The following is a 113,312-nucleotide window of genomic DNA, read 5'->3' as shown; positions in this document are numbered from 1 at the left end:
CGCTGAGCGCGGTGACGCCGAGCATGGTCAGCCGGTCGGGCAGCCACAGGGCGTGGCCGAACACACGGAACTGGCGTCCGCTGCGGCCGACCAGCAGCACCGTGGCCAGATAGGCGAGCAGGGCGGCAATGCCGACCGCGCGCACGGCGCCGGAATCCAACGGCAGCGCCAGCGCCGCCGCTGAGGGTTCCAGGCATAACGCCAGGCCGATCAACAGCCATGCACCGAACATGAAACCGAGCGTGCTCATCAGCACGACCTGGCCGATCTGGGCCAGATCCAGCCCGGCACCGCGATAGCCCCGCAGGCGCACCGCGCCGCCGGTCAAGGCCGCAAAGCCGACGGTCTGGCCCAGGGTGTGGGCGAGAAACGCGGTGATGCCGATGCGCGCGGGATGCACGCGGATGCCGCTGCGTCGCAGGCCGATGGCATCGAAGCCGATCAGGCAGGCATAACTGGCCAGGCCCAGCGTCACGGTCAGTGCGATCTGCGTTGCGCTGAGTGCATGGAACGCCTGGCGGATGGCGCGGTAGCCATGTTCGTCGAACTCGCCGGCCAGGCCATGCAGGGCCAGGGCCAGGATCAGCAGGGGAACGAAGATGGTAAGCAGCCGCTTCCAGACCGGGATGGACGGAGCGGTTTCGGGATCGGAAGGGACGGTCATCGGCGCAAGGGTGCGGCAGGGAGGGCGAGGGCGGTGTCAACGCGGGCGTGGCGCATCGTGCGCCTCTCGAAGGCATTTGAACAGCGGTGGCGCAGGAGCCCCACCCGCCGCCGGTTTGGAGGACAATGCAGGCCTGATCACCCGCAGGAGCCACGCCCATGATGGAGCGTTACGACGTCGGACCGCGCATGTCCGAAATGACTGTGTACAACAAGGTTGCCTACCTCTCCGGCCAGATTCCGGAGGACACCAGCCAGGACATCACCGGACAGACCCGGCAGGTGCTGGCCGAGATCGACAAGCTGCTGGCACTGGTGGCCAGTGATCGCCAGCATGTGCTGCGCGCGGAGGTGTTCCTGGCCGACATGGCCGACTTCGACGGCATGAACAAGGCGTGGGACGAATGGGTGGTCGAGGGTGCGACCCCGGCCCGTGCCACGGTCGAAGCCAAGCTGGCACACGCCGAGTGGAAGGTCGAGATCGTGGTGACGGCGGCCGTGCCGTAACGGCGGGCGGGTGTCAGCTCCCTTTCCTGCCGGAAGGGAGCTGGCACCGCTACCGTTCCCGCAGCACAATGCAGTCCACCGGACACGGTGGAATGCACAACTCGCAGCCCGTGCACAGGTCGGCGATCACGGTATGCATGTACTTCGCGCCGCCGACAATCGCGTCCACCGGGCAGGCCTGGATGCACTTGGTGCAGCCGATGCAGTCGGCCTCGACGATCACCGCAACCTGCGGCGCCTTGTGTTCGCCGCGCGTACGATCAAACGGCAGTGCCGGCACACCCAGTACCTGGGCCAGTGCACGCGCGCCCGCATCGCCGCCCGGCGGGCAGCGGTCCACGCCCGCCTCGCCGCGCGCCATCGCCTGCGCATAGGGGCGGCAACCGTCATAGCCGCATTGTCCGCATTGCGTCTGCGGCAACAGTCGGTCCAGGCGTTCGGTCAGCGGCGGAATCAGGCTCATGCGTGGCGAAGGCTGCGCGTATGGATCATTTCAGGGGTTTGCCACGGAACCAGCGTTCGTGGGCGAGGGCCAGCATCGGCCGGTCCTCTGCGCTGTCGCCATAAGCGTGGATGCGCGTGTAACGCGACAGATCGAAACGGCGACGGATCTGCTCGACCTTGCGAGGACCGCAATCGCCGCCGTGGTACCGGCCGGTCAGGCGTCCGTCCCGGCTTTCAAGGCGGTTGCAGATCAGTTCAAGACCCAGCGTTTCGCACCAGGGACGCAGGTACAGATCCAGCGAACCGGACACGACCACCACGGTGTGCTGCTGTTCCTTGTGCCAGCGGATCTGTTCCAGCATTTCCGGGCGCACCACCTCGGGCAGGAATTCGCGCGAGAAGCCGGTGGCCAGCGCTGCGATGTCGTCGGCGTGGCGCTCGCTGAAGGTGAGGCGGGTGACGCGGGCGCGGATGCGTTCGGCCGAGATCAGTTTCAGCCGGTACGCCGCCAGCCACGGACCCACCTTCCACCACGCCTGCGCAAGCTGCTCGGCGGTGGCCACGCGGCGCAGGAAGCGGCCATAGGTATCGCAGGTGGTGACGGTATGGTCGAAGTCGAACAGCGCCAGTTCCATTCCGATGCCTCCCGTGGTGCGTCCCGTCGTTGCCGTGACCGCTGGGCGCCGCCGTGGCCGCGCCCGCGCAGTGCATCAGCGGACCGGCATGCCCGGCTGCGCGCCGCTGTCGGCGTCCAGCAGCGCCAGCGCGCCACCATCGAAACCTGCCGACAGGATCATGCCTTCACTCAGGCCGAAGCGCATCTTGCGCGGGGCCAGGTTGGCGATGAACACGACGCTGCGGCCGACCAGCGCTTCCGGCTCGCCGTAGCTGGCACGGATGCCGGAGAAGATCTGCCGTTTGCCCAGTTCGCCGGCATCCAGCTCGAAGCGCAGCAGCTTGTCCGAACCCTCCACGAACTCGCACACCAGCACCTTGCCGATGCGCAGGTCGAGCTTGGCGAAGTCGTCGATGCCGATGTAGGGCGGTGCCTCGGCGCTGGCCGTTGCGGCACTGGCCGGCACGGCAGCCGCCGGCTTGGCAGCGTCGGCCTTGGCGGCGGGGGCAGCGGCGGTCGGCTGCAGGGTGTCCTTGGAGGCGTCGATCATGGCGTCAATCTTCTTCGGGTCGATACGGGTGAACAGTGGGGTGTAGTCAGCGATTCGATGGGCCAGCAGCGGCTGCGCCAGGTCGGTCCAGTCGGCCACTGGCGCGGCCAGGAACGCCTCGGCCTGGGCGGCGGTGGAAGGCAGTACCGGCTTCAGTGCGGTGACCAGTACACGGAACAGGTTCAGGCCCTGGCTGCACACGGCCTGCAGCTGCGCGTCGGCTCCTTCCTGCTTGGCGATCACCCACGGCTTGACGTCGTCGATGTAGCGGTTGGCTTCGTCGGCCAGGGTCATGGTCAGGCGGATCGCCGCCGCCGGATCGTTGCGCTCGTAGGCTTCGCGGATCGGCGCCAGGCTGTCGATGAAGCGCTGGTACTGGGCGGCATCGGGCAGCTGCGCGGCGAGCAGGCCATCGAAACGCTTGCTGATGAAGCCGGCGCAGCGGCTGGCCAGGTTGACGAACTTGCCGACCAGATCAGCGTTGACGCGGGCAACGAAGTCACCCAGGTTCAGGTCGAGGTCGTCGACGCCACCGCCGGACTTGGCCGCGTAGTAGTAGCGCAGCGCTTCCGGTTCCAGTCCTGCATCGAGGAAGGTGCGCGCCATCACGAAGGTGCCGCGCGACTTGCTCATCTTGGCGCCGTCAACGGTCAGATAGCCGTTGACGTGCAGGCGGGTCGGCGCGCGGTGGCCGGTGCCGTGCAGCACCGCCGGCCAGAACAGGCCATGGAAATTGACGATGTCCTTGCCGATGAAGTGGTGCAGCTCGGTGGCGGTGCCGGCGCGCAGGTGGGCTTGGAAATCCTCGCCGAGCGTGCCGCACAGGGTCTGGAAGCTGGACAGGTAGCCGATCGGCGCGTCCAGCCAGACGTAGAAGTACTTGCCCGGATGGCCCGGGATCTGGAAGCCGAAGTACGGCGCATCACGCGAGATGTCCCACGCGCGCAGGCCGCCCTCCGCGTCCAGCCACTCCATCAGCTTGGCTTTCACCCCGGGCAGCGCGACGTCGCCGGCCAGCCATTCGCGCAGGAAGCCCTCGAAGCGGCCGACCTCGAAGAAGAAGTGCTCCGAATCCCGGATCTCGGGCGTAGCGCCGGAGATCACCGATTTCGGCTCCTTCAGATCGGTGGGGCTGTAGGTCGCGCCACAGACTTCGCAGTTGTCGCCGTACTGGTCGGCGCTGCCGCAGTTCGGGCAGATGCCCTTGATGTAGCGGTCCGGCAGGAACATGCCCTTGGCCGGGTCGTAGAACTGGGCCACCGAACGGCGGCTGATGTGGCCGGCCGCTTCCAGCTTCAGGTAGAACGCCTCGGTCAGCGCCTGGTTGGCTGCCGAATTGGTCGAATCGTAGTGATCGAAGGCCACGCCGAATTCGGCGAAATCACGTTCATGGCTGGCCTGGATGCTGGCGATGAAGGCCTCCGGGGTTACCCCGGCCTTCTCGGCTGCGAGCATGATCGGCGTGCCATGGGTGTCATCGGCGCAGACGAACCAGGTCCTGCCGCCGCTCATTCGCCGTGCACGCACCCAGATGTCGGCCTGGATGTAGCCGACCAGATGGCCCAGATGCAGCGGGCCGTTGGCGTAGGGCAGGGCGGTGGTGACGAGCGCGGTACGGGTCATGGTCGCGGGGTGAAGCCGAGGGGAACCGCAGATTATCGCATGCCCGCAACGAGGTGACCCGGCCGGGGCCGGGTCACGGGTATGCACGGGCGGGCCGGTGGCTTACTCGCGTACCCAGGTCTGCGCCCGGCAGATGAAGGCGATGCAGCCGGAGACGTCCAGCTTGTTGCCACCCGGCTGCAGTTCCATCTTCGACTTGTAGGTCTTGCCGTTGGCGGGGTCGAGGATGGTGCCGCCGGACCACTTGCTGGCGCCGTCGGCCTTCAGGTTCCAGAGGATGGTCATGCCCTTCACCGGCTTGTTCCTGTTGGCACCCTCACAGCCATCGCAGACCGGGTTCGGACCCTTGTCCGAGTGCAGGATGTCCACCACCTTGCCGGACAGCGTGCCGTTGGCGGCCTGGCTGATCTCGACGATGGACTTCACCTGGCCGGTCTTGTCGTCGATGGTCTTCCAGCGGCCGGCCGCGCCATCGGCGGCCTGCGCCGAGAGCGCCGCCAGGCACAGCGGCAGCGCCAGCAGCAGGGTCTTGAAGGTCTTGCGCATGGTCCCCTCCCAGGGTTCATTCCGGCACGGTGCCGGTACACGCCGACTGTATACCCATTCGGCGGGGTATGGGGAAGGGGGTGCCGGGTCGAGCAGGTGAGTGGGGCCAGATCCTTTCCCGATGGAAAAGGGATCTGACCCCGAGCCATCAGCCGACTTCGTAGAGTTCCAGCGGCAGGCCGTCCGGGTCGGCGAAGAAGGTGAAGCGGCGGCCGGTGTATTCGTCCACGCGGACCGGTTCGCAGTCCACGCCGCAGCTGGCCAGGCGCTGGATGAATGGCTCCAGCGCGGCCACGCGGAAGGCCAGGTGACGCAGGCCCTGTGCCTCCGGGCGGCTGGGCCGGGGCGGTGGTGACGGGAACGAGAACAGTTCCAGCTGGCCGCCATCGGGCAGTGCCAGGTCCAGCTTCCACGAATCGCGCGCGGCACGGTGGTTCTCGGCCAGTACGCGCAGGCCGAGGATGCGCACGTAGAAATCCTTCGAGCGCGCATAGTCGCTGCAGATCAGCGCGGCATGATGGATGCCCAGCAGGGCGGTCGGATCGTCGGTCATTGCAGGATGTCCAGCCAGCGCTGGGCGATCTTCAGCGCCAGCGGATAGGGTTCGGGGTCGTTGCGGTTGCTCAGCACGATCACTGTCAGATGCCGGTCCGGATAGCGCAGGATGACGTTGCGGAAGCCGATGCTTTCGCCGCTGTGCCACTGCATGCGGCCGTTGAGGCGCCAGCCGAAGCCGTAATGCGGTACGTCCGGTTCGGTGGTTGCGGTGGCCGGGCTGAACATGGCCCGCCGCGATGCGGCTGACAGCAGGCGGTCGTCGTACAGTGCGGCATCCCAGCGGGCGAGGTCGTCCAGCGAGGAATAGATGCCACCATCACCCAGCACGGCACTGGTGGTGCTCTGGTCGGTGCGCTGCCAGCGACCGTCGAGCCAGCTGTAGCCGTAGGCCCGCGCAGTGACCATATCGACGCCGTCCTGGTGGGCGACGGTGTGGGTCATGTGCAGCGGGCCGAAGATCCGCTGCTGCAGGAAGGTGGCGAAATCCTGGCCCGACGCGCGCCCGACGATCAGCGCCAGCAGCGCATATCCGCTGTTGCTGTAGCGGTACGCAGTGCCCGGTGTGAAATCCAGCCGGTCCTCGCGTGCGAGCAGCGCCAGCACGTCCGCATCGTGCACCTGGCGGCTGTCGGCGGGGTCCATCAGGCCCTCATAGTCGGGCAGACCGCTGGTATGCGACAGCAGGTGACGGAGGGTGACGGAGGACGCCGCAGTGGGAAGTTCCGGCAGCCAGCGTCGCACTGGCTGGTCCAGGCCCAGGCGGCCCTCTTCCACCAGCAGCAGCACGGCGGCGGCGGTGAACTGCTTGCTCACCGAGGCCAGCCGGAAATTGCTGGCCGCGGTCACCGCGGTGCCATCTTCCACCACCGCCAGGCCGTACCCGCGGCGGAACACCGCCTGCCCGTCGTGCAGCACCAGTACCGCTGCTCCCGGCACCTGGCCATCGTAGGCCTGCATCAGGCCATCGATGCCCGCATCCGGCGGCATCACCGCCGGTGCGGCAGGCGCGGCCTGCGGCAGCAGGGCCAGTACGGCAGCGAACACGACGGTGGCGGGACGCATGAGGGCTCCGTGGCGATCAGGGGGTGGGCGCGGACCCCGGCGGTTGTGACAGCCATCGTTCCATCTTCCGCTCCAGCACGTCCAGCGGCATCGAGCCGTCCTTCAGCAGTTCGGCATGGAAACGGCGCAGGTCGAATGCCGCACCCTGGCGTGCCTTGGCCTTGTCGCGCAGTGCCAGCAGGGTCGTCAGGCCGGCCACATTGGACAGCGCCTGCGCGGGCTGGGCCATGATCCGCTCCACTTCGGCATTGGCATCATCGCTGCTCATGTCCACGGTCTTCTGCAGGTAGGCGACGGCCTGCTGCTTGCTCCAGCCCTGGGCATGCACGCCGGTGTCGGCGACCACGCGCGCTGCGCGCAGCAGGCGCGAGGAGAGATAGCCGATGCGATCGTAGGGATCGGTGTAGACGCCCAGCGTTTCCCCCAGCGTTTCCGAGTACAGGCCCCAGCCTTCGATGAAGGCCAGGTCGCCGCCGGCACGCCGGAAGCGCGGCTGCTTGGCCAGCTCCTGCTGCAGACCCAGTTGCACGTGGTGGCCGGGAATGCCTTCATGCAGGTACTGCACCGGCACGTTCCAGCGCTTGCGGCTGGGCAGGTCGCGGGTGTTCACATACAGCACCCCGGCCTCGCCGGGCTGTGTCGGCTGGTAGGAGGCCGCGGCCGCGGTGAGCGCACGCTCGGGCTCCACTGCACGGATGTCCAGGGCAGCCTTCGGCAGCGTGTCGAGCACCTGCGGCAGGCGCGTGGCGACCTGCTGCTGCACCTGGCGGTAGCGGCCGAGCAGCGCGTTGGCGTCGCCATACTGGAACTGGCGATCACTGCGCATGCTGCGCAGAAGCTTGGTCGGCGTGCCGCGCAGCTTCGCATCCTTCATCACTGCGGCGATCTGCGCCTGCAGCTCCTGCACGCGCTGTTCGCCGAGCGCATGCCATTGCGCGGGTGTCTGTTCGCTGGCCGTGGTCTGCACGATCAGGTTGGCGTACCACGCCTGGCCATTGGGCAGGGCGCCCAGACCGCTGCTGGTCCGCGTGGCCGGCAGGTACTCGGTGGCGATGAAGCCGCGCAGGGCGCGGTAGGACGGCATGATGCGCAGTTCGATCATGCGCTTGTACTCGGCACTGATGCGCGCCTTGTCCTCGGCGGAAATCGACTCCGGCATGGTCCGGATCGGCGACCAGAAGATGCTTTCCTCGGCGGTCGGCTTGATCACCGCATCCAGCTGCGGCAGCACTTTTTCCATCAGGTCGCGCGGCTGCACCACACCGGCCTTCATGCCCTGGCGCATGTTGTCGATGGCCTGGTCGAACAGCGCCGGAATGCCCAGCGAGCGGCGCGACCAGGTGTCGTAGTCCTGCACGGTATTGAACGGCTGCGCACCCGCGCCGGCACCGAGAATGGCCATGATGCTGCCGACGTTGTAGTACTGGCTGATCGGCATCATCCAGCTGGGATACGGCTCGGCGGCCAAGGTCGCGCGCGCGTCGCGCACGAAGATCTCGTAGCTCAGCAGGTCCTGGCCCTGCAGGCCGTCGCTGCCGATCTTCTCGACCTTGCCCAGCCACTCCACGGTGAAGTCATGCGACTGCTGGCGCCACGCCGCGGACAGGATGTTCGGCAGCTGGTCGTTGTAGCGGTTTTCGCCCTGGAAGGTCGCCTGCAGCGGGTTCAACCGCATCGACGCATCCCAGTATTCGTCATAGAGGCGCTCCAGCTGGACCGTTTTGGGCACAGTGCGGGCGGCGGCGACCGGGCGCGCGGGGGAGCGGGTGGCGCTGCGTGCCGGTGCGGTGGCGCGCGCGCTGGGCCGCGCCTTGGGCTTGGCCGCCGGACGGCTCTGCGTCGCAGCGGGCCGGCTGGCCTTCTTCTTTGCAGCTTCGGCCGACGGAACGGCGCTGAACAGGAACAACGCGGCAATGGCGGCGGCCAGGGCGCGGGTGGAATACGGCATCAGGAGCTTCCGTGGAACACAGACCGTGGAGCTTGCACGATCCGGCCGCGTACGGCCAGCGCGGGGGCGCAGTCAGCTGGCGCCCGCTGGGCCTTCAGTCAGCCGCGGCCGCAGTGCGAAGCGCGGCCGCGCGCTCGACACCCAGGTATCGGGTGATCGCATGCCGCATCAGGTACAGCAGGGGAATCAGGGCGATCGCAAAGCCCATCTTGTAGACGTAGTTGACGCTGCTCACCGCAAGGAACAGCGATGTCGGCCACTGCTGCGGGCCGAGCACGAAAGCGATCCAGATCACCACGAAGCTGTCCACCAGCTGCGAGACCGCGGTGGAACCGGTAGCGCGCAACCAGACGTGGCGCTCGCCGGTGGCCTGCCGGATCCTGTGGAACACGGCCACGTCGATCAGCTGGCCGAGCAGGAAGGCCACCAGCGAACCAGCAATGGTCCACATGCCCTGGCCGAACACCGCGGCGAACGCGGCCTGGTAGTCGGGCACGCCATGGGCGTTCATCGAGGTGACCCACCAGCTGGCCGGCGCCAGCGAGATCGCCGCGAAAGCGAACAGGAAGCCGTAGGCGATCAGCACCACCGCCAACCACGAGATGAAACGCACCCCGCGCTTGCCGAAGAACTCGTTGATGGTGTCGGTCATGATGAACACCACCGGCCACAGCAGTGTGCCGGCGGTGAAGCTCAACGATCCGGTCTGGCCGAACAGATTCCAGTTCAGCGGGTCGATGCCGAGCGTGTCTTCCAGCGCGAAGATCTTCACTCCGATCAGCTCGGCCAGCACGGCATTGCCGCAGAAGAACGCGGCCAGCACGATGAACAGCAGGACCGCGCGGTCCTGCAGCGGGCGCTCGACCGGCGTCGTGCTCATTCGGTGCGGTCGCCCGCGCGGGTGAACGGCACGCTGGCTGGCGCCACAGCACCACCGGAAATGATGAAGCTCATCGCCTGGTCCACGGTCCAGTCGGTGGGTGTGAGCAGTTCCACCGGCACGATTTCAAGATAGCCGGAGGTCGGGTTCGGCGTGGTCGGCACGTACACCGCTGCCAGTTCGCGGTCGGTACCGTGTTCCTTGATCACCCGCGTGACCAGGCCGACCGACTTCATGTCGCGGTGCGGGAAGTCGATCAGCACGACGCGCTGCGTGCTGCCGGGTTCGGTCTGCAGCATGTCCAGCAGCTTCTTGGCGCTGTCGTAGATGATGCTGGCCAGCGGGATCCGCTTGATCACCGCGCCGATCCAGCGCAGCAGGCGCTGGCCGAGCACGCGGCGGCTGGCCACGCCCACGGCCAGGATCACCAGCAGCGTCGCCAGCAGCGCGATGGTGTTCTGGATCCACTCCGCGCGCACCCAGCCCAGGTAATGCGGGAAGCTGGTCGCGATCTGCTCCGACAGGGGCACCACCAGCGGGCTGGAGATGCCCGACAGCAGCACGAACACGAATTTGACCACGACCCAGGTGAGCCAGATCGGCAGCAGGGTCAGCAGGCCGGTCAGGAACAGGCGCTGCAGGGAGGGGCGGGGGACCAGGGAGGGGGCTTCGAGCGACATGGGCGCATTGTAGCGGCCAGCGCTTGCCGATGATGCGGGGGAATGCGGCCGGGATCAGCGTGCGTGCGGCTTCAGCCGCAGGTAGACCTGCTTGCGCACCTGGGCGACCACCTCGCCGCTTTCATCGACCAGATCGTTGCTGAACCAGCGCAGCACTTTGCCGCCGCCGGCAGCGTCGGCGCGCAGTTCGTCCAGCAGCGCATCGTCGATGCGGAACGACGTGCGCACGGTACCGCGCCCCGGCTTGAGGAAGTCGATCGCGCCGGCGCGGTCCCACACGTAGTAGTCGCGGCCGAGAATATGCAGCAGGCCCAGCATCCAGAACGGGTCGGTCATCGCAAACAGGCTGCCACCGAAGTGGGTGCCCACGTAGTTGCGGTTCCAGGGGCGCTGGCGCAGCTCGACGTCGATCTGCCGGTAGTCCGGGCTGACCCGGGTGACGTGGATGCCGGTGAACAGGAAGGGCGGCCACAGGTTGATGCCGAAACGGAACAGGCGGGCGTTCATGTGCATCGCGAGGACGGAGGGCGGGCCCCAAGTCTAACCATTCGCATGCGTATGTTGTAGCTGTGCGCGGCGCGGCGCGTGTCACCCTGCGGCGTCGATCACGTAGCCGTCGCGACCATTGGCCTTGGCCTGGTACAGCGCCGCGTCGGCACCTTCCACGAAATGGTGGGGTTGCAGCTCGCCGTTGGGGATGCGGGTATAGACGCCGATGGTCAGGGTGATGCCGCCGCCATGGCCTTCACCCGGTGCGGGCAGGGCGCGGATGCTCTGGATGAGGTCTTCGATCACCTGCCGCGCGCCCTCGGCCGGCGTATCCGGCAGCACCAGCGCGAACTCATCGCCGCCGTAGCGTGCCGCCTTGTCGCGCGGGCGACGCGCGTGCGCGGCGATCTGCTGCGCCACTTCGCGCAGTACGCGATCGCCGACCTGGTGACCGTGACGGTCGTTGTGGTGCTTGAAGTGATCGACGTCGATCAGCGCGAGCGTGAGCGGCTTGCCGCTGCGCCGTGCGGCATCGCATTCCTGCTGCAGCGACTGTTCGAAACGCAGCCGGTTGCCCAGGCCGGTCAGCGCGTCACGGTTGGCCAGCCGGTGCCAGGCCGCGATCCGCCATATCGCCCAGGCCAGCAGCACCAGCACGATGCCCAGCATCGCGCTGGCCGGTGCCCACCACAGGTTGCCGGCGCGCAGCAGCGCCCAGCTCAGCAGCGGGGCCAGCGGCAGCGAACAGAGCGCCGTCAGCCAGGGCAGGCGCAGGCCGAGGAGGATCACGCACAGCGCCACCAGCAGGCCACCGATGGCGTCCTGGCAGAACCTTGGCAGGACGTGGATCTGCCTGCCCTGCAGCAGCATCGAGGCGATGTTGGCCTGGTACTCGCTGCCGCTCATCCAGTACTCGCGCGTGGTCGGCGTGAGCAGGCGCGGGGCGATGCCGCTGGCGGTCATTCCGACCACGATGCGTCGCCCATGCAGCATCGCCATGTCCACGTGGCCCTCGAGCACGTCGGCATAGGACACCTGCGGCAATCGTTCCGGCGGGCCGGCGTAGCGCACCCGCACGTAATCGTCGCGGCGCCACTGATAGGGGGAATCGACCTCCGGCTCGGGATCCGGCAGGCCGTCGATCGCGCTGGCGGGCAGTCCGGCCAGGGCCAGGCCCAGCGCAGGCCAATGCGGCTGGCCGATGCCGGCGCGCAGGTACACCCCACGGGCGACGCCATCGCCATCCACTTCGACATCGCTGTGGCCGATCGCCGCAGCGCTGGCCGCGATCAGTGGAATGGGCAGCAGTTCCTCGGCCATGCGGTCGCCGGCTGCCGGCGCCGCCAGCACGGGCAGTACGACGTGGCCATTGCGCCGGATCGCGGCGGCCAGGATTTCGTCCTGGCGGCTGTCGCGGCGGTCGGGTTCTGACAGCATCAGGTCCAGTGCGATGCGTTCGGCGCCGGCGTCGGTAAGGCGATCAAGCAGGCGCGCATGTACCGAGCGCGGCCATGGCCATTGGCCGATGCGCTGCAGGCTGCCTTCGTCGATGGCGATGATCAGCACGCTGGGGTCGGGTCGATAGTCCCAGCCGCCGACCATCGCGTCGTAGGCCGCTTCATCCTGGCGCCACAGCCACTGGCCATGGCTGGCCACGGCGGTCAGCACACCGGCCAGCACGGCCAGTGCGATCCGTCGGGACCATGGAAGCGGCGAACGCCTCATAACAACAGCCAGAGCAGCAGCGCACCGCCGCCGCCGGCGCCGTAGCACAGGCGGCAGGGCAGCTTGACCTGCTGCGCGGGCGAGAAATCGCCTGCGTGCCCGTCGTCGTCGATGTACTGCACGCGCACGTGCAGGGTGCCGCTCCATGGCCGCTTGAAGCTGACCTGGGGCTGCTCGACGGTTTCATCGAGCATCGGGCTGGCGAAGTCGCCACGACGATCCACCTGCACGCGGTAGCGCTGGCCTTCGCTGCCGGCCTGCCAGCGCAGGGTCAGTTGGCCATGCGCCGCCTCGGGCGGCTGCAGGGCAGGGTCCATCGGTTCGTTGGTCAGCTGCAGTGGCAGCGCTTGTCCATAGCGCCCCTGGTGGCCGTTGTCATCGCGCGAGGCAACGCGCCAGTAGTACTGGCCCGGCGGCAGGGGCTGCGCCAGGCGCAGGTCGGTACCGGTGCTGGCCTGCTCCTGCAGCGGCTGCGTGAACGTCGGTTCTGCAGCGACCTGCAGCACGCTGCTGCTCGCGCCCGGGGCCCGGGTCCAGCGGAACCGGGGGCGATCGCTGTTGACGGTCTGGCCGTGCAGCGGAGAGACGGTCAACGGCGGCGGCGGTTGGTCGCTGAGTTCGAAGTCGGCACTGGCGTCCAGGCCCTCCACGCCCTGTGCGTCGACCGCACGCAGCAGCACACGCAGCTCGCCGGGCGGCAGATCGCCGATCGCCAGGCGCGTGTCGGCGGTGGTGGCGGCGAACAGCAGGATTTCCGGGGTGGCCGCCTGCACCACCTCCACCCGGTAGTGGTCGGCCCCGGCGACCGGGTCCCAGGCCAGCAGGCTCGGCAGGGGGGCCAGTCTCAGCTCATCCTGGCGCAGCGTCGGCGCCGGCAGCAGCGCGGCCACGGCGGCGGGCGCCTTGTCGGCGCTGGCGTTGCGGCTGGCCTGGCCCGGACGGACAAGGCGCTGGCCGTGGGTGTTGGCGACCTGCACCCGTCCTTCCAGCACTTCGGTGGCACCGATCCGGCCGGCATCGCCATCGCCGGCGCTGACGCGGAAGACCGTGCCGCGCACGCTGCTGGTCGCCGTCGGTGCATCGATGATGTAGCGCGATGCCGGGCCACGTGCCGGGGTGACCCGGTTGCTGGCCCGGCCCTGCTGCAGGCGCAGGCGGGTATCGACCATGCCGGTGCGGCCGTAGCGGCTGAGCTGGTCCAGGCGCAGGCGCGAATACTCGCGCAGCTGCAACCGCGAGGCATCGGCGAATTCGAGGGTGATGCTGGAGTCGCCTTCGGTTTCCACGGTGTCGCCGATGCGCAGCTGCTCTCCGGCCCGCACCGCGCGGGTGGCGCTGCCATCGCCGCCCACCAGCCCGACCTTGCCGCGCACGGACAGGACCCGTGCCGGCGCAGGCTCGGTGCGCAGCCAGCTGATCGGGAAGCGCAGCAGCTGGCCCGGCGGCAGCTGATAGGGATTGGCGATGCGGTTGTGCTGCTGCAGCTGTTGCCAGGGCACGGAAGGCTTCAGGTACAGGCCACCCAGGTCCCAGAGGGTGTCACCGGGACGGACCCGGTAGTTCCAGTCCTGTGCGGCGGCGATGGCCGGCAGCAGCAGGAGGGCACACAGCAGGATACGTTGGAGGCGCGTAATGAAAGGCGAAGTGCGGACGAAGGTCACAGTTTGCAGTCCCGGCAATGCGGAGGCGCAGCAGCAAGACCCAATGGCCCCGACCCTCATCCCCCCGAATGGATCGCGGCGGCCGAACGGCCGCCATCGATCACATTATCGCCCGCGTTCAGTGCAGGGATTCTGAACGGGACAGGCTTCCGTTCAGAACAGCAGCGAGGCCATCTTCCTGCGGTACTGCCCGACCAGGTCCTCGTCGGAGATCACATTGAAGGCGTCGATCAGGGTCCTGCGCGGCAATCCGTCCTCGAAACCGCGGTCGATCCGCAGCATTTCCAGGAACTGGGCCAGGGCCGCCTCGTCCTGACCCTCCAGCAGCAGCTGCACGCCCCGCAGATGGCGCGCCTTGAGGTCGCGGCCATCGGCGGAGATGCGTGATTCGAGCACCTCGGCGGCCGGGGCGTCCTTGAGTGCGGACGCGAAGGCCAGGCGTGCACGGGCGCGCACGGCGCGGTCGTCGGTGGCCAGGTTGGCCGGCAGGCGGTCGATCAGCGTACCGGCTTCATCCACGCCACCGATCTGCAGCAGGGCCAGGGCCAGGTCGAGCTTCAGCTCGTCCTTGTCCGGTTCGGCGGCGATCTGCGCGCGCAGCACGTCCACCTGTGCCTGTGGGTCCAGCGGTGCTTCCTCCTCGCTGACCGTATCGCCGACATCAGCGGGGACGATGCCGTGCTGGGCCAGGAACTCGCGCAGCTGGCCCTCCGGGATGGCGCCGGGGAAGCCGTCCACCAGCTGCCCGTCCTTGACCAGGAACACGGTCGGCACCGAGCGGATCTGGAAGGCGGCAGCGATCTGCTGTTCCTTGTCGACATCGACCTTGGCCAGCTCAAAGGCGCCGTTGTACTCGCCGGCCAGCTTTTCCAGCATCGGTCCCAGCGTCTTGCACGGACCGCACCAGGTGGCCCAGAAATCGACCAGCACCGGCGTCTGCAGCGACTTCTGCAGGACTTCGGCCTCGAAGGTCGCAGTGGTGGCGTCGAATACGTAGGTCGTCTCGGTCATGGAGGAGGCATCGCTTGGCATCTGGAGAGGGATTCTATGGTGGCGGAACCTGCCCGTCTCAACCCGGGCCGCTGCAAATGGCCGACAATGCGGCCTTCCTGTTGCCGCTGTCGTGGAGCCTGCATGTCGTCGCCGTCCCCCTTGCTGCGCCTGTCGGGCGTGATCGCCGCACTCGTCTTCGTGGCTGCGGTCCTCGGCTTCGGTGCCGGCCTCGACGGCTATGCGCAGGCTCGCCATCCGGTGGCGTTGCTGGGCGCGCAGGGGATGCCGCATGCCCTGGGCTTCAATCTGCTGGGCTTCATGCTGCCGGGCCTGCTGGCGGTGGTGGTGGCCGAATGCCTGCGCCGGCAGCTGCCGGCCACCGCGGGCTGGGCCCCGCGTGTGGGCAGCCAGATGCTGCTGCTGGCCGGCCTGGCGTTCGCCGCCATGGGCGTGCTGCCGCTGGATGTGGATGACCTGCACGGGCTGGCCAGCCAGCTGCATGCCAGCGCCTGGATGGTATGGGTGCTGGGCTTCGTTGCCGGCGCCCTGCTGCTGGGCACGGCGCGCCTGCGCGACACACAGGGCCGGGCATTGGGCGGGGTGGCGCTGGCCTGTGGTGTGGTTGCCGCGTTGGCAGCCTTCGCCCTGCAGGGCGTGCTGCCGGCGCCTCTGTCGCAGCGGCTGGCCTTCGCCTGCTGGGCGGTCTGGCTGGCGTTGGCGCTGCCGCTGTCGCGGGCCCGTTGAGACGGTCGCGGGGCCGCCACCGGGCCCACAGCCGTCGGACAGGATTGGAGACGTTTGCCGCACTGCGGTACGCTGTACCGCTTTGCCGCCGCATCCGCGTGTTCCATGACCAGCGCTGAACCCAACGCCTACGACCCGCAGCAGGTTGAATCCGCCGCCCAGCAGTACTGGGACGCCACCCGCGCGTTCGAGGTCGACGAGACTTCCGACAAGCCGAAGTACTACTGCCTGTCGATGCTTCCGTACCCGTCCGGTGCGCTGCACATGGGGCACGTGCGCAATTACACGATCGGTGACGTGATCAGCCGCTACAAGCGCATGACCGGCCACAACGTGCTGCAGCCGATGGGCTGGGACGCGTTCGGCCTGCCGGCGGAAAACGCGGCGATCAAGAACAAAACCGCGCCGGCGGCGTGGACCTACAAGAACATCGACCACATGCGCAGCCAGCTGAAGTCGCTGGGCTATGCCATCGACTGGTCGCGCGAGTTCGCCACCTGCCGCCCGGACTATTACGTCCACGAGCAGCGCATGTTCACCCGTCTGATGCGCAAGGGCCTGGCCTACCGTCGCAACGCGGTGGTGAACTGGGACCCGGTCGACCAGACCGTGCTGGCCAACGAGCAGGTCATCGACGGCCGTGGCTGGCGTTCCGGTGCGCTGGTCGAGAAGCGTGAGATTCCGCAGTGGTTCCTGCGCATCACCGATTACGCCCAGGAGCTGCTGGACGGCCTGGACGAGCTGGACGGCTGGCCGGAATCGGTCAAGACCATGCAGCGCAACTGGATCGGTCGTTCCGAGGGCCTGGAGATCCAGTTCGACGTGCGCGACGTCGATGGCAGCGCGCTGGATCCGCTGCGGGTGTTCACCACCCGCCCGGACACCGTGATGGGCGTGACCTTCGTCTCGATCGCCGCCGAGCACCCGCTGGCGCTGCACGCAGCGAAGAACAATCCGGAACTGGCCGCGCTGCTGTCGGAAATGAAGCAGGGCGGCGTGTCCGAGGCCGAGCTGGAAACCCAGGAAAAGCGCGGCATGGATACCGGCCTGCGCGCCATCCATCCGGTCACCGGCGAGAAGGTGCCGGTGTGGGTCGCCAACTTCGTGCTGATGGGCTATGGCACCGGTGCGGTGATGGCCGTGCCCGGCCATGACCAGCGCGACAACGAAGTGGCCAACAAGTACGGCCTGCCGATCGTGCAGGTCATCGCGCTGAAGGATCCGCGCAATGACGACGAGCGCAATTGGGATGGCGCGCGCTGGCAGGACTGGTACAGCGACAAGAACCGTGCCTTCGAACTGATCAATTCGGCCGAGTTCGACGGGCTGGATTTCCAGGGCGCCTTTGAAGCCCTGGCCGAGCGTTTCGAGCGCAAGGCGCAGGGGCAGCGCCGCGTCAACTACCGCCTGCGCGACTGGGGCGTGAGCCGCCAGCGCTACTGGGGCTGCCCGATTCCGGTGATCTACTGCGCCAAGTGCGGCGCGGTACCGGTGCCGGAAGAGCAGCTGCCGGTGGTGCTGCCGGAGGACGTCGCGTTCTCCGGCACCGGTTCGCCGATCAAGACCGACCCGGAGTGGCGCAAGACCACCTGCCCGGAGTGCGGCGGTGCAGCCGAGCGCGAGACCGATACCTTCGACACCTTCATGGAGTCGAGCTGGTACTACGCGCGCTACACCTCGCCGGGCGCGCGTGATGCCGTGGACAAGCGCGGCAACTACTGGCTGCCGGTGGACCAGTACATCGGTGGCATCGAGCACGCGATCCTGCATCTGATGTACTTCCGCTTCTACCACAAGCTGCTGCGTGACGCGCGGATGGTGGACAGCAACGAACCGGCCCGCAATCTGCTGTGCCAGGGCATGGTGATCGCCGAGACCTATTACCGTCCGAACCCGGACGGTTCCAAGGACTGGATCAATCCCGCCGACGTGGAAGTGCAGCGTGACGAGCGCGGCCGCATCACCGGCGCGACCCTGATCGCCGACGGTCAGCCGGTGGTGGTCGGTGGCACCGAGAAGATGTCCAAGTCGAAGAACAACGGCGTGGACCCGCAGGCGATGGTCGGCAAGTATGGCGCCGACACCGTGCGCCTGTTCTCGATGTTCGCCGCACCGCCGGAACAGTCGCTGGAGTGGAACGAGGCCGGCGTGGACGGCATGGCCCGCTTCCTGCGCCGCCTGTGGGCCCAGGTGCAGAAGCATGCCGCCGAGGGTGCCGCCCCCGCGCTGGACGTGGCCGCGCTGGACGGTGGCCAGAAGGCGCTGCGCCGCAAGACCCACGAGACCATCGGCAAGGTCGGCGACGACTATGGCCGCCGCCACAGCTTCAACACCGCGATCGCTGCGGTGATGGAACTGATGAACGCGCTGGCCAAGTTCGAGGACGGCAGCGAACAGGGCCGCGCGGTGCGTCAGGAAGCACTGCAGGCCATCGTGCTGCTGCTGAATCCGATCACCCCGCATGCCAGCCACGCCCTGTGGCAGGTGCTTGGCCATGGCGAGACGCTGCTGGAGGACCAGCCGTTCCCGCAGGCCGACGCCAGCGCGCTGGTGCGCGACGCGCTGACCCTGGCCGTGCAGGTCAACGGCAAGCTGCGCGGCACCATCGAAGTGGCCGCCGATGCCGCTCGCGAGCAGGTCGAGGCGCTGGCCCTGGCCGAGCCGAACGCAGCGAAGTTCATGGAAGGCCTGACGGTGCGCAAGATCATCATCGTCCCGGGCAAGATCGTGAACATCGTCGCCGCCTGATGTACCCGCACCGGCCGCCCTCCCGGCGGCCGGTGTTCCAGCAACGCGGGGGGCATGCGGTTGATGGCCCTGCGTTCACGCGGTCTCGGGCACGCTGTCTGTTGCCGTGATCGCCCGGCTCCGCCAGACTGTTCTCCATGACCCGACTCCTGCTTGCCCTCGTTCTTGTCCTCGGCCTTGCCGGCTGTGGCTTCCATCTGCGCAACAAGCTGATGTTGCCGACCGACACCGCGCCGGTGAAGGTGGTCTCCACGGCCCCGTACAGTGAACTGGTCAAGCTGCTCAACCGCAGTCTGCAGGCGTCCGGCGCCAAGCTGGCGAGCGAGGATGGCAACGAACCCAGCACCCAGCTGCAGGTGTTGTCCGAACGCTGGGGCGACCTGCCGATCGCGATCGACTCGCAGGGTCGTGCGCAGGAATACAGCCTGCGCTACGCGGTGATCTTCATCTTCCGTCGCGAGGATGGCAGCGAACTGGTGCCGCAGCAGGTGATCGAACTGTCGCGCGACTACGTGTCGCCGCCCACCGACGCGACCGGTACCACCACCGAGCGCGAGATCCTGGCCGATGAACTGCGCCGGGAAATGTCGGCCTCGATCATCCGCCGCATCGACAGCGTGGTCCGTGCCGAAGTCGCGAAGGGGGGCAGCCTGTCCGCGCCGAAGCCGGTCGATCCTGCGGTTCCGGCCGAGCCGACACCGGCACCGGCCATCAAGCCCTGACCGGGACCGGCATGGAACTGCGTCCGGAGCAGCTGGCCAGCCAGGGCGCTGATACCCCGCTGTCGCCGGTGTACCTGATCGCCGGTCCTGAGACGCTGCGCGTGCTGGAAGCCGCCGACGCGGTCCGTGCGCGGGCGCGCGCCGCCGGCATCGGTGAGCGCGAGGTGTTCGACGCCGATGGTCGCGACTTCGACTGGGGCCAGCTCGACGCCAGCTTCAACGCGCCGAGCCTGTTCAGTGCCCGTCGCCTGGTGGAAGTGCGGTTGCCCAGTGGCAAGCCGGGCAAGGACGGCGCCGAGGTGATCAGCCGGTTCTGCGCCGATCCGGCACCGGACGTCGTGCTGATGATCACCGCCAACGAATGGAGCAAGGCGCACCAGGGCAAGTGGGCTGAAGCGGTGGGCCGGGTCGGCGTGCTGTCGGTGGCCTGGGCGATCAAGCCGCATGAACTGCCCGACTGGATCGAGCGTCGCCTGCGCAGCAAAGGCCTGCGCGCGGATCCGGCCGCAGTGCAGCGCCTGGCCGAGCGCGTGGAAGGCAATCTGCTTGCCGCGGCGCAGGAGATCGACAAGCTGGCGCTGCTGGCCGATGGGCACGCGCTGGACGTGGAACGGATGGAATCGCTGGTGGCCGATGCCGCCCGCTACGACGTATTCCGGCTGGTGGAAGCCACGTTCTCCGGGCAACCGGCGGCGGTGCTGCGCATGCTTGCCGGCCTGCGCGGCGAAGGCGAGGCGGTGGCCGCGCTGATGCCGATCGTGATCCGGGAACTGCTGGCAGGTGCCGGGCTGGCACGGGTGCAGGCGCGCGGTGGCAACCTTGCCGCCGAGATGAAATCGCGCGGCATCTGGGAGTCGCGGCAGGCACCGTACAAGCGTGCGCTGCAGCGGCATCCGGAAGGCAAGCGCTGGGAACGTTTCGTGGCCGAGGCCGGGCTGGTCGACCGCATCGCCAAGGGGCGCGCCGACGGCGACGCCTGGCTGGCGCTGGAGCGCCTGCTGGTGGCCGTGGCCGAGCCGCGCGCCGTGCGGCTGCTGGCCCGGGCCTGATCGATGAGCCTGCGGGTCTATTACGGGGGCACCTTCGATCCGGTGCACCTGGGGCACCTGGCGATCGCGCGCGCCGCGCGCGATGAGCTGCAGGTCGCGGTGCGGATGCTGCCGGCGGCCGATCCACCGCACCGCCCGGTTCCCGGCGCGACCGCCGAACAGCGCTGCACGATGCTGTCGCTGGCCATCGGCGACGAGCCGGGGCTGCTGCTGGACCGACACGAACTGGATCGGGCCGCGCGCTTTCCCGGTCGCCCGTCCTACACCGTCGATACCCTGCGCGAACTGCGCGGCGAGCTCGGTCCCAGCCGGCCCCTGGCCTGGCTGGTCGGCGCCGACAGCCTGCTGGGCCTGCCCGGCTGGCATGAGTGGGAGGCGCTGTTCGGCCTGGCCCACTTCGTGGTGGCGGAGCGGCCGGGCAGTCCACTGCAGGCCTCGGTCGACGGCGAGCTCGGCCGTGTCCTGGAAGGGCGGTGGGCCGACAGCGAACAGGACCTGTTTGCCAGTCCGGCCGGCCGCATCCTGCGCCTGCACCATCCGCTGCGCGGGGAATCGGCCAGCGCCGTGCGCGCGCAGATCGCCGCGGCAGGGCCCTGGCGTGCCCTGCTGCCGCCGGCGGTGGCCGACTACGTGGCCGCGCAGCGGCTGTACCATCCGGCAACACCGTGAATGCCGCGACCGCGCCATCCCCGTATAATCGCCCCCACGTTTATCGAGTCGATCCACTTTGAGCAACCAGACCCAGCCCCAGACCATCAAGGTCGATCTGCCCAGCCCGCCGCCGTCCGTGCCGGAACTGCTGGCCAGTGTCCGTCAAGCCACCGAAGACCTGAAGGCCAAGGACCTGGTCGAGATCGACGTGCGCGGCCGGTCCAGCGTTGCCGATTACCTGGTGATCGTCTCGGGTACTTCGACCCGCCACGTCAAGTCGATCGCCGACGAGGTCGTGCGCTTCGCCAAGAAGATCGACGTGATGCCGCTCGGGGTTGAGGGCGAGCGCGAAGCCGAGTGGGTACTGGTCGATCTGGGCGACGTGATCGTCCACGTGATGCTGCCGCGCGTGCGTGAGTTCTACGCCCTCGAGCGCCTGTGGACGGTCGGTGATCAGCCGCCGTCCAGCGACGACGAAGTGGCCTGAGCCGCACGTTGATGCATCCCTTCGACGGCGCCGATGGCGCCGTCGACGTTTTCGAGGAGCGCTGATGAAAGCCCGCCTGATCGCCACCGGTGAACGCGCACCCAGTTGGGTCGCGCAGGGGTTCGCCGAGTACCAGAAGCGGCTCTCGCACTGGCTGCCGTTCGAGCTGGTCGAGATCGAGCCCGGCCTGCGCGGCAAAGGCCGCGATCCACGCCGTGCCACCGAGGACGAGGGCCGGCGGGTGATCGCCGCGCTGCCGAAGAATGCCTACGTCGTGGCGCTGGATGTGCCCGGCCGCCAGCTCAGTTCCGAACAGCTGGCGCAGCGCCTGGAGCATTGGCGGGGACAGGGCAGGGACCTGGCGTTCCTGATCGGCGGTCCCGAGGGGCATTCGCCCGAAGTTTCGGCATTGGCCGACGAGAAGTGGTCGATTGGTCCGCTCACGCTGCCGCACATGCTGGTGCGGTTGGTCGTGGCGGAACAGCTGTACCGGGCCGCCGCAATGATTGCAAATCACCCCTACCATCGCGCGTGAAGAGCCGTTATACTGTTCGTCTGCCCGAATAGCTCAGCCGGTTAGAGCACTTGACTGTTAATCAGGGGGTCGTTGGTTCGAGTCCAACTTCGGGCGCCACTTTCAGAAACCTGCATCGCGAGATGCAGGTTTTTTTTGCTCTACAGAGTCAGCGCTCCTCGCCAGAACGCCACCAGTGTGGCGATCGCAACGGCCAGGATGGCGCCGAACAGCACCCACTCCCAAGGCGTGAACACCTGTTCGCCACGCTGGCGACGGGTCAGCGCGAACAGCGCTACGCCCGGTACATACAACAGCACCGACAGCAGCAGGTTGTGCAGGCCACCGGCATAAACAAGCCACAGCGCGTATGCGCTCGCCAGCAGCGCGACGCTGAAGTCGCGCCAGCGGATTCCTGCTTCGCCGCCCGCATAGGCCTGACCACGCCAGCCCAGCTGCACGCCGAATGCCGTGGACAGGAAATAGGGCACCAGGCTCATCGATGCAGCCAGCAGTACCAGGCCGGTATAGCTGCCGGAATTCACCAGCACCAGCAGCAGGAACAACTGGATCAGGCCGTTGCTCAGCCAGAGCGCATTGGCCGGCACGCCGCGCGCATTCTCGCGGCCAAGGAACGCGGGCATGGTGCCGTCGCCGGCAGCCGCATACAGCACCTCGGCGCACAGCAGTACCCAGGCCAGCAGGGCGCCAAGCACCGAGATGATCGAACCGATGATGATCACGGTCGCGCTCCATTCGCCGACGATGGCGCGCAGCACGTAGGCCATCGATGGATTGGGCAGGGCAGCCAGCTCGGCCTGCGACAGCACGCCCATCGACAACAGGCTCACCAGGACCAGCAGCAGCCATACGCCGAGAAAGCCGATCACGGTCGCGCGCCCTACATCGGCACGACGCGCAGCGCGCCGGGAATAGATGCTGGCGCCTTCGATGCCGATGAACACCCATACGGTCACCAGCATCATGCCGCGCAGCTGCTGGCCGAGATCGCCGAGTGCGGGCGTACCCAGGAAATCGGCGCCGAACACGTCCATGCGGAACGCGCCGGCGGCCAGGATGAGGAACAACGCAATGGGCAGCAGCTTGGCCACCGTGACCAGGCCGTTGACGATGGCGGCAGTGCGCAGGCCGCGCAGCACCAGCAGGTGCACGGTCCATAGCAACAGCGACGAGGCGGCCACCGCTGCCGGCGTATTGCCTTCACCGAACACCGGCATGAAGTGGCCGAGGCCACTGAAGATCAGCACGAAGAAGCTGGCGTTGCCGAGTACCGAGGCAACCCAGTAGCCCCATGCCGCGGAGAAGCCGATGTAGTTGCCGAAGCCTTCCCGCGCATACGCGTAGATGCCGGTATCGAGGTCCGGCCGGCGGTTGGCCAGGGCCTGGAACACGAAGGCGAGCATCAGCATGCCGGCGCCACTCACCGCCCAGCCGATGATCGCGGCGGCCGGACCGGCGCTGCGCGCCACGTTCTGTGGCAGGGAAAAGATGCCGGCGCCGACCATCGAGCCGACCACCAGAGCGGTCAGTGCAGCCAGGCCCAGCCGTTGTGAGGTCGCAGCCATGAATCTCCCCTGCGGCAGCGCGGCCGCAGGGGCACAGTAGCGGCAGTGCCGTGAAGCCGCATGCAACATCTGCAACGACGGAGGCCCGGGCATGTGCCCGGGCCTCCGAAGGTGATGCTGCAGCGACGATCAGTTGAAGGTGTACTTGGCACCGACCGTGAAGTAGCGGCCGATGGCTCCGCTGAAGTGCAGCGGGTTGTAGTTCACGCCGCCATAGGTGGTCGGATCGAGCGGTGCGATGCGATCAAACACGTTCTGCACCGATGCGTTCAGTTCAAAGGCTTCGGTGATGTTCCAACGGCCGGACAGGTCGAAGGTGGTGAACGAGGAGATCTTCTCGACCGGCGAGCCATCCTCGTAGAACGCCAGGTAGTCGCCGCCACGGCGGTCCTTGTTCTCCAGCTTGCTGATGTAGTTGGCGACGCCGCTGACACTCCACGGGCCCTGCCTCCAGGTGGTGCCGAAGTTGATGCGGTCCTTCGGCGTGCCGATGCAGTTGGTGACGTCGCAGTTGCCGTGGGTGCCGGCGTAGTCGACCGTCACATCGGCATCGGTGCGCTCGAACTTCAGCACATGGCTCCACTGCAGATCCATTTCCAGCTGGCCCGGACCGATATCGAAGGTCTGGCGGATATCGGTGTCGATACCGCGCACGCGGGTGGAAGCGGCGTTGATGTACTGCGTGTTGACCGCCAGGATGCTGCCGGTGCCGGCAATGCCGTTGAGCAGGTTGGTGTCGCGCAGGACGTTGCCGGCGGCAATGGCGTCGGCGGTGCTGCCCTGGGCGATTTCGTTGGTGCGCTTGATCTGCCACGCATCCACCGTCATCGAGGTGGAGGAGGTCGGCTGCAGCACGATACCCACCGAATAGCTCTTGGATTCCTCCGGCTTCAGGTCGCTGTTGGGGCGGGTGATGATCGCCACCGAGCGTGCGGTGCATTCGGCTTCACTGATGGCGCAGCGCACCGGGTCGCGGGCGTTGGAGAAGGCGGCCAGGCCACCGTCGCCGTTCTCGGCCGGGTTCGGCGCGCGGAAACCTTCGGCGTAGCTGGCGCGCAGCGCGATCCAGTCGGCCGGGGTCCACTTCACGCCCAGCTTCGGCGTCGCCTTGCCTTCACCGCTCTCGTACTTGTCGTAGCGCAGTGCACCGGACAGCTCCAGCTGTTCCAGCACCGGCGCGGACAGTTCGACGTATCCGGCATACACGTTCTGGGTACCGTCATAGGCCGAGTAGCCCAGGCCGATGATGTCGCCGGTGTCGGTGAACGTCTGCGGGGTCAGGCTGTTGCTGGTCTTGCGCCACTCGGTGCCCATCGCCAGGCCGAGCGGGCCACCCTTGAGGTCCATCAGGCTGCGCGACACGGTGAAGTCGAACATGTCCAGGCTGGACTTGGCGCGTGCACTGATCTCCGGCGAGATGAAATCGTACAGCGCCTGCGAGTTGAGGTTGGCGTTGTCGCCGATGCGCCATACGCCACCGGCACAGTTCGGGTTGGCCAGTGCACAGCGGACGTTGTCGTAGTGCAGGAAGCCGGTACGACGGTTGATCAGGTCGGTGCCGGAGTGCAGGTAGGCGGTGTCATAGTTCCAGTCGCCCCAGTTGCCCTTGACGCCCACCAGGAAGCGGTTGAACTCGTTGGTGTTGTTGGTCACGCGCGGACCAACGTCCCAGGCCGAATAGCGCAGGCGCGAGGCCTGGCCGGGAATCGGGTTGTCCGGATGATCCGGGCCGAGCACGGTGGCACCGGAACCGCTGTTGGCGTTGACCGGTCCTTCCGGGTAGCCCCAGCCGCCGGACACGCCCGAGGGCGTGTTGCTGAAGGTGGTTTCCTTCTTCGAGTAGCCGATCTCGGTGTAGATCTCGCCGCCTTCGCCGAAGGCGAAGCTGGCACGTCCGAACACGTTGATGTACTTCTCTTCCGGGCTCAGGTCACGGAACTTCTGCGCCGGATCCCACAGGCAGCCCTGCTGCTGTGCGGTCGCATCGGTCTGGCCGGGAATGCTGGTCAGATTGGCACAGCCCGGCAGAGCCACCAGGAACGCGGGATTGTCGTCGTCGACATTGCGGTCGTCGAACACCGAGCCGTTCGGGCCCACGCCACCGGCAGTACCACCGGACAGGTAGGCACCGCCCAGGAACTGCGCGTCGGCGGCGGAATAGCCCCAGCGACGGATGTCACCGGTGCCGATCCACTTGCGGTTCTTGCGATCGCCGATCTTGATCGCGTCGGTCTTGCCGACGTCCAGGCTGAAGAATGCGTTCCAGCCATCGGTGGCCAGGTCGCCGGTGCCTGCGGTCAGCGTCGCCTTCTTGGCATCGCCGTCGCCGTCGCCGGAGACGCCGTAGGAACCGCGCAGGATCGCGCCCTGGAAGTCGCTGCGCAGGATGATGTTGACCACGCCGGCGATGGCGTCGGAGCCATAGATCGCCGATGCGCCGTCCTTCAGAACTTCCACGCGCTCCACCGCATCCAGCGGAATGGTGCTCAGATCGGTGAAGACCTTCTGGCCATCGTCAGCCAGGCCGTAGGTGGCCATGCGGCGGCCATTCAACAGCACCAGCGTCGAGCCGGCGCCGAGGCCACGCAGGGAGATGCCGGCGCCGCCGCCGGCAAAGCCGTTGCCGAAGGTCTTGGGAATCGAGCCGGAACCGTCGGCGGTCAGGGTCTGCAGGTATTCGGCGACCGTGGTCTTGCCGGTGCGGTCGATCTCCTGGCGGGTCACCACCTGCACCGGGGACGGTGTCTCGGTATTGGTGCGCGGGATGTTCGAGCCGGTGACCGTGATGCGGTCGAGATTGGTGGCCTGCTCCTGGGCGAAGGCGGAGGAGGAAACCACGGCGCCGGCCAGCAGCAGGGTGCTGCCGGTAAGGATGTGAGTGATGGACGATGCCAGGGTGTCACGGCGGCTGGCGGGCCGATGGATCGGGTGTTTCACAGCTTCTCTCCTAACTGGAAAACCTTGCGTTGAGGGCTGTCGCCGGATCAGGTCCGGGACGGGCCAATCTAGGTTTCCGGCAGGTGACGGAGTCGTGAAATTTTGCTTAATCGGCAGCGCGCGGACGGGCGGTGTGCGGATTCGCAAACCCGGTCGCGGATTCCGGCCCGGCCTGAGGCCGGGCCGGTGCAGCGGTCAGTCGGGCAGCGAGAACTGCACCGGCACCATGCCGATGGCAGGCACCGCCACGCCGTCATGCTGGGCGGGCTCAAACCGCCAGTGGCGCAGCACCTGTTGGCGTGCGGCCTGGTCCAGGCTGCGCGAACCGCTGCTGCGTTCGATGCTGACCGCAACAGGCTGGCCGTTGCTGTCCACTTCCACGCGCAGCAGGACCGTGCCCTGTTCGCGGTTGCGCAGCGCGGGGATGGGATAGGCCGGGGGCGGCGCACTGCGGTACTGCAGCTGGGCTCCCGCCAGCGGCGTAGCTGCCGCCAGCGTCGGCGGCGCCATCACGGCGGTCGGTTCGGCGGCCGGCAGGACGATGCCTGGCGCGTCTTCGACCGTTGCGGTGGGGGCTGGCAGCGCCGGTGCGGTCGGCACTGCCTGGGAGCGGGGGGCGACCTTCACCTGTTCGGGTTCGGTGGGCAGGATCGGCGGAGGTTCCGGTGTCTCGACCTTTTCGATCCAGCGGACCGTGGTCGTGTCACGCGGGGCCTGTACCGCCTGGTAGGTGGCGGGGATGAGCAGCAGCAGCAACGCCAGCAGATGCAGTGCGATGGCCGCGCTCCAGGCGGCGATGCGGGCGGGGTCGAAGTGCGCGGATGCAACGGGATACGTACGAACCATGGTCCACCTCCGTGCCAGTGTCGAAAGACGTCAACGCACCAGGGCCGCCATCGGGGTTTGCCGCACGCGGCTGGCAGCCAAGCATTAGCGCGTCGTGGCCGCCATTGCCTAGAGGCATGTCAGGCGATGTTGAACTGGCCTTCATCTACGCAACGGGGCCGGAGACCTTTCCGCTGGAAAGGCATCCGGCCCCGTGGGCAGCAGATCAGGGCAGGGCGCTGTCCGGCGGACAGTGCCCCCGCCGTGCCGGGTCGTCAGCGACCCAGCTCGAACACCACGTCCAGGTTGACCGAAACGGTGGATTCGCCCGGCGCGACCGGCGTGGCCTTGTCCATGGCGGCCGAGGCCATCTGTGCCCGCATCATCGGCACCGGGCGGAAGCCGCCGTTGCTGTTTTCAGAGATGCTGACGATGCGGCGCACCTGCAGGCCCAGCGACTTGGCATAGGTCTGGGCGCGCGCCTGTGCCTTCTTCAGCGCGGCCAGGCGGGCTTCGTCATAGACCGGCTCCGGCTGGTCGATCTCGAAGCTGGGGCCGTTGATCTGGTTGGCGCCCTGGGCGGCCAGCGCATCGAGCACCCGGCCCAGCTTGGCGATGTCGCGGACCTTCAGGCTGACGGTGTTGCTGGCCTGGTAGCCGGTGATCTTCGGTGCTTCGTTGTCGGCATAGCGGTACTGCGGGTTGAGGCTGACGCCGCTGGTCTGCACATCGCGCTCGGCGATGCCGGCCGCCTTGATCGCGGCCAGCACCTTGTCCATCTGCTGCGCATTCTGGCGCATGGCGCTGTTGCCGTCGGCGGCCTGGGTGACCACGCCGGCCGACAGGGTGGCCACATCCGGCACACGGGTCGCTTCGGCGTTGGCCGAAATGTTCAGCAGGGTGCCCTCGGCCGGGGCGGCGATCGGCGGCGGCGGGGCGGCATGGGCGGACATCGAGGCTCCAAGGGCGAGGGACAGGGCAAGCAGCAGCGGGGAGGCGGTCAGGCGCATGGGATCTCCTTGTTGTGGCGTGAGGGTGGTGTCGTAGCGATGAACGCGCTGTGAGTCCGTTCGGGGTTGAAGGCACGCGGGAGCAGGTTGCCGACGATTCAGGCGGCGGCCTCAGGTTATGCTGTGCCGATGCTCTATCTTGCTTCCCGCTCCCCCCGACGCAACCAGCTGCTGGCCCGACTCGGACGCCCCTTCCAGGCGCTTGACCTGGAGGTTGTCGAGCAGCGCGCGCCCAGTGAAAGCGCCGAACAGTACGTCTGCCGGGTTGCGGCCGACAAGGCGCGCGCCGGGTTGGCCCGGGTGCTGGCCGATGACCCGGACGCACGGGTGCTGGGCTCGGATACCGAGGTCGTGCTTGATGGCGAGGTGTTCGGCAAGCCGGTCGATGCCGCCGATGCCCGGGCAATGCTGACGCGCCTGGCCGGACGCACGCACCAGGTGATGACGGCCGTGGTGGTGGTCGGCGCGGCCGGGCTGGACAGCGAACTGGTGGTGTCCGAGGTCACGTTCGCTGCGATCGGCGCCGCCGACATCGCCGCCTATGTGGCCACCGGTGAGCCGCTGGACAAGGCCGGGGCCTACGCCATCCAGGGTGGGGCCGAGCGCTGGATCGAACACCTGTCCGGCAGCTACTCCGGTGTGATGGGGCTGCCGCTGCTGCACACCGATCGTCTGCTGGCGCGCTGCGGCGTGCCGGCTCCCATTGCCAACGCCGCCAGGGAGGCTGCAGATGTCTGAGGAAATCCTGGTCAATGTGACCCCACGCGAGACCCGGGTCGCGGTGATCGAGAATGGCATGCTGCAGGAACTGCACATCGAGCGCGGCTGGCGCCGGGGTGTGGTCGGCAACATCTACAAGGGCAAGGTGCAGCGGGTGATGCCGGGCATGCAGGCCGCCTTCGTCGAGGTCGGCCTTGAGCGCGCTGCGTTCCTGCATGCCAACGACGTGGTGCGGCCGGCGCCGGTGGCCAGTGCCGACACCGAGAACACCACGCTGCCACCACCGGCCAGCGTCCCGATCGTCGAGCTGCTGCGCGACGGCCAGGACATCGTGGTGCAGGTGGTGAAGGATCCCATCGGTACCAAGGGCGCGCGGCTGACCACGCAGATCAGCATCCCGTCGCGCTACATGGTGCTGCTGCCGCAATCGAAAGTGGTGGGCGTGTCCGCGCGCATCGAGGACGAGGCCGAGCGCGCGCGCCTGAAGGCGCTGGTGACCGAGTTGTCGGCACAGCACGGCGGCTACGGCTACATCGTGCGCACCAACGCCGAAGGGCAGCCGGCCGAAGCCATCGCCGAGGACATCGCCTATCTGTCGCGGGTCTGGAACGTGGTGGAGCGCCGCGGCCGCGACGCCACCCCCTGCAGCGTGATCTATGAAGACCTGAGCCTGCCGCTGCGTTCGGTGCGCGACCTGATCCGCAAGGACGTGGACAAGGTGAAGGTCGATTCCAAGGAAACGTTCGCGCAGCTGCAGGCTTTCGTGGCCAAGTACATGCCGGTGCTGGCCGAGAAGCTGGAGCTGTACTCCGGCGATCGCCCGATCTTCGACATGTTCGGCGTGGAGGACGAGATCGGCCGCGCGCTGGACAAGCAGGTGCCGCTGAAGTCCGGTGGCTACCTGGTGATCGACCAGACCGAAGCGATGACCACCATCGACGTCAACACCGGGTCGTTCCTCGGCCAGCGCAACCTGGAGGAGACGGTGTTCCGCACCAACCTGGAGGCGGCGCAGGCCGTGGCCAGGCAGCTGCGCCTGCGCAATCTCGGCGGCATCATCATCATCGACTTCATCGACATGGACGATGCCGAGCACCGCCGCCAGGTGCTGCGGACCCTGGAAAAGGCGCTGGCGCGGGACCATGCCAAGACCACGGTCTACGACTTCTCGCCGCTGGGCCTGGTGGAGATGACCCGCAAGCGCACGGTCGAAAGCCTGGAGCGCCAGCTGTCGGAGACCTGCCCGCAGTGCAGCGGTCGCGGCACCATCAAGACCACCGAAACGGTCACCTACGAGATCTTCCGCGAGATCACCCGCGCGGTGCGCCAGTTCGATGCCGCGCGCCTGCTGGTGATCGCGTCGACCAAGGTGGTGGCGCGCATCACCGATGAGGAATCCGCGGCGGTGGCCGAGCTGGAAGAGTTCCTCGGCAAGAGCATCCGCTTCCAGGCGGATGAGCAGTACCTGCAGGAGCAGTTCGATGTTGTGCTGCTCTGATCCACGCCGGCCGAAGGTCGGCGGCGGCCGATGAGCGCGCCGCCGCGCCTGCGACTGCGAAGGATCCGCCGTCATCTCATTGCTGCCTGTGCGGTGGCCCTGGTCGGGCTGGCGCTGCTGGTGGGCACCTTCAGCCAGCTGCTGCCGCTGGCCGAGCGACACCCCGACAGGATCGCCGCCTGGTTGAGCGAGCGCGCAGGCCAGCCGGTCCGTTTCGACCAACTGGACACGGCGTGGACCCGTCGTGGCCCGCTGCTGCAGCTGAAGGGCCTGCGCATCGGCGCCGGGCAGGGCCTGGCGGTCGGCGAGGCTGAAATCCTGGTGTCGATGTACAGCGGCCTGCTGCCGGGCCGTTCGTTGACCGAGCTGCGTCTGCGCGGCCTGGCCCTGGATCTGCAGCAGAGCGAGGACGGTCGCTGGTCGGTGCGTGGCCTGCCGCAGCCCAGCAGCGGTGGTGACCCGCTGGAGGCGCTGCGCCGGCTGGGCGAGCTGCAGGTGATCGGCGGCCGGCTGGGCGTGCAGGCCCCGGCACTCGGCATCGACACCGTATTGCCGCGCGTCGATCTGCGCCTGCGCGTCAATGGCGACCGCCTGCGGGTAGGCGTGCGGGCCTGGGCCCAGACCGACGCACTGCCGCTGACCGCCGTGCTGGATGTGGACCGTGTGCGTGGCGACGGCGAGGCATGGCTGGGCGCCGATCCCATCGATTTCCGCGCCTGGTCGCCGTTGCTGGCGGCCGGCGGCGTGCGCCTGCGTGAAGGACGCGGCGAACTCAATGTGTGGCTGACCCTGCGCGATTTCGTCCCCGTGGCGCTGACCACCGATTCGGATCTGCGGGATCTGCGCATCGACGGCGCACCGATGCCGGGGCTGGCAGTGCCGCGGCTGCAGTTGCAGCGCATGCAGGCGCTGCTGCGCTGGCAGCGGCAGGCGGACGGATGGGCGATGCAGGTACCGCGCCTGCGGCTGGTGGACGACACCGGCGCGCAGCAGCTTGATGGACTGCAACTGCAGGTCGGCACGCAACTGGGCATCCGCAGCGGGGCGGTGCAGGCCGGCACCGCGCTGCGTGCGCTGGCGCTGAGTGACCGCCTGGACCCTGGCCTGCGGCGCTGGCTGTTCCTGTCAAAGCCGCAGCTGGATCTGCGGGAACTGCAGCTGGCCGGCAAGCGCAACGGTCCGCTGTGGGCCCAGGGCGAGCTGCAGTCGCTGGGTTTTGCCAGCGTCGGTGACGCACCTGGCTTGCGTGGGCTGGGCGGCCATTTCGAAGGCGACGCCGATGGCTTCCGCCTGCAGCTGCAGCCGCAGCGCGAGCTCCAGTTCGATTGGCCGACCGGCTTCGGCGTGCGCCATGACCTGCACCTGGCAGGCCAGGTGGTGGGGTGGCGCGACGAAGGCGGCGGCTGGCGCATCGGCACGGCCGCCCTGCGTGTGGAAGGCACGGATTACGCAGCCGATCTGCGCGGTGGTGTCTGGTTCCAGGGCAATGGCACGCGTCCGTGGCTGCAGCTGGCGGCCAAGCTGGACGATGTACCGATGACGGCCGCCAAGCGGTTCTGGATCCATTCCAGGATGAGCAAGGGAGCCACCGACTGGCTGGACATGGCGCTGGCCGGCGGCCAGGTGCGTGATGGTATCGGCCTGGTCACCGGTGACCTCGACGACTGGCCCTTCGACAACAACGACGGGCGGTTCGAGGCCACCGGCCATATCACCCGCGGCGACATCCGCTTCCAGCGCGACTGGCCGCTGATGAGCCAGGTTGACGCCGACATCGCCTTCATCGGTCCTGGCTTCCACATGCAGGGGCGCGGTGACCTGGCAGGCGTGCCGGTGCAGCACTTCGAGGCCGGCATCAAGGATTTCGGCCAGCAGCCGCTGTACGTGCGTGCCGATACCCGCAGCGAAGCCGGAAAGCTGCTGGCGCTGCTGCGGCAGAGCCCGTTGCACCAGGAATACGGCGAGACGCTGGACAACCTGACCGCCACCGGGCCGGCGCAGGTGACCTTCGACCTGCTGCAGCCGCTGCATGCCGACGAAGGGGGGGGGCACCTGCAGGGCACGGTCGATCTGGCCGGCGTGAAGCTGGTGGAGAAGCGCTTCGCGCTGGAATTCGACAACATGCGTGGGTTGGCCCGCTACGGCAACGGTGGTTTTGCCGCCGAGCAACTGGCGGTGCGCCATCTGGGCCAGGACGGCCAACTGAGCCTGCGCGCGGGTGGGTTCGTGCGTGACCCGAAGCTGGCCTTCGAGTCGGAGCTTTCGGCGCGCCTTGATGCAGGCGTGCTGATTGACCGCGCGCCGGAAATGGCCTGGCTCAAGCCCTACATCACCGGTACCTCGCCCTGGACCATCGCCGTCAACCTGCCGAAGGTCGCGCCAGGCGCGCCCGCTCCTCCCAGCGAACTGCGCCTGCGCTCGGATCTGGCAGGCACGCGCTTGGATCTTCCCGCCCCGCTGGACAAGCCCGCCGACGAGCCACTGGCCACCACCGTGACTGCGCAGCTGCCGATGGGGGATGGCCGCATCGACGTGGCGTTTGGCCAGCGCCTGGCCCTGGCCGCGCGCAGCCATAACAATCAGACCGGCGTGCAGGTGACCCTGGGCAGCGGCCAGGTCGACCGCGAGCCGCCTTCCAGCGGGCTGGCGGTCAACGGTCACAGCCCGACCCTGGACGCGTTGGAGTGGATCGGCCTGGCCCGCGGCGGAGACGGCGACGGCGATCCGATGCCGTTGCGGGCGATCAACGTGCAGGTCGGCCGCTTGATGCTGATCGGAGGGGTGTTCGAGCAGACCCGCCTGCAACTGCGCCCGGGCGCGCAGGCGCTGGATGTGCGCCTGGACGGCCCTTCGCTGGCTGGCCGCCTGAGCGTGCCCAATGCCGAGGGCGGCACCATCAGCGGCCAGCTCGACCGGGTGTACTGGCAGTCACCGCCGGCCGCGTCCGGTGCGCCAGCGGCACCGGCCCGGGTGCAGGCCGGCGCCAACGACATGGATCCGGCCAGACTGCCGCCGTTCGCGCTGGACATCGCCGACCTGAAGTTCGGCAAGGTGGCGCTCGGCCAGGCCGTGCTGCGCACCCGCCCGCGGGGCAACGGCCTGGAGGTGCAGACCCTGCGCTTCCGCGCGCCCGACCAGGAGATCGATATCACCGGCCGCTGGCTGGGCAGCAGCAGCGGCGCCCGCACCGAGCTGAACGCGCAGGTGCGCAGCGAGGATCTCGGCGCGCTGATGCAGAATCTCGACTACGGTGGCCAGCTGCGTGGCGGCGCCGGCCAGGCGCAGCTGCAGGCGTCGTGGAATGGCGGGCCGTCGGACTTCCAGCTGGGCAATCTGCAGGGCCAGCTGGATATCCATGCGCGCAACGGTCAGCTGCTGGAACTGGACCCCGGTGCCGGTCGCGTGCTGGGTCTGCTCAGCGTGGCCCAGCTGCCGCGGCGGCTGATGTTCGACTTCCGTGATTTCTTCTCCAAGGGCTTCGCGTTCAATCAGATCGAGGGCAGCCTGCAGTTCGGCCAGGGCGTGGCCCGCACCGACAAGGTGCTGATCGAAGGGCCTGCGGCGAACATCACCATCCGCGGTCAGGCCGACCTGCGCCAGCAGCAGTTCGACCAGACCATCGACGTCAATCCGCGTGCCGGCAATCTGCTGACCGTGGTCGGCGCAGTGGCCGGTGGCCCGGTCGGGGCGGCGCTGGGGGCGGCGACCAATGCGGTGCTGTCCAAGCCGCTGGGTGAGATCGGCGCCCGTACCTACAAGGTGACCGGTCCCTGGAAGGAGCCGAAGGTGGAGGTGATCGAACGCAGCCGCGAACGGACCCCGCCGGCTCCCGCACCTGCGCCGACCCTTCCACCGGCCGTGACCGACCTGCCGCGGTCGCGCTGAGCGCGGCCTCCCATTCCCCGGGGCTTGCCTGAGTGCCCCTGCATCCCCAGATCGAGAGCCATGACTGATATCGCCCTGACGCTTGCCCAAGACCGCCTGCTGCGCCCCGGCGGCCTGGATACCGCTGGACTGGAGCGCACCTTCGGCCAGCTGCTCGGCCCCGGTGTCGATTTCGGCGACCTCTATTTCCAGCACGCCCGGCGTGAGAGCTGGAGCGTGGAAGACGGCATCGTCAAGGACGGTGCCCATTCCATCGAGCAGGGGGTCGGCGTGCGTGCCATTGCCGGCGAGAAAACCGGCTTCGCCTATTCCGATGACATCCATGCCGATGCGCTGCTGGCGGCGGCGCAGTCGGCACGCGCGATTTCGCGCGAGGGCGGTGCCCAGGCGGGCCGCTCGCTGCTGCGCGGCAATGCACGCGCGCTGTATCCGGCGCTGGATCCGATCGATGGGCTCGGCAACGAGGCCAAGGTTGAAGTGCTCAAGCGCCTGGATGGCTATCTGCGTGCCGCCGATCCGCGGGTGAAGCAGGTGATGGTCAGCCTGTCCGGTGGCGTTGACACCGTGCTCATCGCGCGCAGCGACGGCGTTCTGGGTGCCGACGTCCGCCCCCTGGTGCGCTTGAACGTGCAGGTGATCGTCGAGCAGAACGGTCGCCGCGAGTCCGGCTATGCCGGCGGTGGTGGCCGTTATGGCTACGAAGAACTGTTCGCCGATGGCCGGCCGGAAGCGTTCGCCCGCGAGGCGCTGCGCCAGGCGCTGGTGAACCTGGACGCGGTGCCGGCGCCGGCCGGTGTGATGCCGGTGGTGCTCGGCCCGGGCTGGCCTGGCGTGCTGCTGCATGAAGCGGTCGGCCATGGGCTGGAGGGCGACTTCAACCGCAAGGGCACCAGCGTCTACGCCGGTCGCATCGGCGAGCGCGTGGCGGCCCCGGGGGTGACCATCGTCGATGACGGCACCCTGGACGGTCGTCGCGGCTCGCTGAACGTCGATGATGAAGGCCATCCGACCCAGTGCACGACCTTGATCGAGGACGGCATCCTGGTCGGCTACATGCAGGACAGCCTCAATGCACGGTTGATGGGCATGGCACCGACCGGCAACGCGCGCCGCGAGTCGTTCGCGCACCTGACCATGCCGCGGATGACCAATACCTACATGCGCGCCGGCCAGCACGATCCGCAGGAGATGATCCGCTCGGTGAAGAAGGGGCTGTACGCGGTCAACTTCGGCGGTGGCCAGGTCGACATCACCAGTGGCAAGTATGTGTTCTCGGCCACCGAGGCCTATCTGATCGAGGATGGCCGCATCACCACGCCGGTGAAGGGCGCGACCCTGATCGGCAACGGCCCGGAAACCATGCAGAAGGTGCGCATGGTCGGCAACGACCTGGCCCTGGACGAGGGCGTGGGCATCTGCGGCAAGGACGGGCAGAGCGTGCCGGTGGGTGTCGGCCAGCCCTCGCTGCTGATCGAGGGCCTGACCGTCGGCGGCACCCAGGCCTGAACATGGCAACGGCCCCGGCCAGCGCCCCGGCCGGCGGGGACTCAGTCCTCGTCGGTCGCGTCGTCCAGATCGGCGCCGGTGTCGTCGCCGGTGGCGACCTTCAGGCCAAGCGCGGCCGGCAGCATCAGCCCGCGCAGCACCTGGTAGATCTCGCGGTAGGCGCGCGGCGGCTTGTTCTTCGCCTTCTCGGCCTGGGCGTTGCGCACCAGCGTGCGCAGCTGCTGGCGATCCGCCTGCGGATACTCGTCCAGCAGCGCGGCCAGCGCCTTGTCGCCGTCGTCCAGCAGGCGCTCGCGCCAGTCTTCCACGCGGTGCATCATCGCCACCTCGCGGCGCGAGGTTTCGCTGTTGGCGTCCAGCGCATCGCGGATCGCCTCCAGGGTTTCGTCTTCCTCGCGGCGCATGTGCTTGGCCAGGAACGCCAGCTGCCGCTTGTGGGCGATGTGGGCCGTGATGCGCTTGCACTCGGCGATATGCGGCAGCAGATCCTCCGGAATCGGCAGGCGCGCCAGCTGGGCCGGGGTCAGCGACACCAGCTTCTCACCCAGGGCCAGGACTTCCAGGGCTTCGCCGCGCTTCTGCTTGCGGCTCTTGTCAAGGAATTCACCGGTTTCTTCGTCGCGTCCGCGCATCGTCCACACCTGCTTTCAAAAAAGTCGCCCGGCGTGATGCCGGGCCCAACCTGTACAGGATAAAGCATTGAACGTGATCGCCCCTGAAGTGGTTGTCGGCGACGACAGCCCGGCCCGCCTGGAACGGCTGGCCGACCTTTCCCAGCAGCTGCTCGAGCGTGCCCGTGCGCTGGGGGCCAGCCAAGCCGAGGTCAGCTGCAGCGAGGACCGCGGCCTGGAGGTCAATGTGCGCCTGGGCGAAGTGGAAACCGTACAGTCCACCCGCGACCGCGGCATTGCCGTGACCGTGTACTTCGGCCAGCGCAAGGGCAGCGCCAGCACCGGCGACCTGAACGAGGCCAGCCTGTCGGCCACCGTGGAGCAGGCCTGCGCGATCGCCCGCCACACCGAGGATGATCCGGCCGCCGGACTGGCCGATGCCGCCCTGATGGCCAAGGATTTTCCCGAGCTGGACGGCTGGCATCCGTGGGTCCTGCAGGCCGACGAAGCGGTGGACCTGGCGCTGGCCTGCGAGGCCGCCGGGCGCGAGGCCGACGCGCAGATCCGCAACTCCGATGGCGCGGCGGTGTCCACCTCGCAGAGCCTGTCGGTGTACGCCAATTCGCACGGTTTCATTGGCCGTGAGCGCGGCACCCACCATTCGATCGGTTGTGCGCTGATTGCCGGCCAGGGCGATGGCATGCAGCGCGACGGCTGGTACACCAGTGCGCTGGCCAGGCAGGACCTGGAAGATCCGGCCCAGGTCGGCCGCCAGGCCGCCGCGCGTACCGTCGCCCGCCTGCAACCGCGCTCGCTGGCTACGGGCAGCATGCCGGTGCTGTTCGCCCCGGAAGTGGCGCGCAGTCTGGTGGGCCATCTGCTGTCGGCCGTGTCCGGTGGCGCGCTTTACCGCCAGGCCAGCTTCCTGCTGGACAGCGCCGGGCAGCGACTGTTCCCGGACTGGATGCAGATCGACGAGCTGCCGCACCTGCGCCGCGGCCTGCGCTCGGCCGCCTTCGACGGCGATGGCGTGGCGACCCGCGCGTCGGCACTGGTCCGCGATGGCGTGCTGCAGCGCTACGTACTGGGCAGTTACTCGGCCCGCAAGCTGGGCCTGCAGACCACGGCCAATGCCGGCGGCGTGCACAACCTGCAGCTGGCGGCCAACGCCGGGCCGCTGGAAGACATCGCCCGGCAGATGGGCAGCGGCCTGCTGGTGACCGAGCTGATGGGGCAGGGTGTCAATGGTGTGACCGGTGACTACTCGCGGGGGGCCGGTGGCTTCCGTGTCGAGAACGGGGAGATCCAGTACCCGGTGGACGGCATCACCATTGCCGGCAACCTGCGCGAGATGTTCATGGCGATCGAAGCGGTGGGCAGCGATGTCGATCCGCGCTCGCACATCCGGACCGGTTCGATCCTGGTGGGGCGGATGACCATCGCCGGTAATGATTGATGGCGTCGATGGCGTAAGCTATGGCCGCCTGACGCAACCGGCCTGATGCCGGTGGGTCAAGACCACCCAATGAAAAGGAGTTTTGTCGTGAGTGAATTCGATAACGTCCCGCCGCCGCCGGTCACCGCCGATGTCCCGGCAGACCAGCGCACCATGGCCCTGGCCGCGCACCTGCTGGGCATCTTCACCGGCTTCATCGGCGCGCTGATCATCTGGCTGATCAACAAGGACGACGCCGGCAAGTCCTTCGTCACCGACCAGGCCAAGGAAGCGCTGAACTTCCAGATCACCGTGGCCATCGCGATGGTGGTCTGCATCATCCTGACCATCGTGGTCATCGGCGCGATCCTGATGCCGATCGTCGGACTGGTCAGCCTGGTGTTCTGCATCATTGCCGCGGTCAAGGCCAACAACGGCGAAGCCTATCGCTACCCGTTCGCATTGCGCCTGATCAAGTAAGACCGGCTGCATGCGGACATGAAAACGCCCGGCATTGCCGGGCGTTTTCGTTGCGCACCACGTCAGTGATCGCGCTCCACCGCAAGCCTGGCCAGCGCCCGCAGCGCATCGGCCTCTTCGTGGTAGCCCGCCAGAGCAGCCTGCATGCGGGCCGCCAGCTCGCGCAGCTGCGCCTTCGCTCCCTCCATGCCGAGCAGGGCGGGGAAGGTACTCTTGTCCTGCGCCTGGTCCTTGCCTGCCGTCTTGCCCAGCTGCTCGGAGCTGGCTTCGACATCGAGGATGTCATCGCGGACCTGGAACGCCAGGCCGAGTGCATCGGCGAATGCGTCCAGCTGCACCCGCTGCGGCTCCGGCGCATCGCCGCACAATGCGCCCATCCGCACCGCGGCACGGATCAGCGCGCCGGTCTTGAGCGCATGCATCCGGGTCAGCGCGGCCAGCGACTGCCGCTGTCCGGTGGCATCGATATCCAGCGCCTGGCCGCCGCACATGCCGGCGGCACCGGAGGCGTGTGCCAGCGCCTGCAGGCAGTCCACGCGCAGTGTTGCCGGCAGTGGTGCCTCGGCCAGCAGGCTGAAGGCGCGGGTCTGCAGGGCGTCGCCGGCCAGGATCGCGGTGGCTTCGTCGAAGGCGATGTGGGTGGTGGGTTTGCCACGGCGCAGGGCATCGTCGTCCATCGCCGGCAGGTCGTCGTGCACCAGCGAATAGGCATGGATCAGTTCCACCGCCATCGCGGCCGCGTCGAGCCTTTCCGGTTGAGCGCCGAACAACTGGCCAGTGGCATAGACCAGCAGCGGACGCATGCGCTTGCCACCGCCGAGGACGGAATGGCGCATGGCCTGGTGCAGCCGCTGCGGTGCATCGGCCGGCGAGGGCAGGGCGGCATCGAGCAGGCTTTCGATCCGGTCGCGCCAGCGCGCGAACGCCGCCTCAGCCGTCATGGCTGGGCGGATCGAAGGGTTCTGCCGTATCGGGCTGTGCCGGATCGCTGAGCAGCCGGACGCGCAGTTCGGCCTGCTCCAGCGCCTGCTGGCACTGGCGGTACAGGCCCACGCCACGTTCGTAAGCACTGAGCGAGGCTTCCAGGCTCAGCTCGCCGGTTTCCATCTGCTCCACCAGCTGCTCCAGCGATTCGAGCGACTGCTCGAACTGGGCAACAGGGGAGGCGTTTTCGGGGGACTTCTTGGCCATGCGGCAAGTGTGGACGGCACGCGCGCAGGGGTCAATTCACCAGCCACCCGGCTGCCACCGCAGCTGGGCGTCGTGAGCGTGCAGCCAGGCCTGCAGCGGTGCGGCGATCACCACATCGGCGGCGGCCAGCAGGTTGCCGTCAGCAAACAGCAGCGGCAGCTGCGCGCGCCGCCAGGGGGCCAGATGTTCACGCTGCAGGCAGTCCTTCAAGGCATGTGCGTGGCTGCGTCCCGGCAGCACGATGCGCTCGCCGCCACGCCGTGCACGCACCTGCATCGGCTGCTGGAACATCGCGGCGCCCAGCAGGCGCAGCTGGCCGCCATCTGGCAAGGCCAGAGGCACCCGGCCGTCCCACTCCTCCTGCCAGTCCAGGGGCAGGGCAGGCAGCTCGGCCGGCAGCAGATAGGCATGCTCGCGCCATTGCTGGATGACGTGATCCTGCCAGCGCACCTGCGCCTGCCGGTCGCAAGCGGAGGGCAGCATTTCCTCGAGCATCTGCTGCAGCACCCGCCCCGGCAGCGGTGCCGCGCCATGGCTGGCCACCCAGGTGCGCAGGACGCGTGCGGCGCGTTCCGGCGATACCTGCCGCAGCAGCTGCAAGGACAGCACGCGCGGGGCTGCTTCCAGGTGCGCGAGCAGCTCGGTGTCCTCTTCCTGCAGAAGGCCACGGGTGCGCGCGCAATGATCGGCACTGCCGGCCAGGGCCGCTGCGGCGTGCGGCCAGCGCTGGCGCAGCAGCGGCAGCACCTGCAGGCGCAGGAAGTTGCGGTCGGCGTACGCGTCGTCGTTGCTGGGGTCTTCGATCCAGTGCAGATCGTGGGCCCGCGCATAGTCATGCAGAGCGTCGCGCGGGACCTGCAGCAGCGGCCGCCACAGCCGGTGGCCGGCGAGCATGCTGTCCCCGCTCATTGCCGCCAGGCCATCAACACCGGAACCGCGCAACGCGCGCAGCAGGAAAGTTTCAGCCTGATCGTCCTGATGCTGGGCCAGGGCCAGCGTCTCTCCGTCGCGCAGAGAGGCGACGAAAGCAGCGCGACGCGCCTGCCGGGCTGCACCCTCCAGGCCCAGACCGGTGCCGGTCTCGACCTGCACGCGGTGTACGACCAGTTCGATTCCCAGGGCCGCGCACTGCTGCTGGCAATGCTGGACCCAGGCATCGGCGTCGGGCTGCAGCCCGTGATGCACGTGTACAGCGCGCAGTCCCACGCCGGCCGCCTGCGTGCAGCGCCGTAGCCAGTGCAGCAGGACGGTCGAATCCAGGCCGCCGCTGTAGCCGACCAGCAGCGGTGCATCGAGGGAAACCAGGGCGGGGAAGGCAGTCACGGGTGAAGTGTAGGGTGATCGGCGGGGTCGCGCCGCGCCTTCGACTCACGGGCGGGATGCAGCCGGGCATGGCCCGGCTGCACACTGCGTCCGCCGTGCCGCTACTTTCCGTCGACGCTGCGTTCGAAGGCCTTGGGCGCCGGCAGCTGCACCGGTACGCCCTTGTCATCGCAGGTGCCCGCCTGGCACAGGCGATCGCGCAGCGCCGGCGTTGCCTGCACGATCATGTGATAGATCGTGTTCTGCTCCAGCGTGCCGCGGATCGCCTTGCTGCCGGGACCGCGCGCCCAGATGCCGACGTCCTCGCCACCATGCGATTCGGACTTCATCGGCACCAGCGCTTCCTGCATGTAGTCCGGATGCTCGGTGTCGACATCATGCAGGTCCGGACGCCCCTTGGCCGGCTCGAAGCTGCTCGGGTTGTGCGGGTAGCGCTTGCTGCCCGCCGGCTGCTGGTTGGTGCTGCCGGTGTGGCCCGGTCCATTGGCGTAGCTCAAGGTGGTGTAAGGCTGGCCGTTGCCGTCCAGCGCGTAGTCCAGCTTGCCGGCGCCGTCCTCACCGCCCTTGTCCTTCACCTTGCCCAGGATCGGGTTGCCGCGTGCGGGGTAGCCGACGAAGTTCAGGGTGTGCGAGTGGTCGGCGGTGACGATGATCAGCGTGTCGTCGGCCGACGTCATTTCCGACGCCACCCGCACCGCATCGGACATCGCCACGGTTTCGGTCAGTGCGCGATAGGCATTGCCGCTGTGGTTGGCATGGTCGATGCGAGCGCCTTCGATCATCAGCACGTAACCTTCCTGATGGCGCGACAGATTGGTGATCGCAGCAGCGGTCAGCTCGGCCAGGCTCGGCTCACCGGCCGGATCCTGTGGGCGCTCGTACTCGTAGCGCATGTGGTCCGGCTCGAACAGGCCGAGGATGGCCGGCGCATTTGCGGCGGCGGCCAGCTGCCTGCTGTTCCACACGTAGGCACCCTGCGGATGCGCCTGCTGCCATTCCTGTACCAGGCTGCGGCCATCCAGGCGCTGGCCGACCTTGTCGTCGTATTCCGGATCGCGCTCTTCCACGGTGGTGAATTCACCGCGACCACCGCCGAGCGCGACCAGCGGGCCGCGGCCATAGCGCGACGTGGACAGCAGCTGCTGGGCGATGTCCTTGCAGCCGGCGGCCTTGGCCGCTTCGGTCAGATCGGTGTCATTCTCCCAGTTGCGCTCCGGCGAGTGCGCGTAGGTGGCCGCCGGGGTGGCGTGGGTCAGGCGCGCGGTGGACACGATGCCGGTCGCCAGGCCGGCGCTGTCGGCCAGCTGCAGCCAGGTGAGCAGGCCCTTGGACAGGCTGTCGGCACAATCGGTGCGGGCGCCTGCGCTGACACCGATCGCGCCCATGTGGGTCTTCACGCCGGTGGTGATGGCGGTCATGGTGCCCGCCGAATCAGGGGTCTGCGAGTCGGTGTTGTAGGTCTTGCTGAACGCGGTGGCGGGGAAGCGTTCCCAGGACAGCAGGTTCTCTTCACCCGATCCGCCCTTCTTCTGGCCTTCGTAGATGCGCGCAGCGGCCACGGTGGTCAGGCTCATGCCGTCGCCGAGGAACAGGATGACATTCCGGGCCTTGCCGGCCATCGCGCCATTGGCGGCGGCCTGGGCGGCGCCGCTGCGGTACCACCATTGCGGCGTCTCGCCGGCCGGGTGTGCAACCGGCTCGACGGCGACCTTCAGGCCTGCCGGCGCGGAAGCGGGGGTGGTGCTGGCGCAGGCGCCGAGCAGCAGGGTGGTGGCACACGTGGCCAACAGGGAGACGGAACGGCGCATGGACGCTGGGATCTCACAAACTGTAACGGGACGTTCATTATGCCCGCCCTCGCAAGGCACGCCGATGACACACTGATTTGCCGGGCGGACGGTCGTTCTGCGGGCCGCCTTGGGCTATCGTGCCAGCATCCCTTCCTTCCCCCTCTGGATTGCCTATGACGCTGGTCTCTGCCTGGCTGCGGATTCCATTCTGGCAGCGCGTGGTCGGCGGCTTCGTGCTTGGTGCGCTGGCCGGCTGGGCGCTCGGCCCCGCTGCGGAAACGTGGTTCGGTCCGCTCGGTGAGCTGTATGTCACCCTGATCAAGATGATCGCGGTGCCGCTGGTGTTCTTCGCGGTCATCAACGCGATCTCGTCACTGCATGGCCAGAAGTCGGTTGCAGCGCTCAGTGGCCGCACCTTCCTGTGGTTCGTGATCACCGCAGCGTTGGCGGTGTGCGTGGGCCTGGGCGTGGGCACCGTGCTGCAGCCCGGTGCTGGTGGCCTGCAGCTGTCCATGGCCAGCAACTATGTACCGCGCGAGGTTCCCAGCGTGGTACAGGTGCTGCTGGATGTGGTGCCGGCCAACGTTTTCTATGCACTGTCCGGCATCGGCACCCGCGTCAATGCCGCCGGCGAGACCGTGCTGGCCGCTGGCAAGGGCTCGATCCTGCCGGTGATCTTCTTCGCCGGCCTGGTGGGCTTTGCCATCGTCAAGCTGGGCGAGAAGGTGACCGAGGCGCGGAAGCTGGTCGGCCAGATGAGCGACATCATGATCCAGGTGACCCGCTTCGTGCTGGAAGTCACCCCGATCGGTACCTTCGGCCTGATTGCCGGCCTGGTGGGCAGTTACGGTTTCGAAAAGCTGCTGCCGCTGGGGCATTTCGTGCTGGCCCTGTACGTGGCCTGTGCGTTGCACATCGTGGTCGTCTACAGCGCGCTGCTGCTGGCGCACGGCCTGAACCCGCTGAAGTTCTTCCGCGGCGCGGCGCCAGGCATGCAGGTCGCCTTCGTCAGCTCCTCCAGCTTCGCCGCGATGCCGGTGGCGCTGCGTTCGATCACCCACAACCTGGGCGTCAACAAGGACTACGGTGCATTCGCGGTGCCACTGGGTGCGAGCATCAAGATGGACGGCTGCGGCGCGATCTACCCCGCGTTGTGCGCGGTCTTCATCGCCCAGTACAGCGGCGTGCCTTTGACGCCGGAGCAGTACGTGGTGGTGCTGATCGCCTCGGTGCTGGGCAGCTTCGGTACTGCCGGTGTGCCGGGTACGGCCGTGATCATGGCCACCGTGGTGCTCAGTGCCGCCAATCTGCCGCTGGAGACCATCGGTTACCTGTATGCCATCGACCGTATCCTGGACATGATGCGCACCATGACCAACGTGACCGGTCAGATGCTGGTGCCGGTGCTGGTGGCCAAGGAGACCGGCCTGCTCGACCAGTCGGTGTACGACAATCCCTCCAGCAACGTGGGCGTGGATGACCCGGACCCTACGCCGCCACGCAGCTGAGACGCCGCGCAGCGGCCTGTCATGCGAGAGATGAAGGCCCGCCGGACTGGCGGGCCTTTTCGTTGGGGGCGTGCCCGCCGGGCCAGGGAAGGGAAGACGCATCCCAGGCATTCCGCGGGCAACGAAAAAGCCGCTGCAGGGCAGCGGCTTTCAGCTATCAGGCGGTGCCTGGAAAGGCGGCGTCAGAGCTCGACGCGGCGCGCCTGCATGAACTTGTTGCCCCAGTAGCCGCTGAGCAGGGTGTCCACCCGGACATCCTTGCCTGCGCTCGGGGCATGCAGGAAGCGGCCGTCACCCACATAGATGCCGACGTGGTCGACCCGGCCCTTGCGACCGAAGAACACCAGGTCACCCGCGGCCAGGGCGGCACGGTCGTTGATCAGCTCGGCGTTGTTGTCGTGTGCCATCTCGCGGGAGACGCGCGGCAGTTCGATGCCCAGCGCCGAACGGAAGACGTAGCCGACCAGGCCGCTGCAGTCGAAGCCGCTGTCCGGATTGCTGCCACCCCAGCGATAGGGGGTGCCGAGCAGGGTCATCGCCCGCCGCAGCAGCGACTGCACCTTGCCGTTGTCGGCGGCGCTGCCGACAACGCTGCCATTGGCAGCGCTGCTGGTGTCGTAGTTGGCGAGCAGGCGGCTCAGATCGCCGGCGACCATGGCCGAGCGGTCCATCAGCGGAATGGTGTCGTTGGCGGCCAGGTGCGGCAGCAGGGCGGCCAGCGTGGCACTGGCGGCTGCATCGGTGCGGCTGCGCTGGGGGGCCGCGGCGTCGGTCTTGCCCGTCACACGTACGCCATTGTCGGTCGCCGGGACCGGAGCAGCGTCGGCGCGTGAGGGAACGGTCTGCGACCAGGCGGGGAGGCTGGTCAGGCACAGTGCCAAGCCGAGAAGAACAGGGCGGACACTACGCGGGGAAGCGGCGGTCTGGCCTTTGCACGTCAGGTCGTCAGTCGTCACGCGTCGGTCACAGAAAAAAACGATGGGGCATCATGCCCTGTAAAAGCACTGATAAGTTAAAAATTCCGTTATAAAACCGTTATTTCCACTGTGACGTATTTCTCAATTTTGAACATGTCGCCTGTTCATTTTAGCGAAGGACGCGTTTGGCCCCTGTGTAGTGGTCCTTCCAGTAGGGCCCGCTGAGCGAGTCCAGGCGCACCGTGCCGCCGGTGCTGGGGGCGTGCACGAAGCGCCCCTCGCCGACATAGATGCCGACATGGGTGACGTTGCCGCGGCTGCCGAAGAACACCAGGTCACCCGTGGCCAGACGCTTCGGATCGATCCTCGGGCCCTGTACGGCGGCCAGGTCGCGCGAGGTGCGCGGCAGCTTCAGATCCAGCATCTCGCGGTAGACATAGGCGACCAGGCCGCTGCAGTCGAAGCCCGATTCGGGGGTGTTGCCGCCGTAACGGTAGGGCGTGCCGACCAGGCTGATGGCACGCATCAGTACTGAATTGGCGGCCTCGGGATTGTCCGGGGTGGTCGCCGGCCAGTGCGCCGACGGCGGGGGCGCCGCCGTCCGGGTGGCCTTGCCGCCGCCGCAGGCGGTCAGCAGCAGGGGCAGGACCAGCAGCAGGGCGGGCACGGACAGCCGGCGCGGGCCGGACGAAACTGGCGTGATGTGCATGTTCTCCGGATAATGCGCCACCTTGGATTGGCCGTCATGATGGCGGCGTCCCCGCCGGGCGACAACCCGCCCCAACCCGTCTGCCTCCGGCAGAACCAGACAGAGTCGCGCATGAAGATCGAAAAAGACCGCGTTGTCCGCTTCCACTACACCGTTTCCGAAGTCGGCCAGGAGCCGATCGAATCGTCCAAGGACCGCGGCGAGCCGCTGGCGATCCTGATCGGTCACGGCAACATCATCCCGGGCCTGGAAAACGCCATGATGGACAAGGAAGCCGGCGCCACCTTCAGTGTCGACGTCACGGCGGCCGACGCCTATGGCGAGCGCCGCGAAGGCCTGTCCCAGCGCGTGCCGAAGAAGCACTTCGGCAATACCAAGCTGGCGCCGGGCCAGCAGGTCGTGCTGCAGACCAACTTCGGCCCGCGTGCGGTGACCGTGCAGAAGGTCGGCATGAGCGTGGTCGACGTCGATCTCAACCATCCGATGGCCGGCAAGGACCTGCACTTCGACGTGGAAATCGTCGACGTCCGCGAAGCCGGCAAGGAAGAGATCGAGCACGGCCACGTTCACGGCGACGGCGGTCACGCGCACTGATCGCCCTGCGATCGTGACGGCAGCAACGGCCCGCTTCGGCGGGCCGTTGCATGTCTGGAACACCGCGCGCTCGTCCACGGCGCGCAGGCGGGCTGCATAATGAAGAACCTGCCCGCCGGATGTCCTGTGAACAGCGCTTCGTCTTTCCTGCAGCCGGTCGCCTCCGGCGACCGCATCGCCGTGCTGGACATACTGCGCGGGGCCGCGTTGCTGGGCATCCTGCTGATGAACATGGAGGCCTTCAGCGGACCGCTGGACCTGGCATTCACTGGTATCGACGTGCGTTGGCAGGGGATCGATTACTGGGCCGACGCCTTCGTCTATGTGTTCGTGCAGGGCAAGTTCTTCACCCTGTTCTCGCTGCTGTTCGGCGCCGGATTCGCAGTGATGGTACAGCGCGCCGAGACCGCCGGCCGCGAGTTCACTCCGTTCTATCTGCGCCGCAGCGCCGGGCTCATGCTGATCGGCCTGTGCCACGCGCTGCTGGTCTGGTCCGGCGACATCCTGGTGCTCTACGCGCTGGCGTCGCTGCCCCTGCTGGCGTGCCGCGAGGCACCGCGCAGCTGGCTGCCGTGGATGGGCGTCATCGTCTACCTCGGTGGCGCGGCGATGATGCTGCTGCTCGGCGCCATGGTTTCACTGGCAACGCCGCAGGACGCGCAGCAGATGCTGGTCGACGCGCAGCAGAGCATCGCCCGGGAGCGCATGGTCTACGGACACGGCAACTGGATCCAGGCCTGCATCCAGCGCCTGCATGAGTTTGGTTCGTCGATGGGGGCGCTGCTGATCACCGGCCCGGCGGTGCTGGGCATGTTCCTGATCGGCAGTGGACTGGCCGGCAGTGGTGCCCTGGCCGCGCCGGAACGCCATCCGCGCCTGTTCGCGGCGCTGCGCTGGGTCGCCTTGCCGCTGGGCCTGCTGGTCACCGTGCTGGGTGTGGCCTGGAAACCTTACCTGGCACCCGGTGCCTACGACCTTGGTGTGACCTCGGCGATGGCGCTGGTGATGATCGGCGCGCTGCCGATGTGCCTGGGCTACCTCGCCTGGATCGTGCAGTGGCGCGCGCGGCTGGGCTGGCTGGCGCCGGTCGGCCGGATGGCGCTGACCCACTACCTGGGGCAGTCGCTGTTGTGCACCTGGGTGTTCTACCACCATGGCCTGGGCTATTTCGACGTGATGCCGCGCAGCGTGCAGCTGCTCTTCGCTGTGCTGCTGTTCGCCGCGCAGGTCGCGCTTTCCCATGCCTGGCTGCGCCGCTTCCGCTTCGGACCGATGGAGTGGCTGTGGCGGGCGATGACCTATCGCCAGTGGCCGCCGATGCGCCGCGAGGCTGGAAGGGGCTGACCGATGCAGGGGGCGCGCGATGACGTGATCGTGATCGGTGCCGGTGCCATCGGCCTGGCGACTGCGCTGGCGTTGTGCGGACAGGGACGGCAGGTACGGGTGATCGATCGTGGCCGCGTGGGCGCAGCGACGTCGTACGGCAACTGCGGCACCGTCACGCCCAGTCATGCACCGCCCCTGGCCGCGCCGGGTGTGCCGCTGCGTGCGTTGCGCTGGATGCTCGACCCACGTGCGCCGCTGTATGTGCGCAGCCGCCTCGATCCCGCGCTGTGGCGCTGGCTGCTGCAGTTCAGCGCGCGCTGCAATGCGCGGCATTGGCTGCAGGCCACGCGCGCGCGCGCTGCGCTGTTGAATGATTCCCGCGTGCGCCTGGCCGAATGGGTGGGAACCCATGGACTGGACTGTGAATTCGAGACGCGCGGCCTGGATTACGTGTTCGGTGATGCACGCAGCTTCGATCAGCATATCGCCCAGTGCGAGGCGCTGGATGCGCACGGCATTGCGACCCGCTGCATCGATGGCGGCCACTACGCACGCGACAATCCGGCGTTCCATGATCGGCTTGCCGGAGCGATCCATTTCCCGGGCGACGCGCAGCTGCGCCCGGACCGTTTCACTGCGGAGCTGGCGCGGGTACTGCGTGCGCAGGGCGTCGAGATCGACGAGCAGGTCGAGATGCAGGGCTTCAGCGGCGACGTACACGGGGTCCGGGTACAGGCCGGCGGACGCACGCTGCGCGCGCGCGAACTGGTGCTGGCCACCGGCCCGTGGTCGCCGCGATGGGCACGGCTGCTCGACCTGCGGGTGCCGATCCAGCCCGGCAAGGGGTACTCGCTGACCTGGTCACGCCCGCCGCTGGTGCCGGCCCGTCCGGTGGTGCTGAAAGATCACTCCGTGTTCGTGATCGCCTGGCGCGACGCGCTGCGACTGGGGGGCACGATGGAATTCGCCGGTGCCGACCCGCAGCTGCGTGCGCAGCGCCTGCAGGCGTTGCAGCTGGCCGCTGATCGCCACCTGCGCATGCCTCGTGGCGCGCAGCTGCAGGAGCAGTGGTGCGGCTGGCGTCCGATGAGCGTGGACGATGTACCGTTGATCGGCCGCGCGCCTGCCCATCCTCACGTCTGGCTTGCGGCAGGGCATGGCATGCTCGGCATCAGCATGAGCGCCGGCACCGGCCAGCTGATCGCCGATCTCGTCTGTGGCCGCACGCCAGCGATCGATCCTGCCCCTTACCGACCCGAGCGATTCCGATGAACACGGCTTCCCATGATTACGACCTGATCGTCCTTGGCGGCGGCTCTGCCGGCCTGGCCGGCGCCATCCGCGCCGCGCAGTACGGCAAGCGCGTGGCGCTGCTGGAACCCGGTGAACTGGGCGGGACCTGCGTCAATGTTGGCTGCGTACCGAAGAAGGCGATGTGGCTGGCCGCCGATCTGCACGAGCGTATCGGCCTGGCAAGCGCGATGGGCTTCGATGTGCCGCCACGACCGGCACTGTCGTGGAAGGAACTGGTGATCCATCGCCAGGCCTATATCAGCAACATCCATACCAGCTACCACAAGCGTCTGGATGAAACCGGCGTCGTCCGCATCCCGGCGCGCGGCCACCTGCTCGACGCGCACACGGTGGCCTGCAGCGACGGGGTGCGCTACACCGCCGACCACATCCTGATCGCCACCGGAGCGCACCCGCAGCGTCCGGACATCCCCGGCGCGGAGCTGGGCCTGGTATCCGACGACTTCTTCGAGCTGCGTGCGGCCCCGGCCGAGGTCGCGATCATCGGCGGCGGCTACATCGCGGTGGAGCTGGCCGGGCTGCTGCAGGCGCTGGGCAGCCGGGTGAGCCTGCTGGTACGCGGCAAGCGCCTGCTGGAACGCTTCGACTACGAGCTGACCGATCAGCTGGCGGAAAACCTCCGCCAGCAGGGCGTGCGCATCTACTTTGATTACCGCCTGCGCGAACTGCAGCGCGACGGTGAGCGCGTCCGCGCCTTCGGCCATGATGGCCCCATGGACAGCGTGTTCGACGCGGTGTTCTTCGCCACCGGCCGCCGTGGCAACAGCCGGGGCCTGGGCCTGGAGGCGCTGGGCATCGACATCGGCGAGCACGAGCAGGTGCAGGTGGACGAATGGCAAACCACGGCGGTACCCAGCATCCATGCCGTGGGGGATATCGCGGGCAAGGTGGGCCTGACCCCGGTGGCGGTGGCTGCATCGCGTCGGTTGATGGACCGTCTGTTCGGTGGCCGCCCACAGTCGAAGATGGACTATGAGAATGTGGCCAGCGTGGTGTTTTCGCATCCGCCGCTGGGGGCGGTGGGCATGGGTGAGGAGGAGGCGCGTGCCTGCTTCAAGCAGGTGACGGTCTATCACAGCCGTTTCCGGCCGATGCTGCAGGCACTGGCCAACGGTACCCAGCGCAGCCTGTTCAAGATGGTCTGCGCCGGGCCGGAAGAGCGCGTGGTGGGAGTGCACCTGCTGGGCGAGGCCGCGGACGAGATCCTGCAGGGCTTCGCGGTGGCGGTGAAGATGGGAGCGACCAAGGCCCAGTTCGATGACACGGTGGCGATCCACCCGACCTCCGCAGAGGAAGTGGTGCTGATGCGCTGACGCTGCGGTTGCCGCGTCGGGCCATGCGACAATGGGCGTCCACACGCACCCCCGGGCCGCCCTGCGCGGCCCGCCGCTGTTCCCATGTCAAGCTCCTCCCCGCGCATCGCCACCGCATCCCCACGCATCGCCCTGGGGGGAATCGGCCTGGCGGCGATCGGCGCCGTTGCCGCATCCGGCAAGGCGGTGATCGTCAAGCTCGGCCTGCGCCACGGTGTCGATGCGACCACGCTGCTGGCGCTGCGCATGCTGATGGCACTGCCCCTGTTCGCACTGATGGCGGTGTGGGCTTCGCGCCGTGTCGAGCCGCTGTCGTGGGCAGACCGCGCGCGCGTGCTGTGGCTGGGGTTCACCGGCTACTACCTGTCCAGCCTGCTGGATTTCCAGGGTCTGCAGTACATCAGCGTCACGCTGGAACGATTGATCCTCTACCTCAACCCGACGCTGGTGCTGCTGATCAACGTGCTGCTGGCGCGGCAGCGGCCAGGGCGCTGGCAGGTCGCCGCGCTGGTGCTGAGCTACCTGGGGGTGCTGCTGGCGTTCGGCCACGATCTGCAGCGGGAGGGCGGGCAGATCATCGTCGGCAGCCTGCTGGTGCTGGGCAGCGCGCTCAGCTATGCGCTGTACCTGTTCGGCAGCGGCCAGGTGGTGGCACGGATCGGCGCGGTGCGTCTGACCGCCTATGCCAGCTGCGTGGCCAGCGGTCTGGTGCTGCTGCATTTCGCCATCACCCATCCGCTGCCACTGCTGTGGCAGGCACCTGCACCGGTGCAGTGGCTGTCGCTGGTCAACGCCACGGTCTGCACCGTGCTGCCGGTGCTGGCGATCATGCTGGCGGTGCAGCGCGTGGGTTCCTCGCTGGCAGCGCAGGTCGGTATGCTGGGGCCTGTTTCCACCATCGTGATGAGCCTATGGCTGCTCGACGAACCGATGGGGCCGGCGCAGATCGCCGGCACCGTGCTGGTCCTGCTCGGCGTGCTGCTGGTGACGCGTCTGCGCCGCTAACGCCGGACCAGGCGCGCGCGCGCATCCTGGCGGTGATCCACGCGATCCCGCCGGGACACGTGATGGGCTATGGACAGGTGGCGATGCGCGCGGGCCTGCCGGGGCGGGCACGCTTGACGGCACGCATTCTCGGCCAGAACGATGACCCGACACTGCCCTGGCACCGCGTGCTGCGTTCTGACGGACGCATCGCCATGGCGGAGGGGTCGGCGGGCTGGCGGGAACAGTCGCAGCGGCTGCGCGCGGAAGGCGTGGTGGTGGAGAACGGCCGGGTGCGGATGCCGGCGTCCGACCCGGCGGCGGCGCTGGATGCCGCCGTGTGGGGACCGGGCTGAGCGCGACCGGGGTCTGAACGGGCCGCACGCGGCAGTCGCCGACACGACACGACGGTGCGGCTATGATGGAGACCGTTCCATGCCGGTGTCCCCATGTTCCCGCGACTGCCAACCGTCACCAAGGCCCTGCTGATCGCCAACGCGATCCTGTTCCTGTTGCAGCAGCCGTTCCTGCTCGGCAACCAGACCTTCGAGCCGTTCATGCTGCAGCCGCTGCAGCAGGGCTTCGATGCGTTCTCCCCGGGTGGCAACTTCCAGCCGTGGCAGCTGCTGACCTACGGCTTCCTGCACGGCAGCTTCGGCCACCTGTTCTTCAACATGCTGGCCGTTTTCATGTTCGGTGCGCCGCTGGAACAGACCTGGGGCGAGAAGCGCTTCCTGCTCTACTACCTGGTGTGCGTGGCCGGCGCCGGCGTCTGCCAGCTGCTGGTGGGGACGCTGCTGGAGAATCCGGCCACGGTGCTGGGCGCGTCCGGTGGTGTGTTCGGCCTGCTGCTGGCGTACGGCATGTTGTTCCCGAACCAGCGGGTGATGCTGCTGTTCCCACCGATTCCGATGAAGGCGCGCACGTTCGTGATCCTGTTCGGTGTCGGTGAACTGGTGCTGGGCATGACCGGCTGGCAGCCGGGCGTGGCGCACTTCGCGCACCTGGGTGGCATGTTGTTCGGCTGGCTGCTGATCCGCTACTGGCGCGGCCAGCCACCGTTCAACAAGCGCCGTCCCCCCGGCCCGCCGAACCGTCCGAATCATCTGCGCAGCGTCAAATGATCCGCAGGGTCATCTGATGCGGCAGGTGCCAACCGTGGTTGGCACACCCCTACAGATCCTGCAGGATCACCTGCGCGGCATTGTGGCCCGGCGCGCCGGTCACGCCGCCGCCGGGATGCGTGCCTGAACCACACAGGTAAAGCCCGGGCAGGGCACCGCGGTAGCCGGCCTGGCCGATCATCGGCCGCGCCGAGAACAGCTGGTTGGGACTGAGCGCACCGTGGAAGATATCGCCGCCCACCAGGCCGAACGTCCGCTCCAGATCCAGCGGTGACAGCACTTGCCGACCGAGCACGCTGTCGGCGAAGCCGGGCGCATACCGATCGACGGTGGCGATCATCAGGTCGGCGACGGTATCGCGATGTGCGTCCCAATGCCTACCCCCGGGCAGGACCGGTGCCACATGCTGGCAGAACAGGCTGGCGACGTGCTGGCCCGGCGGCGCCAGCGAATCGTCCAGCGTGCTGGGAATCAGCATCTCCACGATCGGCTCGCGCGACCAGCCGTCGCGCCGTGCATCCAGCCACGCGCGGTCCATGTAGTCGAGGCTGGGCGCCATGATGATGCCGGCACTGAGGTGCTCACCGGCGCCGGGCAGGGCGTGGAAGTCCGGCAGCCGCGACAGCGCCACGTTCATCCGGAAGGTGCCCGAACCGCAGCGCCACTGCGCCATGCGTTCGCGCGTCGCCGCGGGCACCTGCTCCGGTTCCAGCAACTGCCCGTAGAGCAGTTTTGGATTGACGTTGGCCACCACCACGCGCGCGCGCAGTACGTCCCCGCCGGCCAGCTCAACGCCCACCGCGCGTCCGTGCTCGACCAGCAGCCGCTTTACGCCGGCATCCACGCGCAGTTCTGCGCCGGCCGCGCGCGCCGATGCAGCGATGGCCTGGCTGATCGCGCCCATGCCACCGATCGCATGGCCCCAGGCGCCCTTCACTCCGTTGCATTGGCCGAACACGTGGTGCAGCAGGACGTAGGCACTGCCGGGCGTGTACGGACTGGCGTAGTTGCCGACGATGCCATCGAATCCGAACAGGGCCTTGATCGGCTCGCTTTCAAACCAGCGGTCGAGATAGTCGGCGGCCGACAGGGTGAACAGATCAAGCAGCTCCTGGCGCAGGGCAGGGGACAGTGCCGCCAGTTCCCGGCCGAGCCGGCCCATCCGCCACAGTGCCGGCAATGCGCGCCAGCCGCCTGCGACGCCGAGGTCCGGCGGCGCGCGCAGGGCCCAGGCGCGCAGCACGTCGGCGAAGACCTCCAGCCTCGCCTCATAGGCTGGCAGGCGCTGCGCATCCCGTTCGGAGAACTTCGCCACCTCGGCCTGGGTACGGCCGGGTGCCGACAGCAGATAGCGGCCGTCAGGCAACGGCAGGAAATTGTTGGCCGGGCGGGCGACGACGCGCAGGCCATGCGCGTGCAGCTGCAGCTCGTCGATCACCTTAGGCTGCAGCAGCGAGACGGTGTACGAGGCGACCGAGTTGCGGAAGCCCGGATGGAATTCCTCGGTGACCGCTGCGCCGCCGAGCACGCCACGGCGTTCGAGCACCAGTACTTTCCTGCCGGCACGGGCAAGATAGGCCGCGCAGACCAGGCCATTGTGGCCGCCGCCGACGATGACCGCATCCCACGCGGTCATGCGGTGCGGATCGCCGCTTCGATGGTGGCGATGTCGATCTTCTTCATCGGCATCATCGCGTTGAAGGCGCGCTTGGCCAAGGCCTTGTCCGGGCTGGTCACCGCTTCGATCAGCATGCGCGGACTGATCTGCCATGAGATGCCCCAGCGGTCCTTGCACCAGCCGCACTGGCTCTCCTGCCCGCCGTTGCCGACGATCGCGTTCCACAGGCGGTCGGTCTCGGCCTGGTCCTCGGTCTGGATCTGGAACGAGAACGCTTCGCTGTGCCTGAACGCGGTGCCGCCGTTGAGCCCGACGCAGGGAATGCCGCAGACGGTGAACTCGACCGTCAGCACGTTGCCCTCCTTGCCGTCCGGATAGTCACCCGGTGCGTGATGCACGGCCGTTACCGCGCTGTCGGGCAGGATCCCGGCGTAGAACGTGGCGGCCTCGAGTGCTTCGCTGTCGTACCAGATGCAGATCGTGTTCTTGTGGGCCATGGTCGGGCTCCGCTGCAGGACGAAGGCGCAGCGATAGCATGCCGCGTGTTAATGGCGGATCGTGCTGCATGCGCAAAAAAAAGGGCGCCCGAGGGCGCCCTTCGTGTCACGGACGGCTGGCTCAGCGCCAGACCTTGATCTGCTCGGCATCGCTGCGCTGCATCGGCTGGCCGGCCTTGCAGCTGAAGGTGGCGCCGAACGCCGGGAGGTTGGCCAGCGTGCCGTTGGTGCGCCACATGCCCGGCGCGCGGATGTCGGCGGTCAGGCGGCGTGCGGCTTCGTTGGGCGACAGCTGCTGCGCCCACAACGCGGCCCAGGCACGGAAGAAGCCCTGCTGCTGGGCCGGCTTGGCCTTCGGCTCCTGTGCGGTGTAGGCCGCCCAGGCCAGTTCCAGGCCGGCGATGTCGGCCAGGTTCTCTTCCTGGGTCAACGTGCCATTGACCTTGGCGCCCTTCACGCCCGGGAACTCATAGGCGCCGTACTGGGCGGCCACGCGGCTGCCGAGCAGGGTCCAGGCCGTCTTGTCGGCCGGCGTCCACCAGCTGCGCAGTTCGCCCTTGGCATCGACCAGCGCGCCCTTGGCATCGATGGCACGGGTCAGCTCGTGGCCGACCAGGCCGCCGAAGCTGCCGAACTTGTCGGCGCTGTCGGCCTTGGCGTTGAACACCGGGCCCTGCAGGATGGCCGCGGTGACGATCAGGCGGTTCTGCGCCAGGTCATAGGCCAGCGACGGCTGTTGCGGCAGCACGTCCCAGCGACGGTCGGCATTGCCCTTGCCGATGCGCTTCATCTCCTCGCGATGGCGCCAGGTCGAGGCGATCAGCATGTTGCCACCGAACGAGCCCCGGCCCATCGGCTGCACGGTGTAGTCGAGGTCGCGCAGCGGGGTGCCGATCTCGATCTTCAGCGCCGCCAGCTTGGCCTGTGCTTCAGCCTTGGCTTCGGCACTCATCCACGTGCTGTTCCTGACGGCCTCGATCTGCACCTCGCGGACCTTGTCGACGATCCATGCCGCCTGCCGGCGGTCTTCGGCCGAGAGATGGCGGGCAGCGTACTCGCGGCCGACCATCGGACCGGCCGCCACATTGATGGCATCGAGCACCGCTTCCCAGCGCTGCGGCGGCAGCGTCTGCCCGCGCAGTACGCGGCCGCGGAACTCAAACTCGGCGTCCCGGTAGGCCTTGGACAGGTACGGCGCCATCGAGTCGCCCACGCGCCAGCGCAGGTAGGCCTTCCACTGGTCCGGCTTGAGCTTGGTGACCATGCCATCCAGCTGCTGGAACAGGCCCGGGTCGGCCAGCGATACCAGATCGTCGTTCACACCCTGTACTTTCAGGAACGCCTCCAGCTGCAGGTTGCGGTAGCGGCTGTTGAGTTCCTTGGTGGAGATCGGCGCGTAGTTGTTGAACGGGTTGTTGATGCCGGCCAGCGACTGTGCATTGCGCGCCAGCTCGGTTTCCAGCGCGATCACCGCCTGCGACTCCGCATCGAGCTTGGCTGCCGGCGTACCGGTCAGCGCCAGGATCTGCTTGACGTAGGTGCGGTAGCGGCCCATCAGCGCCACGGTATCGGCATCGGTGCGGGTATAGAACGCCGGATCCGGCAGGCCCATGCCGCCCTGCATGAAGTAGCCGATATGACGGTCCAGTGCCTTCAGGTCGACGTCCGGACCGAAGTTGAAGGCGACCGGGATGCCGACCTGATGCAGTGCAGCGATCGACGCCGGCACATCCTTGGATTTCTTGATCGCATTGATGCGGGTCAGCAGCGGCGCGATCGGATTGGAGCCATCGGCTTCCACCGCCGCCTCGTCCAGGCCGCTGGCCCAGAAGTCGCCCAGCAGCTTCTGCACGTTGCCCTGCGGCGACGTCATGGCCGCATCGAGCAGTTCGCGCTGTTGCTGCCTGCTGCGCTCAACCAGCTGGCCCAGCGCGGTGGTGGCTCCGGTCTGCGGTACCGGGTTGGCCTTCAGCCAGCCAGCGTTGGTGGCGCCGTAGAAGTCGCTGCACTGGGCACTGACGGCCGGGGCGCGGGCGGCCTTTTTCTTTGCGGCGAACGCATCATGGCTCGGGACCAGGGTCGCCAGGCTGATGCCCAGGGCGATGGCAAGCGGACGGAAATTGGGCATGTAGAACGAATCCATGATGGATTGAGGGCGGGCGCACTATAGCAAGCCGCGCATGGGCGCAGCATGCACGTATCACGGTATGCCTGGCGGCCGTGGCGGGTCGCGCAAAAACAAGGGCCCGGGAGATCCCGGGCCCTTGCAGGTCTGCCTTGGCGTCAGCCGTGGCTTACCAGATCACCACCTGCTGCTCGCCGCTGCGCGCCATCGGTGCACCGGCCTTGCACTGGAACGCGGCCGCGAAGGTCGGCAGGTTCGAGGGCGCGCCCATCGCGCGGAACTGCGCCGGGGCGTGCGGATCGGTGGCCAGGCGGACCTTGGCGTTTTCCGGGGTGTACTTGGTACGCCACACGGTGGCCCAGTTGAAGAAGAAGCGCTGATCGCGGGTGAAGCCGTCGACCTTCGGATCTTCCTTGCCGGACGAGGCCTTCTGCAGCGCATCGTAGGCCGTGGCCAGGCCACCCAGGTCGGCGATGTTCTCGCCCAGGGTCAGGTGGCCGTTCACGGCCTGGCCGTCAACCTTGTACTGGTCGAACTGCTTGACCAGCTTGCCGGTCAGGCCTTCGAAGTTCTTCTTGTCGGCCGGCGTCCACCAGTCTTCCATGTTTCCGGTCGGCCCGAAGCGCGCGCCCTGATCGTCGTAGCCATGGGTCATCTCATGGCCGATCACCGCACCGATGCCACCGTAGTTCAGCGCATCGTCTGCCTTCGGATCGAAGAACGGCGGCTGCAGGATGGCGGCCGGGAACACGATCTCGTTCTGCAGCGGGTTGTAGTAGGCGTTGACCGTCTGCGGGGTCATGCCCCACTCGGTCTTGTCCACCGGCTTGCCGATCTTGGACAGGTTGAACTTGTAGTTGAACTCGTTGGCCGCACGCACGTTGGCCAGGTAGCTGTCGCGCTGGGTCTGCAGGCCCGACCAGTCACGCCACTTGTCCGGGTAGCCTATCTTCGGAGTGAAGGTTTCCCACTTCGCGATGGCCTTGGCCTTGGTTTCCTCGCTCATCCAGCTCAGACCCTGGATGCGTTCCTTCAGCGAGGCAGCCAGGTTCTTCACCAGTTCTTCCATCTTCGCCTTGGCTTCCGGCGAGAAGGCAACCTTCACGTACAGCTGGCCGAACGCTTCGCCGGCATCGTTCTCGATGGTGCCCAGCACGCGCTTCCAACGCGGCTTCTGTTCCTTCTGGCCGTTGAGGGTCTTGCCGTAGAACGCGTAGTTCTCCTGGACGAAGGCATCGGCCAGGTACGGCGAGGCGCCATCGACGGTGTGGAAGCGCAGGTAGGCGCGCCAGACCGACGGGTCGGTGTCGCCCAGCGCCTTGCTCACTTCCTCATGGAAGGCCGGCATCGCCAGCGAGAACTTCTCCGGCGCAGCAACGCCCTGCGACTTGAAGAACTCGGTCCAGCTGAAGTTCGGGGTCAGCTTGTCGGCGTCAGCCAGGGTGACCGGGTTGTAGTACAGCTCCACATTGCGCGACAGTTCGACGCGCGACTTGGACGCCTTGGCCAGGCGGGTCTCGAACTTGACCACGTCCTCAGCCTGCTTGGCGGCGTCGGCTGCCGGGACGCCGGACAGTTCCAGCACCTTGGCGACGTGCGCCTGGTAGGCCTTGAGCTTGTCGGCGTTCTTGGCGTCGGTGTAGTACGTGCTGTCAGGCAGGCCCAGGCCGCCCTGGCTGGCATAGGCCAGGTTCATGGTCGAGTTCTTGAAGTCGGCCTCGGCGCCGAAGCCGAACAGCACGTTCTCGCCCTTGGCTGCGCTGGTGCGCAGGTAGTCGGCGATGGCGGCCTTGTCCTGCAGGCCGTCGATGGCGGCCAGGTCGGCCTTCAGCGGCTCGATGCCCTGGGCGTTGATCTTGGCCTCATCCATGCCGGTGGCCCACAGGTCGCCGACGATCTTCTCGATGTGGCTCGGGTTCTTGACCTGCGCGACCTGCTCGGCCAGCTGGTGCTGCACTGCCACCGAACGCTCGTCGAGGATGGTGAACGCGCCCCAGCTGGTGCGGTCGCCGGGAATCTCGTTGGCGGCCAGCCACTTGCTGTTGACGTAGTCGCCGAATGCGGTGCAGGCGTCCAGGTTGGTGTCCAGATCGCTGGGCTGGAAGGCGTTATAGGCCGGCAGCTTGCTCTCATCCAGGGTGTAGGTGGTGGCTTCGGCGGCGGCCGGGGCAGGCGCGGCGGCCTCCTTGGCCGGGGTTTCGTTCTTGCCACAGCCGGCCAGCACGGCCGACACGGCCAGGCTGAGCAGCACGATCTTGGGAGTACGCGTGATCACTATGTTTGGCCTCCAGGCCGAGTGAGTCAGGGAAGAGCCGCGGGGACGGCCGTGGGCCGAACGATACGCCGCCAGCCTACCCCGCAAGGGTGTCGAAGGTCATGGGCGGGTGCAAGGGGCTGGATCGGGCCCTGCAAAAGACAGACCCGGCAAAAGCCGGGTCTGTCGGGGTGCTGCGGACTACGGCCCTATCAGAACCTGTACTTCAGACGCACGAACGGGGTGCGGCCGTACAGGTCGTACTGGGTGGCAAAGGCAGCGGTGTTGCCGTAGCGGGTGCCGGCGCCGGTGGAGATCAGTGCCGGCTTGGTGTTGAACACGTTGGCCACGCCCACCAGGATTTCCCAGTCGGCCTGCTTGTAGCTCAACGAAGCGGTGTGATACACGCGAGCGTCGGCGACCAGGTCGCGGTACGAGTCCGGACGGCCCTGGTAGGTGAAGCGCGAGTTGAGATTGGTGTTCTCGGTCTTGCCGATGTACTGGGTCAGCCAGTTGTATTCCCAGTCGCCGCGGGTCAGGGTCAGGCCCAGGTTGGCAACCAGGTCCGGACGGCCGATCAGGCCAAGCTGATCCGAGGAGGCCAGGCCGCTGGCCTCGGCGCTGTCGAACAGCTGTGCCACGTCTTCCACGGTGTAGGTGACCTGCGAATCCAGGGCGAACTTGCCGAAGCCGAACTCATGTTCCCAGTTCAGGGTCATGTCCCAGCCGCGGGTACGCTGCTGGTTGATGTTCAGGTACTGGGCGTAGATGTTGCGGATCGAATTCGCGTCCGGGCCGGTGGTCGGGTTGCGCTCCAGCAGGTCGCAGTAACGGTTCGGGAAGGTGTTCGAGCCGTAGCAGCCGGTGGTGATGTCCAGTGCACCCAGCGAGGTGATCTGGCCGCGGATATCGTAGTCGAAGTAGTCGATCGCCACGCTCAGGTCAGCGAACGACGGAGTGAACACGATACCGGCGCTCTTGGCGCGGGAGGTTTCCGGAACCAGGTTGCCGGCGCCGCCGCTGGTGAACACGGTGGCACTGGAGCCTGCGCCGATGTAATCGCCCGGGATGCCGGCGGCACCGCAGTTGGCACGGATATTGGTGTTGTCGCTCTCTTCCCAGCGGATGCAGGGATCGATCGCGGTCTGCGCCTGGAAGCCGGTCTGGTTGCCCAGGTACAGCTCGTACAGGCCCGGTGCACGATAGGAGGTACCGACGGTACCGCGCAGACGCAGCGACGGGATGATCTGCCAGTTCAGGCCGGCCTTCCAGACCTTGTCACTGCCGCTGACCGAGTCGTACTTGAAGATGCGGCCCGAAGCATTGGCGGTGAGCGATTCGATACCGGTGACGCCCTTGATCAGCGGGATGTCGAACTCGACGAAGGCTTCCTTCACCTTGTCGTTACCCTTGGTCACGTCGGCCGTCGATGCACCCCAGAGATCCTTGTAATTGGCGTCCGGCGTATCTTCGATGGAGTAGTAGCGGTATTCCAGGCCGAACGCGGCGCCCAGCGCACCTGCGGGAAGGTCGAACAGCTCACCGGAGAAGATCGCATTGACCGTCACGGTGTCATAGGTGGTCTTGCCGGTGGCGGTGATGCCCAGGATGTCGACCAGTTCGTCAACCTTGGCGCCGCTCAGATAGCCCGGGTCGAAGTAGTTCGCTGCCGGAGTATCGCCTGCGTTCGGAGTGGTCAGATCGCCGGTGATCGAGTTGCGGATGCCCAGCGAGCTGTACTTGCCGCTGGAGCGGCTGGCATTGGCATTGACTTCCCAGCCCCAGCTGCCGGAGAACAGACCATCGAACTTGTTCGCCAGGTAGTAGTAGTCGACCTCGGTCTGCGAGGACGACTTGAACGGCAGGACGGGCTGGGCGTAGCCGTTGGTGGTGCCCGGTGCCTCGACAGTCGGGAAGAACTGGCGCCACTGGAAGTTGTTGGTCTTGCGGTTGTTGTAGAGGAACTGGGTCTTCCAGTTGAACCCGTCAAAACCGAAGTCGGAAGCGAAGTAGGCCGACTTGCGCTCCTGGCGGTTGATGATGTGAGCCTGGCCCCATGCATCGAAGTTCAGCGGTTCTTCGTAGTAGGCGACCGGGCTGCCGTTGGCGTAGGTGCGGTTGGCGCGCGGGCGATAGCCCGGGAACGGACCCACGGTGCTGCCGTCCGGCGAGGGAATGTAACGGATCGGCGAGTCGTACTCATCGATGACGTTGATGAGCAGGTTGTTGCAGTTCGCAAGATTGGTCCCGGCGGTGATCGAATGATCCTGCCGGTCGATGCGGTTGCCGTTGGCGTCCTTGATCAGATCATTGCCGCAGTTCAGGAAGTCGCGGTCGCCGCGGGTCAGCTCGTTGTGGCGGTACCATTCGACGGCAGCGACGATGCTGCCCTTCTCGAAGTTCCAGCCATTGGCAAGCGAGCCCTGGAAGACTTCACCGCCACCTTCGGTCGGGATACGGCCGGTGACCGTCAGCTCCGGGCGCTCGAAATTCTTCTTGGTGATCAGGTTGACCACGCCGGCCACGGCGTCGGAACCGTAGATGGACGAGGAACCGTCCTTCACGATTTCCGCACGCTGCAGGATGGCGGTGGGAATGACGTTCAGGTCGAATGCGCCGACCGCGCCGCGGGTTCCGGCCGGGCCCGGACGCTGGCCGTCCAGCAGCACCAGGGTGCGGTTGGCACCCAGGCCGCGCAGCGAGAACGTCTGCACGCCGGTACCACCGTCAACGACGAAGCCACCGAACTGGTGGGTGATCTGGGTTTCAGCAGCACCGATAGCGGACTTCTGCAGGAACTCGCCCACCGACACCTGGCCCTGGGCAGCGTTGTGCTCGGTGTCGATGGTGAACACCGGCGACGACGTTTCGTAATCCGCACGACGGATCAGCGATCCGGTGACGGTGATCTTGTCAAGGTCGGTGGCGCGCTGGTTGTGGGCGGAAGTGCTTGACGCCGCGGCTTCCTGCTGGGTGGTCTCCTGGGCCAGGGCCGGTGCGGCCTGCAGGCAGGCCAGCACAGCGAGAGTGAGCGGGACGCGGCTTGGCTTGATGTGGCGGTTGGCGTTGCGCATTTCGATGTGATCCCCACTTGTTATGCTTCGGTTAATGGAGTGTATGTGCCACGTAAAGTAAATGCAACATGAATGGAGAATTGCTGTAACCCGTTGTTGCTAAGGGGAAATTCAGTGAACGGCGCATGAAAAAACCCCGCCGGGTTCAAGCCAGCGGGGTCCATGAACGGGCCAGCGTCCGGTTGCTTACAGGCCGCCCGGTCCGCACTCCTTGCTGAGGAAGTCCGCCATCAGCGGCAGCGTCGCGCGGTAGTGGCTGGGGTACCACGGCATGCTGTGCGGCATGTCCGGAATCAGTTCGAAGCGTGCGGGCACCTTGTCCTTGACGCCGTTGTAGAAATTCCTGGCGTGGGACGCGGGGGTGCGCACATCGCGGTCTCCCACGAAGGTCAGCAGGGGGATGGCGGCCTTGGCGGTGTTCTGCATCGGGTCCATGCCCTTCACGGTCTGTCCCTGCAGGATGCGCTGCAGACGGTTCTCGCTCCAGGAAACACCCAGGCGGGCGAGGTCGGTTACGGGGGCGCCGGCAATGGCGCATTGATAGGGCGACGGGCTGCGCACGACCGCAGCGGCCGAGGCGAAGCCGCCGTAGGAATAGCCGAAGATCGCGATGCGGTCCTTGGCCGCTATCCCCTGCTGCACAAGCCAGGCAGCCGCATCATCGTTGTCGTCCTGCATCGTCAGGCCCCACTGCTTGTCGCCGGCGATCCAGTGCTCACGCCCGAACCCGGTTGAGCCGCGGTACTGCGGCCGGATCACCGCGTACCCGCGCGAGGTGAAGAACGGCACCCAGCCGGACGCATCCCAGCCGGTGTAGTCACGGGCCCAAGGGCCGCCGTGCGGATGGACCAGCGCCGGCAACGCCGCGTCACCGTTCTTCCAGCCTGCGGGCAGGTCGACGATGGCGGGAATCTTGCGGCCGTCGCGGGCCGTGTACGTCACCCAGCGCTGCTCGCCGATCTGCTTGCCGTCCACCCAGGGGCGTTCGCTGCCGAGCGTTGTGACCTGCTTGCGATCCACCAGGATCTGGTAACTGGTGGGCGAGCTCGCGCTGTTGGTGGTGAACAGCACGCGGGACAGATCATCGTTGTAACCGGTGATGGCGATGTACTTGCCCGGATACGCCTGCTTGAGGCCGTCGTACAGGGCCTTCATCTGCGGATCGACATAGACCGCTTCACGGCGCGGGCCGTCGACATAGAAGCCCAGCACCTGGTTGAAGTTGCTGGGCTTGGTGCCCAGGATCAGGCCGCCGATCGGATACTCGGGATGAGCCGCCAGCGGTTCGTTGTCAAACGTTCTGCTGGCCGGGTCGTACAGTCGGGCCTGTACCTGGTCGGAGAACTTGTCGGTGAGGATGTACAGCTTGCCGTTCTGGTCATCGATGCCGACCACCTCCATCGTGTAGCGATCGGACAGGCGGGTGGTCAGCGTGTCGTGCTTCTCGAACTGGCCGCTGGCCTTGTTCTTGACCAGGATCTGCTGCTCGTAGTCGTTCGAGCCGGCCGGCTCGATCTGCGTACGCGTCAGCAGCTCGCCGTTGCGCGGGTGGAACAGGCCCGGGGTGGAGCGGGCGTCGCCACGGAACAGCAGCTCGGTCTGCCCGGTCTTGAGGTTGAACAGGTAATAGCTGGCCGAAAAATTGGTCTGGTTGATCTGCGAGATGATCACCTTGTCCGGATCCAGCGGAAGCGAATGCACCAGGGACGCGGTGCCGGCCAGCTCCAGGCAGCGCTGGGTCTGTTCGCTGATGCCGAGCTTGCGGGTGTTGTCCGCGAAAGCCTCGTCGAACTTTGTCTGGCTGCTGTCGGTGAGGAATGCCTTGGACAGGAACGTCTTGGTTGAGCCGACCGAGTTGCCTTCACCGCAGCCGGACAACTGCGCGGTCAGCTCCTGTCGGCCGATCACCAGGCTGCGACCCGCCTTGAGCGCGCTGGCGGCAATGAACTTCATGCGATCACCGGAAGGCGTGATCGCCACGGGCGCCGAACCGGGCACGTCCAGGTTCCAGTTGGCCAATGCGGTATCGCCATTGTTGCTGCCCGGCGCAGCAATGATTGCAACCAGCTGCTTGCCGTCAGGGCTCATGCTGACAGACTGGATGGCCGGGATCTTGGCGAAATCCTCGACCGGCAACGGTGTGGCGGAGGCGTGGATGACGTGCAGGCCAAGCAGCAGTGCGGTGGTGGCACCCAGACGGGCACGCGTGAGGCGGGTTTCCATGATCGACAGTTCCTTGTGGCGATTCGCATCAAGATGACCGGAAGATGAACGAGTGCTGCCCTTCCGTCAACTGCACGTGAAAGTGTCCACCTGTGCACCCAGCGGGGCAGAGAGGCAACGCCGCCGTGGGGAGGCCGACTTGAGAATCCATGCGCGGATCTGGGGCAATCCTGAATCAAGTCAGCATGCGCCCAGCTTGTATGATGTCGGGTTCTCCTTCCTGACTTTCCGCCGGAGCCCGCAGTGAACAGTCCGACCCGTCGTCCCCATGCAAGCCAGGTGCAGAAGGGGCTGGCACCGCACGCGCGCATCCGCAACGTGATCGCGGTGGGCTCGGGCAAGGGCGGTGTCGGCAAGTCCACCACGGCCGTCAACCTGGCGGTGGCGCTGCAGCAGCTGGGCGCGCGGGTGGGCGTGCTCGATGCGGACATCTATGGCCCCAGCGTTCCCGCCATGCTGGGCCTGTCCGGCCGCCCGGAAAGCCCGGACAACAAGAGCATCGAACCGCTGCGTGCCTTCGGCGTGGACACCATGTCGATCGGTTACCTGATCGAGGAAGACACGCCGATGATCTGGCGTGGGCCGATGGCGACCTCGGCAATGACCCAGCTGTTCAACGACACCCTGTGGGACGACCTCGACTTCCTGTTGATCGACCTGCCGCCCGGCACCGGTGACATCCAGCTGACGCTGACCCAGAAGATTCCGCTGGCCGGTGCGGTGATCGTCACCACGCCGCAGGACATCGCCACGCTGGATGCGAAGAAGGCACTGAAGATGTTCGAGAAGGTCGAAGTGCCGGTGCTGGGCATCGTCGAGAACATGGCGGTACATACCTGCAGCCAGTGCGGCCACGTCGAGCACCTGTTCGGCGAGGGGGGCGGGGAGCGTATGGCGGCGCAGTACGGCGTGCCGCTGCTGGGATCGCTGCCGTTGCAGATCGGCATCCGTGAGCAGGGTGACGCAGGCACACCGATCACCGCCGCGCAGGCGGATTCCCTGCCGGCCCAGGCCTATCGCCACGCTGCGCAGCGGCTCATCGAGGAAGTGGGCAAGCGCCCGCGTGCCTCGATCCCGATCCTGTCGTCGCTGCTGTAGGGACCGGCCGGGGAGGGCGGTGGCGCCCGGCCCCCTGCTAGAATCCTCGCGCCCCCTCGCACCCAGGACAGAGCATGAGCATCAAGAGTGACCGTTGGATCCGCCGCATGTCCGAACAGCACGGCATGATCGAGCCGTTCGAGGCCGGGCAGGTGAAGCAGGTCAACGGCCAGCGCATCGTCAGCTACGGTACCTCCAGCTACGGCTACGACGTGCGTTGCTCGCGCGAGTTCAAGGTGTTCACCAACATCAACTCGACCATCGTGGACCCGAAGCACTTCGATTCGGGCAGCTTCGTCGACATCACCGCCGACGAATGCATCATCCCGCCCAACAGCTTCGCGCTGGCGCGTACCGTGGAGTATTTCCGCATTCCGCGCGACACCCTCGTGGTGTGCCTGGGCAAGAGCACCTACGCGCGTTGCGGCATCATCGTCAACGTCACTCCGCTCGAGCCGGAGTGGGAAGGCCATGTGACCCTGGAGTTCAGCAACACCACGCCGCTGCCGGCGCGCATCTACGCCAACGAAGGCGTGGCCCAGATGCTGTTCTTCCAGGCGGCGGCCGATGATATCTGCGAAACGTCCTACAAGGACCGTGGTGGCAAGTACCAGGGCCAGACCGGCGTCACCCTGCCGCGCACCTGACGGACCGGTAGCGCCGGGTCATGCCCGGCGTCGCTCGATCGAAGGCGGCGCTTGCGCCGCCTTCGCTTATTTGCCGCGGCCGAACAGCATGGCGATGCCGACGCCGACCAGGGCCACCGGCCACCAGGTCAGCAGCAGCTTGGACAGGTTCAGGTGCGTCCAGCCCAGGTTGCTGGCAAGCATGAACAGCCCGATCAGGATCAGCAGGATGGCGGCGACGAGGTTGAATCGCATCGTGTCGGCACGGTCTCAGGAGTGGGCCGGATATCCTAGCCGTTCCTTCCAGTAGGCGACATGCTGCTGCAGCGCGTCCGGTTCGTAGCGGTGCGCAGGACCGCTGCCCCACACCGGTCCCGGCCACGCCGGATCGCCGTCGTGGCGGCCGATCACGTGGAAATGCAGCTGGCGCACGATGTTGCCCAATGCGCCGATGTTGATCTTCTCCACCCCGTCGGAGCCCTTCAGGGCCTTGCAGGCGCGGTTGAGTTCGGTGCGCAGCTTGTCCTGCTGGTCGCCGTCCAGTTCGATCCACTCCGTTACCCCGGCCAGACGCGGCACCAGGATCAGCCAGGGAAACCGTTCGTCGTTCATCAACCGCACTTGCGACAGCGGGCCTTGCGCCACCAGAACGCTGTCGGTGGCCAGGCGGGAATCAAGTTCGAAATCGCTCATCCAAGATGCTCCGTGAAGAAGTCCAGGGTGCGTTGCAGCGCCAGGGTGGCGCTGTCTGGATCATACGCATGTCCGACCTCGCGGTTGAAGGCATGGTCGGCCGGGTAGACATAGGTCGCCATCTGCGGCAGCTTCTGGCGATGCGCCTCCACGGCCTCAGGTGGGATGCTGCGGTCCTGCGCGCCGAAGTGGAAGATCACCGGCGCCTTCGGTGTCTCGTCCAGATACTGCACGTTGCGTGCGCCGTAATAGCTCACCGAGGGCAGGCCGAGGCGCAGCGCGGACAGCATCGCCACCGTTCCGCCCCAGCAGTAGCCGACCGTGCCGACCTTGCCGAAGGGGGCAAGCCGGGTTGCTGCGGCGCGCACCACTTCCAGTGCCCGTTCAATGCCCAGCGCACTTACCCGTTCCAGGCCCTGTTTCACCCCTTCAGGGTCATAGGGCAGGGTGTCGGGGTCGGCGTCCGGGCCATCGACCAGGTCGAAGAACGACGGCGCCAGCACGGCATAGCCTTCGGCGGCGAAGCGCTCGGCCACGCCACGGATGTGCGGATTGGCGCCGAAGATCTCCTGCACGACCACCAGGCCGCCACGCGGCGTGCCCGCCGGCAGGGCCTGCCAGGCCCGGACCGGGCCATGATGCGTATCCAGGGTGATCCATTCGGACATCGTCGGGTTCCTCATAGCAGTGGACAGGCCTGCATTGTCGGCGCTGGGCGGGTTAGCGCGGCGTCTGCGGCTGTGCGTGATCGGGCGGCTGATGCATCGAGCGACGTCGGATCGCGACTTGACCGAATGCGTCGCGGACGATCCTGCCAGGGATTCTGACATCTGATCCGGCCTGGCTCTGACAGTAGATTCAGTAAAGCACCTGCTGAAGCCAAGAGGGCGAGCAGATAGCGTTTCGTTCGCGGAACTCCAGTCTGGAGGGGCGATGTGGGGCTGATCATATCTCGGCATGTTTCCGGGGCGCGGCGTGAAGGCGCAGGCGCCCGATAAATGGAGTTTCATGAAATGAAAAAGGAATTCCGCCTTCTGTGTGCATTGGGGATGGCAACAATGCACACGGTGGCTATGGCCAACCAATCGTCGTACCAGGACCGCCAGATGGCGTCATCGGATGGCAGGCAGTGGGTTGAGCGGACGGTGCGCCTCTCTGATTTCGAAGGCGGCGACGTGGCTGTCCAGGTGCTCCTTTTCAAGGATGGAAAGGGCGGTTCTGTATATCGTTACGACGATCAGAATGAAGCCACAAAGCTCTACCACCAGGCCGCCTGCGAAGTCATGAACTCCAAGGCGCGCCGTGGCGAAACCGTGATATCTGGCGAGTCGGCAGTCGTTGGTTGGTCCTGTGAGGGTGATTCAGATCCAGCGGAGGATTCGAATCCAGCCTCCAGCGACATGACGCAGCCCAGGGCGGGGTACTACGTCTTTGCATTGGCGCCCAGTGGGAGTGCGCCAATCGGAGTCAACTTCAATTCGGTGGTAACTGCTCGTTTCGAGAATTCGTTGGCAGGGAAATCTACAGGCGCTGCATGACCTCCGCGAGCGATGAATACGCGGGCCCAACAAACAACGGATCAATCAACGTCTATTGATGTCGCAATCAACGCTCCCGTGGGGCCGTGGCGACGGTGGACCGTGAGACGATTGCCGCTCCGTGAGCGTCGAGCCTTCGCAGCGCGTTCCGCCGGGTCGAGCCGGAGCTCCAGCTCAAGCCGCCGGGGCCTTGACGCGTTCACGGGTACCCCGCTGATGGAGATGGCACGTGGGGCCGAATCCGGGACGCTCCCCTCAGTACACCCCGGGGCCGTTCAGAGCGCGGCCCTCAACCCCGGTATACTGGCGCCCTTTCAGGCCCCGGCCCCCAGGAACCCCTGCCACTCCGGCAGGGGCCCAGGCCCCCAGAGTCCCGCGATTCCATGTCCCAGCTGAACCCCAAAGTCGGCTTCGTCAGCCTTGGCTGCCCGAAGGCCCTTGTCGATTCCGAGCGCATCCTGACCCAGCTGCGGTCGGAGGGATACGACATCGTCCCGTCCTATGACTCGGCCGACGTGGTGGTGGTCAACACCTGCGGCTTCATCGACTCGGCGGTGACGGAGTCGCTGGACGCCATCGGCGAGGCGATGAACCAGAACGGCAAGGTCATCGTCACCGGCTGCCTGGGCAAGCGCCCCGAACAGATCCGTGAGGCGTACCCGAACGTGCTGGCGGTGTCCGGCCCGCAGGACTACCAGAGCGTGATGGAGGCGGTGCATGAGGCGCTACCGCCCCGGCATGATCCGTTCGTGGACCTGGTGCCCGACTACGGCATCAAGCTGACCCCGCGCCACTACGCCTATCTGAAGATTTCCGAAGGCTGCAACCACGCGTGCAGTTTCTGCATCATTCCGTCGATGCGCGGCAAGCTGGTCTCGCGCCCGGTCGATGAAGTGCTGCGCGAAGCCGAGCGCCTGGTCCGGGGCGGTGTGCGTGAGCTGCTGGTGGTATCGCAGGACACCTCCGCCTACGGCGTGGACGTGAAGTACGCCGAGAAGATGTGGCGCGACAAGGCCTACCAGACCCGCCTGAAAGCGCTGTGCGAGGGCCTGTCCGAACTGGACGCGTGGGTGCGCATGCACTACGTGTACCCGTACCCGCACGTGGATGACGTGGTGCCGTTGATGGCCGAGAACCGCATCCTGCCGTACCTGGACATTCCGTTCCAGCACGCCAGCCCGCGTATCCTGCGACTGATGAAGCGCCCCGGTGCGGTGGAAAAGACGCTGGAGCGCGTGCAGAACTGGCGCCGCATCGCGCCGGACATCACCGTGCGTTCGACCTTCATCGTCGGTTTCCCGGGCGAGACCGAAGCGGAGTTCGAGGAGCTGCTGTCGTTCCTCGATGAGGCGCAGCTGGACCGCGTGGGTGCGTTCGCGTATTCGCCGGTCGAGGGTGCTACCGCCAACGCTCTTCCGGACCCTGTCCCGGAAGAGGTGAAGCAGGAGCGCCTGGCGCGCTTCATGGAAAAGCAGGCACAGATCTCGGCCGCACGTCTGGAGGCCAAGATCGGCACGGTGCAGCAGTGCCTGGTCGATGCCATCGAAGGTGACATCGCCGTGGCCCGTTCCAGGGCCGATGCACCGGAAATCGATGGACTGGTGCATATCCAGAATGCCGACCAGGTGCCGCTGCGCGTAGGCGAATTCATCAACGTGGAAATCACCGAGAGCGACGAACACGATCTGTATGGCGACGCGCTGCCGCCGACCACGCGCCCGGCCTTCGACCTGAAGGTGCTCTGATCATGGCCGAGGGTGCTGCCGGCCACGCTGGCAGCCCTCGGCGATTCGTGCCGCCGCCGCGCGCGGCGGTGGACCCGGCGGTGTTCGATCATCCGCTGTTTGCCCGGGTGCGTGCCTTCCGCGATCTTCTGTCCGGCGACCGCTGGCCGACTGTTGCCGAGCTGGATGCGCGGCTGGCGTTGCGCGGGCGGCGACTGGTCGAGCAGGATGCGGCGTTGCTGGCCGATGGCCTGCACTACGAAGTGCGCATCGCGCAGGGGCGTATCGCCACCCGTGCGGCGAGCTGGCACGATCTGTTCAATGCACTGGTATGGGCGTGTCACCCGCAGCTGAAGCACGTGCTCAACAGGCGGCAATGCCTGCATGTCGCCACGATGCCAACCGGTCAACGCAATCGCGCGCAGGCGGCGCTGACCCAGTTCGACGAGAACGGCGTGATCGTGTGCGTCAGGGACGATGCGCTGATCGCTGCGTGGGACGCCCACGATTGGCCGATGCTGTTCGCGCCGCCGCACTGGCAGGCCGGTCGCATCACCATCGCCGCGGTGTTCGGCCATGCACTGATGGAACAGGCGTTGCTGCCGGGGCGCCTGCTGGTCGGCAAGTGCGTGGTGGTGCGCGGCGATGATGAGGGTGCCTGCATCGAGAGCGTGGCCCGGGCGATCGAGCAGGGCGCGACGGTGACCGATCCGCTGCAGCTGCGCCCGCTGCCACTGGCCGGAATCCCCGGCTGGCACCCGCAGCAGGACGCCGCCTTCCATGGCAACGCCGACTACTTCCGCCCGCTGCGGCAGGGCCGCCTGTACCCGCCGCCGCTCTTGCCCCGGTAGCGCCGGGCCATGCCCGGCGCTGGATTGACAGCAACGCCGGGAGGGCTCGGTGTTACGAAGACGGGTACTCGACGCTGATCACCGCGAAGGTGAACCGGCCGCCCGGCAGTTCCACCGAGAATTCATCGTCCAGGCGCTTCTTCAGCACGGCCCGCGCCAGCGGCGAGTCGATGCTGATCCAGCCCAGGCCGGCGTCGGTTTCATCCGGCCCAACGATGCGGTAACGGCTGGTCTCACCACTGTCGATGTTCTCCAGTTCGATCCATGCACCGAAGAACACCGCTTGTGGATCGGTCGGCGTGGTATCGACCACGCGCAGCGATTCGAGCCGCTTGGTCAGGTAGCGCACGCGGCGGTCGATTTCACCCAACTGCTTCTTGCGGTAGGTGTACTCAGCGTTCTCCGAGCGGTCGCCCTCGGCGGCGGCAGCGGCCAGCGCCTTCACCACCTCGGGCCGGCGTACCCGCCACAGGTCGTCCAGCTCGGCTTTCAGCCGGGCGTGGCCGGCGGCGGTGATCAGGGCGGTGCTTTTCTCTGCGGGCGGACGCCAACGGGACATGTAATACAGCTTCTTCTCAGGAATACGAAAGGGCCTCAGCGCTTGCCGCCGAAGATGCCGCCCAGGATGCCGCGCACGATCTGGTTGCCCAGCTTGGTCCCGACCGTGCGCGTGGTCTGCTTGGCCATGGTTTCAATCATGCCCTGGCGACGCTTGGTGCCGAAGATCGCATCCTTGATCGCCTGGCCGAATCCACCTTCCTGTGCCTCGTCCTGCTCGCGGCTGCGCGCGGCCGGGGTCTGGGCCTGCTCCACGCTCTTCTGCGCCCGCTGGGCCAGCAGCTCGGCGGCCGATTCACGGTTGACCGCCGTGTCGTAGCGGCTGCCGACCGGGCTGCCGGCACGCACCTGCGCGCGCTCGGCCTCGGTGACCGGCCCCATCCGGCAGCGGGGCGGCGCGATCATCGTCTGCTGGACCGGCATCGGCACGCCCTTGTCCTGCAACGTGGAAACCAGTGCTTCACCGGTGCCGAGCTGGCTCAGCACCTTGGCGACATCCAGCTTCGGGTTCGGCACGAAGGTTTCGGCAGCGGTCCTGACCGCCTTCTGGTCGCGCGGCGTGAAGGCCCGCAGCGCGTGCTGCACGCGGTTGCCGAGCTGGCCCAGGATGTTGGAGGGCACGTCGTCGGGGAACTGCGAGCAGAAGTACACGCCCACGCCCTTGGAGCGGATCAGTCGCACCACCTGCTCGATGCGCTGCACCAGCGAGGAAGGCGCATCGTCGAACAGCAGGTGGGCCTCGTCGAAGATGAACACCAGCTTGGGCTTGTCGAGGTCGCCCACTTCCGGCAGCTGTTCGAACAGTTCCGACAGCAGCCAGAGCAGGAAGGTCGAGTACAGCTTGGGCTTGAGCACCAGCTGGTCGGCGGCGAGGATGCCGATCACACCGCGGCCGTCGTGATTGACCCGCATGATGTCGGCCAGTTCCAGTGCCGGCTCGCCGAAGAAATTCTCACCGCCGTCCTGCGCCAGCCGCAGCACGGCACGCTGGATCGCTGCGATCGACTGCGCGCTGACCAGTCCGTACTCGGTGGAAATGTCCTTGCGCTCTTCGGCGACCAGGCCGAGCAGGGCGCGCAGATCATCCATGTCCAGCAACAGCAGGCCACGGTCGTCGGCCAGCTTGAACACGATGTCCAGCACGCCGGCCTGGGTGTCGTTCAATTCGAGGATGCGCGCGAGCAGGGTCGGCCCCATCTCGCTGACGGTGGTGCGCACCGGGTGGCCGAGTTTTCCGTACAGGTCCCAGAAGATGGCCGGGCTGCCCGCCGGCGCATAGTCGGCCACGCCGATGTCCGCAGCGCGCTTCAGCAGCGCTTCGCTGCCCGTGCCGGGCACGGCCAGGCCGGACACATCGCCCTTTACATCGGCGAGGAACACCGGAACCCCGAGCCGCGAGAATCCTTCGGCCAGGGTCATCAGGGTCACGGTCTTGCCGGTGCCGGTGGCGCCCGCCACCAGCCCGTGGCGGTTGCCGAGTTTCGGCAGCAGGGTGACGGCCACATCGTCGGTGATGCCTTTGCCGAGCAGAATCGGATCCATGGTCCAGCCCTTGTGGTGAATGCGCCCAATGTTAACCGGCAGCGATGACGGCCCGAAGGTCGGCTTGCCCCGACCTTGGCGGCGCCGCTACTCTGCCTGCCTGTTTCGCACACAGTGCCAAAAATGCCCGTTCCTGTCCTGATTTCCCGCACCTGGCCGTTGCTGGCCCTGGCTGGCCTGGTTTCCCTGGCCCCCGATGCCCACGCCCAGCGGGTTTCCGCCCGGGACAAAGTGAAGGTAGATGCCCTGCAGCAGCGCATGACGGCTGCCGAGAAGCGTTACAGCGATGCGCTGCTGCTGGTGGCCAACGCCGACCCCAAGGGCAGCAACGAGGCCGACGCGGCGCTGGAGGACATGGAGGATGTCATCAGTGAGTGCGTGAAGCAGAAGGGTTGTCAGATGAGCAACATGCTGGCCACCTACAAGCGCCTGCTCAAGCGCGATGCCGATGCGGCCGCGGAAGACGAGGGCGGTGAACTGCCCGCCGAGCGGCTGGAAGCCGACCCCGACCATATCGGTCCGTTGACCGCCGACGTGCCGGAAGCCGCACGCGCAGCGGCACTGCTCAACGACAAGCGGCACGCCTTCGACAACATGGTCGAGTACAACCCGGCCGTCCAGGCCGGCATCCGCCGCTGGCTGACCGACATGCGTCCGGCGCTGCTGACCAGCTACGAGAACTACCAGAACCTGCGTGCCGTGATGTGGCCGGAGTGGGAAAAGCGCGGCCTGCCCGAAGCGCTCCTGTTCGGCATCATGGCCAAGGAATCCAATGGCCGCGTGCATGCGTCCTCGCGCGCTGGCGCCGCCGGCCTGATGCAGTTCATGCCGGCCACCGGGCGGCGTTTCGGCCTCGGTCCGGACGGCACCGGTTTCGATACCCGCTTTGATGCCCACAGCGCTGCTGAAGCCAGTGCGACCTATCTCAACGAGCGCATGCGCGAGCTCAACAACAACATCGAGTTGTCGCTGGCCGGGTACAACGGGGGTGAAGGGCGCGCCCTGCGCGTGGCGCGCGAGAATCCGGGGCAGAGCTTCTGGGTCGACCGTGTCTACAACCAGTTCCCCGGTGAAACCAAGGATTACGTGCCGATGGTGATTGCTGCGGCGTGGATCTTCCTGCACCCCCAGCAGTACGGCGTGGAGTTCCCGAAGATCAGCGCGCAGCCGGCCACCCTGCGCCTGGCGCGCTCGACCACCATCTACGAGCTGACGATCTGCCTGGGCAGCCACGGCACCCGTGATGGCTACATGCGTGCGCTGCGCAACCTCAATCCGCGTTATGAGGCTGATGGCTGGATTCCGGCCGGCACCCTGATCAACGCAACCACCCGCATCGCGAGCCTGTATCAGCGCAACTGCGTGAGCGGACCGCGTGCCGACCTGGCGCGCACCCTGATCACGGCCGACCTCAATGCCGCCATCGTGCGGCCAAGCGCTGCCAGCTACACCGGCAGCGTGGCGGTGGGCGGCGTGGTGCCGGTGGCCGATGCAGCCAGTTCGACCAGCGTACCGACCGCACCGGTGGCGGCAGTGGCCGCGCCTCGGCCGGCACCGGCCGCGCGACCGAAGCCGGCACGCAGCTACAAGGTCGGCCGCGGCGAGACGCTGGGCCGCATCGCGGCCAAATTCCAGTGCGACGTGTCGACGCTGGCACGCGCCAACGGTCTGAAGGCACCAGCCTACAGCCTGCGCCACGGCCAGGTGCTGAAGCTGCAGGGCTGCGAAAAGTAATCTCCACGACCTCTGGAACTGCCATGGACCTTGAAGCAACCCGCAACCTGTTCGCCAATCTGCGCGAAAACACCGACTGGGACATCAGCGGCCCGCTGCTGTGGGGCTATTTCTTCGTGCATTCCACTGCCAAGCCGCTGCAGGCACTGGCCGCGCATCTGCAGGCGCAGGGCTACACCCTGGTGGAGGTGTTCGAGCAGGAGCCGGACGAGGGGGACGCGCCGTTCCACGTGCTGCATGTGGAGCGCGTGGAGGTCCACGACGAAGCGTCGCTGGATCGCCGCAACCAGGAGCTGGCAGCGCTGGCAGCGCAGATGGGTGTGGAAGACTACGACGGCATGGACGTCGGCCCGGCCCCCACCCTGCAGTAGGGGCCTGTGCGTAGTGCCGGGCGCGTGCCCGGCGCTGCGCAGCAACCCGGTGGCGGGATTGTCAGCGCAGCGTGGCCAGGGCCTGGCCGAGCTGCACCGGTGACTCCGCCGCCAGGTGTGGAGCGAACTCCGCCACGCCCGGCGGCAGCAGCACGACCACGGTCGAGCCATAGTTGAAGCGTGCCATCTCCGCGAAGCGCTCCAGGCGGATGCCCTGGCCGCGATAGTCCTTGCGGGTGATGCGGTCACCGTACTGAGGGATCTCCTCACCGCTCCACACTGTCTCCACGCCGGAGACCAGCAGCGCGCCGACCATCACGCTCACCATCGGGCCGAAGCTGGTATCGAAATGGCAGACCAGGCGCTCGTTGCGTGCGAACAGGCGTGGCACGCCTGCCACGGCGGCCGGACCCACGCTGAAAAGGCGGCCTGGCACATGCACGGTCTCGCGCAGGGTGCCGGTCCAGGGCATGTGCACACGGTGGTAGTCGCGCGGGGACAGGTAGACGGTCGCGTACAGGCCGTCGTTGAACGGCTTGGCGTCCTCGGCGCTGCCCAGCAGCTCGGCGGCGGTGAACGACTGGCCCTTGGCCTGGAAGATGCGGCCGGCCTCGATGTTGCCGAGCTGGCTGACACGGCCGTCGGCCGGCATCACCAGGGTGCGCGGATCGGCATCGGCCACGCGTGCGCCCGGTTTCAGCGCACGGGTGAAGAACTGGTTGAAGGTGGCGTAACTGCGCGGGTCGGGGTTGGCGGCTTCGTCCAGATTGACGTTGAACCTGCGGCTGACGGTGTCGATCAGCCAGCGCGACACGCGCGGGTTGTCCGAGTACGCCAGCGAGCGCGCCATCGAGGACAACAGGCGATGGGGCAGGGCGTATGTCAGGGCGGTGGTGAGGCTCATGGGGCGGTTTTCTCGGTCAGCTTCTGCAGGTCGCGGGCGATCGCCGGCGCGTTGAACGGGGGGCGCACCAGGCCGGCGAGCCGGCCCTGCGGATCGAGCACGGCCAGGCTGGCCGAGTGCTCGACGGTGTAATCCTCGGGATTCTCGTCGAAATGCTTGCCCGGCACCTTCTGGAACACGAAGCCCAGTGCGGTGGCGAAGCGTTCCAGCGAAGGGACGTCGGCGGTGGCCGCCAGGGTGTCCTTGTGGAAGCCGTGCGCGTACTCGCCAAGGCGGGTGGCGCTGTCACGCTCGGGATCGACGGAAACGAACAGCACCCGCGGACGCAGCCCGTCGGGCAGTGCTTCCCACTGCTGCTGCGCACCGGCCAGTTCGGCCAGGGTGGTCGGGCACACGTCGGGGCAGAAGGTGAACCCCAGGAACACCAGGGTCCAATGGCCCTTCAACTCGCCCGGAATGAGCCGCGTGCCATCGGACTGGGCCAGGTTGAAGTCGGGCAGCTCGCGCGGCTGCGGGTACAGGGTGATCGCTTCGGTGGCCGGCTGGCCGGCCGGGGGCTTCGGAGCAAAGACCTGCTGCGCGGCGAGCAGGCCCAGGCCCGCCGCCAGGGCGATCAGCAGGATGATGCCGACGTTGCGATTGAACATGGGAGCCCCCGCGCGAAGTGGTCCCCATCATACCGGCTGCGGCCTGATCGTTTCCGTCGCAACGGATGCCGGCGCAGGCGCCAGCCCCTATAATCGGGGGCCACTTTGCCCGCAGTACCGCCATGACCGCTGAAACGGCCGCCGAACTCCACACGATCATCGACCTGATCCGCTACGGCACCAGCCGTTTCAACGCCGCCGGGCTGACCTTCGGGCACAGCTACGACAACGCCCTGGACGAGGCGACCCAACTGGTGTTGCACAGCCTGCACCTGCCGCATGACCTGGGCCCGGCGTATGGCCAGGCGCGGTTGCTGCAGGAGGAGAAGGTGCGGGTGCTGGAGCTGTTCCAGCGCCGCATCGACGAACGTATCCCGGCCGCCTACCTGACCGGCGAGGCGTGGTTCGCCGGCCTGAGCTTCAAGAGCGACGCGCGCGCCCTGGTGCCGCGTTCGCCGATCGCCGAGCTGATCGAGTGTGGTTTCGAACCCTGGCTGGCCGGCCGCGACGTCAGCCGCGCGCTGGATCTGTGCACCGGTTCGGGCTGCATCGCCATCGCCATGGGCCACTATTACCCGAACTGGGAGGTGGACGGCGTGGACCTGAGCGACGACGCATTGTCGCTGGCCGAAGAGAACAAGGAGCGCCTGCAGGCGCACAATGTCACGCTGATCAAGTCCGACCTGTTCAGTGGCCTGACCGGCCGCCATTACGACCTGATCGTCACCAACCCGCCGTACGTCACCAACGACGAGACCGATGCCCTGCCGCAGGAATATTCCTACGAGCCGGAAATGGGCCTGCGTGCCGGCGATGACGGCCTGGACCTGGTGCTGAAGATCCTGCGCGATGCGCCGCTGCACCTGAGCGAGGACGGCCTGCTGATCTGCGAAGTGGGCGAGTCCGAGCAGCACCTGGTCAAGCTGCTGCCGGAAGTGGACTTCGCCTGGATCGAGTTCAAGGTCGGGCAGATGGGCATCTTCGCGGTCGAATGCCGCGAGCTGATCGCCCACAGCGCCCGCATCACCGAACTGGCGGCGCAACGGCCGTGAGCTCCAATTCGTTCGGCAAGCTGTTCACCGTCACCACGTTCGGCGAGTCGCACGGGCCGGCCATCGGCTGCGTGATCGATGGCTGTCCGCCCGGGCTGGCGCTGGATGCGGCCGAATTTGCCCACGATCTGCAGCGCCGTGCCACCGGCAAGAGCCGGCACACGTCGGCGCGGCGCGAGGCCGACGAGGTCGAGATCCTGTCCGGCGTGTACGAGGGCCTGACCACCGGCACGCCGATCGCGCTGCTGATCCGCAACACCGACCAGCGCAGCAAGGACTACGCGAACATCGGCCAGCAGTTCCGGCCCGGCCATGCCGACTACAGCTACTGGCACAAGTACGGCATCCGCGATCCGCGGGGCGGTGGCCGTTCCTCGGCGCGCGAGACCACCATGCGCGTGGCCGCGGGCGTGGTCGCCAAGAAGTGGTTGGCCGAGCGCTTCGGCGTCACCGTGCGCGGGTATCTGTCGCAGCTGGGCGGGATCACGCCTGCAGGTTTCGACTGGTCGGCGGTGGAAGACAATCCGTTCTTCTGGCCACACGCCGCGCAGGTGCCGGAGCTGGAGGCGTACATGGATGCGCTGCGCAAGTCCGGCGATTCGGTCGGCGCGCGCGTGGACGTGGTTGCCGACAACGTGCCCCCGGGCTGGGGCGAGCCGATCTACGGCAAGCTCGATGGCGAGCTTGCGGCGGCGCTGATGAGCATCAACGCGGTCAAGGGCGTGGAGATCGGCGACGGGTTCGCCAGCGCGGCCCAGAAGGGCACTGAACACCGTGACCTGCTGACCCCGCAGGGTTTCGCCAGCAATCACGCGGGCGGCATCCTGGGCGGCATTTCCACCGGCCAGCCGGTGGTTGCGTCGATGGTGTTGAAGCCGACCTCCAGCCTGCGCCTGCCGGGCCCATCGCTGGACACCGCCGGCAACGTGGTCGAAGTGGTCACCACTGGCCGCCATGATCCCTGCGTCGGCATCCGCGCCACGCCGATCGCCGAAGCGATGGTGGCACTGGTGCTGATGGACCAGGCATTGCGTCACCGCGCGCAATGCGGCGATGTCGGCACCATCACGCCCCGCATTCCCGGGCAGGTCGATGGCTGAAACGCGGCCGACGGTGTGGGTGAGCCAGCCGCTGATCGAGGCGGCCATCGCGCCGCTGCGTGATCGCGTGCAGCTGCGCACCACCGACGCCGTCACCGTGTGGTCGCCTGAGCAGATCGCCGCACAACTGGCCAGCGCCGATGGCGCGATCATCACCCTCAACGAGCGTATCGGCGCGGCCGAGCTGGCCAATGCCTCGCGGCTGCAGGTCGTTGCCAACGTCGGCGTGGGCTACAACAACCTGGATGTGACCGCGCTCAGCGCGGCGGGCATCCTGGCCAGCAATACCCCCGACGTGCTTACCGAGACCACCGCCGATCTGGGCTTCGCACTGCTGATGGCCGCCGCGCGCCGGATCACCGAATCCGAACGCTGGCTGCGTGAAGGGCACTGGCAGCAATGGTCGTTCCAGACCATGCTCGGTGCCGACATCCACGGCAGCACCCTGGGCATTCTCGGCATGGGGCGGATCGGCCAGGGCATCGCCCGTCGCGGCGCGCATGGTTTCGGCATGAAGGTGCTGTACCACAACCGCTCGCGACTGCCAGCAGATGCCGAAGCAGCAGTCGGTGCCGCTTATGTCGATCTGGATACGCTGCTGGCGCAGTCCGACCATCTGGTGCTTGTGCTGCCTTACACCCCGGCCTCGCACCACCTGATCGACGCCGCTGCGCTGGCGAAGATGAAACCGACGGCCACGCTGGTGAACATCGCGCGCGGAGGCCTGGTCGACGAAACAGCGCTGGCCGATGCACTGGCCCATGGGCGCCTGGCCGCTGCCGGGCTGGACGTCTACGAAGGCGAGCCGGCCGTACGCCCGGAACTGCTGGCGCTGCGCAACGTCGTGCTGACCCCGCACATCGGCAGCGCGTCGCTGGCCACGCGTACGGCGATGGTGCAGCGGGCCGTGGACAACCTGCTGGCCGCGCTCGGCCTGGCCGGCGGGCCGGCGCACATGCCGAGCGCGATCAATGCCGACGCGGCGCTGGCCGCACGTGCCGCCCTGGGCAAAAAAAACGGGAAACGATAGGGAGCCTCCGCGCGTTCCGTCCGAGGAGGTTCCCCGAACCCAGCTGTCGTGCGTGAATTTTTCCCATCCGTTTTCTTGAGAGTTCCCCCCATGAGCAATGCACAACGCCGCTTCCATGTCGCCATCGTCGGTGCCACCGGCGCCGTCGGCGAGACCATGCTGGCCATCCTGGCCGAGCGCGGTTTCCCGGTCGGAACCCTGAGCCTGCTTGCCTCCGAGCGTTCGGCCGGTGGTGAGGTCGAGTTCAACGGCGAGAAGGTCAGGATCCAGGACCTGGCGAGCTTCGATCCGAAGGGTGTGGAGATCGCCCTGTTCTCCGCAGGTGGCAGCGTCTCCAAGGAGTACGCACCGAAGTTCGCCGCCGCCGGTGCGGTGGTGATCGACAACTCCTCGGCCTTCCGTTACGACGATGACGTGCCGCTGGTGGTATCGGAGGTCAATCCGGACCAGATCGGCAATCGTCCGCGCGGCATCATCGCCAACCCCAACTGCTCGACCATGCAGATGCTGGTCGCGCTGGCGCCGCTGCATCGTCGCTATGGCATCGAGCGCATCAACGTCTCCACCTATCAGTCGGTATCCGGCGGTGGACGCTCCGCACTGGAGGAGCTGGGCAAGCAGACCGGCCAGCTGCTGAGTTTCCAGGAGATCGATCCGCAGCGTTTCCCGGTGCAGATCGCCTTCAACCTGATCCCGCACATCGACGACTTCCAGGACAACGGATTCACCAAGGAAGAAATGAAGCTGGTGTGGGAAACCCGCAAGATCCTGGGCGACGACAGCATCCTGGTGAACCCGACCGCGGTGCGCGTGCCGGTGTTCTACGGCCATTCCGAGTCGGTGGCGATCGAGACCCGCGACAAGGTCACCGTGGCCGAGGCCCGTGCGCTGCTTGAACAGTCGCCCGGCATCGAGGTGGTCGACCGCCATGAAGCCGGCGGCTATCCGACGCCGGTCACCCACGCATCGGGCACCGATGCGGTGTACGTCGGCCGCATCCGCGAGGATCTGTCGCATCCGCGTGGCCTCAATCTGTGGATCGTGTCGGACAACGTGCGCAAGGGCGCAGCCCTGAACGCGGTGCAGCTGGCAGAGCTGGTCGCTGCCGAGCAGCGTTGATCGACAGCCCGGGCGCCCTGGGCTGCTCTGTGCGTGCGGACCCCGGTCCGCACGCTTTATAGTGTCGCCCATGAATAAACGGGCCAAGGGCGCATCGCGCCCGCTCACCTATCTGTCTGCCGCACTGCTGGCTCTGGCCAGCAGTCCGGTGTTCGCGCTGGGGCTGGGCGACATCCGCGTCCTGTCCAGACCCGGTCAGCCGCTGCTGGCGGAGATTCCGGTGGTGTCCGCCGATCCTTCGGAGCTGGAGAATCTGCGCGTGGCGCTGGCATCGCCAGCCACGTTCGAACGTGTCGGCCTGCAACAGCCGACCGGCCTGGTGGGCGAGCTCCAGTTCGAGCTGACCCGCAATGCGCAGGGGCGGGCCGTGGTGCGGGTCACCTCGCAGATGCCGGTGGAGACGCCGTCGCTGAGCTTCCTGGTCGAGGCCGACTGGGGGCAGGGACGGTTGGTGCGCGAGTATTCGGCCCTGATCGATGCGCCCTCCAGCGCGCTGGCCGTGGCGGAACCGGAAATCGTCGCACCGGCGGGCACGCTCTCCAATACCATCGCCCGCGATCCGCCCGCCGAGGCGGCGGTACCGGCGCCTGCACAGGGCGGGACGCCGGCCAGTGCGACCACGGCGGCTGCACCGGTGCGTCCGCGCGCTGCCGCTGCACCGTCGTTGCCGCCGGCTGCCGATGGCAGCATTACCGTGCAGCGCGGGCAGACCTTGTCGCAGATCGCCAGCGCGGTCGCCCGCGGCAACCAGGTCAGCCGCGACCGGGCGATGATTGCGCTGCTGCGTGCCAATCCCGAGGCCTTCATCCGGGGCAACATCAACCTGCTCAAACAGGGTGCGGTACTGCGCATGCCCGGCAGTGACGCGCTGGCGGCTGTGGATGCGGCCGAAGCCGGTGCCCTGGTCCGCGAACACGCCGCGCAGTGGCGGCAGGCGCGTACCGTGCCGCAGCCGGCAGGCGTTCCTGCACCTGCGGTCGCTGCGCGGGCCACTTCTCCGGCCGCCGCGGCCGGGGCACGACTTGAGATCGCCCCGGCGCTGGCGTCCGACGCCGCGCACGCGGGCACAACCACCGGCACCGGAGCCGGCAGCGAGGGTGACATGCTGGGCAACGAACAACTTCGCCAGGCGCGCGAGGACATCGCCACCCGCGATGCCGAGATCGGCGAGCTGAAACAGCGTGTGGCCGAACTGGAGACGCTGAAGGCACAACAGCAGTCGCTGATCGCGATGAAGGACAACGACCTGGCGGCGGCCCAGCAACGGCTGGCACAGGCGCCGGGCGCGCGTGACGCCGGAACGCCGTGGTACTGGCTGGGACTGCCGGTGCTGCTGGTGCTGGCAGGCGCCGCATGGTTGCTGCGCCGTCGCAAGCCATCGCCGCTGCCGCCGCTGCGCGAGGAGGACGATGCCACAGCTCTGGCGGCGGCCGTGCCGGCCGGTGCCGCGCTCGATACGCTGGCCGAGCAGTCTGCGTGGTCTACCGCCGATGCCGACAGCGGGCGCCAGGAGCCGGCGATGCCGGCCTGGGCGACGATCGCCGACGCCCGATCCGAAGACGGATCGGGCGGCACGGACGAGCAGCCGTCGGGCGATGGCAAGGACGAGGCACCGTTGCCGGAACCCGTGACCGACCTGCCGCGCTGGGACGAACCGGTGGACGAGAGGGGTGTTGGCCGGCCGACGGCCCAGGAAGCCGATTCCGGGGTTTCGGTCCCGGACTACGCGCTGCATGCCGAGCAGCAGCCGCAGTTCCGCGGCGTGTTCGACCTGCCCGCCGATCTGCAGGACAACGACGCCCCGTCGGTGGAGGATGCCGGCGACACCTGGTCGCCCCGCGCCGGGCAGGAACGCCTGGAGCTGGCGATCGCCTACCTGGATCTGGGCGACGCACAGACCGCGCGTACCCTGCTGCTGGAGGTTGCCGAAGGGGGCGACCCGGACTGCCAGGCGCAGGCGCGCGAGCTGCTGGCCCGGCTGCCGTGACCGATACCTTCGACAAGGACCCTGCCATGACCCGCGAGCGTCGCATCGACTATGTTGAGTTCGCGTCCCGCGACCCGGCCGCCAGCCGTGCCTTCTTCGAGAAGGTGTTCGGCTGGTCGTTCGTCGATTACGGCAGCGACTACACCGCCTTCGACGATGGTCGCCTGCAGGGGGGCTTCTTCCGCGGCCAGCCGCAACGCGCTACTGAAGGTGCCCCGCTGCTGGTGCTGTACGCCGATCAGCTGGCCCCCGCCGAAATGGCCGTGCGCCAGGCGGGTGGTGAGGTGGTGCGGCCGGTGTTCTCCTTCCCGGGCGGCAGCCGCTTCCAGTTCGTCGAACCCGGTGGCAATGAACTGGCGGTCTGGTCGGAACGGGATCCGGCCTGAGCGTCGTCCACTCCGCAACATCGAGGTAGCACATGCGTTATGCGCTTGGCGTCGAGTACGACGGCAGCGATTTCAGAGGCTGGCAGAACCTGGGAGAGGGCGGTCCCAGCGTCCAGGCCAGTCTTGAGCAGGCCCTGTCTTCGGTGGCCGACGCGCCGCTGCAGGTGGTCTGCGCTGGCCGAACCGACGCCGGCGTGCACGGCCAGTGCCAGGTCGTGCATTTCGATACCGACGTAGTGCGCGACCCGCGCGCCTGGATGCTGGGTACCACCACCCGCCTGCCGCGCTCGATCGCGGTGCGCTGGTGCGTACCGGTGGCGGAGGATTTCCATGCGCGGTTCTCAGCGCGGGCGCGCCGCTACCGTTACCGGCTGCTCAATCGCGAAGTACGGCCGGCGCTGGACCGGCAGACGCTGAGCTGGGAGCGTCGCGCACTGGACGCGACGCTGATGCACACGGCCGGGCAGGCGCTGCTGGGTGAGAACGACTTCAGCGCGTTCCGCTCGGTCCAGTGCCAGGCCCTGCATGCGCGGCGCGAGCTGCAGTCACTGCAGGTCAGCCGCCACGGCGAGGTGATCGAGGTGGCGGTACAGGGCAATGCATTCCTTCATCACATGGTTCGCAATATCGTCGGTTCGCTGATCCTGGTCGGCAGCGGCGAGAAACCGGTGGAGTGGATCGCCGAGCTGCTGGCCGGAAGGGATCGCACCGTAGCCGGTCCCACTGCACCGCCGCAGGGCCTGGTGTTTCTTGGACCGCTGTACCCCGACAACTGGCATCTGCCCGCCGAGGTCACGCTATGAGCCGCTCCTACTACCGTACACGCATCAAGTTCTGTGGAATGACCCGTGCCGGCGACGTGCGCCTGGCCGGCGAGCTCGGCGTGGATGCGGTGGGTTTCATCTTCGCCCGCGAGAGCAGCCGCCGGGTTGCGCCCGCCGAAGCGCGCGCGATGCGCCAGGCGATCGCGCCGATGGTCGACGTGGTGGCGCTGTTCCGCAACAACAGCAAGGAAGAGGTGCGCGAAGTGCTGCGCACCGTGCGGCCCACCCTGCTGCAGTTCCATGGCGAGGAGGACGAGAGCTTCTGCCGCAGCTTCAACATGCCTTACCTGAAGGCGGTCGCGATGGGGGGGCGTGAGGAAGTCAACGCGCGTACCCTGCAACTGCGCTATCCGAGCGCGGCCGGCTTCCTGTTCGACAGCCACGCACCGGGTGGCGGTGGCGGTACCGGTGTTGCATTCGACTGGACCCGCATCCCGACCGGGTTGCATCGGCCATTCCTGCTGGCCGGCGGTCTGACCCCGGACAATGTGTACGACGCGGTGCTGGCGACCCTTCCGTGGGGCGTCGACGTCTCCAGCGGCATTGAACTGGAGCCGGGCATCAAGGACGGCTACAGGATGCGCACCTTCGTCGAGGAAGTGCGCCGCGCCGACTGCACCGTGCTGGAGTAGGACCGGGAGGCTGCGGCGTCACGTTACCTCAGCTGGGCCGCGACCCAGTCCGCCAGGGCGTCGACGCGTGCGTCGGCCTGGCCCTCCGGCCGCGCCAGGACCCAGAAGCCGCCCGTGGCGGCGAAACCCCATGGGGCCAGCAGCCGGCCTGCCGCGAGATCCTCAGCGACCAGCGGCTCCGGCGCGATCGCTGGACCCAGCCCTGCCACCGCCGCTTCCAGCAGGTAGTAAAGGTGTTCGAAACCCGTGCCCAGCCGCAGCCGGGCGGGGTCGAGATCGTGCGCCTGCGCCCACGTCGGCCACGCCTGTGGCCGTGAGCTGGTGTGCAGCAGCGTCTCCTGCAGCAGTGCCGAGGGCGGCACATGGCGCAGGCGCTGCGCCGCCGGATGTGACGGTGCCACCACCACGCCCACCCGCTCGGGCGCCAGCTCGCGCACCTGCCAGCCCCGTGGCCACGGCCCCTGCGCCAGCAGCAGGACCGCATCCAGTGCCGCCTGCGCCTCGGTGAAGCTGCCGTCCAGTGCCGACCACTGCAGGCGCACACCGGGCAGTGCGGCCTGCAGGGCGGGGAGGCGCGGAATCATCCAGCGCGCCAGCACGCTGCCGCTGCAGCCCAGTACCAGCGCTGGCGACGCCGCGGGCCGCCGCAGCTCGCGCACGCAGTCTTCGATGCCGGCGAAGGCTTCGCTGCAGGCCGCCTGCAACAGTGTTCCCGATGCGGTCAGGCGCAGGCCACGCCCGGCGCGCTGGAACAGGGCCAGGCCCAGATGATCCTCCAGCAGCTTCAGCTGCCGGCTGACTGCACCGTGGGTGACATGCAGGTCCTGCGCGGCGCGGCCCACACCGCCCAGACGGGCGGTGGCCTCGAACGCGCGCAGGGCATTGAGTGGCGGCAGCAGGGATCGGCTCATGTGAGATTTCCTGACGATATGTGCCAGATAATATCCATTTTCCGGTCATGACCCGTGCGCTAGAGTATCCACCTGTCTGAATCACCGGTCCCTGCCATGTCTGCCTCCCCCATTGCCGACTACCACGCCTTCCCGGATGCCCAGGGCCACTTCGGCCGCTATGGCGGCAGCTTTGTCGCCGAAACCCTGGTCGGTCCGCTGCAGGAGCTGGCCCAGGCCTATGACCAGGCCCGCCAGGACCCCGCGTTCCAGGCGGCCTACGACCGCGATCTGGCTCATTACGTGGGCCGGCCGAGCCCGATCTATCATGCCCAGCGCCTGAGCGACCACGTCGGCGGCGCACAGATCCTGCTCAAGCGCGAGGACCTGAACCACACCGGCGCGCACAAGATCAACAACACCATCGGCCAGGCGCTGCTGGCGGCGCGGATGGGCAAGACACGCATCATCGCCGAGACCGGCGCCGGCCAGCATGGCGTCGCCAGCGCCACCGTTGCCGCACGCCTGGGCCTGGAGTGCGTGGTGTACATGGGCGCCACCGACATCGAGCGGCAGAAGATCAATGTCTACCGGATGAAGCTGCTCGGCGCGACGGTGGTGCCGGTCACCTCCGGTTCGGCGACCCTGAAGGATGCGCTCAATGAAGCGATGCGCGACTGGGTGACCAACGTGCAGGACACCTTCTACATCATCGGCACCGTGGCGGGCCCGGACCCGTATCCGCGCATGGTGCGCGATTTCAATGCCATCGTCGGCCGCGAAGCGCGCGAACAGATGCTGGCCGAGTACGGCCGGCTGCCGGATGCGATCACGGCGTGCGTGGGCGGTGGCAGCAACGCGATCGGCCTGTTCCATGCCTTCCTCAACGACCGCCAGGTCGAGATCGTCGGCGCCGAAGCGGCCGGTGACGGTATCAACACAGGCCGCCATGCCGCCTCGATCGCGGCAGGGCGTCCAGGCGTGCTGCATGGCAACCGCACCTACGTGCTGTGCGACGACGACGGCCAGATCATCGAGACCCACTCGGTGTCGGCCGGCCTGGATTATCCGGGGGTCGGCCCGGAGCACGCGTTCCTGGCCGACAGCGGGCGCGCGCGCTATCTCGGCATCACCGACGAAGAAGCGCTGCAGGCGTTCCATCTGCTGGCACACACCGAGGGCATCCTGCCGGCGCTGGAGTCCAGCCACGCGCTGGCGCAGGCGATCAAGCTGGCGCGCGAGCGTCCGCGCGACCAGATCGTGCTGTGCAATCTGTCCGGGCGTGGCGACAAGGACGTGCATACCATCGCCGCACGCGAAGGGCTGGTGCTGTGAGGCCCATGCTGCGCCATGGTGGCGCGCTGGTACTGGCAGTGGGGCTGGGCGGCTGCACGCCGCCCGATCCGCCGGTGCTGGCGCCCGCGGCGACGTCTCCGGCGGCCATCGCCCCGGCCCGCCAGGTGGCCAGCAACGACGACGATGCCGCCCATCACCCGATCGAGGATGCACCGTTGCCTGCAGCGGGGGAGGTCGCAGATGACGGGGCGGCGCCGACGGTGGCTTCGGTCGCGCTGGACCATGCCGGCGAGGTGCTGATCGGCCAGCCTTTCAGCGAACTGCAGGCCGAGGCGCAGTGGCACTCGGCTGGCCTCGCCGAGGCGACGGCCGGGCGCTGCGACTATTACGAGCGCGGCACGCTGCCCGAGGGCGTGGCGATGCTGGTGCAGGACGGCAACGTGGTGCGTTTCGACCTGGCTCCGATCGACGATTCGGGCCTGGTGGTGACCCAGCCCGGGCCGTTCGGACTGCGCCTGGACATGCCGCGTGCGCAGGTGCTGCAGCAGATGCCGCAGGGCGTCATCGCAGCTGCGCTGGGCGTTGATGCCGACGCCGGCGAATCCCTGCTCTGGCAGGACCCCGGTTCCGATCTGGCGATCCGCGTGGAGATCGTGGATGGCACCGTATCCAGAATGCATTGGGGCGCCAGCGGCGCCGTTGACCTGATCGAAGGATGTATCTGACATGCCCGTATCCCGACTCGACGCCTGTTTCCAGCGCCTGCGCGAACAGCAGCGCAAGGCACTGATTCCCTTCGTCACCGCTGGCGATCCTCTGCTGGAAGCAACCGTGCCGGTCATGCATGCACTGGTTGAGGCGGGCGCCGATGTGATCGAACTGGGGGTGCCGTTCTCCGATCCGATGGCCGACGGCCCGACCATCCAGCGCAGTTCCGAACGTGCGCTGGCGCGCGGTGCAGGCAGCCGTTACGTCCTGCAGGCGGTAGCGCAGTTCCGCCAGCGCGATGCGCAGACGCCGGTGGTGCTGATGGGCTATCTCAATCCTGTGGAGATCCATGGCTACGCGGCATTCGCCAAGGCCGCGGTGAGCGCCGGCGTGGATGGCGTGCTGCTGGTCGACCTGCCGCCGGAGGAAGCCGGCGAAGCCCAGCAGGCCTTTGATGCGGAAGGCCTGGCCCTGGTCCTGCTTGCCTCCCCGACCACCAGCCCGGCACGCGCGGACAAACTGCTCGCGCTGGCGCGGGGCTACCTGTACTACGTCAGTTTTGCCGGTGTCACCGGTGCGTCCGACCGCCTCGACAGCGAGGCCGCCAGCGTACGCCTGCAGGCGCTGCGTGAACGGGCCACGGTCCCGGTGGTGGCCGGCTTCGGCATCCGCGATGCCGCCAGTGCGGCGGCCATGGCGCGCGAGGCGGACGGTGTGGTGGTGGGCAGCGCCCTGGTCGCGGCACTGGCCGAAGCGACCTCGGCCGAAGAGGCGGCCCAGCGGGCGCACGCATTCCTGGCGCCCCTGCGCCAGGCCCTGGACGCCTGACGGCAGCGCCCGGCCATGCCCGACGGTGCGCGCTACGGCGTATCCGCCGGGCGTGGCCCGGCGCTGCCTGCGCTAAACGTACGTCCCAGCATGGTTTTTCCGCCGCCGCCCACAGGCCGGCAAGGGGTGCACGGGCGGGGAAAGCGGAGCTAGACTGTCCGCCTTTGCGGCCCCCGGGCCGCCCTGAACGGAAGTGTCCTCCCGCATGAGTTGGCTCAGCAAGTTGATGCCGTCCGGCATCCGCACCGACAACACCCCCAGCAAGAAGCGCAGCGTCCCCGAGGGCCTGTGGGAAAAGTGCAGCAACTGCGGCAGCGCGCTGTACCGGCCGGAACTGGAAGAGAACCTGGAGGTCTGCCCGAAGTGCGGCCACCACATGGCGATCCGCGCACGCGCGCGCCTGGCTGCGCTGTTCGATGCGGACAGCACCACCGAGATCGGCGCGCGCCTGGGGCCGACCGACCTGCTGAAGTTCAAGGACCAGAAGAAGTACAGCGAGCGCATCAAGATCGCGCAGAAGAACACCGGCGAGTACGACGCGCTGATCGCCATGCGCGGCCTGCTCAAGGGCCGTCCGCTGGTCGCGTCCTCGTTCGATTTCGCCTTCATGGGCGGTTCGATGGGTTCGGTGGTCGGCGAGCGCTTCTCGCTGGCGGCCGAGGCTGCCGTGGAGATCGGTGCGCCTTACGTCTGCTTCTCCGCCAGTGGCGGCGCGCGCATGCAGGAAGGCCTGTTCTCGCTGATGCAGATGGCCAAGACCTCGGCTGCGCTGGGCAAGCTGCGTGAAGCCGGCCTGCCGTACATCTCGGTGCTGACCCATCCCACCACCGGTGGCGTATCGGCCTCGTTCGCGATGCTGGGTGACATCAACATCGCCGAGCCGCAGGCGCTGATCGGATTCGCCGGCCCGCGCGTGATCGAACAGACCGTGCGCGAAAAACTGCCGGAAGGTTTCCAGCGTTCGGAATTCCTGCTGGAGCATGGTGCCATCGACCAGATCTGCGACCGCCGCGAAATGCGTGACCGCCTGTCCGACCTGCTGGCGATGCTGGGCCGCCAGCCGGCGCCGGAGGTGGCTTGATGGGAGGCCGCAAGTACTTCGGTACTGATGGCATCCGTGGACGTGTCGGCGAGGGAGCGATCTCGGCCGACTTCGTGCTGCGCCTGGGCAATGCATTGGGCCGCGTCCTGGTGGCCCGGCACGGCCATGACGGGCGCCGCCCGATCGTGGTGATCGGCAAGGACACCCGCATTTCCGGCTACATGTTCGAGGCGGCGCTGGAGGCGGGCCTGGTCGCCGCCGGCACCGATGTGCAGCTGCTCGGCCCGATGCCCACCCCGGCGGTGGCGTTCCTGACCCGCACCTTGGGCGTTGATGCAGGCATCGTCATCAGTGCTTCGCACAATCCGCATTACGACAACGGCATCAAGTTCTTCTCCGCACAGGGCGAGAAACTGGACGACGCCACCGAACTGGCGCTGGAAGCCGCACTGGACGTGCCGTTCACCACGGCCGAATCGGAGCGGCTGGGCAAGGCGTCGCGCGCGCGCGAGGCGGTAGGCCGCTACATCGAGTTCTGCAAGGCCAGCGTGCCGCGTGCGTTCGATCTGCGTGGCGTACGTCTGGTGCTGGACTGCGCGCATGGTGCCACCTACCAGATCGCCCCGCTGCTGTTCCGCGAGCTGGGTGCCGAGGTCATCGGCATCGGTGCCGAGCCGAACGGGGTGAACATCAATGCCGGCGTCGGTTCGACCCATATCGACAACCTCGCCGCCAAGGTCCGCGAGACCCGTGCCGATCTCGGCATCGCCTTCGACGGTGACGGTGATCGCGTGCTGATGGCTGACGACCAGGGCAATCCGGTCGACGGCGATGACCTGCTGTACATCCTGGCACGCACCTGGCAGGCGGAAGGTCGCCTGCGTGGGCCGGTGGTTGGCACGCTGATGAGCAACTATGGACTGGAGAAGGCGCTGGCCGACCTGCAGATCCCGTTCCAGCGCAGCAACGTCGGCGACCGCTACGTGCACCAGGCGCTGATCGAAGGTGACGGCGTGCTCGGTGGCGAAGCCTCGGGCCATCTGCTGTGCCTGGACCGGGCCACGACCGGTGACGGCATCGTCAGTGCGCTGCAGGTGCTGCTTGCGCTGCGCAGCAGCGGACAGACGCTGCGGCAGGCGTTGCAGCCGCTGGTGAAGGTCCCGCAGAAGACGGTGAACGTGCGCTTGGGCAATGTCTCGGCCAAGACCACCGTGCAGGCCGAAAGCGTGCAGTCGGCACTGCTGGAGGCGCAGCAGGCCGTGGCCGGCCGTGGGCGCGCATTCCTGCGCCCGTCCGGCACCGAGCCGGTGGTGCGGGTGACGGTCGAGGCCGATGACGCAACACTGATGCAGGACACGCTGGATCGCCTGTCGGCCGCAGTGAAGGCCGCCGCCGCGGCCTGAGCCCGCAGGTGGTTCCGCAACGGACAACGCCCCGGACGACCGGGGCGTTTTCTGTTCAGGGGGCCGCTGCTGGGCCGAGGCGGACTCAGGGGCCCGGCACCATCTTCTTCTGGCGGGCCTTGAAGCCGTTGAACAGCGGCGCGATCAACGGGTTGTAGCTCTGCGCGATGCGCTTGCGCAACCAGCTGGCCGGCCGGTTGCGGATCGCGAAGCGGTAGATGCGTTCGGGATCGCCGCCGATCACGTTGCGGCCGAACGGGTGGGTGGTATGCAGGTAACGGAACCCCTGCTCGCGCGCGACTTCGACATGGTCATCGTCGAAGTCACCGTACGGCCAGCACAATGTGTCCGAAACTTCGCCCAGCTTGTCCTGCAGGACCTGGCGCGAGAGGGCCAGGTCGTTGCTGATGCCGGCCCGGCGCTGCGCGCGGTCTAGGTCTTCGCGGCGCAACCAGCGTGTATGGGTGTGGGTATGGCAATGCACCTCGAAGGTGCCCGCGTCGATCGCCGCGCGCGCTTCGCTCCAGCGCATCATCACATCGTCGCTGCGCCCCTGCTCGTAGATGGCGGCCTCGCAGCCGCGATGGTCCGGCGTTGCCGGCAGTACCGCGCCGGGCAGGCCTGCATGCGGCCGCACCGGGCCTTCGCCCATCCATCCGGTGACCACGAACACCACCGCGTGCATGCCGTACTTCTGCAGGATCGGATGCGCGTAGACCCAGTTGTCCAGGTAGCCATCGTCGAAGGTGATGACGATCGACCGGCGCGGCACCGGCCTGCCGGCCAGGAACCCGGCGTACTGCTCCAGTGTCAGTGAGGTCCAGCCACTGTTGGCCAGCCAGGCAATCTGGCTTTCGAAATTCTCCGGCGACACCGTGATCATGCCGGGCGACGGACTGACGTGATGGTGCATCAGCACCGGTACGGTTCGGGCATCAGCCATGTCCCAGCTCCTTCAGCCACTGGCGGTAGTAGTGTTCGGTGGTCTCGCCGTGGCCGGTGGGTGTGAAGCGGTGCGCAGCGCGCATCCATTCCCAGCCGGCACGGCCCATCTGCCGGCGCCGTTCCGGATCGTCCACCAGCAGGCGCAGAGCGCCCGTCAGGGCAGCATTGTCGCCCAGCCGGGTGAGGATTGCATTGCTGCCGTCCACGACCATCTCCGGCACGCCACCAACCCGCGTCGCCACGATCGGCACGCCGACGTACGCCGCTTCCAGAAACACGGTGCCGGCGGCTTCCTTGTGCGAGGCGAGGGCGAAGATATCGAAGCCGGCCATCAGCCGGCAGGCGCCGTCGCGGTAGCCGAGCAGGTGGACCTGCGACTGCAGGCCGTGCTCGGCGCACATCGCCTGCAGGCGCTCCATCACTGGCTGCCCGTCGCCGATCACCACCAGGTGCAGGTTCGGATTGGCCTTGCACAGCGGCACCATTGCCTGCAGCAGATCGGCATGGCCCTTGGGCTCGCGCAGCACCGCCACGCAGCCGACCACGATGTCCTGTTCGCCGAAGCCGAGCTCGGCACGGACTTCGGCACGCACGTCCTGCAGGCACTGCCACGGATCTTCCTTGCGGATATCGGTCCAGCGCGGTGGAACCGCGATCGGCGGCACGATGCCGATGCGCTCAGCGGGAATGCCACGGTCGGCCAGCAGCTGCTTGACGAAGCTGCTGACGGTCAGCACCCGGTGCGGCAGGCCGGTATAGGTCAGCAGCGAGTTGACCGGACTCATCAGGTGGCGCGAGCGCACCACCAGCGGCGCACCGCCGAGGCGGGCGCCGGCGGCGGCAATCAAGGCGTCGCGACGGCTGGTGGTGTTCACCACGTCATAGCGTTCGCGGCGCACCAGGCGCGAAACCGACCAGATGCCGCGCAGCAGGCGCGCCAGCCCTCCCATGCGCAGCGTATGCACGGTGAAGCCGTCATCGCGCGCCAGCTGCGCCAGCCGTGCCTCGGGCTGGCACAGCAGCGAGACGTCGTGGCCGCGCGCGCGCATGGCCTGCATGTGGCGGAAGATGTAGATCTCCTGCCCGCCCATTCCCTTGGCGGCTTCGGTGTGCAGGATGCGCAGCGAACGTTTCATGCGGACTCGATCCTTGATATCAACGATTGCGGAAGCGCGTCAGCGCTTCCCAGGCGGAACGGATCGCGGCTGCGTCCGGCGCCTGTTGTGGCAGTGGGCGATAGTGCCGATCCAGCGCGGTGGCATTGCCGAACTTGTCGAACACATAGAGGGCATCGCCGTGGCGGACGGCGCGCTGCGACCAGCTCTCCACCACCAGGGCACGGAGCCCTTCCGGGGCCGCCAGCAGATCCTGGCCGGTGCTGTAGTCGGCCAGCGGGTTCTCGCAGCCCAGGGCGTGCCGCATCAGCGTGGGCACCCAGTCCTCATGCGAGCTGGTGCGCGCATCACGGCCGCTGGCCTCGCCCGGCCAGTGCAGCACGAACGGCACCTGCAACTGGTAGTCGGAGAAGTTGCCGTTGTGGCCCCAGTAGTTCAGCGCGAGGTCGTTGAACTCCTCTGCGTGATCGCCAGTGACCAGCACGATGGTGTCCTGCTCCAGGCCCTGCGCACGCAGGGTATCGAGCAGCGATCCGACCAGGCTGTCGGCGTAGTGGACGGAGGTGTGATAGCGGTTCAGTTCCGGCGTCGGATCGTGGTCCGGCCCGAACTTGAGGAAGTCGATGTCCGCGGCCATCGGCGTGGCCAGGGGCGGATAGTCGGCCGGCAGGTGGTAGGGCGCGTGGGTGGAGTCGAGGAACACGAAACCGAACCACGGGCGCTGCGCGGCCTGGCTGCTACGGATGTCCTGCTGCAGCGACGCGACGATGGCACGGTCGCGGCCATCGGGCTTCAGTGCCGACGGCCCCTGGTGCAGCTGGTCACGGACATCGGCGAACACGGTGCGGTCGAATTCAGGGCTGTACATCGGCGCGCTGCCGTACAGGTGCAGGTCATAGCCCTGCTGTCCCAGGACCTGGAACAGCTGCGAGCCACGCTGCTCGTCAAGCATGCTTGCCCAGTAGCCACCGGGAAGGCCGTAGAGCAGGCCGAACAGGCCGTAGCGGGTGGCGTTGCCGGTGCTGAAGTGATGCTCGTAGACGCGGGAGGACTGCGCCAATGCCGTGGTGTTCGGCATGATCTGTGGCGTCAGCACATCGTGGCGGAGTGATTCGAGTACCACCATCAGCACGTTCGGCCGCTGGTGGCTCTGGCAGCGCAGCGGATGCAGCGGGTAGTGCAGCTGGGCATGGCGGGGAGCGGGCAGGCCCGCCTGCTGCTGGCTGACCACGCCCAGGCGACGCATGAAGCTCTTGGCGGTGATCGGCTGCGCCCAGGGCAGGTAGTTCCACTGGCTGATCACGTCACGCTCGCCGCGTGCATCGTAATAGGCGGTCGCCACCTGGCCACCTGCCATCAGCAGGATGACCAGTGTCCATGCCTGCAGGACGTGGCGCCGTCGGGGCAGGGCGGGCAGCAGCTTCCAGCAGGCCCACGCCAGCAGGGCTTCGGCGGCGAAGATGGCCGATACCAGGGCGATCGCCTGCAGCCAGGTCTTCCACGACAGTGCGACCTGATCGTGCAGCGCGCCGCCGAACACCATGTTCGCCACCATGGCATTGAGGTGGAAGCGGTACAGCGCGAACACCTTGGCATCGACCAGCAGCAGGCACAGCCACAGGCCCTGCAGCACCACCGCGCCGATGCCCAGAGGACGCGCGCTGCGGGCCCACAGACCGAGCAGCAGCGGCAGCAGGCCGGCCAGCGCGCCGAACGCCAGCAGGTGGCCGGGCAGGGCAACGGCCAGATACGCCAGGCCGACGGGGCCGCCGGGGTTGTCCCGCAGCGGCACGTTGCCCAGGGTGATGACGGCTGCCAGTACGGCGTTTGCCGCCACGAACAAGGACCACCAGGCCAGCCGGCGCCAGTGCTGGGTACAACCGGGTCGGGAAGCTGGATCGGCGGCAGGTGGAGCGGAAGGCATCGTCGGTACGTGTTCAGCAGGAGCGGGGCAAGGGGCGGCGCCGCCGCGACCGGCGGATCCGCGCGCGGGTCGCGCATTGTATCGGTTTGTTTCAACGTATCGGTGTCGACCTGCGGGCGATCTGTCACAATGTTCAGGTGGGCCCTGAATGCGGCGGCCCTCCAGACCCAATGACAAGCCAGGAACCGCTGTGAGCCAGATCCCGACCCTCGACATCACCCGTTTTGACAGCGACCGCGAGGCCTTCGTGGCCGAGCTGGGGGCGGCCTATCGCCAATGGGGATTCGCGGGCATCCGCAACCACGGCATTCCGCAGGCCGACATCGACGCGGCCTACGATGTCTTCAAGGCCTTCTTCGCCCTGCCGGAGGAGATCAAGCGGAAGTACCACGTGGCCGGCGGGGGCGGTGCACGTGGCTATACCCCGTTCGGCGTGGAAACCGCGAAGGGGTCCAAGCACTTCGATCTGAAGGAGTTCTGGCACATCGGCCGGGAGATCGGCGACGACTCCAGGTACCGCGACGTGATGCCGCCGAACCTGTGGCCGACCGAGGTCGAGGGCTTCCGTGAGCGGGGCTACGGCCTGTATCAGGCGCTGGACAACCTCGGGTCGCGCGTGCTGTCGGCGCTGGCGCTGCACATCGGCCTGCCGGAGGATTTCTTCGCCGACAAGACCAATTTCGGCAACTCGATCCTGCGCCCGATCCATTACCCGCCGATCACCACCGACGACATTCCCAACGTGCGTGCCGGTGCGCATGGCGACATCAACTTCATCACCCTGCTGGTCGGTGCCAGTGCGGCGGGCCTGGAGGTGCAGTCGCACGATGGCAAGTGGGTGCCTTTCACCTCGGATGCGGACACCATCGTGGTCAACATCGGCGACATGCTGCAGCGCCTGACCAATCACGTGTATCCCTCCACCATCCATCGCGTGGTCAATCCCCCGGGCGAGCTGGCCCGCCAGCCGCGCTACTCGGTGCCGTTCTTCCTGCACCCGAACCCGGACTTCCTGATCGACGTGCTGCCGTCCTGCATCACCCCGGAGAACCCGAGCCGGTATCCGGAGCCGATCACCGCCCACGGCTTCCTCGAGGAACGCCTGCGCGAGATCAAGCTGAAGTAATGAAAAGGCCGCCGCGAGGCGGCCTTTCCATTACGGGTAGTGCCGGGCCGTGCCCGGCGAGCCAAAGCCAAAGCGGCTCCGGGATGTTCCGTGGGGAGGCGGGGAGGCGTCGGATGGCGGGGACGCCGTAAACCCATCCCTGGGGGGCTTGGCCGCGGCATCCATGCCGCGGACACCCCGCCATCCGACACCTCCCCGCCTTCGACAGTTTCCCGGTGACGGATGGATGAGATCTGTCACACCGAGGTGGGGCAGGGGTCAGATCCGGATCTGACCCCGGCAGTCACCCGCAATGCCGCTTTTGCCTTTGATCTTCTTTTCTCTTTCCGTGGCGGGCGGAACCGCCGGAATGTGTCAGAAGCCGGGCGGGTGGGGCTGCGCAGGGGCGTGAGCCGCATGGATGCGGCGATCGAGCTTACAGGGACGTACTTGCAGCGTCCCCTGCGCAGTCCCGCCCGCCCGGCCAGGCCGATCAACTACCCGGGGCTCCTCGCGACCAACCCCACCCCGCCACGAGGGGCCGCGCCGTTGGCTGGAAATCCATGTAACCGCTTACACGGAAACGGATTTTTGCCGTAACGGGTATCATGACCGGCTGACTTCACACAGGAGCCACCCGCTCATGCGCCGCAAGATCGTCGCCGGAAACTGGAAACTGCACGGCAGCCGTCAATTCGCCAATGAACTGCTGGGGCAGGTGGCTGCGGGGCTGCCGCTGGACGGGGTCGATGTCGTCATCCTGCCGCCGCTGCCGTACCTGGGCGAGCTGGTCGAGGAGTTCGGCGCGACCGGCATGACCTTCGGTGCCCAGGACGTGAGCAGCAACGAGAAGGGGGCCTACACCGGCGAAGTGTGCGCGGCCATGCTGCACGAGGTCGGTGCCCGTTACGGCCTGGTTGGACATTCCGAGCGTCGCCAGTACCACCACGAGAGCAGCGAACTGGTTGCCCGCAAGTTCGCCGCTGCCCTGCATGCCGGCCTGGTGCCGGTGCTGTGCGTGGGGGAGACCCTGGAGCAGCGCGAGGCCGGACAGACCGAAGCGGTCATCGCCAGCCAGCTGGCGCCGGTGCTGGATCTCGTCGGTGCCGACGGCTTCGCCAGCGCCGTGGTCGCCTACGAGCCGGTCTGGGCGATCGGCACCGGCCGCACCGCGAGCAAGGAGCAGGCGCAGCAGGTGCACGCGTTCATCCGTGGCGAAGTCGCGCGCATCGATGCTAGAATTGCTGATTCACTGCCCATTCTTTACGGCGGCAGCGTGAAGCCCGACAATGCCGGGGAACTGTTCGCGCAGCCGGATGTCGATGGTGGGCTGGTCGGTGGCGCCTCCCTGGTGGCCGCGGACTTCCTGGCCATCGCGAAGGCGGCGGCCGCGAACTAAATCCTAGAAGTATTGTCCGAGGGCGGATTTCCAATGCTGATGTTGATCCTCAATGTCGTCTACGTGCTGGTTGCCGTAGCCATGATCGCGCTGATCCTGATGCAGCGTGGCTCGGGCGCAGCGGCTGGTTCGGGCTTTGGTGCCGGTGCCTCGGGAACGGTGTTCGGTGCGCGTGGCGCCTCGAACTTCCTGTCCAAGTCGACCAAGTGGCTGGCCGTGGTGTTCTTCGGCATCAGTCTCTTCATGGCCTGGTATGCCGGCCACGGCAGTCGTCCTGCCGCCGAGCAGGACCTGGGTCTGATGTCCGCCCCGGCGGCCAGCGCTCCGGCCGCCCCTGCAGGCGAACTGCCGGCCGTTCCGAAGGCCGATGAGGTCCCGGCAGCCCCGGTTCCGGCGGCGACTGTGCCGGCTCAGGCGGAATCTTCGGTTTCTGGTGAAGAAAAGCCGTCGGAAGGCTCCCAGAAAGACTGAAGCCGGTTACAATACGCGGCGCATCGGGAAGATAGTCTGATGTGATCGTTTGCCCAGGTGGCGGAATTGGTAGACGCACTACCTTGAGGTGGTAGCGACGCAAGTCGTAGGGGTTCGAGTCCCCTCTTGGGCACCATTTGTAAGTAAAGCGGGTTCACCTGGCGCGCAATGCGCCAGGGCGATTCCCGTCCACTCCCCCATGCCAAAGCGCCTGCAGGCGCAGCGGCAGAGGCAAGAGAGAATCGCTGTGCTGGCCGAATATTTGCCGTCTCTGCTGTTTCTGATCGTTGCCACCGGTATCGGCGTCGTGCTGATGCTGGTCGGCCGACTCCTCGGTCCCCGCCGCCCTGATCTGGAAAAGCTCTCGCCGTACGAGTGCGGCTTCGAGGCGTTCGAAGACGCGCGCATGAAGTTCGATGTGCGCTATTACCTGATCGCGATCCAGTTCATCGTCTTCGACCTGGAAATCATCTTCATCGTGCCGTGGACCCAGGTCTTCATGGAGCTGGGTGCCCGTTCGCTGGTCACCATGGGCCTGTTCGTCGGCATGCTGTTCCTCGGTTTCATTTACGTCTGGAAGAAGGGAGCGCTGGAATGGGAGTGATTCAGACGCTCGATGGCCTGATGAACAATCCGACCCCGGAAGGGCGGGTTGATGACATCCTGCGGCCGGAAGGCGACAACCCCCTGCTGGAAAAAGGCTTCGTCACCACCAGCGTCGACGCCCTGCTGAACTGGGCGCGTACCGGCTCGATGTGGCCGATGACCTTCGGCCTGGCCTGCTGTGCCGTGGAGATGATGCACGCCGGCGCCGCGCGCCTGGACCTGGACCGCTACGGTGTGGTGTTCCGCCCGTCGCCGCGCCAGTCCGACGTGATGATCGTCGCCGGTACGCTGGTCAACAAGATGGCCCCGGCACTGCGCAAGGTCTACGACCAGATGCCCGACCCCAAGTGGGTGATCTCCATGGGCAGCTGTGCCAATGGCGGTGGTTATTACCACTATTCCTATTCTGTCGTGCGCGGCTGTGATCGCGTGGTGCCGGTGGACGTCTACGTCCCGGGCTGCCCGCCGACCGCCGAGGCGCTGGTGTACGGGATCCTGCAGCTGCAGAAGAAGATCTGGCGTACACAGACCATCGCCCGCTGACCCCTTCACCTGACAAGAGCGCGCCAAGCCCCCATGGCAGAGCAAGCATCCTTCATCGACCGACTCTCCGCACGTTTCGCTGGTGCGAAGGTCATCGTGGTCGAACCCCGCGGCGAAGTGACGCTGGAAGTGCCTGCCGCCGAGTGGCACGCCACCGCCCTGGCGCTGCGTGACGAGTTTGGTTTCGAGCAGGCCGTGGACCTCTGCGGCGTCGACTACCTGGGCTATGGCTCCGACGAATGGGACACCGCCGACGTGTCCTCGCACGGCTTCAGCCGCGGCGTCGAGGGCAAGGCGCAGGGCCGCTTCGCGTGGGGCGAGTTCCCCAGCGAGGAGAGTGCCGAAGGCGCCCGCCCGCAGCACATGCCGACCCAGCGCTTTGCCGTGGTGGCGCAGCTGCGCTCGTACCAGCACAACCTGATGATGCACCTGCGCTGCTTCGCACCTGACGAAGCGCTGCCGGTGGTGTCCTCGCTGACCGGCATCTGGCCGGGCCTGAACTGGTTCGAGCGCGAAGCGTTCGATCTGTATGGCGTGATCTTCGAAGGCCACCCGGACCTGCGCCGGATCCTGACCGACTACGGTTTCGTCGGCCATCCGTTCCGCAAGGACTTCCCGCTGATCGGCAATGTCGAAGTGCGCTACGACGAAGAAAAGAAGCGCGTGATCTACGAACCGGTCACCTCGGTGGAGCCGCGTGTCGGCGTGCCGCGCGTGATCCGAGACGACGCCCGTCTGCAGACCGCAGCCGGCGAGCGCGCGCAGGAGGCAGTGAAGTGAGCCACGTACACCAGGCCGGCGAAGCGTTCGCCAGCAATGCCGCCGAAAGCCGGCAGGAAATCCGCAACTACACCATGAACTTCGGCCCGCAGCATCCGGCCGCGCATGGCGTGCTGCGCCTGATCCTGGAGATGGACGGCGAGACCATCATGCGCGCCGACCCGCACGTCGGCCTGCTGCATCGTGGTACCGAGAAGCTGGCCGAGTCCAAGCCGTTCAACCAGTCGATCGGCTACATGGATCGCCTGGATTACGTGTCGATGATGTGCAACGAGCACGCCTACGTGCGCGCGATCGAGACCCTGATGGGTATCGAGGCGCCGGAGCGTGCGCAGTACATCCGTACCATGTACGACGAGATCACCCGCATCCTCAACCACCTGATGTGGCTAGGTTCCAACGCGCTCGACCTGGGTGCGATGGCGGTGATGCTGTATGCCTTCCGCGAGCGCGAAGAGCTGATGGACTGCTACGAAGCGGTTTCCGGCGCGCGCATGCACGCGGCGTACTACCGTCCGGGCGGTGTCTACCGCGACCTGCCGGACCACATGCCGAAGTACAAGGAATCCCGTTGGCACAAGGGCAAGGCGCTGAAGCAGCTCAATGCTTCGCGCGAGGGCTCGCTGCTGGATTTCCTGGAGAACTTCACCAATGAGTTCCCGGGTCGCGTCGACGAGTACGAAACCCTGCTGACCGACAACCGCATCTGGAAGCAGCGCACCGTCGGCATCGGCGTGGTCACCCCGGAACTGGCGCACCAGTGGGGCATGACCGGCGTCATGCTGCGCGGCTCGGGCATCGCCTGGGATCTGCGCAAGAAGCGTCCGTATGCCAAGTACGATGCCGTTGATTTCGACATTCCGCTGGGCAAGGAAGGCGACTGCTACGACCGTTATCTGGTCCGCGTCGCCGAGATGCGTGAGTCCAACCGCATCATCAAGCAGTGCGTGGCATGGCTGAAGGCCAACCCCGGCCCGGTCATGGTCAAGAACTTCAAGGTCGCTCCGCCCAGCCGCGAGGACATGAAGGACGACATGGAAGCGCTGATCCACCACTTCAAGCTGTTCAGCGAAGGCTACTGCGTGCCGGCCGGCGAGACCTACTCGGCGGTGGAGGCCCCGAAGGGTGAGTTCGGCTGCTACCTGGTTTCCGACGGCGCCAACAAGCCCTTCCGCGTGCACCTGCGTGCGCCGGGCTTCGCCCACCTGTCCTCGATCGACTCGGTCGTGCGCGGCCACATGCTGGCCGACGTGGTGGCGATGATCGGTACCTACGATCTGGTGTTCGGCGAGGTTGACCGGTAATGCCGTCTGCCACGCCAACGCCTGCTGCAGGCAGCCGGCGCAAGCCGGCGCCGCAGTTCCTGGAATTTCACGTTATGCATTTCGCTGAGGTCGGCCGATGAAGGCGACAGGTAATTTCGAGGCGGCGCGCGACGTCGACCCGATGGTGGTGCTGAGCGACAAGACCCGCGCTCACATCGATCACTGGCTGTCCAAGTTCCCGCCGGACCGCAAGCGCTCTGCCGTGCTGCAGGGCCTGCATGCGGCCCAGGAGCAGAATGAGGGCTGGCTGACCGACGAGCTGATCGCCGGCGTGGCCAAGTACCTGGACCTGCCGCCGGTGTGGGCCTACGAGGTCGCCAGCTTCTACTCGATGTTCGAGACCGAGAAGGTGGGCCGCAACAACGTGGCCATCTGCACCAACATCAGCTGCTGGCTCAATGGCGCCGAGGACATCGTGCGCCACTGCGAGAAGAAGCTGGGCATCAAGCACGGCGAATCGACCCCGGACGGCCGCGTCTACCTCAAGCGCGAGGAAGAGTGCCTGGCCGGCTGCGGCGGTGCGCCGATGATGGTCATCAACGGTCACTACCATGAGCGTCTGACCCTGGAAAAGGTCGACGAGCTGCTGGACGGGCTGGAGTAAGGGCATGGCACATCACCACGAATCCAAGGGCCCGGTCGGTCCCGCGCCGCTGCCGCACCAGGTGGTCTACACCACCCTGCATTACGACACTCCGTGGTCGTACGAAAGCTACCTCAAGACCGGTGGCTACGCTGCCCTGCGCAAGATCCTCGAAGAGAAGATCCCGCCGGAGCAGGTCATCGAGATGGTCAAGGCCTCCGGCCTGCGCGGCCGCGGTGGCGCAGGCTTCCCGACCGGCCTGAAGTGGTCCTTCATGCCCAAGGGCAACATGCAGAAGTACATCCTCTGCAATTCGGATGAATCCGAGCCGGGCACCTGCAAGGATCGCGACATCCTGCGTTACAACCCGCATTCGGTGGTGGAAGGCATGGCGATCGCCTGCTACGCCACCGGTTCGACCGTGGGCTACAACTACCTGCGCGGCGAGTTCCACCACGAGCCCTTCGAGCACTTCGAACAGGCCCTGGCCGACGCCTACGCGAACGGCTGGCTGGGCAAGAACGTGCTGGGCTCAGGCGTGGACATCGACATCTACGGTGCTCTCGGTGCCGGTGCTTACATCTGCGGCGAAGAAACCGCGCTGATGGAATCGCTGGAAGGCAAGAAGGGACAGCCGCGCTACAAGCCGCCGTTCCCGGCCAACTTCGGCCTGTACGGCAAGCCGTCGACGATCAACAACACCGAGACCTACGGCTCGGTGCCGGCGATCATCCGCAACGGTCCGGAGTGGTTCAAGGGCCTGAGCCGGACCGCCAATGGCGGCCCGAAGTGCTTCTCGGTCTCCGGCTGCGTGCAGAACGGCGGCAACTTTGAAGTGCCGCTCGGCACCACCTTCGACGAGCTGCTGGAAATGGCCGGTGGCCTGCGCCCGGGCCGTACCCTGAAGGGTGCGATTCCGGGCGGCGTCTCCATGCCGGTGCTCACCGCGGCGGAGCTGAAGGGCCTGCCGATGGACTACGACACCATCCGTGCGCTGGGCTCCGGCCTGGGTTCCGGGGCGGTCGTGGTGCTGGATGACAGCGTGTGCTGCGTCAAGTTCGCCTGCCGCATCAGCCAGTTCTTCCACAAGGAATCCTGCGGCCAGTGCACGCCGTGCCGTGAAGGCACCGGCTGGATGCACCGCGTGCTCGAGCGCATCGTCGCCGGCAAGGCCACGATGGAAGACCTGCACCAGCTGAAGGCGGTGGCCGGCCAGATCGAAGGCCACACCATCTGTGCGTTCGGCGAAGCGGCGGCATGGCCCATCCAGGGCTTCCTGCGCCAGTTCTGGGACGAATTCGAGTACTACATCGTCAACGGTCATTCGATGGTTGACGGCAAGAAGGTGGAGGCAGCCGCCGCATGAGCGCGCAACCCGTAAACCCGAACGTGCCACCGGACCATGTGACCATCGAGATCGATGGCAAGTCCCTGGTCGTGCCCAAGGGTTCGATGATCATCCAGGCCGCCGACAAGGCCGGCATTCCGATTCCGCGCTTCTGCTACCACGAGAAGCTGCCGATCGCCGCCAACTGCCGCATGTGCCTGGTGGACGTGGAGAAGTCGCCGAAGCCGGCGCCGGCCTGCGCCACGCCGGTGATGGACGGCATGAAGGTCGCCACCCGCAGCGAGAAGGCGCTGAAGTTCCAGCGCTCGGTGATGGAGTTCCTGCTCATCAACCATCCGCTGGACTGCCCGATCTGCGATCAGGGCGGCGAGTGCGAGCTGCAGGACGTGTCGCTGGGCTATGGCCGTTCGGTCAGCCGCTTCAACGAGCGCAAGCGCGTGGTCCCGGACGAGGACATGGGTCCGCTGGTCGCCACCGAGATGACCCGCTGCATCCAGTGCACCCGCTGCGTCCGTTTCACCGCCGAAGTGGCGGGCACCTATGAACTGGGTGGCATGTACCGCGGCGAGAACCTGCAGATCGGTACTTACGACGGCAAGCCCCTGACCACCGAACTGTCCGGCAACGTCGTCGACGTCTGCCCGGTCGGCGCGCTGACCAACAAGGTGTTCCAGTTCCGTGCCCGTCCGTGGGAGCTGACCGCGCGCGAGTCGCTGGGTTACCACGACGCGATGGGGTCGAACCTGTTCCTGCATGTGCGCCGCGGTGAAGTGCTGCGTTCGGTGCCGCGCGACAACGAAGCGGTCAACGAATGCTGGCTGTCCGACCGCGACCGCTACTCGCACCAGGGCCTGTACAGCGAAGACCGTGCGGTCAAGCCGCTGCGCAAGGTCAACGGCGAGTGGAAGGAAGTGAGCTGGGCCGAAGGCCTGGCCGCTGCCGCCGACATCCTGAAGGCGAACCAGGGCGACACCCTGGGCGTGCTGGTGCACCCGTCGACCTCCAACGAGGAAGGCACTCTGCTGGCGCGCCTGGCCAAGGGCCTGGGTTCGGGCAACATCGATCACCGCATCAACAACCGCGATTTCTCCGACGCCGCCACCGCCGAAGTGTTCGGCCTGCCGCTGGCGGAGATCGAAGGCGCTGACCGCATCGTGGTTCTGGGCAGCAACATCCGCCATGAACTGCCGCTGCTGCATGCCCGCCTGCGCAAGGCGCAGACCCAGAACGGCGCGAAGATCCACGTCGTCAACCCGGTCGACTTCGACTTCGCCTTCAGCATCGCCGGCAAGCAGATCGTCGCACCGTCGCAGTTCGTCGATGCCCTGGGCAACGCCGAGCTGCGTTCGGCGGTGCAGGGTGGCAGCAACACCGTGCTGATCGTCGGTGCCATCGCCGAGAACCACCCGCAGGCTGCCGCGATCCGCGCCGCCGCGCGTGATTTCGCCACCGCCACCGGTGCCCGCCTGTGCCGCATTCCGCAGGGCGCCAACGCTGTCGGCCTGACCCGTGCGGGCGTGCTGCCGGCCGGCAGGGACGTCGCCGCGATGCTGGCGCAGCCGCGCCAGGCCTACGTGGTGTACGGCCTGGAGCCGGGCCTGGACTTCGCCGATGCGCCTGCCGCGCGCAAGGCGCTGGCCGGTGCCCAGGTCGTGGCGTTCAGCCACTTCGCCTGCGCCTCGACCCGCGACGTCGCCGATGTGATCCTGCCGATCGGTGCGCTGCCGGAAATCGACGCCACCCTGACCAACCTCGATGGCCGCGAACAGTCGGCCCGTGCCGGTGGCAAGCTGCCGGGCGAGGCCCGCGAAGGCTGGCGCGTCCTGCGTGCGCTGGGCGGTGAGCTGGCGGTGGCCGGTTTCGACTTCATCGATCTGGCGGGCCTGCGTGCCAGCCTGGCACCGGTATCGGTCACCGTGGCTGCGTCGGCCCAGCCGGCCGTTGCAGGCGAAGGCCTGGAAGTGGCCTCGACGGCGGCGATCTACCGCACCGATGCCGTGGTCCGCCGCGCTCCGGCGCTGCAGTCGCATCCGCTGAACAACGCCCCGCGCATCGTCCTCAACACGGAAGATGCCGCACGCCTGCAGCTGCAGGAAGGGCAGATGGCCAAGGTCGGCACCGATGCCGGTCGCGCCACCCTGCCGGTGGTGGTCGACGCCCGCGTCGCTGCGGGTTCGGTCTGGATTGAATCGGGCCACGGCGCGACCGCGCCGCTGGGTGCCGCTCGCGTAACGGTGGTGGCTGCATGAACGAATTGCTGTTGAACGCGGTCGATCCGCTGCACCAGTGGCTGCTCGGCCTCGGTGACATCGGCGCGCTGCTCTGGATCATCCTGAAGATCCTGGTGATCACCGTACCGGTGATCGTCTCGGTGGCCTTCTACGTGGTCTGGGAACGCAAGCTGATCGGCTGGATGCACGTCCGCCATGGCCCGATGTACGTGGGCATGGGCATCTTCCAGGCCTTCGCCGACGTCTTCAAGCTGCTGTTCAAGGAAGTGGTCCAGCCGAGCAACGCCAACAAGGCGATCTACCTGCTGGCACCGCTGATCACCCTGGCCCCGGCGTTCGCGGCCTGGGCGGTGATTCCGTTCGATTCGCAGATCGTGCTGTCCAACGCCAATGCCGGCCTGCTGTACCTGCTGGCGATGACCTCGCTGGGCATCTACGGCATCATCCTGGCCGGCTGGGCGTCCAACTCGAAGTATGCGTTCCTGGGTGCGATGCGTGCCTCGGCGCAGATGATCAGCTACGAAATCGCGATGGGCTTCGCCCTGGTCGGCGTCATGATCGCTTCGGGCAGCCTGAACCTGAGCAACATCGTGATGGCCCAGGCCGGCAGTTCCGGCTTCTTCGACTGGTTCCTGATTCCGCTGTTCCCGCTGTTCGTCGTGTACTGGGTGTCCGGCGTGGCCGAGACCAACCGTGCGCCGTTCGACGTGGTGGAAGGCGAGTCGGAAATCGTCGCTGGCCACATGGTCGAGTACTCGGGCGGCGCGTTCGCGCTGTTCTTCCTGGCCGAGTACGCGAACATGATACTGATCAGTTTCCTGATCTCGATCTTCTTCCTCGGTGGCTGGCTGAGCCCGATCCAGGGCTGGGTCGATCCGGGCACTGTGTCGCCGCTGGTCGACTGGATCTGGAAGGGTGGCGCGCCGTGGCTGTTCGTCAAGGTGTTCTTCTTCGCCAGTGCCTACATCTGGTTCCGTGCCAGCTTCCCGCGCTTCCGCTACGACCAGATCATGCGCCTGGGCTGGAAGGTCTTCATTCCGCTGACCATTTTCTGGATCGCGGTCACCGCCGTCATGGTGTTCTTCGGCGTGATTCAAAAGGGCGTCTAAAGTGATGAACAGGATTACCCATTACTTCAAGAGCCTGCTGCTGCTCGAACTGCTGGCCGGCCTTTGGCTGACGCTGAAGTACAGCGTCAGGCCGAAGTACACGATGATGTACCCGATGGAGAAGTTCCCGCAGTCGCCGCGCTTCCGTGGCCTGCATGCGCTGCGCCGCTATCCCAACGGTGAAGAGCGCTGCATCGCCTGCAAGCTGTGCGAGGCGGTCTGCCCGGCGCTGGCCATCACCATCGATTCGGCCAAGCGCGAGGACGGCACCCGCCGCACCACCCGCTACGACATCGACCTGTTCAAGTGCATCTTCTGCGGCTTCTGTGAGGAAAGCTGCCCGGTGGACTCGATCGTCGAAACCCACATCCTCGAGTACCACTTCGAGAATCGTGGCGAAAACATCGTTACCAAGCCGCAGCTGCTGGCCCTGGGCGACCGTCTCGAGTCCGAGATCGCCGAGCGTCGCGCCGCCGATGCCGCTTACCGCTGAGGTCGAGAGATGGATTGGGTAAATATCGCTTTCTGGGTCTTCGCCATCGTGGCCGGCATCTCCGCCGCGGCGGTGATCAGCGTGCGCAACCCCGTGCACGCCGTTCTGTGCCTGGTGCTGACCTTCTTCTCCGTTGCCTGCGTGTGGCTGCTGGTGGGCGCCGAGTTCCTCGGTGTGGCGCTGGTGCTGGTCTACGTCGGCGCGGTGATGGTGCTGTTCCTGTTCGTGGTGATGATGCTTGACATCGATCCGTCGAACCTGCGTGAGGGCTGGGTGCGTTACCTGCCGGTGGGCCTGGTCGTGGCCGTGGCGATGCTGGTGCAGATGCTGATGCTGATCGGCGTCAAGGGCAGGGCGGTCAACCCGTTCCCGGCCGACAATGCCGCCGCTCTGGCCGCTGACACGTCCAACGTCACCTGGCTGGCCCGCAGCCTGTTCACCGAGTACCTGCTGCCGTTCGAGTTCGCCGCCGTCATCCTGACCGTGGCCGTGGTGGCCGCGGTGATGCTGACCCTGCGTCGCCGCGAAGGCCTGAAGACCCAGAACCCGACGCAGCAGACCATGGTCAAGGCGCACGATCGCCTGCGCGTGGTCAAGATGAGTGCCGAGCAGCCGGTGGTGCACAGCAACAGCACGCCTGCGGCGGGCGAAGAGGAGACCAAGGCATGATCACTCTGGGCCATATCCTGGCGCTGGGCGCGGTGCTGTTCTGCATCAGCCTTGCCGGCATCTTCCTCAACCGCAAGAACATCATCGTGCTGCTGATGTCCATCGAGTTGATGCTGCTGTCGGTGAACATCAACTTCGTCGGATTCTCGCGCCAGCTGGGCGATCCATCCGGCCAGCTGTTCGTGTTCTTCATCCTGACCGTCGCCGCTGCCGAGGCCGCCATCGGCCTGGCGATCCTGGTGACCCTGTTCCGTACCCGCCGCACGATCAATGTCGGCGAAGTCGATTCGCTGAAGGGCTGATCCACAGATGGAAATCACTCTCTCCAAGAGTCTGTTGATCGCAGTGGTGCTTGCACCGCTGTTCGGCAGCATCATCGCCGGCCTGTTCGGTCGCCAGGTCAAGCGCTTCGGCGCGCAGACCATCACCATCCTCGGCGTTGCGGTTGCGTGCGGCCTGTCGATGTACACGCTCTACCAGCTGCTGTGGGGCGGGGCGCAGCCGTTCAACCAGAACGTCTACACCTTCTTCGAAGTCGGCCAGTACTCGGCCCACGTCGGTTTCATGGTCGACAAGCTGACCGCGATGATGATGGTGGTGGTGACCTTCGTGTCGCTGCTGGTCCACATCTACACGATCGGCTACATGCAGGACGATCCGGGCTACCAGCGCTTCTTCAGCTACATCTCGCTGTTCACCTTCTCGATGCTCACCCTGGTGATGAGCAACAACTTCCTGCAGCTGTTCTTCGGCTGGGAAGCGGTGGGCCTGGTGTCGTACCTGCTGATCGGCTTCTGGTTCAAGCGCCCGACCGCGATCTTCGCCAACATGAAGGCGTTCCTGGTCAACCGCGTCGGTGACTTCGGCTTCCTGCTGGGTATCGCCGGCGTGCTGTGGGTGTTCGGCACCCTGGACTACTCCGAGGTGTTCTCGCAGGCCAGCATGCTGGCCGACCCGCGCGCCCAGCTGCAGATCTGGGACGGCACCCTGTTCGGGATGCAGCTGCTGAACGAGCCGGTGATCTGGTCGATCGCCACCCTGATCTGCATCTGCCTGTTCATCGGCGCCATGGGCAAGTCGGCCCAGGTCCCGCTGCACGTGTGGCTGCCGGATTCGATGGAAGGCCCGACGCCGATCTCGGCGCTGATCCACGCCGCGACCATGGTGACCGCCGGTATCTTCATGGTCACCCGCATGTCGCCGCTGTTCGAGCTGTCGCAGACCGCGCTGGACTTCATCCTGTTCATCGGTGCCACCACGGCCTTCTTCACCGGCCTGATCGGTATCGTGCAGAACGACATCAAGCGCGTGGTCGCGTACTCGACGCTGTCGCAGCTGGGCTACATGACCGTGGCGCTGGGTGTTTCGGCCTATTCGGCTGCCGTGTTCCACCTGATGACCCACGCCTTCTTCAAGGCGCTGCTGTTCCTCGGCGCCGGTTCGGTCATCATCGCCATGCACCACGAGCAGGACATGCGCAAGATGGGCGGCCTGCGCAGGTACATGCCGATCACCTTCATCACCATGTGGATCGGTACCCTGGCCCTGGTCGGTACGCCGTTCTTCTCCGGTTTCTACTCGAAGGACACCATCATCGAGGCCGCCGAGATCCATGCCCATATCCAGGGCAGCTGGGTGGCCACCTATGGCTACTGGGCGGTGCTGGGCGGCGTGCTGGTGACCAGCTTCTACAGCTTCCGCCTGCTGTTCATGACCTTCCATGGCAAGGAGCGCTTCCGCGACGCGCATGACGATCATGGCCACGGCCATGACGATCACCATGCCGCCGATGCGCACCATGCCGACGCCCACCATGACGACCACGGTCATGGGCACGGCGCGCACGAGCCGCACGAGACCCCGTGGGTGGTGACCCTGCCGCTGATCCTGCTGGCCATCCCGTCGATCGCCATCGGCTTCTTCAGCATCGGTCCGATGCTGCACGGCACCGACTGGGCCGGCCACCACGCCCATGAGGCGATCAAGGGCCAGGCGACCACGTTCTTCACCGGCATCGTCGACTTCTACGATCCGGCCAAGAACACCGTGGCCTTCCTCGGCGAGGAGTTCCATGGCCCGGTGGCGTTCGCGCTGCACGGCATGATGCTGCCGCCGTTCTGGCTGACCCTGGCGGGCTTCCTGCTGGCCGCGTTGTTCTACCTGTGGAAGCCGGACCTGTCGGGCAAGGCACGCAAGGCCTTCGCCCCGCTGGTGTCGGTGCTGGAAAACAAGTACGGCTTCGACAAGCTGTGGATCGATGGCTTTGCCGGTGGCAGCGTCAAGCTCGGCAGGGTCTCGCGCTGGATCGACAGCAACATCGTCGACGGCGTGGTCAATCTCTCGGCACGTGTTGTGGACGTCGCAGCCGGCGTGCTGCGTCGTACCCAATCCGGTTTCCTCTATCACTACGCCTTCGCGATGATCATCGGCCTGATTGCCCTGCTGGGCGTGCTGATGCATTACCTGCGTTGATGACCTGTACGGAATAAGAAGACGTGTCGAACTGGCCTCTACTCAGTGTCCTCATCTGGCTGCCGATCATCGGTGGTGCCCTGATCCTTGCGATCCGTGATGCTCAGACCGCCCGCTGGGCGTCGCTGGGCGTGGCGGTGCTGACCTTCGTGGCGAGCCTCTCGCTGCTGGGCGGCTACAACCCGGGCATCGATGGCCTGCAGTTCGTCGAGACCCATGCGTGGATCCCGGCGTACAAGATCGGCTACAACCTGGGCGTGGACGGCATCGCCGTGGCGCTGATCCTGCTGACCACCCTGGTCAGCGTGCTTGCCCTGATCGGTGCCTGGAGCGCGATCGACAAGCGCGTCAACCAGTACGTGGCGGCCTTCCTGATCCTGGAAGGCGTCACCGTCGGCATCTTCGCCGCGACGGACGCGATGCTGTTCTACGTGTTCTTCGAAGCGATGCTGATCCCGATGTTCCTCATCATCGGTGTCTGGGGTGGCCCGCGTCGCATCTACGCCGCACTGAAGTTCTTCCTCTACACCTTCCTCGGCTCCGTGCTGATGCTGGTGGCGCTGATCTACCTGTACATGAAGGGCGGCAGCTTCCAGCTGGCCGATCTGTACGCGCTGCCGCTGACGGCCAAGGAGCAGACCTGGATCTTCTTCGCCTTCCTGATCGCCTTCGCGGTCAAGGTGCCGATGTTCCCGGTGCACACCTGGCTGCCGGATGCGCACGTGGAAGCGCCGACCGCCGGTTCGGTGATCCTGGCCGCCATCGCGCTGAAGATCGGTGGTTACGGCTTCCTGCGCTTCAACCTGCCGATCGTGCCGGATGCTTCGCTGGAGTGGGCCTGGCTGGTGATCGCGCTGTCGCTGATCGCGGTGATCTACGTTGGCCTGGTCGCCCTGGTCCAGGACGACATGAAGAAGCTGATCGCGTACTCGTCGATCGCGCACATGGGTTTCGTCACCCTGGGTACCTTCATTGCCCTGTGGCTGGTGCGTGAAGCCGGCAACGTCGATGCGGCCCGCCTGGGCCTGCAGGGCGCGATGGTGCAGATGATCTCGCACGGCTTCGTGTCGGGTGCGATGTTCTCCTGCGTCGGCGTGCTGTACGACCGCATGCACAGCCGCCGCATCGCCGATTACGGCGGCGTGGTCAATGTGATGCCGTGGTTCGCCACCTTCGCCATGCTGTTCTTCATGGCCAATGCGGGCCTGCCGGGCACCAGCGGTTTCGTCGGCGAGTTCATGGTCATCCTGTCCGCCTTCCAGCGTAACCCGTGGATCGCCCTGGGCGCGGCCACCACCCTGATCATCGGTGCGGCCTATACCCTGTGGCTGTACAAGCGCATCTTCTTCGGCGAAGTGGCCAACAGCCATGTCGCCGAACTGAAGGACATCAACGGCCGCGAATGGCTGGTGCTGGGCGTGTTCGCCATCGGCGTGCTTGCCCTGGGCATCTACCCCAAGCCGCTGACCGACCTGATGGAGCCCTCGATCGCGAAGCTGGCGATGCAGATCGCATCCAGCAAGCTGCTGTAATTCCAGGATTTGATGATGACCACCTCGCCGCTGCTGCCATTGACCGCTGCTGACCTGCCTCCGCTCGCCCCCGAGCTGGTGCTGATCGGCAGCGCCTTCGCCCTGATGATCCTCGACCTGTTCGTCAGCGAGCGGAACAAGATCGTCACCCACCTGTCCTCGGTTGCTGCACTGGCCGTCGTGCTGTTCATGCTGGCGACCGGCGTGGGCGGGCAGGGAGAGGTCTTCCATGGCATGTTCGTGCGCGATACCGCCGCGGACGTGATGAAGACCGGGATCGTGCTGCTCAGCGGCCTGACCCTTGTGTACGGCTGGCGCTACCTGCGCGACCGCAACCTGTTCCAGGGTGAGATCCCGGTGCTGATCCTGTTCGGCACGGCCGGCATGATGATCCTGGTCTCGGCCGGCAGCCTGCTGATGGTCTACCTGGGCCTGGAACTGCTGGCGCTGTGCTCGTATGCGCTGGTGGCCAGCAACCGCGACAGCGGCCTGGCCTCGGAAGCGGCGATGAAGTACATCGTGCTCGGTTCGCTTGCCTCCGGCCTGCTGCTGTATGGCATGTCGCTGATCTACGGCGCCACCGGCAGCCTGCACCTGGACGTGATCCGCGATGCCATCCCGCATTCCGAAGAGCGCGTGCTGCTGATCACCGGCGCGGTGTTCATGATCGCGGGCGTGGCCTTCAAGCTGGGTGCGGCACCGTTCCACATGTGGCTGCCGGACGTCTACCAGGGTGCGCCGGCGCCGATCGCGCTGTTCATCAGCTCGGCACCGAAGCTGGCTGCGTTCGGCATGGCCTACCGCCTGCTGGAAATGGGCGTGGGTCCGCTGTCGACCGAGCTGCAGCTGCTGATCGCCGGCCTGGCCGCCGTATCGCTGGTGATCGGCAACCTGATGGCGATCGCGCAGAGCAATCTCAAGCGCATGCTGGCGTTCTCCACCGTCTCGCACATCGGCTTCCTGCTGATGGGCATCGCCGGTGGTGGCTCGCAGGGCTACGCTGCCGCGCTGTTCTATGCGCTGGCCTACGCCATCATGTCCACCGCTGCCTTCGGCGCGATCATCGCGCTGTCGCGTGCCGGCTTCGAGGCCGAGAACATCGAGGACTTCAAGGGCCTGAACGCCCGCAACCCGTGGATGGCCGGCCTGGTGCTGTGCATCATGGCGTCGCTGGCGGGCATTCCGCCGTTCCTCGGCTTCTGGACCAAGCTGGCGGTGCTGGGTGCGGCCGTCAACGGCGGCCTGCTGTGGCTGGCGATCCTCGGCGTGCTGTGCGCAGTGGTCGGCTGCTTCTACTATCTGCGGGTCATCAAGGTCATGTACTTCGATGAGCCGGTGGGCGAGGCCATTCCGCGCAGCAACGACCGCGTGCTGGGCCTGGTGCTGGGCGTGAACGCGCTGGCGCTGCTGGCCCTGGGCCTGGCCTGGAACCCGATCATGGTCTGGTGCCAGCAGGCTTTTGCGCATCTTGCATAAAAGTTGACACAAAGCTGCGCGATTCGTGTAATATGCGCAGCCTGAGTTGTCACTGCAGCGGTTCAGCCAGAACATCGTTGCAATGGCCCCCTCGTCAGGGTGGGGCGGCAGTTCAAACACTTCCGGTGCGGGGTGGAGCAGTCTGGCAGCTCGTCGGGCTCATAACCCGAAGGTCGCAGGTTCAAATCCTGCCCCCGCTACCAACATCGGGCCGGCGCCATCCGGCTTGATGAATGAGGGAAAGCTTGCATTTATTGCACTTATGCCTCATGATTCCGCTTCTGATGCGGGGTGGAGCAGTCTGGCAGCTCGTCGGGCTCATAACCCGAAGGTCGCAGGTTCAAATCCTGCCCCCGCTACCAAGTA

The 113,312-nt window shown here is 67.1% G+C and carries 101 protein-coding genes and 4 tRNA genes (1 of these 105 only partly in view); 63 read left to right on the top strand and 42 right to left on the bottom strand.

Annotated features, from left to right (window positions below; translation table 11 throughout):
• Positions 1-664: the 5' end (the start) of a bifunctional lysylphosphatidylglycerol flippase/synthetase MprF gene (mprF, locus tag ACX9OW_RS09875; protein WP_459062220.1), read on the bottom strand. 1,901 nt of this gene lie to the left of the window's left edge; the window shows 664 of its 2,565 coding nt (coding positions 1-664); it begins with the start codon at positions 662-664; its stop codon lies beyond the left edge, outside the window.
• Between the two features lie 158 nt (positions 665-822).
• On the opposite strand from mprF, the gene ACX9OW_RS09870 reads away from it, so the two are divergent.
• Positions 823-1,170, top strand: a complete 348-nt coding sequence (locus ACX9OW_RS09870; protein WP_049426796.1) for a RidA family protein — start codon at positions 823-825, stop codon at positions 1,168-1,170.
• A 49-nt stretch (positions 1,171-1,219) separates the two neighbouring features.
• Here the strand turns inward: ACX9OW_RS09870 and rnfB are convergent, their stop codons facing one another.
• From rnfB to trxA, 13 genes are all read right to left on the bottom strand, one after another.
• Complete coding sequence (gene rnfB, locus ACX9OW_RS09865; RefSeq protein ID WP_080375344.1) at positions 1,220-1,633, bottom strand: Rnf electron transport complex subunit RnfB; 414 nt, start codon at positions 1,631-1,633, stop codon at positions 1,220-1,222.
• Between the two features lie 25 nt (positions 1,634-1,658).
• Positions 1,659-2,249 carry an HAD family hydrolase gene (locus ACX9OW_RS09860; RefSeq protein WP_065174860.1) on the bottom strand — a complete coding sequence of 197 codons (591 nt, stop codon included), beginning with the start codon at positions 2,247-2,249 and terminating at the stop codon, positions 1,659-1,661.
• Between the two features lie 75 nt (positions 2,250-2,324).
• Positions 2,325-4,403 carry a methionine--tRNA ligase gene (gene metG / locus ACX9OW_RS09855; protein WP_322522936.1) on the bottom strand — a complete coding sequence of 693 codons (2,079 nt, stop codon included), beginning with the start codon at positions 4,401-4,403 and terminating at the stop codon, positions 2,325-2,327.
• 102 nt (positions 4,404-4,505) lie between these two features.
• Positions 4,506-4,949 carry a DUF2147 domain-containing protein gene (locus ACX9OW_RS09850; protein ID WP_053519945.1) on the bottom strand — a complete coding sequence of 148 codons (444 nt, stop codon included), beginning with the start codon at positions 4,947-4,949 and terminating at the stop codon, positions 4,506-4,508.
• A 148-nt stretch (positions 4,950-5,097) separates the two neighbouring features.
• Positions 5,098-5,502, bottom strand: a complete 405-nt coding sequence (gloA2, locus tag ACX9OW_RS09845) for an SMU1112c/YaeR family gloxylase I-like metalloprotein (protein WP_053519946.1) — start codon at positions 5,500-5,502, stop codon at positions 5,098-5,100.
• Positions 5,499-6,569, bottom strand: coding sequence for a serine hydrolase domain-containing protein (locus ACX9OW_RS09840; protein WP_459062219.1), 1,071 nt, complete (start codon positions 6,567-6,569; stop codon positions 5,499-5,501). The genes gloA2 and ACX9OW_RS09840 overlap by 4 nt, the downstream gene beginning before the upstream one ends.
• Positions 6,570-6,585: 16 nt before the next feature.
• On the bottom strand, positions 6,586-8,517 hold the full coding sequence (locus ACX9OW_RS09835; RefSeq protein WP_459062218.1) for a DUF885 domain-containing protein: 1,932 nt from the start codon (positions 8,515-8,517) through the stop codon (positions 6,586-6,588).
• A 94-nt stretch (positions 8,518-8,611) separates the two neighbouring features.
• Positions 8,612-9,397: a queuosine precursor transporter gene (locus tag ACX9OW_RS09830; RefSeq protein WP_459062217.1), complete on the bottom strand. Its 786-nt coding sequence runs from the start codon at positions 9,395-9,397 to the stop codon at positions 8,612-8,614.
• Positions 9,394-10,077, bottom strand: a complete 684-nt coding sequence (locus ACX9OW_RS09825; protein ID WP_263175219.1) for a DUF502 domain-containing protein — start codon at positions 10,075-10,077, stop codon at positions 9,394-9,396. Before ACX9OW_RS09825 ends, ACX9OW_RS09830 begins: the two co-directional genes overlap by 4 nt.
• A gap of 54 nt (positions 10,078-10,131) precedes the next feature.
• A complete protein-coding gene (locus ACX9OW_RS09820; RefSeq protein WP_459062216.1) occupies positions 10,132-10,584 on the bottom strand; it encodes a DUF4442 domain-containing protein in 453 nt (150 codons plus the stop codon).
• Between the two features lie 81 nt (positions 10,585-10,665).
• Positions 10,666-12,291: a CHASE2 domain-containing protein gene (locus ACX9OW_RS09815; RefSeq protein WP_180876102.1), complete on the bottom strand. Its 1,626-nt coding sequence runs from the start codon at positions 12,289-12,291 to the stop codon at positions 10,666-10,668.
• The gene (locus ACX9OW_RS09810) at positions 12,288-13,952 is read right to left on the bottom strand and encodes a FecR family protein (protein ID WP_459062215.1); all 1,665 of its coding nucleotides are present in this window, start codon (positions 13,950-13,952) and stop codon (positions 12,288-12,290) included. Before ACX9OW_RS09810 ends, ACX9OW_RS09815 begins: the two co-directional genes overlap by 4 nt.
• Positions 13,953-14,105: 153 nt before the next feature.
• A complete protein-coding gene (trxA, locus tag ACX9OW_RS09805) occupies positions 14,106-14,963 on the bottom strand; it encodes a thioredoxin (protein ID WP_459062214.1) in 858 nt (285 codons plus the stop codon).
• Between the two features lie 123 nt (positions 14,964-15,086).
• Here trxA and ACX9OW_RS09800 point away from each other — a divergent pair, with 123 nt between their 5' ends.
• The 8 genes from ACX9OW_RS09800 (at position 15,087) to ACX9OW_RS09765 (ending at position 21,980) form a co-directional block, all read left to right on the top strand.
• Entirely contained in the window at positions 15,087-15,689 is a 603-nt protein-coding gene (locus ACX9OW_RS09800; protein ID WP_459062213.1) for a DUF998 domain-containing protein, read from the top strand.
• Between the two features lie 105 nt (positions 15,690-15,794).
• Positions 15,795-18,437 (top strand): leucine--tRNA ligase, encoded by a 2,643-nt coding sequence (gene leuS, locus ACX9OW_RS09795; protein ID WP_065181980.1) that lies wholly within the window; start codon positions 15,795-15,797, stop codon positions 18,435-18,437.
• Positions 18,438-18,574: 137 nt separating this feature from the next.
• A complete protein-coding gene (locus ACX9OW_RS09790) occupies positions 18,575-19,159 on the top strand; it encodes an LPS-assembly lipoprotein LptE (RefSeq protein ID WP_053520122.1) in 585 nt (194 codons plus the stop codon).
• Positions 19,160-19,170: 11 nt separating this feature from the next.
• Positions 19,171-20,208, top strand: coding sequence for a DNA polymerase III subunit delta (gene holA, locus ACX9OW_RS09785; protein ID WP_053520121.1), 1,038 nt, complete (start codon positions 19,171-19,173; stop codon positions 20,206-20,208).
• A 3-nt stretch (positions 20,209-20,211) separates the two neighbouring features.
• Entirely contained in the window at positions 20,212-20,877 is a 666-nt protein-coding gene (nadD, locus tag ACX9OW_RS09780) for a nicotinate-nucleotide adenylyltransferase (RefSeq protein WP_053520120.1), read from the top strand.
• A 58-nt stretch (positions 20,878-20,935) separates the two neighbouring features.
• Positions 20,936-21,346 (top strand): ribosome silencing factor, encoded by a 411-nt coding sequence (rsfS, locus tag ACX9OW_RS09775; RefSeq protein WP_053520119.1) that lies wholly within the window; start codon positions 20,936-20,938, stop codon positions 21,344-21,346.
• A gap of 64 nt (positions 21,347-21,410) precedes the next feature.
• Positions 21,411-21,881: a 23S rRNA (pseudouridine(1915)-N(3))-methyltransferase RlmH gene (rlmH, locus tag ACX9OW_RS09770; RefSeq protein WP_019662111.1), complete on the top strand. Its 471-nt coding sequence runs from the start codon at positions 21,411-21,413 to the stop codon at positions 21,879-21,881.
• Between the two features lie 22 nt (positions 21,882-21,903).
• Positions 21,904-21,980 (top strand) — tRNA-Asn (locus ACX9OW_RS09765).
• Positions 21,981-22,021: 41 nt separating this feature from the next.
• On the opposite strand, the gene ACX9OW_RS09760 is transcribed toward ACX9OW_RS09765, so the two are convergent.
• The 4 genes from ACX9OW_RS09760 to ACX9OW_RS09745 form a co-directional block, all read right to left on the bottom strand.
• On the bottom strand, positions 22,022-23,446 hold the full coding sequence (locus ACX9OW_RS09760; protein WP_459062212.1) for a basic amino acid/polyamine antiporter: 1,425 nt from the start codon (positions 23,444-23,446) through the stop codon (positions 22,022-22,024).
• 129 nt (positions 23,447-23,575) lie between these two features.
• On the bottom strand, positions 23,576-26,383 hold the full coding sequence (locus ACX9OW_RS09755) for a TonB-dependent receptor (protein ID WP_065174869.1): 2,808 nt from the start codon (positions 26,381-26,383) through the stop codon (positions 23,576-23,578).
• A gap of 195 nt (positions 26,384-26,578) precedes the next feature.
• Positions 26,579-27,229 carry an energy transducer TonB gene (locus ACX9OW_RS09750; protein ID WP_053516772.1) on the bottom strand — a complete coding sequence of 217 codons (651 nt, stop codon included), beginning with the start codon at positions 27,227-27,229 and terminating at the stop codon, positions 26,579-26,581.
• A 254-nt stretch (positions 27,230-27,483) separates the two neighbouring features.
• Positions 27,484-28,218: an SIMPL domain-containing protein gene (locus tag ACX9OW_RS09745; protein ID WP_053516775.1), complete on the bottom strand. Its 735-nt coding sequence runs from the start codon at positions 28,216-28,218 to the stop codon at positions 27,484-27,486.
• Positions 28,219-28,347: 129 nt separating this feature from the next.
• Between ACX9OW_RS09745 and ACX9OW_RS09740 the strand changes: the two genes are divergently transcribed.
• The 4 genes from ACX9OW_RS09740 to tldD are packed head-to-tail and all read left to right on the top strand — an operon-like array spanning position 28,348 to position 35,827.
• A complete protein-coding gene (locus tag ACX9OW_RS09740; RefSeq protein WP_065174871.1) occupies positions 28,348-28,956 on the top strand; it encodes a Maf family nucleotide pyrophosphatase in 609 nt (202 codons plus the stop codon).
• Positions 28,949-30,436 carry a ribonuclease G gene (rng, locus tag ACX9OW_RS09735; RefSeq protein WP_053516779.1) on the top strand — a complete coding sequence of 496 codons (1,488 nt, stop codon included), beginning with the start codon at positions 28,949-28,951 and terminating at the stop codon, positions 30,434-30,436. The genes ACX9OW_RS09740 and rng overlap by 8 nt, the downstream gene beginning before the upstream one ends.
• 30 nt (positions 30,437-30,466) lie before the next feature.
• Positions 30,467-34,321 (top strand): YhdP family protein, encoded by a 3,855-nt coding sequence (locus tag ACX9OW_RS09730; protein ID WP_459062211.1) that lies wholly within the window; start codon positions 30,467-30,469, stop codon positions 34,319-34,321.
• A 60-nt stretch (positions 34,322-34,381) separates the two neighbouring features.
• Positions 34,382-35,827 (top strand): metalloprotease TldD, encoded by a 1,446-nt coding sequence (tldD, locus tag ACX9OW_RS09725; protein ID WP_065174873.1) that lies wholly within the window; start codon positions 34,382-34,384, stop codon positions 35,825-35,827.
• A gap of 41 nt (positions 35,828-35,868) precedes the next feature.
• Here the strand turns inward: tldD and yjgA are convergent, their stop codons facing one another.
• Positions 35,869-36,459, bottom strand: a complete 591-nt coding sequence (gene yjgA, locus ACX9OW_RS09720) for a ribosome biogenesis factor YjgA (protein ID WP_053516786.1) — start codon at positions 36,457-36,459, stop codon at positions 35,869-35,871.
• 67 nt (positions 36,460-36,526) lie between these two features.
• On the opposite strand from yjgA, the gene pmbA reads away from it, so the two are divergent.
• Together pmbA and ACX9OW_RS09710 are read left to right on the top strand one after the other, a co-directional pair.
• Complete coding sequence (gene pmbA, locus ACX9OW_RS09715) at positions 36,527-37,894, top strand: metalloprotease PmbA (protein WP_197572033.1); 1,368 nt, start codon at positions 36,527-36,529, stop codon at positions 37,892-37,894.
• Between the two features lie 87 nt (positions 37,895-37,981).
• On the top strand, positions 37,982-38,353 hold the full coding sequence (locus tag ACX9OW_RS09710) for a DUF4870 domain-containing protein (RefSeq protein ID WP_253118670.1): 372 nt from the start codon (positions 37,982-37,984) through the stop codon (positions 38,351-38,353).
• A gap of 62 nt (positions 38,354-38,415) precedes the next feature.
• On the opposite strand, the gene ACX9OW_RS09705 is transcribed toward ACX9OW_RS09710, so the two are convergent.
• The 4 genes from ACX9OW_RS09705 to ACX9OW_RS09690 form a co-directional block, all read right to left on the bottom strand.
• Entirely contained in the window at positions 38,416-39,294 is an 879-nt protein-coding gene (locus tag ACX9OW_RS09705; protein ID WP_111186398.1) for a polyprenyl synthetase family protein, read from the bottom strand.
• Positions 39,284-39,544 (bottom strand): exodeoxyribonuclease VII small subunit, encoded by a 261-nt coding sequence (locus tag ACX9OW_RS09700; protein ID WP_065174877.1) that lies wholly within the window; start codon positions 39,542-39,544, stop codon positions 39,284-39,286. The genes ACX9OW_RS09705 and ACX9OW_RS09700 overlap by 11 nt, the downstream gene beginning before the upstream one ends.
• A 36-nt stretch (positions 39,545-39,580) precedes the next feature.
• Complete coding sequence (tilS, locus tag ACX9OW_RS09695; RefSeq protein ID WP_053516798.1) at positions 39,581-40,867, bottom strand: tRNA lysidine(34) synthetase TilS; 1,287 nt, start codon at positions 40,865-40,867, stop codon at positions 39,581-39,583.
• Positions 40,868-40,968: 101 nt separating this feature from the next.
• Positions 40,969-42,675, bottom strand: coding sequence for an alkaline phosphatase (locus ACX9OW_RS09690; RefSeq protein WP_053516800.1), 1,707 nt, complete (start codon positions 42,673-42,675; stop codon positions 40,969-40,971).
• 155 nt (positions 42,676-42,830) lie between these two features.
• On the opposite strand from ACX9OW_RS09690, the gene ACX9OW_RS09685 reads away from it, so the two are divergent.
• Positions 42,831-44,165, top strand: a complete 1,335-nt coding sequence (locus tag ACX9OW_RS09685) for a dicarboxylate/amino acid:cation symporter (protein ID WP_459062210.1) — start codon at positions 42,831-42,833, stop codon at positions 44,163-44,165.
• 182 nt (positions 44,166-44,347) lie between these two features.
• Here ACX9OW_RS09685 and ACX9OW_RS09680 read toward each other — a convergent pair whose 3' ends face one another.
• Complete coding sequence (locus tag ACX9OW_RS09680; protein ID WP_053516803.1) at positions 44,348-45,121, bottom strand: C40 family peptidase; 774 nt, start codon at positions 45,119-45,121, stop codon at positions 44,348-44,350.
• A gap of 130 nt (positions 45,122-45,251) precedes the next feature.
• The gene (locus tag ACX9OW_RS09675; protein WP_053516860.1) at positions 45,252-45,791 is read right to left on the bottom strand and encodes a C40 family peptidase; all 540 of its coding nucleotides are present in this window, start codon (positions 45,789-45,791) and stop codon (positions 45,252-45,254) included.
• A 111-nt stretch (positions 45,792-45,902) separates the two neighbouring features.
• On the opposite strand from ACX9OW_RS09675, the gene ACX9OW_RS09670 reads away from it, so the two are divergent.
• The 7 genes from ACX9OW_RS09670 to ACX9OW_RS09640 all read left to right on the top strand — a co-directional run bounded on the left by ACX9OW_RS09670 (position 45,903) and on the right by ACX9OW_RS09640 (position 52,446).
• On the top strand, positions 45,903-46,385 hold the full coding sequence (locus ACX9OW_RS09670) for an FKBP-type peptidyl-prolyl cis-trans isomerase (RefSeq protein ID WP_053516805.1): 483 nt from the start codon (positions 45,903-45,905) through the stop codon (positions 46,383-46,385).
• 99 nt (positions 46,386-46,484) lie between these two features.
• The gene (locus tag ACX9OW_RS09665; RefSeq protein ID WP_459062209.1) at positions 46,485-47,729 is read left to right on the top strand and encodes a DUF418 domain-containing protein; all 1,245 of its coding nucleotides are present in this window, start codon (positions 46,485-46,487) and stop codon (positions 47,727-47,729) included.
• A 3-nt stretch (positions 47,730-47,732) separates the two neighbouring features.
• On the top strand, positions 47,733-48,983 hold the full coding sequence (locus tag ACX9OW_RS09660; RefSeq protein ID WP_368865400.1) for an NAD(P)/FAD-dependent oxidoreductase: 1,251 nt from the start codon (positions 47,733-47,735) through the stop codon (positions 48,981-48,983).
• Complete coding sequence (gorA, locus tag ACX9OW_RS09655; RefSeq protein WP_065181838.1) at positions 48,980-50,338, top strand: glutathione-disulfide reductase; 1,359 nt, start codon at positions 48,980-48,982, stop codon at positions 50,336-50,338. Before ACX9OW_RS09660 ends, gorA begins: the two co-directional genes overlap by 4 nt.
• Before the next feature lie 84 nt (positions 50,339-50,422).
• Positions 50,423-51,343, top strand: coding sequence for a DMT family transporter (locus ACX9OW_RS09650; protein WP_065181839.1), 921 nt, complete (start codon positions 50,423-50,425; stop codon positions 51,341-51,343).
• Complete coding sequence (locus ACX9OW_RS09645) at positions 51,250-51,678, top strand: MGMT family protein (protein WP_253118674.1); 429 nt, start codon at positions 51,250-51,252, stop codon at positions 51,676-51,678. Before ACX9OW_RS09650 ends, ACX9OW_RS09645 begins: the two co-directional genes overlap by 94 nt.
• 93 nt (positions 51,679-51,771) lie before the next feature.
• Positions 51,772-52,446, top strand: a complete 675-nt coding sequence (locus tag ACX9OW_RS09640; RefSeq protein WP_053516819.1) for a rhomboid family intramembrane serine protease — start codon at positions 51,772-51,774, stop codon at positions 52,444-52,446.
• A 49-nt stretch (positions 52,447-52,495) separates the two neighbouring features.
• Here ACX9OW_RS09640 and ACX9OW_RS09635 read toward each other — a convergent pair whose 3' ends face one another.
• The 6 genes from ACX9OW_RS09635 to ACX9OW_RS09610 form a co-directional block, all read right to left on the bottom strand.
• Complete coding sequence (locus ACX9OW_RS09635) at positions 52,496-54,082, bottom strand: phytoene desaturase family protein (protein WP_459062208.1); 1,587 nt, start codon at positions 54,080-54,082, stop codon at positions 52,496-52,498.
• On the bottom strand, positions 54,079-54,561 hold the full coding sequence (locus ACX9OW_RS09630) for a VOC family protein (protein ID WP_053516822.1): 483 nt from the start codon (positions 54,559-54,561) through the stop codon (positions 54,079-54,081). Before ACX9OW_RS09630 ends, ACX9OW_RS09635 begins: the two co-directional genes overlap by 4 nt.
• 121 nt (positions 54,562-54,682) lie before the next feature.
• The gene (locus ACX9OW_RS09625; RefSeq protein WP_053516862.1) at positions 54,683-56,689 is read right to left on the bottom strand and encodes a M13 family metallopeptidase; all 2,007 of its coding nucleotides are present in this window, start codon (positions 56,687-56,689) and stop codon (positions 54,683-54,685) included.
• Positions 56,690-56,855: 166 nt separating this feature from the next.
• On the bottom strand, positions 56,856-58,958 hold the full coding sequence (locus ACX9OW_RS09620; protein WP_459062477.1) for a M13 family metallopeptidase: 2,103 nt from the start codon (positions 58,956-58,958) through the stop codon (positions 56,856-56,858).
• Positions 58,959-59,152: 194 nt separating this feature from the next.
• Positions 59,153-62,014 carry a TonB-dependent receptor plug domain-containing protein gene (locus ACX9OW_RS09615; RefSeq protein ID WP_459062207.1) on the bottom strand — a complete coding sequence of 954 codons (2,862 nt, stop codon included), beginning with the start codon at positions 62,012-62,014 and terminating at the stop codon, positions 59,153-59,155.
• Positions 62,015-62,200: 186 nt separating this feature from the next.
• Positions 62,201-64,237, bottom strand: coding sequence for an alpha/beta hydrolase family protein (locus tag ACX9OW_RS09610; RefSeq protein ID WP_128988869.1), 2,037 nt, complete (start codon positions 64,235-64,237; stop codon positions 62,201-62,203).
• Between the two features lie 243 nt (positions 64,238-64,480).
• Here ACX9OW_RS09610 and apbC point away from each other — a divergent pair, with 243 nt between their 5' ends.
• The gene (apbC, locus tag ACX9OW_RS09605; protein WP_459062206.1) at positions 64,481-65,335 is read left to right on the top strand and encodes an iron-sulfur cluster carrier protein ApbC; all 855 of its coding nucleotides are present in this window, start codon (positions 64,481-64,483) and stop codon (positions 65,333-65,335) included.
• A 74-nt stretch (positions 65,336-65,409) separates the two neighbouring features.
• Entirely contained in the window at positions 65,410-65,982 is a 573-nt protein-coding gene (dcd, locus tag ACX9OW_RS09600) for a dCTP deaminase (RefSeq protein ID WP_065174891.1), read from the top strand.
• 66 nt (positions 65,983-66,048) lie between these two features.
• On the opposite strand, the gene ACX9OW_RS09595 is transcribed toward dcd, so the two are convergent.
• Genes ACX9OW_RS09595 through ACX9OW_RS09585 form a run of 3 tightly spaced genes read right to left on the bottom strand, consistent with a single transcriptional unit; the run spans position 66,049 to position 67,322 of the window.
• Complete coding sequence (locus ACX9OW_RS09595) at positions 66,049-66,216, bottom strand: LiaI-LiaF-like domain-containing protein (protein WP_005410498.1); 168 nt, start codon at positions 66,214-66,216, stop codon at positions 66,049-66,051.
• A gap of 15 nt (positions 66,217-66,231) precedes the next feature.
• On the bottom strand, positions 66,232-66,654 hold the full coding sequence (locus tag ACX9OW_RS09590) for an HIT domain-containing protein (protein ID WP_053516834.1): 423 nt from the start codon (positions 66,652-66,654) through the stop codon (positions 66,232-66,234).
• A complete protein-coding gene (locus ACX9OW_RS09585) occupies positions 66,651-67,322 on the bottom strand; it encodes a dienelactone hydrolase family protein (protein ID WP_459062205.1) in 672 nt (223 codons plus the stop codon). The genes ACX9OW_RS09590 and ACX9OW_RS09585 overlap by 4 nt, the downstream gene beginning before the upstream one ends.
• A 345-nt stretch (positions 67,323-67,667) precedes the next feature.
• On the opposite strand from ACX9OW_RS09585, the gene ACX9OW_RS09580 reads away from it, so the two are divergent.
• The 3 genes from ACX9OW_RS09580 (at position 67,668) to ACX9OW_RS09570 (ending at position 70,767) form a co-directional block, all read left to right on the top strand.
• Positions 67,668-68,192 carry a hypothetical protein gene (locus ACX9OW_RS09580; RefSeq protein ID WP_459062204.1) on the top strand — a complete coding sequence of 175 codons (525 nt, stop codon included), beginning with the start codon at positions 67,668-67,670 and terminating at the stop codon, positions 68,190-68,192.
• Between the two features lie 383 nt (positions 68,193-68,575).
• Positions 68,576-69,937 (top strand): 30S ribosomal protein S12 methylthiotransferase RimO, encoded by a 1,362-nt coding sequence (gene rimO / locus ACX9OW_RS09575; RefSeq protein WP_053516842.1) that lies wholly within the window; start codon positions 68,576-68,578, stop codon positions 69,935-69,937.
• Positions 69,934-70,767 (top strand): DUF3025 domain-containing protein, encoded by an 834-nt coding sequence (locus tag ACX9OW_RS09570; RefSeq protein ID WP_459062476.1) that lies wholly within the window; start codon positions 69,934-69,936, stop codon positions 70,765-70,767. The genes rimO and ACX9OW_RS09570 overlap by 4 nt, the downstream gene beginning before the upstream one ends.
• A 52-nt stretch (positions 70,768-70,819) precedes the next feature.
• Here the strand turns inward: ACX9OW_RS09570 and greB are convergent, their stop codons facing one another.
• Both greB and ACX9OW_RS09560 read right to left on the bottom strand, forming a co-directional pair.
• Positions 70,820-71,326: a transcription elongation factor GreB gene (gene greB, locus ACX9OW_RS09565; RefSeq protein ID WP_053516845.1), complete on the bottom strand. Its 507-nt coding sequence runs from the start codon at positions 71,324-71,326 to the stop codon at positions 70,820-70,822.
• Between the two features lie 35 nt (positions 71,327-71,361).
• Positions 71,362-72,867: a helicase HerA-like domain-containing protein gene (locus ACX9OW_RS09560; protein WP_053516846.1), complete on the bottom strand. Its 1,506-nt coding sequence runs from the start codon at positions 72,865-72,867 to the stop codon at positions 71,362-71,364.
• Between the two features lie 123 nt (positions 72,868-72,990).
• Here ACX9OW_RS09560 and ACX9OW_RS09555 point away from each other — a divergent pair, with 123 nt between their 5' ends.
• Both ACX9OW_RS09555 and ACX9OW_RS09550 read left to right on the top strand, forming a co-directional pair.
• On the top strand, positions 72,991-74,601 hold the full coding sequence (locus ACX9OW_RS09555; protein WP_445394225.1) for a transglycosylase SLT domain-containing protein: 1,611 nt from the start codon (positions 72,991-72,993) through the stop codon (positions 74,599-74,601).
• 23 nt (positions 74,602-74,624) lie between these two features.
• Positions 74,625-74,972, top strand: a complete 348-nt coding sequence (locus ACX9OW_RS09550) for a ribonuclease E inhibitor RraB (RefSeq protein WP_164152032.1) — start codon at positions 74,625-74,627, stop codon at positions 74,970-74,972.
• Positions 74,973-75,033: 61 nt separating this feature from the next.
• On the opposite strand, the gene asd is transcribed toward ACX9OW_RS09550, so the two are convergent.
• Positions 75,034-75,876, bottom strand: a complete 843-nt coding sequence (gene asd, locus ACX9OW_RS09545; RefSeq protein WP_053516850.1) for an archaetidylserine decarboxylase — start codon at positions 75,874-75,876, stop codon at positions 75,034-75,036.
• Complete coding sequence (locus ACX9OW_RS09540; RefSeq protein WP_065174897.1) at positions 75,873-76,523, bottom strand: SCO family protein; 651 nt, start codon at positions 76,521-76,523, stop codon at positions 75,873-75,875. Before ACX9OW_RS09540 ends, asd begins: the two co-directional genes overlap by 4 nt.
• Before the next feature lie 122 nt (positions 76,524-76,645).
• On the opposite strand from ACX9OW_RS09540, the gene prmB reads away from it, so the two are divergent.
• The 8 genes from prmB (at position 76,646) to ACX9OW_RS09500 (ending at position 84,653) form a co-directional block, all read left to right on the top strand.
• Entirely contained in the window at positions 76,646-77,575 is a 930-nt protein-coding gene (gene prmB, locus ACX9OW_RS09535; protein WP_053516852.1) for a 50S ribosomal protein L3 N(5)-glutamine methyltransferase, read from the top strand.
• Complete coding sequence (gene aroC / locus ACX9OW_RS09530; RefSeq protein WP_053516854.1) at positions 77,572-78,675, top strand: chorismate synthase; 1,104 nt, start codon at positions 77,572-77,574, stop codon at positions 78,673-78,675. The genes prmB and aroC overlap by 4 nt, the downstream gene beginning before the upstream one ends.
• Complete coding sequence (locus ACX9OW_RS09525) at positions 78,668-79,705, top strand: 2-hydroxyacid dehydrogenase (protein ID WP_053516856.1); 1,038 nt, start codon at positions 78,668-78,670, stop codon at positions 79,703-79,705. Before aroC ends, ACX9OW_RS09525 begins: the two co-directional genes overlap by 8 nt.
• A gap of 90 nt (positions 79,706-79,795) precedes the next feature.
• The gene (locus ACX9OW_RS09520; protein ID WP_053516858.1) at positions 79,796-80,824 is read left to right on the top strand and encodes an aspartate-semialdehyde dehydrogenase; all 1,029 of its coding nucleotides are present in this window, start codon (positions 79,796-79,798) and stop codon (positions 80,822-80,824) included.
• Positions 80,825-80,894: 70 nt separating this feature from the next.
• Positions 80,895-82,811, top strand: a complete 1,917-nt coding sequence (locus ACX9OW_RS09515; protein ID WP_262100398.1) for a FimV/HubP family polar landmark protein — start codon at positions 80,895-80,897, stop codon at positions 82,809-82,811.
• Between the two features lie 26 nt (positions 82,812-82,837).
• Positions 82,838-83,197 carry a VOC family protein gene (locus ACX9OW_RS09510; protein WP_074900255.1) on the top strand — a complete coding sequence of 120 codons (360 nt, stop codon included), beginning with the start codon at positions 82,838-82,840 and terminating at the stop codon, positions 83,195-83,197.
• A 32-nt stretch (positions 83,198-83,229) separates the two neighbouring features.
• The gene (truA, locus tag ACX9OW_RS09505) at positions 83,230-84,000 is read left to right on the top strand and encodes a tRNA pseudouridine(38-40) synthase TruA (RefSeq protein ID WP_053520070.1); all 771 of its coding nucleotides are present in this window, start codon (positions 83,230-83,232) and stop codon (positions 83,998-84,000) included.
• Positions 83,997-84,653: a phosphoribosylanthranilate isomerase gene (locus tag ACX9OW_RS09500; protein WP_053520071.1), complete on the top strand. Its 657-nt coding sequence runs from the start codon at positions 83,997-83,999 to the stop codon at positions 84,651-84,653. The genes truA and ACX9OW_RS09500 overlap by 4 nt, the downstream gene beginning before the upstream one ends.
• 23 nt (positions 84,654-84,676) lie before the next feature.
• On the opposite strand, the gene ACX9OW_RS09495 is transcribed toward ACX9OW_RS09500, so the two are convergent.
• On the bottom strand, positions 84,677-85,564 hold the full coding sequence (locus ACX9OW_RS09495) for a LysR family transcriptional regulator (protein WP_053520072.1): 888 nt from the start codon (positions 85,562-85,564) through the stop codon (positions 84,677-84,679).
• A 96-nt stretch (positions 85,565-85,660) separates the two neighbouring features.
• Between ACX9OW_RS09495 and trpB the strand changes: the two genes are divergently transcribed.
• The 5 genes from trpB (at position 85,661) to glmM (ending at position 90,820) form a co-directional block, all read left to right on the top strand.
• The gene (gene trpB / locus ACX9OW_RS09490) at positions 85,661-86,878 is read left to right on the top strand and encodes a tryptophan synthase subunit beta (protein ID WP_053520073.1); all 1,218 of its coding nucleotides are present in this window, start codon (positions 85,661-85,663) and stop codon (positions 86,876-86,878) included.
• On the top strand, positions 86,875-87,564 hold the full coding sequence (locus ACX9OW_RS09485; protein ID WP_155760155.1) for a hypothetical protein: 690 nt from the start codon (positions 86,875-86,877) through the stop codon (positions 87,562-87,564). Before trpB ends, ACX9OW_RS09485 begins: the two co-directional genes overlap by 4 nt.
• 1 nt (position 87,565) lies before the next feature.
• Positions 87,566-88,375 (top strand): tryptophan synthase subunit alpha, encoded by an 810-nt coding sequence (gene trpA, locus ACX9OW_RS09480; protein ID WP_065174902.1) that lies wholly within the window; start codon positions 87,566-87,568, stop codon positions 88,373-88,375.
• Positions 88,376-88,580: 205 nt separating this feature from the next.
• Positions 88,581-89,456, top strand: coding sequence for an acetyl-CoA carboxylase, carboxyltransferase subunit beta (accD, locus tag ACX9OW_RS09475; protein ID WP_053520076.1), 876 nt, complete (start codon positions 88,581-88,583; stop codon positions 89,454-89,456).
• Positions 89,456-90,820 carry a phosphoglucosamine mutase gene (gene glmM / locus ACX9OW_RS09470; protein WP_111186387.1) on the top strand — a complete coding sequence of 455 codons (1,365 nt, stop codon included), beginning with the start codon at positions 89,456-89,458 and terminating at the stop codon, positions 90,818-90,820. The genes accD and glmM overlap by 1 nt, the downstream gene beginning before the upstream one ends.
• Before the next feature lie 85 nt (positions 90,821-90,905).
• Here glmM and ACX9OW_RS09465 read toward each other — a convergent pair whose 3' ends face one another.
• The 3 genes from ACX9OW_RS09465 to ACX9OW_RS09455 are packed head-to-tail and all read right to left on the bottom strand — an operon-like array spanning position 90,906 to position 94,804.
• A complete protein-coding gene (locus ACX9OW_RS09465) occupies positions 90,906-91,763 on the bottom strand; it encodes a polysaccharide deacetylase family protein (protein ID WP_065181850.1) in 858 nt (285 codons plus the stop codon).
• On the bottom strand, positions 91,756-92,901 hold the full coding sequence (locus ACX9OW_RS09460) for a glycosyltransferase family 4 protein (protein ID WP_053520079.1): 1,146 nt from the start codon (positions 92,899-92,901) through the stop codon (positions 91,756-91,758). The genes ACX9OW_RS09465 and ACX9OW_RS09460 overlap by 8 nt, the downstream gene beginning before the upstream one ends.
• A gap of 19 nt (positions 92,902-92,920) precedes the next feature.
• Positions 92,921-94,804, bottom strand: a complete 1,884-nt coding sequence (locus tag ACX9OW_RS09455) for a DUF3413 domain-containing protein (protein ID WP_459062203.1) — start codon at positions 94,802-94,804, stop codon at positions 92,921-92,923.
• A 148-nt stretch (positions 94,805-94,952) separates the two neighbouring features.
• On the opposite strand from ACX9OW_RS09455, the gene ACX9OW_RS09450 reads away from it, so the two are divergent.
• The 20 genes from ACX9OW_RS09450 (at position 94,953) to ACX9OW_RS09355 (ending at position 113,308) form a co-directional block, all read left to right on the top strand.
• Complete coding sequence (locus ACX9OW_RS09450) at positions 94,953-95,930, top strand: isopenicillin N synthase family dioxygenase (RefSeq protein ID WP_053520081.1); 978 nt, start codon at positions 94,953-94,955, stop codon at positions 95,928-95,930.
• A gap of 622 nt (positions 95,931-96,552) precedes the next feature.
• Positions 96,553-97,308: a triose-phosphate isomerase gene (gene tpiA / locus ACX9OW_RS09445; protein ID WP_065175542.1), complete on the top strand. Its 756-nt coding sequence runs from the start codon at positions 96,553-96,555 to the stop codon at positions 97,306-97,308.
• Positions 97,309-97,341: 33 nt separating this feature from the next.
• The gene (secG, locus tag ACX9OW_RS09440) at positions 97,342-97,779 is read left to right on the top strand and encodes a preprotein translocase subunit SecG (protein ID WP_065175541.1); all 438 of its coding nucleotides are present in this window, start codon (positions 97,342-97,344) and stop codon (positions 97,777-97,779) included.
• Between the two features lie 51 nt (positions 97,780-97,830).
• Positions 97,831-97,915 (top strand) — tRNA-Leu (locus tag ACX9OW_RS09435).
• 111 nt (positions 97,916-98,026) lie between these two features.
• Positions 98,027-98,383, top strand: a complete 357-nt coding sequence (locus ACX9OW_RS09430) for an NADH-quinone oxidoreductase subunit A (RefSeq protein WP_053519909.1) — start codon at positions 98,027-98,029, stop codon at positions 98,381-98,383.
• Entirely contained in the window at positions 98,374-98,928 is a 555-nt protein-coding gene (locus tag ACX9OW_RS09425) for a NuoB/complex I 20 kDa subunit family protein (RefSeq protein ID WP_005410463.1), read from the top strand. The genes ACX9OW_RS09430 and ACX9OW_RS09425 overlap by 10 nt, the downstream gene beginning before the upstream one ends.
• Positions 98,929-98,961: 33 nt before the next feature.
• Positions 98,962-99,708 carry an NADH-quinone oxidoreductase subunit C gene (locus tag ACX9OW_RS09420; RefSeq protein WP_065181852.1) on the top strand — a complete coding sequence of 249 codons (747 nt, stop codon included), beginning with the start codon at positions 98,962-98,964 and terminating at the stop codon, positions 99,706-99,708.
• On the top strand, positions 99,705-101,012 hold the full coding sequence (locus ACX9OW_RS09415) for an NADH-quinone oxidoreductase subunit D (protein WP_053519911.1): 1,308 nt from the start codon (positions 99,705-99,707) through the stop codon (positions 101,010-101,012). The genes ACX9OW_RS09420 and ACX9OW_RS09415 overlap by 4 nt, the downstream gene beginning before the upstream one ends.
• A 97-nt stretch (positions 101,013-101,109) precedes the next feature.
• On the top strand, positions 101,110-101,637 hold the full coding sequence (gene nuoE, locus ACX9OW_RS09410; protein ID WP_006381132.1) for an NADH-quinone oxidoreductase subunit NuoE: 528 nt from the start codon (positions 101,110-101,112) through the stop codon (positions 101,635-101,637).
• A 4-nt stretch (positions 101,638-101,641) separates the two neighbouring features.
• Entirely contained in the window at positions 101,642-102,982 is a 1,341-nt protein-coding gene (gene nuoF, locus ACX9OW_RS09405; protein WP_065175540.1) for an NADH-quinone oxidoreductase subunit NuoF, read from the top strand.
• On the top strand, positions 102,979-105,213 hold the full coding sequence (gene nuoG / locus ACX9OW_RS09400; protein WP_459062202.1) for an NADH-quinone oxidoreductase subunit NuoG: 2,235 nt from the start codon (positions 102,979-102,981) through the stop codon (positions 105,211-105,213). The genes nuoF and nuoG overlap by 4 nt, the downstream gene beginning before the upstream one ends.
• Complete coding sequence (nuoH, locus tag ACX9OW_RS09395; RefSeq protein ID WP_053519914.1) at positions 105,210-106,304, top strand: NADH-quinone oxidoreductase subunit NuoH; 1,095 nt, start codon at positions 105,210-105,212, stop codon at positions 106,302-106,304. Before nuoG ends, nuoH begins: the two co-directional genes overlap by 4 nt.
• 4 nt (positions 106,305-106,308) lie before the next feature.
• Entirely contained in the window at positions 106,309-106,797 is a 489-nt protein-coding gene (gene nuoI, locus ACX9OW_RS09390) for an NADH-quinone oxidoreductase subunit NuoI (protein WP_053519915.1), read from the top strand.
• Positions 106,798-106,806: 9 nt separating this feature from the next.
• The gene (locus ACX9OW_RS09385) at positions 106,807-107,466 is read left to right on the top strand and encodes an NADH-quinone oxidoreductase subunit J (RefSeq protein ID WP_053519916.1); all 660 of its coding nucleotides are present in this window, start codon (positions 106,807-106,809) and stop codon (positions 107,464-107,466) included.
• On the top strand, positions 107,463-107,768 hold the full coding sequence (nuoK, locus tag ACX9OW_RS09380; RefSeq protein ID WP_053519917.1) for an NADH-quinone oxidoreductase subunit NuoK: 306 nt from the start codon (positions 107,463-107,465) through the stop codon (positions 107,766-107,768). The genes ACX9OW_RS09385 and nuoK overlap by 4 nt, the downstream gene beginning before the upstream one ends.
• 7 nt (positions 107,769-107,775) lie before the next feature.
• Positions 107,776-109,938: an NADH-quinone oxidoreductase subunit L gene (nuoL, locus tag ACX9OW_RS09375; protein ID WP_053519918.1), complete on the top strand. Its 2,163-nt coding sequence runs from the start codon at positions 107,776-107,778 to the stop codon at positions 109,936-109,938.
• Positions 109,939-109,961: 23 nt separating this feature from the next.
• A complete protein-coding gene (locus ACX9OW_RS09370) occupies positions 109,962-111,470 on the top strand; it encodes an NADH-quinone oxidoreductase subunit M (RefSeq protein WP_053519919.1) in 1,509 nt (502 codons plus the stop codon).
• A gap of 15 nt (positions 111,471-111,485) precedes the next feature.
• Complete coding sequence (nuoN, locus tag ACX9OW_RS09365) at positions 111,486-112,946, top strand: NADH-quinone oxidoreductase subunit NuoN (RefSeq protein WP_459062201.1); 1,461 nt, start codon at positions 111,486-111,488, stop codon at positions 112,944-112,946.
• Between the two features lie 126 nt (positions 112,947-113,072).
• Positions 113,073-113,149 (top strand) — tRNA-Met (locus ACX9OW_RS09360).
• Positions 113,150-113,231: 82 nt separating this feature from the next.
• Positions 113,232-113,308, top strand: a tRNA-Met gene (locus ACX9OW_RS09355).
• Positions 113,309-113,312 lie beyond the last annotated feature (4 nt).

Source organism: Stenotrophomonas genospecies 5 (assembly GCF_054473825.1).
This window is presented reverse-complemented; position numbering and strand designations above follow the sequence as displayed.

What these genes read in the sequence shown, in the direction of transcription:
- ACX9OW_RS09870 (WP_049426796.1), top strand. Translation starts at nt 823, where the DNA reads ATGATGGAGCGTTACGACGTCGGACCGCGCATGTCCGAAATGACTGTG.
- rnfB (WP_080375344.1), bottom strand. Translation starts at nt 1,633, where the DNA reads ATGAGCCTGATTCCGCCGCTGACCGAACGCCTGGACCGACTGTTGCCG.
- ACX9OW_RS09860 (WP_065174860.1), bottom strand. Translation starts at nt 2,249, where the DNA reads ATGGAACTGGCGCTGTTCGACTTCGACCATACCGTCACCACCTGCGAT.
- metG (WP_322522936.1), bottom strand. Translation starts at nt 4,403, where the DNA reads ATGACCCGTACCGCGCTCGTCACCACCGCCCTGCCCTACGCCAACGGC.
- ACX9OW_RS09850 (WP_053519945.1), bottom strand. Translation starts at nt 4,949, where the DNA reads ATGCGCAAGACCTTCAAGACCCTGCTGCTGGCGCTGCCGCTGTGCCTG.
- gloA2 (WP_053519946.1), bottom strand. Translation starts at nt 5,502, where the DNA reads ATGACCGACGATCCGACCGCCCTGCTGGGCATCCATCATGCCGCGCTG.
- ACX9OW_RS09840 (WP_459062219.1), bottom strand. Translation starts at nt 6,569, where the DNA reads ATGCGTCCCGCCACCGTCGTGTTCGCTGCCGTACTGGCCCTGCTGCCG.
- ACX9OW_RS09835 (WP_459062218.1), bottom strand. Translation starts at nt 8,517, where the DNA reads ATGCCGTATTCCACCCGCGCCCTGGCCGCCGCCATTGCCGCGTTGTTC.
- ACX9OW_RS09830 (WP_459062217.1), bottom strand. Translation starts at nt 9,397, where the DNA reads ATGAGCACGACGCCGGTCGAGCGCCCGCTGCAGGACCGCGCGGTCCTG.
- ACX9OW_RS09825 (WP_263175219.1), bottom strand. Translation starts at nt 10,077, where the DNA reads ATGTCGCTCGAAGCCCCCTCCCTGGTCCCCCGCCCCTCCCTGCAGCGC.
- ACX9OW_RS09820 (WP_459062216.1), bottom strand. Translation starts at nt 10,584, where the DNA reads ATGAACGCCCGCCTGTTCCGTTTCGGCATCAACCTGTGGCCGCCCTTC.
- ACX9OW_RS09815 (WP_180876102.1), bottom strand. Translation starts at nt 12,291, where the DNA reads ATGAGGCGTTCGCCGCTTCCATGGTCCCGACGGATCGCACTGGCCGTG.
- trxA (WP_459062214.1), bottom strand. Translation starts at nt 14,963, where the DNA reads ATGACCGAGACGACCTACGTATTCGACGCCACCACTGCGACCTTCGAG.
- ACX9OW_RS09800 (WP_459062213.1), top strand. Translation starts at nt 15,087, where the DNA reads ATGTCGTCGCCGTCCCCCTTGCTGCGCCTGTCGGGCGTGATCGCCGCA.
- leuS (WP_065181980.1), top strand. Translation starts at nt 15,795, where the DNA reads ATGACCAGCGCTGAACCCAACGCCTACGACCCGCAGCAGGTTGAATCC.
- ACX9OW_RS09790 (WP_053520122.1), top strand. Translation starts at nt 18,575, where the DNA reads ATGACCCGACTCCTGCTTGCCCTCGTTCTTGTCCTCGGCCTTGCCGGC.
- holA (WP_053520121.1), top strand. Translation starts at nt 19,171, where the DNA reads ATGGAACTGCGTCCGGAGCAGCTGGCCAGCCAGGGCGCTGATACCCCG.
- nadD (WP_053520120.1), top strand. Translation starts at nt 20,212, where the DNA reads ATGAGCCTGCGGGTCTATTACGGGGGCACCTTCGATCCGGTGCACCTG.
- rlmH (WP_019662111.1), top strand. Translation starts at nt 21,411, where the DNA reads ATGAAAGCCCGCCTGATCGCCACCGGTGAACGCGCACCCAGTTGGGTC.
- ACX9OW_RS09760 (WP_459062212.1), bottom strand. Translation starts at nt 23,446, where the DNA reads ATGGCTGCGACCTCACAACGGCTGGGCCTGGCTGCACTGACCGCTCTG.
- ACX9OW_RS09750 (WP_053516772.1), bottom strand. Translation starts at nt 27,229, where the DNA reads ATGGTTCGTACGTATCCCGTTGCATCCGCGCACTTCGACCCCGCCCGC.
- ACX9OW_RS09745 (WP_053516775.1), bottom strand. Translation starts at nt 28,218, where the DNA reads ATGCGCCTGACCGCCTCCCCGCTGCTGCTTGCCCTGTCCCTCGCCCTT.
- ACX9OW_RS09740 (WP_065174871.1), top strand. Translation starts at nt 28,348, where the DNA reads ATGCTCTATCTTGCTTCCCGCTCCCCCCGACGCAACCAGCTGCTGGCC.
- rng (WP_053516779.1), top strand. Translation starts at nt 28,949, where the DNA reads ATGTCTGAGGAAATCCTGGTCAATGTGACCCCACGCGAGACCCGGGTC.
- ACX9OW_RS09730 (WP_459062211.1), top strand. Translation starts at nt 30,467, where the DNA reads ATGAGCGCGCCGCCGCGCCTGCGACTGCGAAGGATCCGCCGTCATCTC.
- tldD (WP_065174873.1), top strand. Translation starts at nt 34,382, where the DNA reads ATGACTGATATCGCCCTGACGCTTGCCCAAGACCGCCTGCTGCGCCCC.
- yjgA (WP_053516786.1), bottom strand. Translation starts at nt 36,459, where the DNA reads ATGCGCGGACGCGACGAAGAAACCGGTGAATTCCTTGACAAGAGCCGC.
- ACX9OW_RS09705 (WP_111186398.1), bottom strand. Translation starts at nt 39,294, where the DNA reads ATGACGGCTGAGGCGGCGTTCGCGCGCTGGCGCGACCGGATCGAAAGC.
- ACX9OW_RS09700 (WP_065174877.1), bottom strand. Translation starts at nt 39,544, where the DNA reads ATGGCCAAGAAGTCCCCCGAAAACGCCTCCCCTGTTGCCCAGTTCGAG.
- ACX9OW_RS09690 (WP_053516800.1), bottom strand. Translation starts at nt 42,675, where the DNA reads ATGCGCCGTTCCGTCTCCCTGTTGGCCACGTGTGCCACCACCCTGCTG.
- ACX9OW_RS09685 (WP_459062210.1), top strand. Translation starts at nt 42,831, where the DNA reads ATGACGCTGGTCTCTGCCTGGCTGCGGATTCCATTCTGGCAGCGCGTG.
- ACX9OW_RS09675 (WP_053516860.1), bottom strand. Translation starts at nt 45,791, where the DNA reads ATGCACATCACGCCAGTTTCGTCCGGCCCGCGCCGGCTGTCCGTGCCC.
- ACX9OW_RS09670 (WP_053516805.1), top strand. Translation starts at nt 45,903, where the DNA reads ATGAAGATCGAAAAAGACCGCGTTGTCCGCTTCCACTACACCGTTTCC.
- ACX9OW_RS09665 (WP_459062209.1), top strand. Translation starts at nt 46,485, where the DNA reads ATGAAGAACCTGCCCGCCGGATGTCCTGTGAACAGCGCTTCGTCTTTC.
- ACX9OW_RS09660 (WP_368865400.1), top strand. Translation starts at nt 47,733, where the DNA reads ATGCAGGGGGCGCGCGATGACGTGATCGTGATCGGTGCCGGTGCCATC.
- gorA (WP_065181838.1), top strand. Translation starts at nt 48,980, where the DNA reads ATGAACACGGCTTCCCATGATTACGACCTGATCGTCCTTGGCGGCGGC.
- ACX9OW_RS09650 (WP_065181839.1), top strand. Translation starts at nt 50,423, where the DNA reads ATGTCAAGCTCCTCCCCGCGCATCGCCACCGCATCCCCACGCATCGCC.
- ACX9OW_RS09645 (WP_253118674.1), top strand. Translation starts at nt 51,250, where the DNA reads ATGGCTGCTCGACGAACCGATGGGGCCGGCGCAGATCGCCGGCACCGT.
- ACX9OW_RS09640 (WP_053516819.1), top strand. Translation starts at nt 51,772, where the DNA reads ATGTTCCCGCGACTGCCAACCGTCACCAAGGCCCTGCTGATCGCCAAC.
- ACX9OW_RS09635 (WP_459062208.1), bottom strand. Translation starts at nt 54,082, where the DNA reads ATGACCGCGTGGGATGCGGTCATCGTCGGCGGCGGCCACAATGGCCTG.
- ACX9OW_RS09630 (WP_053516822.1), bottom strand. Translation starts at nt 54,561, where the DNA reads ATGGCCCACAAGAACACGATCTGCATCTGGTACGACAGCGAAGCACTC.
- ACX9OW_RS09625 (WP_053516862.1), bottom strand. Translation starts at nt 56,689, where the DNA reads ATGCCCAATTTCCGTCCGCTTGCCATCGCCCTGGGCATCAGCCTGGCG.
- ACX9OW_RS09615 (WP_459062207.1), bottom strand. Translation starts at nt 62,014, where the DNA reads ATGCGCAACGCCAACCGCCACATCAAGCCAAGCCGCGTCCCGCTCACT.
- ACX9OW_RS09610 (WP_128988869.1), bottom strand. Translation starts at nt 64,237, where the DNA reads ATGGAAACCCGCCTCACGCGTGCCCGTCTGGGTGCCACCACCGCACTG.
- dcd (WP_065174891.1), top strand. Translation starts at nt 65,410, where the DNA reads ATGAGCATCAAGAGTGACCGTTGGATCCGCCGCATGTCCGAACAGCAC.
- ACX9OW_RS09595 (WP_005410498.1), bottom strand. Translation starts at nt 66,216, where the DNA reads ATGCGATTCAACCTCGTCGCCGCCATCCTGCTGATCCTGATCGGGCTG.
- ACX9OW_RS09590 (WP_053516834.1), bottom strand. Translation starts at nt 66,654, where the DNA reads ATGAGCGATTTCGAACTTGATTCCCGCCTGGCCACCGACAGCGTTCTG.
- ACX9OW_RS09585 (WP_459062205.1), bottom strand. Translation starts at nt 67,322, where the DNA reads ATGTCCGAATGGATCACCCTGGATACGCATCATGGCCCGGTCCGGGCC.
- ACX9OW_RS09580 (WP_459062204.1), top strand. Translation starts at nt 67,668, where the DNA reads ATGAAAAAGGAATTCCGCCTTCTGTGTGCATTGGGGATGGCAACAATG.
- rimO (WP_053516842.1), top strand. Translation starts at nt 68,576, where the DNA reads ATGTCCCAGCTGAACCCCAAAGTCGGCTTCGTCAGCCTTGGCTGCCCG.
- greB (WP_053516845.1), bottom strand. Translation starts at nt 71,326, where the DNA reads ATGTCCCGTTGGCGTCCGCCCGCAGAGAAAAGCACCGCCCTGATCACC.
- ACX9OW_RS09560 (WP_053516846.1), bottom strand. Translation starts at nt 72,867, where the DNA reads ATGGATCCGATTCTGCTCGGCAAAGGCATCACCGACGATGTGGCCGTC.
- ACX9OW_RS09555 (WP_445394225.1), top strand. Translation starts at nt 72,991, where the DNA reads ATGCCCGTTCCTGTCCTGATTTCCCGCACCTGGCCGTTGCTGGCCCTG.
- ACX9OW_RS09550 (WP_164152032.1), top strand. Translation starts at nt 74,625, where the DNA reads ATGGACCTTGAAGCAACCCGCAACCTGTTCGCCAATCTGCGCGAAAAC.
- asd (WP_053516850.1), bottom strand. Translation starts at nt 75,876, where the DNA reads ATGAGCCTCACCACCGCCCTGACATACGCCCTGCCCCATCGCCTGTTG.
- ACX9OW_RS09540 (WP_065174897.1), bottom strand. Translation starts at nt 76,523, where the DNA reads ATGTTCAATCGCAACGTCGGCATCATCCTGCTGATCGCCCTGGCGGCG.
- prmB (WP_053516852.1), top strand. Translation starts at nt 76,646, where the DNA reads ATGACCGCTGAAACGGCCGCCGAACTCCACACGATCATCGACCTGATC.
- ACX9OW_RS09525 (WP_053516856.1), top strand. Translation starts at nt 78,668, where the DNA reads ATGGCTGAAACGCGGCCGACGGTGTGGGTGAGCCAGCCGCTGATCGAG.
- ACX9OW_RS09520 (WP_053516858.1), top strand. Translation starts at nt 79,796, where the DNA reads ATGAGCAATGCACAACGCCGCTTCCATGTCGCCATCGTCGGTGCCACC.
- ACX9OW_RS09515 (WP_262100398.1), top strand. Translation starts at nt 80,895, where the DNA reads ATGAATAAACGGGCCAAGGGCGCATCGCGCCCGCTCACCTATCTGTCT.
- ACX9OW_RS09510 (WP_074900255.1), top strand. Translation starts at nt 82,838, where the DNA reads ATGACCCGCGAGCGTCGCATCGACTATGTTGAGTTCGCGTCCCGCGAC.
- truA (WP_053520070.1), top strand. Translation starts at nt 83,230, where the DNA reads ATGCGTTATGCGCTTGGCGTCGAGTACGACGGCAGCGATTTCAGAGGC.
- ACX9OW_RS09500 (WP_053520071.1), top strand. Translation starts at nt 83,997, where the DNA reads ATGAGCCGCTCCTACTACCGTACACGCATCAAGTTCTGTGGAATGACC.
- ACX9OW_RS09495 (WP_053520072.1), bottom strand. Translation starts at nt 85,564, where the DNA reads ATGAGCCGATCCCTGCTGCCGCCACTCAATGCCCTGCGCGCGTTCGAG.
- trpB (WP_053520073.1), top strand. Translation starts at nt 85,661, where the DNA reads ATGTCTGCCTCCCCCATTGCCGACTACCACGCCTTCCCGGATGCCCAG.
- trpA (WP_065174902.1), top strand. Translation starts at nt 87,566, where the DNA reads ATGCCCGTATCCCGACTCGACGCCTGTTTCCAGCGCCTGCGCGAACAG.
- accD (WP_053520076.1), top strand. Translation starts at nt 88,581, where the DNA reads ATGAGTTGGCTCAGCAAGTTGATGCCGTCCGGCATCCGCACCGACAAC.
- glmM (WP_111186387.1), top strand. Translation starts at nt 89,456, where the DNA reads ATGGGAGGCCGCAAGTACTTCGGTACTGATGGCATCCGTGGACGTGTC.
- ACX9OW_RS09465 (WP_065181850.1), bottom strand. Translation starts at nt 91,763, where the DNA reads ATGGCTGATGCCCGAACCGTACCGGTGCTGATGCACCATCACGTCAGT.
- ACX9OW_RS09460 (WP_053520079.1), bottom strand. Translation starts at nt 92,901, where the DNA reads ATGAAACGTTCGCTGCGCATCCTGCACACCGAAGCCGCCAAGGGAATG.
- ACX9OW_RS09455 (WP_459062203.1), bottom strand. Translation starts at nt 94,804, where the DNA reads ATGCCTTCCGCTCCACCTGCCGCCGATCCAGCTTCCCGACCCGGTTGT.
- ACX9OW_RS09450 (WP_053520081.1), top strand. Translation starts at nt 94,953, where the DNA reads ATGCGGCGGCCCTCCAGACCCAATGACAAGCCAGGAACCGCTGTGAGC.
- tpiA (WP_065175542.1), top strand. Translation starts at nt 96,553, where the DNA reads ATGCGCCGCAAGATCGTCGCCGGAAACTGGAAACTGCACGGCAGCCGT.
- secG (WP_065175541.1), top strand. Translation starts at nt 97,342, where the DNA reads ATGCTGATGTTGATCCTCAATGTCGTCTACGTGCTGGTTGCCGTAGCC.
- ACX9OW_RS09425 (WP_005410463.1), top strand. Translation starts at nt 98,374, where the DNA reads ATGGGAGTGATTCAGACGCTCGATGGCCTGATGAACAATCCGACCCCG.
- ACX9OW_RS09420 (WP_065181852.1), top strand. Translation starts at nt 98,962, where the DNA reads ATGGCAGAGCAAGCATCCTTCATCGACCGACTCTCCGCACGTTTCGCT.
- nuoE (WP_006381132.1), top strand. Translation starts at nt 101,110, where the DNA reads ATGAAGGCGACAGGTAATTTCGAGGCGGCGCGCGACGTCGACCCGATG.
- nuoF (WP_065175540.1), top strand. Translation starts at nt 101,642, where the DNA reads ATGGCACATCACCACGAATCCAAGGGCCCGGTCGGTCCCGCGCCGCTG.
- nuoG (WP_459062202.1), top strand. Translation starts at nt 102,979, where the DNA reads ATGAGCGCGCAACCCGTAAACCCGAACGTGCCACCGGACCATGTGACC.
- nuoH (WP_053519914.1), top strand. Translation starts at nt 105,210, where the DNA reads ATGAACGAATTGCTGTTGAACGCGGTCGATCCGCTGCACCAGTGGCTG.
- nuoI (WP_053519915.1), top strand. Translation starts at nt 106,309, where the DNA reads ATGAACAGGATTACCCATTACTTCAAGAGCCTGCTGCTGCTCGAACTG.
- ACX9OW_RS09385 (WP_053519916.1), top strand. Translation starts at nt 106,807, where the DNA reads ATGGATTGGGTAAATATCGCTTTCTGGGTCTTCGCCATCGTGGCCGGC.
- nuoK (WP_053519917.1), top strand. Translation starts at nt 107,463, where the DNA reads ATGATCACTCTGGGCCATATCCTGGCGCTGGGCGCGGTGCTGTTCTGC.
- nuoL (WP_053519918.1), top strand. Translation starts at nt 107,776, where the DNA reads ATGGAAATCACTCTCTCCAAGAGTCTGTTGATCGCAGTGGTGCTTGCA.
- nuoN (WP_459062201.1), top strand. Translation starts at nt 111,486, where the DNA reads ATGACCACCTCGCCGCTGCTGCCATTGACCGCTGCTGACCTGCCTCCG.